Source organism: Bacillus sp. EU52 (assembly GCF_037964975.1).
Lineage (GTDB): Bacteria > Bacillota > Bacilli > Bacillales > Bacillaceae > Bacillus > Bacillus subtilis.
The window spans coordinates 1,993,380-2,108,722 of the sequence record NZ_CP150177.1 but is presented as its reverse complement, the minus strand read 5'-3'; the positions used below and the strand labels follow the sequence as shown (position 1 = coordinate 2,108,722).

The 115,343-nt window shown below is 40.5% G+C and carries 117 protein-coding genes, 1 other RNA gene and 10 pseudogenes (2 of these 128 cut by a window edge); 83 read left to right on the top strand and 45 right to left on the bottom strand.

Annotated features, from left to right (window positions below):
• From NSU05_RS10535 to NSU05_RS10500, 8 genes are all read left to right on the top strand, one after another.
• Window positions 1–146 carry the 3' end of a CoA transferase subunit A gene (locus NSU05_RS10535; RefSeq protein WP_038429176.1) on the top strand. The gene continues 544 nt to the left of window position 1, outside the view, so 146 of the gene's 690 nt are visible here — the last part of the coding sequence; its start codon lies off the left edge, out of view; it ends in the stop codon at window positions 144–146.
• Window positions 131–784: a 3-oxoacid CoA-transferase subunit B gene (locus NSU05_RS10530; protein WP_015714117.1), complete on the top strand. Its 654-nt coding sequence runs from the start codon at window positions 131–133 to the stop codon at window positions 782–784. The genes NSU05_RS10535 and NSU05_RS10530 overlap by 16 nt, the downstream gene beginning before the upstream one ends.
• Before the next feature lie 8 nt (window positions 785–792).
• Window positions 793–2,103, top strand: coding sequence for a peptidase (locus NSU05_RS10525; protein ID WP_080265376.1), 1,311 nt, complete (start codon window positions 793–795; stop codon window positions 2,101–2,103).
• The gene (gene ablB / locus NSU05_RS10520) at window positions 2,081–2,908 is read left to right on the top strand and encodes a putative beta-lysine N-acetyltransferase (RefSeq protein ID WP_038429173.1); all 828 of its coding nucleotides are present in this window, start codon (window positions 2,081–2,083) and stop codon (window positions 2,906–2,908) included. Before NSU05_RS10525 ends, ablB begins: the two co-directional genes overlap by 23 nt.
• Window positions 2,909–2,936: 28 nt before the next feature.
• Window positions 2,937–4,352: a lysine 2,3-aminomutase gene (gene ablA, locus NSU05_RS10515; protein WP_004399420.1), complete on the top strand. Its 1,416-nt coding sequence runs from the start codon at window positions 2,937–2,939 to the stop codon at window positions 4,350–4,352.
• A complete protein-coding gene (locus NSU05_RS10510) occupies window positions 4,349–4,627 on the top strand; it encodes a YokU family protein (RefSeq protein ID WP_004399539.1) in 279 nt (92 codons plus the stop codon). The genes ablA and NSU05_RS10510 overlap by 4 nt, the downstream gene beginning before the upstream one ends.
• 86 nt (window positions 4,628–4,713) lie before the next feature.
• Window positions 4,714–4,938, top strand: coding sequence for a YozE family protein (locus NSU05_RS10505; protein WP_003231160.1), 225 nt, complete (start codon window positions 4,714–4,716; stop codon window positions 4,936–4,938).
• Window positions 4,939–5,085: 147 nt separating this feature from the next.
• Complete coding sequence (locus NSU05_RS10500; protein ID WP_014477102.1) at window positions 5,086–5,766, top strand: hypothetical protein; 681 nt, start codon at window positions 5,086–5,088, stop codon at window positions 5,764–5,766.
• Here the strand turns inward: NSU05_RS10500 and NSU05_RS10495 are convergent.
• Entirely contained in the window at window positions 5,763–5,906 is a 144-nt protein-coding gene (locus NSU05_RS10495) for a hypothetical protein (RefSeq protein WP_003231164.1), read from the bottom strand. The genes NSU05_RS10500 and NSU05_RS10495 overlap by 4 nt on opposite strands.
• Window positions 5,907–6,024: 118 nt before the next feature.
• On the opposite strand from NSU05_RS10495, the gene NSU05_RS10490 reads away from it, so the two are divergent.
• The 3 genes from NSU05_RS10490 to yodL all read left to right on the top strand — a co-directional run bounded on the left by NSU05_RS10490 (window position 6,025) and on the right by yodL (window position 7,264).
• Window positions 6,025–6,201: a YozD family protein gene (locus NSU05_RS10490; RefSeq protein ID WP_038429171.1), complete on the top strand. Its 177-nt coding sequence runs from the start codon at window positions 6,025–6,027 to the stop codon at window positions 6,199–6,201.
• Window positions 6,202–6,277: 76 nt separating this feature from the next.
• Window positions 6,278–6,889, top strand: a complete 612-nt coding sequence (gene pgpB / locus NSU05_RS10485; RefSeq protein WP_038429169.1) for a phosphatidylglycerophosphatase PgpB — start codon at window positions 6,278–6,280, stop codon at window positions 6,887–6,889.
• Between the two features lie 60 nt (window positions 6,890–6,949).
• Entirely contained in the window at window positions 6,950–7,264 is a 315-nt protein-coding gene (gene yodL, locus NSU05_RS10480) for a shape determination protein YodL (protein WP_004399431.1), read from the top strand.
• Between the two features lie 39 nt (window positions 7,265–7,303).
• Here yodL and NSU05_RS10475 read toward each other — a convergent pair whose 3' ends face one another.
• Window positions 7,304–7,429 (bottom strand): hypothetical protein, encoded by a 126-nt coding sequence (locus tag NSU05_RS10475; RefSeq protein ID WP_003231174.1) that lies wholly within the window; start codon window positions 7,427–7,429, stop codon window positions 7,304–7,306.
• A 201-nt stretch (window positions 7,430–7,630) separates the two neighbouring features.
• On the opposite strand from NSU05_RS10475, the gene deoD reads away from it, so the two are divergent.
• Both deoD and ldcB read left to right on the top strand, forming a co-directional pair.
• On the top strand, window positions 7,631–8,332 hold the full coding sequence (gene deoD / locus NSU05_RS10470; protein ID WP_038429167.1) for a purine-nucleoside phosphorylase: 702 nt from the start codon (window positions 7,631–7,633) through the stop codon (window positions 8,330–8,332).
• Window positions 8,333–8,414: 82 nt separating this feature from the next.
• The gene (gene ldcB / locus NSU05_RS10465; protein ID WP_038429165.1) at window positions 8,415–9,236 is read left to right on the top strand and encodes an LD-carboxypeptidase LdcB; all 822 of its coding nucleotides are present in this window, start codon (window positions 8,415–8,417) and stop codon (window positions 9,234–9,236) included.
• Between the two features lie 70 nt (window positions 9,237–9,306).
• On the opposite strand, the gene NSU05_RS10460 is transcribed toward ldcB, so the two are convergent.
• Window positions 9,307–9,558, bottom strand: a complete 252-nt coding sequence (locus tag NSU05_RS10460) for a hypothetical protein (protein WP_014477099.1) — start codon at window positions 9,556–9,558, stop codon at window positions 9,307–9,309.
• 87 nt (window positions 9,559–9,645) lie between these two features.
• Window positions 9,646–10,347, bottom strand: a complete 702-nt coding sequence (locus NSU05_RS10455) for a class I SAM-dependent methyltransferase (protein ID WP_015714112.1) — start codon at window positions 10,345–10,347, stop codon at window positions 9,646–9,648.
• Window positions 10,348–10,499: 152 nt separating this feature from the next.
• Here NSU05_RS10455 and ctpA point away from each other — a divergent pair, with 152 nt between their 5' ends.
• Window positions 10,500–11,900, top strand: coding sequence for a carboxy-terminal processing protease CtpA (gene ctpA, locus NSU05_RS10450; protein WP_339203935.1), 1,401 nt, complete (start codon window positions 10,500–10,502; stop codon window positions 11,898–11,900).
• A gap of 33 nt (window positions 11,901–11,933) precedes the next feature.
• Here ctpA and NSU05_RS10445 read toward each other — a convergent pair whose 3' ends face one another.
• Window positions 11,934–13,424 (bottom strand): sodium:solute symporter, encoded by a 1,491-nt coding sequence (locus NSU05_RS10445; RefSeq protein ID WP_038429161.1) that lies wholly within the window; start codon window positions 13,422–13,424, stop codon window positions 11,934–11,936.
• Window positions 13,424–13,624 carry a DUF3311 domain-containing protein gene (locus NSU05_RS10440; RefSeq protein WP_038429159.1) on the bottom strand — a complete coding sequence of 67 codons (201 nt, stop codon included), beginning with the start codon at window positions 13,622–13,624 and terminating at the stop codon, window positions 13,424–13,426. Before NSU05_RS10440 ends, NSU05_RS10445 begins: the two co-directional genes overlap by 1 nt.
• Before the next feature lie 183 nt (window positions 13,625–13,807).
• On the opposite strand from NSU05_RS10440, the gene NSU05_RS10435 reads away from it, so the two are divergent.
• Entirely contained in the window at window positions 13,808–14,719 is a 912-nt protein-coding gene (locus NSU05_RS10435) for a ring-cleaving dioxygenase (protein WP_038429158.1), read from the top strand.
• 15 nt (window positions 14,720–14,734) lie between these two features.
• Window positions 14,735–15,337 carry an alpha/beta hydrolase gene (locus NSU05_RS10430; protein WP_038429155.1) on the top strand — a complete coding sequence of 201 codons (603 nt, stop codon included), beginning with the start codon at window positions 14,735–14,737 and terminating at the stop codon, window positions 15,335–15,337.
• A gap of 42 nt (window positions 15,338–15,379) precedes the next feature.
• Here the strand turns inward: NSU05_RS10430 and NSU05_RS10425 are convergent, their stop codons facing one another.
• Window positions 15,380–15,988 (bottom strand): nitroreductase family protein, encoded by a 609-nt coding sequence (locus NSU05_RS10425; protein WP_003231196.1) that lies wholly within the window; start codon window positions 15,986–15,988, stop codon window positions 15,380–15,382.
• A 129-nt stretch (window positions 15,989–16,117) separates the two neighbouring features.
• Between NSU05_RS10425 and yodB the strand changes: the two genes are divergently transcribed.
• On the top strand, window positions 16,118–16,456 hold the full coding sequence (gene yodB, locus NSU05_RS10420; RefSeq protein WP_004399427.1) for a transcriptional regulator YodB: 339 nt from the start codon (window positions 16,118–16,120) through the stop codon (window positions 16,454–16,456).
• A gap of 404 nt (window positions 16,457–16,860) precedes the next feature.
• Here yodB and NSU05_RS10415 read toward each other — a convergent pair whose 3' ends face one another.
• Window positions 16,861–17,250, bottom strand: a complete 390-nt coding sequence (locus NSU05_RS10415; RefSeq protein WP_021481482.1) for a tautomerase family protein — start codon at window positions 17,248–17,250, stop codon at window positions 16,861–16,863.
• Between the two features lie 364 nt (window positions 17,251–17,614).
• On the opposite strand from NSU05_RS10415, the gene NSU05_RS10410 reads away from it, so the two are divergent.
• Window positions 17,615–18,949, top strand: coding sequence for a gluconate:H+ symporter (locus tag NSU05_RS10410; RefSeq protein ID WP_038429153.1), 1,335 nt, complete (start codon window positions 17,615–17,617; stop codon window positions 18,947–18,949).
• Window positions 18,950–19,033: 84 nt separating this feature from the next.
• A complete protein-coding gene (locus NSU05_RS10405; protein WP_004399366.1) occupies window positions 19,034–19,270 on the top strand; it encodes a hypothetical protein in 237 nt (78 codons plus the stop codon).
• 33 nt (window positions 19,271–19,303) lie between these two features.
• On the opposite strand, the gene gerT is transcribed toward NSU05_RS10405, so the two are convergent.
• Complete coding sequence (gene gerT / locus NSU05_RS10400; RefSeq protein WP_015383878.1) at window positions 19,304–19,777, bottom strand: spore germination protein GerT; 474 nt, start codon at window positions 19,775–19,777, stop codon at window positions 19,304–19,306.
• Between the two features lie 98 nt (window positions 19,778–19,875).
• On the opposite strand from gerT, the gene rarD reads away from it, so the two are divergent.
• From rarD to bshB2, 4 genes are all read left to right on the top strand, one after another.
• The gene (rarD, locus tag NSU05_RS10395) at window positions 19,876–20,772 is read left to right on the top strand and encodes an EamA family transporter RarD (protein WP_038429150.1); all 897 of its coding nucleotides are present in this window, start codon (window positions 19,876–19,878) and stop codon (window positions 20,770–20,772) included.
• Window positions 20,773–20,847: 75 nt separating this feature from the next.
• The gene (locus tag NSU05_RS10390) at window positions 20,848–21,126 is read left to right on the top strand and encodes a hypothetical protein (protein WP_038429148.1); all 279 of its coding nucleotides are present in this window, start codon (window positions 20,848–20,850) and stop codon (window positions 21,124–21,126) included.
• The gene (locus tag NSU05_RS10385; protein ID WP_003231213.1) at window positions 21,123–21,473 is read left to right on the top strand and encodes a YojF family protein; all 351 of its coding nucleotides are present in this window, start codon (window positions 21,123–21,125) and stop codon (window positions 21,471–21,473) included. Before NSU05_RS10390 ends, NSU05_RS10385 begins: the two co-directional genes overlap by 4 nt.
• A gap of 18 nt (window positions 21,474–21,491) precedes the next feature.
• The gene (gene bshB2 / locus NSU05_RS10380) at window positions 21,492–22,157 is read left to right on the top strand and encodes a bacillithiol biosynthesis deacetylase BshB2 (RefSeq protein ID WP_003231215.1); all 666 of its coding nucleotides are present in this window, start codon (window positions 21,492–21,494) and stop codon (window positions 22,155–22,157) included.
• Between the two features lie 25 nt (window positions 22,158–22,182).
• Here bshB2 and rsbRC read toward each other — a convergent pair whose 3' ends face one another.
• Together rsbRC and NSU05_RS10370 are read right to left on the bottom strand one after the other, a co-directional pair.
• Window positions 22,183–23,031, bottom strand: a complete 849-nt coding sequence (gene rsbRC / locus NSU05_RS10375) for an RsbT co-antagonist RsbRC (RefSeq protein ID WP_003231216.1) — start codon at window positions 23,029–23,031, stop codon at window positions 22,183–22,185.
• 15 nt (window positions 23,032–23,046) lie between these two features.
• Complete coding sequence (locus tag NSU05_RS10370) at window positions 23,047–24,405, bottom strand: MATE family efflux transporter (protein ID WP_038429146.1); 1,359 nt, start codon at window positions 24,403–24,405, stop codon at window positions 23,047–23,049.
• 265 nt (window positions 24,406–24,670) lie between these two features.
• On the opposite strand from NSU05_RS10370, the gene cdaS reads away from it, so the two are divergent.
• The 8 genes from cdaS to odhB all read left to right on the top strand — a co-directional run bounded on the left by cdaS (window position 24,671) and on the right by odhB (window position 36,282).
• Window positions 24,671–25,294, top strand: a complete 624-nt coding sequence (gene cdaS, locus NSU05_RS10365) for a cyclic di-AMP synthase CdaS (RefSeq protein ID WP_082098093.1) — start codon at window positions 24,671–24,673, stop codon at window positions 25,292–25,294.
• A gap of 235 nt (window positions 25,295–25,529) precedes the next feature.
• A complete protein-coding gene (locus tag NSU05_RS10360) occupies window positions 25,530–26,747 on the top strand; it encodes a macrolide family glycosyltransferase (RefSeq protein WP_003231222.1) in 1,218 nt (405 codons plus the stop codon).
• Between the two features lie 370 nt (window positions 26,748–27,117).
• Window positions 27,118–28,362 carry a D-gamma-glutamyl-meso-diaminopimelic acid endopeptidase CwlS gene (gene cwlS / locus NSU05_RS10355; protein WP_038429142.1) on the top strand — a complete coding sequence of 415 codons (1,245 nt, stop codon included), beginning with the start codon at window positions 27,118–27,120 and terminating at the stop codon, window positions 28,360–28,362.
• 92 nt (window positions 28,363–28,454) lie between these two features.
• Window positions 28,455–29,045 carry a superoxide dismutase family protein gene (locus NSU05_RS10350; RefSeq protein ID WP_038429140.1) on the top strand — a complete coding sequence of 197 codons (591 nt, stop codon included), beginning with the start codon at window positions 28,455–28,457 and terminating at the stop codon, window positions 29,043–29,045.
• A 63-nt stretch (window positions 29,046–29,108) separates the two neighbouring features.
• A complete protein-coding gene (locus tag NSU05_RS10345; protein ID WP_082098080.1) occupies window positions 29,109–30,023 on the top strand; it encodes a MoxR family ATPase in 915 nt (304 codons plus the stop codon).
• Between the two features lie 10 nt (window positions 30,024–30,033).
• On the top strand, window positions 30,034–31,950 hold the full coding sequence (locus NSU05_RS10340; protein ID WP_038429136.1) for a nitric oxide reductase activation protein NorD: 1,917 nt from the start codon (window positions 30,034–30,036) through the stop codon (window positions 31,948–31,950).
• Window positions 31,951–32,178: 228 nt separating this feature from the next.
• Entirely contained in the window at window positions 32,179–35,013 is a 2,835-nt protein-coding gene (gene sucA / locus NSU05_RS10335) for a 2-oxoglutarate dehydrogenase E1 component (RefSeq protein WP_038429134.1), read from the top strand.
• A 15-nt stretch (window positions 35,014–35,028) separates the two neighbouring features.
• Window positions 35,029–36,282: a 2-oxoglutarate dehydrogenase complex dihydrolipoyllysine-residue succinyltransferase gene (odhB, locus tag NSU05_RS10330; protein ID WP_014477077.1), complete on the top strand. Its 1,254-nt coding sequence runs from the start codon at window positions 35,029–35,031 to the stop codon at window positions 36,280–36,282.
• Between the two features lie 46 nt (window positions 36,283–36,328).
• On the opposite strand, the gene NSU05_RS10325 is transcribed toward odhB, so the two are convergent.
• Window positions 36,329–37,294, bottom strand: coding sequence for a bile acid:sodium symporter family protein (locus tag NSU05_RS10325; protein ID WP_038429129.1), 966 nt, complete (start codon window positions 37,292–37,294; stop codon window positions 36,329–36,331).
• A gap of 218 nt (window positions 37,295–37,512) precedes the next feature.
• On the opposite strand from NSU05_RS10325, the gene NSU05_RS10320 reads away from it, so the two are divergent.
• Window positions 37,513–38,850, top strand: coding sequence for a sodium-dependent transporter (locus NSU05_RS10320; RefSeq protein WP_014480024.1), 1,338 nt, complete (start codon window positions 37,513–37,515; stop codon window positions 38,848–38,850).
• A 33-nt stretch (window positions 38,851–38,883) separates the two neighbouring features.
• Here NSU05_RS10320 and NSU05_RS10315 read toward each other — a convergent pair whose 3' ends face one another.
• From NSU05_RS10315 to dhaS, 3 genes are all read right to left on the bottom strand, one after another.
• Window positions 38,884–39,729, bottom strand: a complete 846-nt coding sequence (locus tag NSU05_RS10315; RefSeq protein ID WP_015251901.1) for a superoxide dismutase — start codon at window positions 39,727–39,729, stop codon at window positions 38,884–38,886.
• Entirely contained in the window at window positions 39,686–41,617 is a 1,932-nt protein-coding gene (gene sqhC, locus NSU05_RS10310) for a sporulenol synthase (RefSeq protein WP_052124604.1), read from the bottom strand. The genes NSU05_RS10315 and sqhC overlap by 44 nt, the downstream gene beginning before the upstream one ends.
• Window positions 41,618–41,717: 100 nt before the next feature.
• Window positions 41,718–43,205 carry an aldehyde dehydrogenase DhaS gene (dhaS, locus tag NSU05_RS10305; protein WP_015714095.1) on the bottom strand — a complete coding sequence of 496 codons (1,488 nt, stop codon included), beginning with the start codon at window positions 43,203–43,205 and terminating at the stop codon, window positions 41,718–41,720.
• A gap of 229 nt (window positions 43,206–43,434) precedes the next feature.
• Here dhaS and NSU05_RS10300 point away from each other — a divergent pair, with 229 nt between their 5' ends.
• Entirely contained in the window at window positions 43,435–43,638 is a 204-nt protein-coding gene (locus NSU05_RS10300; RefSeq protein WP_003231245.1) for a DUF6501 family protein, read from the top strand.
• 355 nt (window positions 43,639–43,993) lie between these two features.
• Window positions 43,994–44,338 carry a PH domain-containing protein gene (locus tag NSU05_RS10295; RefSeq protein WP_003220141.1) on the top strand — a complete coding sequence of 115 codons (345 nt, stop codon included), beginning with the start codon at window positions 43,994–43,996 and terminating at the stop codon, window positions 44,336–44,338.
• Window positions 44,339–44,431: 93 nt separating this feature from the next.
• On the opposite strand, the gene NSU05_RS10290 is transcribed toward NSU05_RS10295, so the two are convergent.
• Window positions 44,432–44,665 (bottom strand): hypothetical protein, encoded by a 234-nt coding sequence (locus NSU05_RS10290; RefSeq protein ID WP_003231251.1) that lies wholly within the window; start codon window positions 44,663–44,665, stop codon window positions 44,432–44,434.
• A gap of 4 nt (window positions 44,666–44,669) precedes the next feature.
• Complete coding sequence (locus NSU05_RS10285) at window positions 44,670–44,933, bottom strand: hypothetical protein (RefSeq protein WP_004399338.1); 264 nt, start codon at window positions 44,931–44,933, stop codon at window positions 44,670–44,672.
• A gap of 66 nt (window positions 44,934–44,999) precedes the next feature.
• Here NSU05_RS10285 and yocM point away from each other — a divergent pair, with 66 nt between their 5' ends.
• The gene (yocM, locus tag NSU05_RS10280; protein ID WP_038429127.1) at window positions 45,000–45,476 is read left to right on the top strand and encodes a salt stress-responsive protein YocM; all 477 of its coding nucleotides are present in this window, start codon (window positions 45,000–45,002) and stop codon (window positions 45,474–45,476) included.
• On the opposite strand, the gene NSU05_RS10275 is transcribed toward yocM, so the two are convergent.
• Window positions 45,463–45,690 (bottom strand): hypothetical protein, encoded by a 228-nt coding sequence (locus NSU05_RS10275; protein WP_038429125.1) that lies wholly within the window; start codon window positions 45,688–45,690, stop codon window positions 45,463–45,465. The genes yocM and NSU05_RS10275 overlap by 14 nt on opposite strands.
• 77 nt (window positions 45,691–45,767) lie before the next feature.
• Here NSU05_RS10275 and NSU05_RS10270 point away from each other — a divergent pair, with 77 nt between their 5' ends.
• The 6 genes from NSU05_RS10270 (at window position 45,768) to NSU05_RS10245 (ending at window position 50,894) form a co-directional block, all read left to right on the top strand.
• The gene (locus NSU05_RS10270; protein ID WP_003231257.1) at window positions 45,768–46,100 is read left to right on the top strand and encodes a hypothetical protein; all 333 of its coding nucleotides are present in this window, start codon (window positions 45,768–45,770) and stop codon (window positions 46,098–46,100) included.
• A 74-nt stretch (window positions 46,101–46,174) separates the two neighbouring features.
• Complete coding sequence (locus tag NSU05_RS10265) at window positions 46,175–46,666, top strand: TraR/DksA family transcriptional regulator (protein ID WP_003231259.1); 492 nt, start codon at window positions 46,175–46,177, stop codon at window positions 46,664–46,666.
• Window positions 46,667–46,816: 150 nt separating this feature from the next.
• On the top strand, window positions 46,817–47,443 hold the full coding sequence (azoJ, locus tag NSU05_RS10260; protein WP_003231260.1) for an FMN-dependent NADH-azoreductase AzoJ: 627 nt from the start codon (window positions 46,817–46,819) through the stop codon (window positions 47,441–47,443).
• Between the two features lie 236 nt (window positions 47,444–47,679).
• Window positions 47,680–47,866: non-coding RNA, 6S RNA (gene ssrS / locus NSU05_RS10255), on the top strand.
• Between the two features lie 141 nt (window positions 47,867–48,007).
• Window positions 48,008–49,783, top strand: a complete 1,776-nt coding sequence (gene recQ / locus NSU05_RS10250; protein WP_038429123.1) for a DNA helicase RecQ — start codon at window positions 48,008–48,010, stop codon at window positions 49,781–49,783.
• Between the two features lie 247 nt (window positions 49,784–50,030).
• Window positions 50,031–50,894 (top strand): 3D domain-containing protein, encoded by an 864-nt coding sequence (locus NSU05_RS10245; RefSeq protein WP_003231267.1) that lies wholly within the window; start codon window positions 50,031–50,033, stop codon window positions 50,892–50,894.
• 603 nt (window positions 50,895–51,497) lie between these two features.
• Here the strand turns inward: NSU05_RS10245 and desR are convergent.
• The 5 genes from desR to NSU05_RS10220 form a co-directional block, all read right to left on the bottom strand.
• A complete protein-coding gene (gene desR / locus NSU05_RS10240; RefSeq protein ID WP_038429122.1) occupies window positions 51,498–52,097 on the bottom strand; it encodes a two-component system response regulator DesR in 600 nt (199 codons plus the stop codon).
• Window positions 52,098–52,115: 18 nt separating this feature from the next.
• Window positions 52,116–53,228 carry a two-component sensor histidine kinase DesK gene (gene desK / locus NSU05_RS10235; RefSeq protein WP_029318043.1) on the bottom strand — a complete coding sequence of 371 codons (1,113 nt, stop codon included), beginning with the start codon at window positions 53,226–53,228 and terminating at the stop codon, window positions 52,116–52,118.
• Between the two features lie 119 nt (window positions 53,229–53,347).
• Window positions 53,348–54,406 carry a fatty acid desaturase DesE gene (gene desE, locus NSU05_RS10230; RefSeq protein ID WP_004399588.1) on the bottom strand — a complete coding sequence of 353 codons (1,059 nt, stop codon included), beginning with the start codon at window positions 54,404–54,406 and terminating at the stop codon, window positions 53,348–53,350.
• Between the two features lie 161 nt (window positions 54,407–54,567).
• Window positions 54,568–55,545, bottom strand: a complete 978-nt coding sequence (locus NSU05_RS10225) for an LD-carboxypeptidase (RefSeq protein ID WP_038429120.1) — start codon at window positions 55,543–55,545, stop codon at window positions 54,568–54,570.
• 63 nt (window positions 55,546–55,608) lie between these two features.
• Entirely contained in the window at window positions 55,609–56,106 is a 498-nt protein-coding gene (locus tag NSU05_RS10220; protein ID WP_014477061.1) for an N-acetyltransferase, read from the bottom strand.
• Window positions 56,107–56,276: 170 nt separating this feature from the next.
• On the opposite strand from NSU05_RS10220, the gene NSU05_RS10215 reads away from it, so the two are divergent.
• Entirely contained in the window at window positions 56,277–57,059 is a 783-nt protein-coding gene (locus NSU05_RS10215; RefSeq protein ID WP_033884029.1) for a VLRF1 family aeRF1-type release factor, read from the top strand.
• A gap of 136 nt (window positions 57,060–57,195) precedes the next feature.
• Entirely contained in the window at window positions 57,196–57,732 is a 537-nt protein-coding gene (locus tag NSU05_RS10210) for a DUF420 domain-containing protein (protein ID WP_003231280.1), read from the top strand.
• Between the two features lie 89 nt (window positions 57,733–57,821).
• Here the strand turns inward: NSU05_RS10210 and NSU05_RS10205 are convergent, their stop codons facing one another.
• Entirely contained in the window at window positions 57,822–58,499 is a 678-nt protein-coding gene (locus tag NSU05_RS10205) for a lysozyme family protein (protein WP_003231283.1), read from the bottom strand.
• A gap of 192 nt (window positions 58,500–58,691) precedes the next feature.
• Between NSU05_RS10205 and czrA the strand changes: the two genes are divergently transcribed.
• Window positions 58,692–59,015, top strand: a complete 324-nt coding sequence (czrA, locus tag NSU05_RS10200; protein WP_003231284.1) for a Zn(II)-responsive metalloregulatory transcriptional repressor CzrA — start codon at window positions 58,692–58,694, stop codon at window positions 59,013–59,015.
• A gap of 26 nt (window positions 59,016–59,041) precedes the next feature.
• On the opposite strand, the gene csk22 is transcribed toward czrA, so the two are convergent.
• Window positions 59,042–59,587 carry a mother cell-specific sporulation protein Csk22 gene (csk22, locus tag NSU05_RS10195; protein WP_015714089.1) on the bottom strand — a complete coding sequence of 182 codons (546 nt, stop codon included), beginning with the start codon at window positions 59,585–59,587 and terminating at the stop codon, window positions 59,042–59,044.
• A gap of 205 nt (window positions 59,588–59,792) precedes the next feature.
• On the opposite strand from csk22, the gene NSU05_RS10190 reads away from it, so the two are divergent.
• The 7 genes from NSU05_RS10190 (at window position 59,793) to csaA (ending at window position 64,587) form a co-directional block, all read left to right on the top strand.
• Complete coding sequence (locus tag NSU05_RS10190) at window positions 59,793–60,734, top strand: YafY family protein (RefSeq protein WP_339203922.1); 942 nt, start codon at window positions 59,793–59,795, stop codon at window positions 60,732–60,734.
• A gap of 53 nt (window positions 60,735–60,787) precedes the next feature.
• Entirely contained in the window at window positions 60,788–61,270 is a 483-nt protein-coding gene (locus tag NSU05_RS10185) for a GyrI-like domain-containing protein (RefSeq protein ID WP_038429117.1), read from the top strand.
• Between the two features lie 76 nt (window positions 61,271–61,346).
• On the top strand, window positions 61,347–62,048 hold the full coding sequence (locus NSU05_RS10180; RefSeq protein ID WP_015251916.1) for an MBL fold metallo-hydrolase: 702 nt from the start codon (window positions 61,347–61,349) through the stop codon (window positions 62,046–62,048).
• A gap of 5 nt (window positions 62,049–62,053) precedes the next feature.
• Window positions 62,054–62,629, top strand: coding sequence for a TetR/AcrR family transcriptional regulator (locus NSU05_RS10175; protein WP_038429116.1), 576 nt, complete (start codon window positions 62,054–62,056; stop codon window positions 62,627–62,629).
• A gap of 77 nt (window positions 62,630–62,706) precedes the next feature.
• Complete coding sequence (locus NSU05_RS10170; protein WP_015251918.1) at window positions 62,707–63,450, top strand: GNAT family N-acetyltransferase; 744 nt, start codon at window positions 62,707–62,709, stop codon at window positions 63,448–63,450.
• Between the two features lie 14 nt (window positions 63,451–63,464).
• Window positions 63,465–64,190, top strand: a complete 726-nt coding sequence (locus NSU05_RS10165; RefSeq protein ID WP_082200954.1) for a helix-turn-helix domain-containing protein — start codon at window positions 63,465–63,467, stop codon at window positions 64,188–64,190.
• 64 nt (window positions 64,191–64,254) lie between these two features.
• Window positions 64,255–64,587: a chaperone CsaA gene (gene csaA / locus NSU05_RS10160; protein ID WP_038429113.1), complete on the top strand. Its 333-nt coding sequence runs from the start codon at window positions 64,255–64,257 to the stop codon at window positions 64,585–64,587.
• Between the two features lie 588 nt (window positions 64,588–65,175).
• Here csaA and NSU05_RS10155 read toward each other — a convergent pair.
• Entirely contained in the window at window positions 65,176–67,596 is a 2,421-nt protein-coding gene (locus NSU05_RS10155; RefSeq protein WP_038429111.1) for a peptidase G2 autoproteolytic cleavage domain-containing protein, read from the bottom strand.
• 426 nt (window positions 67,597–68,022) lie between these two features.
• Window positions 68,023–69,459 (bottom strand): flavin monoamine oxidase family protein, encoded by a 1,437-nt coding sequence (locus NSU05_RS10150; protein WP_154231164.1) that lies wholly within the window; start codon window positions 69,457–69,459, stop codon window positions 68,023–68,025.
• A gap of 127 nt (window positions 69,460–69,586) precedes the next feature.
• Between NSU05_RS10150 and NSU05_RS10145 the strand changes: the two genes are divergently transcribed.
• From NSU05_RS10145 to yobK, 3 genes are all read left to right on the top strand, one after another.
• On the top strand, window positions 69,587–70,144 hold the full coding sequence (locus NSU05_RS10145; protein WP_015251922.1) for an SMI1/KNR4 family protein: 558 nt from the start codon (window positions 69,587–69,589) through the stop codon (window positions 70,142–70,144).
• Window positions 70,145–70,244: 100 nt separating this feature from the next.
• Entirely contained in the window at window positions 70,245–72,047 is a 1,803-nt protein-coding gene (yobL, locus tag NSU05_RS10140; RefSeq protein WP_038429109.1) for an LXG family T7SS effector ribonuclease toxin YobL, read from the top strand.
• A 9-nt stretch (window positions 72,048–72,056) separates the two neighbouring features.
• On the top strand, window positions 72,057–72,515 hold the full coding sequence (gene yobK / locus NSU05_RS10135) for a type VII secretion system immunity protein YobK (RefSeq protein ID WP_015251924.1): 459 nt from the start codon (window positions 72,057–72,059) through the stop codon (window positions 72,513–72,515).
• A gap of 282 nt (window positions 72,516–72,797) precedes the next feature.
• Here yobK and NSU05_RS10130 read toward each other — a convergent pair whose 3' ends face one another.
• The 3 genes from NSU05_RS10130 to NSU05_RS10120 form a co-directional block, all read right to left on the bottom strand.
• The gene (locus NSU05_RS10130) at window positions 72,798–72,872 is read right to left on the bottom strand and encodes a putative holin-like toxin (RefSeq protein WP_256683490.1); all 75 of its coding nucleotides are present in this window, start codon (window positions 72,870–72,872) and stop codon (window positions 72,798–72,800) included.
• 570 nt (window positions 72,873–73,442) lie between these two features.
• Window positions 73,443–74,411, bottom strand: coding sequence for an ROK family protein (locus NSU05_RS10125; protein ID WP_038429107.1), 969 nt, complete (start codon window positions 74,409–74,411; stop codon window positions 73,443–73,445).
• 14 nt (window positions 74,412–74,425) lie between these two features.
• The gene (locus NSU05_RS10120) at window positions 74,426–76,666 is read right to left on the bottom strand and encodes an alpha-galactosidase (RefSeq protein ID WP_038429105.1); all 2,241 of its coding nucleotides are present in this window, start codon (window positions 76,664–76,666) and stop codon (window positions 74,426–74,428) included.
• 536 nt (window positions 76,667–77,202) lie between these two features.
• On the opposite strand from NSU05_RS10120, the gene NSU05_RS10115 reads away from it, so the two are divergent.
• From NSU05_RS10115 to NSU05_RS10090, 6 genes are all read left to right on the top strand, one after another.
• Window positions 77,203–78,087, top strand: a complete 885-nt coding sequence (locus NSU05_RS10115; RefSeq protein WP_038429104.1) for a sugar ABC transporter permease — start codon at window positions 77,203–77,205, stop codon at window positions 78,085–78,087.
• A 19-nt stretch (window positions 78,088–78,106) separates the two neighbouring features.
• Entirely contained in the window at window positions 78,107–78,988 is an 882-nt protein-coding gene (locus tag NSU05_RS10110) for a carbohydrate ABC transporter permease (RefSeq protein WP_326145659.1), read from the top strand.
• Window positions 78,989–79,080: 92 nt separating this feature from the next.
• Window positions 79,081–80,349, top strand: coding sequence for a sugar ABC transporter substrate-binding protein (locus tag NSU05_RS10105; protein ID WP_038429103.1), 1,269 nt, complete (start codon window positions 79,081–79,083; stop codon window positions 80,347–80,349).
• Window positions 80,350–80,402: 53 nt separating this feature from the next.
• On the top strand, window positions 80,403–81,020 hold the full coding sequence (locus NSU05_RS10100) for a hypothetical protein (protein WP_038429101.1): 618 nt from the start codon (window positions 80,403–80,405) through the stop codon (window positions 81,018–81,020).
• Between the two features lie 244 nt (window positions 81,021–81,264).
• A complete protein-coding gene (locus NSU05_RS10095; RefSeq protein WP_015251931.1) occupies window positions 81,265–82,629 on the top strand; it encodes a glycoside hydrolase family 1 protein in 1,365 nt (454 codons plus the stop codon).
• 262 nt (window positions 82,630–82,891) lie between these two features.
• On the top strand, window positions 82,892–83,911 hold the full coding sequence (locus NSU05_RS10090) for a substrate-binding domain-containing protein (RefSeq protein WP_015251932.1): 1,020 nt from the start codon (window positions 82,892–82,894) through the stop codon (window positions 83,909–83,911).
• Between the two features lie 293 nt (window positions 83,912–84,204).
• Here NSU05_RS10090 and NSU05_RS10085 read toward each other — a convergent pair whose 3' ends face one another.
• A complete protein-coding gene (locus tag NSU05_RS10085) occupies window positions 84,205–86,268 on the bottom strand; it encodes a glycosyl hydrolase (RefSeq protein ID WP_052124603.1) in 2,064 nt (687 codons plus the stop codon).
• Between the two features lie 536 nt (window positions 86,269–86,804).
• Between NSU05_RS10085 and NSU05_RS10080 the strand changes: the two are divergent.
• Both NSU05_RS10080 and NSU05_RS10075 read left to right on the top strand, forming a co-directional pair.
• A pseudogene (locus NSU05_RS10080) lies at window positions 86,805–87,164 on the top strand (UV damage repair protein UvrX); the annotation flags it as partial.
• Window positions 87,160–87,408: pseudogene (locus tag NSU05_RS10075) on the top strand (YolD-like family protein); the annotation flags it as partial. The pseudogenes NSU05_RS10080 and NSU05_RS10075, both read left to right, overlap by 5 nt.
• Here NSU05_RS10075 and NSU05_RS10070 read toward each other — a convergent pair.
• The 3 genes and pseudogenes from NSU05_RS10070 to NSU05_RS10060 all read right to left on the bottom strand — a co-directional run.
• Window positions 87,336–87,600: pseudogene (locus tag NSU05_RS10070) on the bottom strand (SOS response-associated peptidase family protein); the annotation flags it as partial. The pseudogenes NSU05_RS10075 and NSU05_RS10070 overlap by 73 nt on opposite strands.
• A gap of 221 nt (window positions 87,601–87,821) precedes the next feature.
• Window positions 87,822–88,187 (bottom strand): hypothetical protein, encoded by a 366-nt coding sequence (locus tag NSU05_RS10065; protein WP_038429099.1) that lies wholly within the window; start codon window positions 88,185–88,187, stop codon window positions 87,822–87,824.
• A 29-nt stretch (window positions 88,188–88,216) separates the two neighbouring features.
• Window positions 88,217–88,348: pseudogene (locus NSU05_RS10060) on the bottom strand (SAR2788 family putative toxin); the annotation flags it as partial.
• A gap of 45 nt (window positions 88,349–88,393) precedes the next feature.
• Here NSU05_RS10060 and NSU05_RS10055 point away from each other — a divergent pair.
• Window positions 88,394–88,746: pseudogene (locus tag NSU05_RS10055) on the top strand (hypothetical protein).
• A 39-nt stretch (window positions 88,747–88,785) separates the two neighbouring features.
• Here the strand turns inward: NSU05_RS10055 and NSU05_RS10050 are convergent.
• Window positions 88,786–89,124 (bottom strand): helix-turn-helix transcriptional regulator, encoded by a 339-nt coding sequence (locus NSU05_RS10050; RefSeq protein WP_015251936.1) that lies wholly within the window; start codon window positions 89,122–89,124, stop codon window positions 88,786–88,788.
• 170 nt (window positions 89,125–89,294) lie between these two features.
• Between NSU05_RS10050 and NSU05_RS10045 the strand changes: the two genes are divergently transcribed.
• From NSU05_RS10045 to ppsA, 3 genes are all read left to right on the top strand, one after another.
• The gene (locus tag NSU05_RS10045) at window positions 89,295–89,534 is read left to right on the top strand and encodes a TM2 domain-containing protein (RefSeq protein WP_003231362.1); all 240 of its coding nucleotides are present in this window, start codon (window positions 89,295–89,297) and stop codon (window positions 89,532–89,534) included.
• A 627-nt stretch (window positions 89,535–90,161) separates the two neighbouring features.
• Window positions 90,162–90,803 carry an endo-1,4-beta-xylanase XynA gene (xynA, locus tag NSU05_RS10040; protein WP_015251938.1) on the top strand — a complete coding sequence of 214 codons (642 nt, stop codon included), beginning with the start codon at window positions 90,162–90,164 and terminating at the stop codon, window positions 90,801–90,803.
• 670 nt (window positions 90,804–91,473) lie between these two features.
• Window positions 91,474–94,074: a phosphoenolpyruvate synthase gene (ppsA, locus tag NSU05_RS10035; RefSeq protein WP_038429096.1), complete on the top strand. Its 2,601-nt coding sequence runs from the start codon at window positions 91,474–91,476 to the stop codon at window positions 94,072–94,074.
• A 358-nt stretch (window positions 94,075–94,432) separates the two neighbouring features.
• Here ppsA and NSU05_RS10030 read toward each other — a convergent pair whose 3' ends face one another.
• Window positions 94,433–94,696 (bottom strand): hypothetical protein, encoded by a 264-nt coding sequence (locus NSU05_RS10030; protein ID WP_038429095.1) that lies wholly within the window; start codon window positions 94,694–94,696, stop codon window positions 94,433–94,435.
• A 69-nt stretch (window positions 94,697–94,765) separates the two neighbouring features.
• On the opposite strand from NSU05_RS10030, the gene NSU05_RS10025 reads away from it, so the two are divergent.
• The 3 genes and pseudogenes from NSU05_RS10025 to NSU05_RS10015 form a co-directional block, all read left to right on the top strand.
• Entirely contained in the window at window positions 94,766–95,011 is a 246-nt protein-coding gene (locus NSU05_RS10025; protein WP_250540527.1) for a hypothetical protein, read from the top strand.
• A 60-nt stretch (window positions 95,012–95,071) separates the two neighbouring features.
• Window positions 95,072–95,434, top strand: coding sequence for a DUF3221 domain-containing protein (locus tag NSU05_RS10020; protein ID WP_038429094.1), 363 nt, complete (start codon window positions 95,072–95,074; stop codon window positions 95,432–95,434).
• 107 nt (window positions 95,435–95,541) lie between these two features.
• Window positions 95,542–95,631 (top strand): annotated as a pseudogene (locus NSU05_RS10015) (SMI1/KNR4 family protein); the annotation flags it as partial.
• 262 nt (window positions 95,632–95,893) lie between these two features.
• Here NSU05_RS10015 and bla read toward each other — a convergent pair.
• The gene (gene bla / locus NSU05_RS10010) at window positions 95,894–96,814 is read right to left on the bottom strand and encodes a class A beta-lactamase (protein WP_033883975.1); all 921 of its coding nucleotides are present in this window, start codon (window positions 96,812–96,814) and stop codon (window positions 95,894–95,896) included.
• Window positions 96,815–97,069: 255 nt separating this feature from the next.
• On the opposite strand from bla, the gene NSU05_RS10005 reads away from it, so the two are divergent.
• Together NSU05_RS10005 and NSU05_RS10000 are read left to right on the top strand one after the other, a co-directional pair.
• Window positions 97,070–97,702, top strand: coding sequence for a type 1 glutamine amidotransferase family protein (locus NSU05_RS10005; RefSeq protein WP_015251945.1), 633 nt, complete (start codon window positions 97,070–97,072; stop codon window positions 97,700–97,702).
• A 263-nt stretch (window positions 97,703–97,965) separates the two neighbouring features.
• The gene (locus NSU05_RS10000; RefSeq protein ID WP_038429093.1) at window positions 97,966–98,397 is read left to right on the top strand and encodes a hypothetical protein; all 432 of its coding nucleotides are present in this window, start codon (window positions 97,966–97,968) and stop codon (window positions 98,395–98,397) included.
• 172 nt (window positions 98,398–98,569) lie between these two features.
• Here NSU05_RS10000 and NSU05_RS09995 read toward each other — a convergent pair whose 3' ends face one another.
• Window positions 98,570–99,448, bottom strand: a complete 879-nt coding sequence (locus tag NSU05_RS09995) for a DMT family transporter (protein WP_033883971.1) — start codon at window positions 99,446–99,448, stop codon at window positions 98,570–98,572.
• A 100-nt stretch (window positions 99,449–99,548) separates the two neighbouring features.
• Here NSU05_RS09995 and NSU05_RS09990 point away from each other — a divergent pair, with 100 nt between their 5' ends.
• Window positions 99,549–100,421 (top strand): LysR family transcriptional regulator, encoded by an 873-nt coding sequence (locus NSU05_RS09990; protein ID WP_004399248.1) that lies wholly within the window; start codon window positions 99,549–99,551, stop codon window positions 100,419–100,421.
• A 117-nt stretch (window positions 100,422–100,538) separates the two neighbouring features.
• Here the strand turns inward: NSU05_RS09990 and NSU05_RS09985 are convergent, their stop codons facing one another.
• From NSU05_RS09985 to NSU05_RS09975, 3 genes and pseudogenes are all read right to left on the bottom strand, one after another.
• Window positions 100,539–101,333, bottom strand: a complete 795-nt coding sequence (locus NSU05_RS09985) for a DUF817 domain-containing protein (RefSeq protein WP_038429091.1) — start codon at window positions 101,331–101,333, stop codon at window positions 100,539–100,541.
• A 126-nt stretch (window positions 101,334–101,459) separates the two neighbouring features.
• Window positions 101,460–101,692 (bottom strand): annotated as a pseudogene (locus NSU05_RS09980) (helix-turn-helix transcriptional regulator).
• 9 nt (window positions 101,693–101,701) lie between these two features.
• Entirely contained in the window at window positions 101,702–102,184 is a 483-nt protein-coding gene (locus NSU05_RS09975; protein ID WP_015251949.1) for a DUF2975 domain-containing protein, read from the bottom strand.
• Window positions 102,185–102,530: 346 nt separating this feature from the next.
• On the opposite strand from NSU05_RS09975, the gene NSU05_RS09970 reads away from it, so the two are divergent.
• The 4 genes and pseudogenes from NSU05_RS09970 to NSU05_RS09955 form a co-directional block, all read left to right on the top strand.
• The gene (locus NSU05_RS09970; protein ID WP_015714063.1) at window positions 102,531–103,442 is read left to right on the top strand and encodes a VanW family protein; all 912 of its coding nucleotides are present in this window, start codon (window positions 102,531–102,533) and stop codon (window positions 103,440–103,442) included.
• 100 nt (window positions 103,443–103,542) lie between these two features.
• Complete coding sequence (locus tag NSU05_RS09965) at window positions 103,543–104,040, top strand: hypothetical protein (protein WP_038429090.1); 498 nt, start codon at window positions 103,543–103,545, stop codon at window positions 104,038–104,040.
• Between the two features lie 23 nt (window positions 104,041–104,063).
• Window positions 104,064–104,254, top strand: a pseudogene (locus NSU05_RS09960) (hypothetical protein).
• A pseudogene (locus NSU05_RS09955) lies at window positions 104,202–104,320 on the top strand (hypothetical protein); the annotation flags it as partial. The pseudogenes NSU05_RS09960 and NSU05_RS09955, both read left to right, overlap by 53 nt.
• Before the next feature lie 21 nt (window positions 104,321–104,341).
• Here NSU05_RS09955 and NSU05_RS09950 read toward each other — a convergent pair.
• Window positions 104,342–104,698 (bottom strand): annotated as a pseudogene (locus NSU05_RS09950) (hypothetical protein).
• 313 nt (window positions 104,699–105,011) lie between these two features.
• On the opposite strand from NSU05_RS09950, the gene NSU05_RS09945 reads away from it, so the two are divergent.
• From NSU05_RS09945 to NSU05_RS09930, 4 genes are all read left to right on the top strand, one after another.
• Window positions 105,012–105,773, top strand: a complete 762-nt coding sequence (locus tag NSU05_RS09945; protein WP_029727219.1) for an N-acetyltransferase — start codon at window positions 105,012–105,014, stop codon at window positions 105,771–105,773.
• A gap of 170 nt (window positions 105,774–105,943) precedes the next feature.
• Complete coding sequence (locus NSU05_RS09940; RefSeq protein ID WP_029727220.1) at window positions 105,944–106,426, top strand: DUF4944 domain-containing protein; 483 nt, start codon at window positions 105,944–105,946, stop codon at window positions 106,424–106,426.
• A gap of 122 nt (window positions 106,427–106,548) precedes the next feature.
• On the top strand, window positions 106,549–107,727 hold the full coding sequence (oxdD, locus tag NSU05_RS09935; protein ID WP_038429088.1) for an oxalate decarboxylase: 1,179 nt from the start codon (window positions 106,549–106,551) through the stop codon (window positions 107,725–107,727).
• A 227-nt stretch (window positions 107,728–107,954) separates the two neighbouring features.
• A complete protein-coding gene (locus NSU05_RS09930; RefSeq protein WP_038429086.1) occupies window positions 107,955–108,260 on the top strand; it encodes a hypothetical protein in 306 nt (101 codons plus the stop codon).
• Between the two features lie 332 nt (window positions 108,261–108,592).
• Here NSU05_RS09930 and NSU05_RS09925 read toward each other — a convergent pair whose 3' ends face one another.
• Together NSU05_RS09925 and NSU05_RS09920 are read right to left on the bottom strand one after the other, a co-directional pair.
• Entirely contained in the window at window positions 108,593–109,276 is a 684-nt protein-coding gene (locus NSU05_RS09925) for an SOS response-associated peptidase (protein WP_021481408.1), read from the bottom strand.
• A 256-nt stretch (window positions 109,277–109,532) separates the two neighbouring features.
• Window positions 109,533–110,570, bottom strand: a complete 1,038-nt coding sequence (locus NSU05_RS09920; protein WP_004399365.1) for a polysaccharide lyase family 1 protein — start codon at window positions 110,568–110,570, stop codon at window positions 109,533–109,535.
• A 171-nt stretch (window positions 110,571–110,741) separates the two neighbouring features.
• On the opposite strand from NSU05_RS09920, the gene NSU05_RS09915 reads away from it, so the two are divergent.
• Window positions 110,742–111,419: a YoaK family protein gene (locus NSU05_RS09915; protein WP_038429085.1), complete on the top strand. Its 678-nt coding sequence runs from the start codon at window positions 110,742–110,744 to the stop codon at window positions 111,417–111,419.
• 269 nt (window positions 111,420–111,688) lie between these two features.
• The gene (exlX, locus tag NSU05_RS09910; RefSeq protein WP_038429083.1) at window positions 111,689–112,387 is read left to right on the top strand and encodes an expansin ExlX; all 699 of its coding nucleotides are present in this window, start codon (window positions 111,689–111,691) and stop codon (window positions 112,385–112,387) included.
• Window positions 112,388–112,423: 36 nt separating this feature from the next.
• On the opposite strand, the gene hpaB is transcribed toward exlX, so the two are convergent.
• Complete coding sequence (hpaB, locus tag NSU05_RS09905; RefSeq protein WP_003231423.1) at window positions 112,424–113,875, bottom strand: 4-hydroxyphenylacetate 3-monooxygenase, oxygenase component; 1,452 nt, start codon at window positions 113,873–113,875, stop codon at window positions 112,424–112,426.
• A 324-nt stretch (window positions 113,876–114,199) separates the two neighbouring features.
• On the opposite strand from hpaB, the gene NSU05_RS09900 reads away from it, so the two are divergent.
• A protein-coding gene (locus NSU05_RS09900) for a methyl-accepting chemotaxis protein (protein ID WP_339204698.1) crosses the window boundary here: on the top strand, window positions 114,200–115,343 show its 5' portion. Its footprint extends 542 nt past the window's final position; only the first 1,144 of its 1,686 coding nucleotides appear in the window; the start codon lies at window positions 114,200–114,202; its stop codon lies off the right edge, out of view.

Genomic DNA, 115,343 nt, shown 5'->3' with positions numbered 1-115,343 from the left:
CAATGGCCGCCAGGAGAACCTTTGCCGAAGCTGAGCGTATCGTTCCGAAAGGTGAGATTTCTGAAGAAATGATTGTCACACCGGGGGTTTTTGTTGAGGGGGTTGTACGAAGCGAGGGAGTGAAGTGGAAATGGGCTTGGGAGTAGCAGAAAGAGAACAGATTGCAAAACGCGCTGCTGCTGAAATTAAGCAGGGCATGATTGTGAATCTCGGTATCGGTATCCCATCCTTGGTACCGAACTTTTTGAAGCCTGACATGCAGGTCATGTTTCAAGCGGAAAACGGTGTCCTTGGCATTGGAGAAAGTCCCGAAAAGGGAGAAGAGGATGCGCATTTATGCAACGCCGCGGGATATCCTGTCCGCGCTGTAAAAGGGGCTTCTTATTTTGATACAACCATGTCTTTTGCGATGATCAGAAAAGGCAAAATTGACATTACGATTTTAGGCGCCCTGCAGGTGAGCCAATCAGGAGATTTGGCAAATTGGCTTGTTCCGGGAAAAAAGGTGCCTGGTATGGGCGGGGCGATGGAGCTTGCCCAAAAAGCGAAAAAAGTGGTTGTTGTCATGAGTCATACAGATCAAAAGGGAAGGCCTAAATTAACAGAAAGATGTACGCTGCCATTAACTGCTGCAGGCTGTGTAGATTTGATTATTACCGAAAAAGCGGTTCTTGAGGTCGATAGCCATCACTTCATTTTAAAAGAGCTGATGAATGGCTCGACAATCGATGAGGTGACGAGGCTGACAGAAGCTGAAATCAAAATAGATATGCCTTTTTCTTAAGAGGGGGAATGAGGATGCAAGACATTGAAAGAAAAGTAATCGGGTGGCTTGATCAGCATTCGGCCAAAGCCATTCGTCTTCTCAAAAGGCTGATTGGGGAAAAAAGCACATTGGGGTCAGAGTTTAACGCCCAAGCTGTTGTGCTTGAAAAGCTGCGGCAATTTCATATGGACATTGATGTATGGGAGCCAAGCATAAAGCAATTAAAGCAGCATCCCTACTTTAAATCTAACCGATCCGATTTTCATGAGAGCCCGAATATCGTGGCTAAAAAAACGGGAGCCGGCGGAGGCAGGTCCCTGATTTTGAACGGCCATATCGATGTTGTGCCTGAAGGAAGCGTAAAGGATTGGAAGTATGAACCGTATCAAGCTGTCGAAGAAAACGGTAAAATATACGGCCGCGGCTCAACGGATATGAAGGGAGGCAATACAGCCCTTCTTTTTGCTTTAGAAGCCCTGCACGCCTGCAATGTCAAACTGAAGGGAGATGTATTGTTTCAGAGTGTTGTAGATGAAGAGTGCGGCGGCGCCGGTACACTGTCCGCCATCATGAGAGGCTATCGTGCTGACGGGGCGCTGATTCCTGAACCGACGAATATGAAACTATTTATTAAGCAGCAGGGTTCGATGTGGTTTCGGATCACTGTGAAGGGATTATCCGCACATGGGGGCACACGCTATGAAGGGGTAAGCGCGATTGAAAAAAGCATGCACGTTATCACAGCGATACAAGAGCTGGAGAAAGTCCGCAATGCGAGAATTTCAGATCCGCTGTATGACAATATCCCAATACCGGTACCGGTGAATATCGGCACCATCTCAGGCGGTGCCTGGCCATCTTCAGTTGCAGACCGTGTCGTCATAGAAGGGAGATGCGGAATTGCTCCCCATGAGAAACCAGAAGCTGTAAAACTTGAATTGGAAAACTGGCTGAAGGATTTAGAATACCATGACGAATGGTTTAAACGCCATCCCGTAAAAGTAGAATGGTTTGGCGCTCAATGGCTGCCGAATGATTTACCTGATGATCACCCTTTAATTTCTGTGCTGCAATCAGCCTATCAAAAAATGAAACAGACAGAACCGATTATTGAGGCTTCCCCGTGGGGAACGGATGGAGGGCTTTTGTACCATGCAGGAGATACACCAGTTATCGTTTTCGGGCCGGGGGAAACAAAAACGGCTCATCAGGCCAATGAATACATTGAGGTTGAAGCCATGATAGAATCTGCTAAAATTATTGCACTTTTTGTCATGGATTGGTGCGGGCTTCATACAGATGGGGAGGATGCGGATGCTCAAGTCAATAAAGAGTAGCGGTGTCACAGCAGTTTTGGACCATGACGGTTTTAATAAACGAATCAGAGTGGTCCGTTATGACGGAGCCATTGAGAAGGCCCTGCCGGATATCGTGGCAGCGGCAAAAGAAGAGAATGCAGAAAAAATCATCGTCTATGCGAAGCAGCATGATGAGCCAATGCTTGCCAAACAATTATTTGCGCCGGAGGGCTATCTAAAGGGCTATTATCTCGGCCATTCGGCTTGTGTCATGGTACGTTACCTTTCAGAAAGCCGGAGACAAACAGATTCTTATACAGAGGAACAGGAGATCATCGAAGCCATATATCGCACAGCGCCCCGTCTTCGCAACTACAGTACACCCGTTTTTACGATGAGAAAAGCAGAAACAAACGACATGTACCAGCTATCGATGCTGTATAAAAAAGTATTCCGCACGTACCCAACCCCGGTATTTGACCCCGCTTATATTGAAAAGACGATGAATGCAAATACGGTGTATTATATCATGCTTGATCATGACCGCCTGATCAGCGCAGCAAGCGCAGAAATCAATCCAGAGCTTGGGCATGCAGAAATAACCGATTGCGCTGTGCTGCCGGAATATCGCGGCCATTCGTTAACAAGCTTTTTAATCGAGGCGTTAGAAAAAGAAATGGCTGGAAAGGATATCTTTCATGTATTTTCTCTCGCCCGTGCTTCGTCTTTTGGGATGAATGCTGTGTTGTACCATTCAGGTTATCAGTATGGCGGAAGGCTGATCAATAATTGCTTTATAGCCGAAGGCCTTGAAAACATGAATATTTGGTGCAAGCAACTGTAAGTCAAAATAAGCGCGAGGAGGAGTTCGTTTGAAAAACAAATGGTATAAACCGAAACGGCATTGGAAGGAGATCGAGTTATGGAAGGACGTTCCGGAAGAGAAATGGAACGATTGGCTTTGGCAGCTGACACATACTGTAAGAACGTTAGATGATTTAAAGAAAGTCATCAATCTGACTGAGGATGAAGAGGAAGGCGTCAGAATTTCTACTAAAACGATCCCCTTAAATATTACACCTTACTATGCTTCTTTAATGGACCCCGACAATCCGAGATGCCCGGTACGCATGCAGTCTGTGCCGCTTTCTGAAGAAATGCACAAAACAAAATACGATCTGGAAGACCCGCTTCATGAGGATGAAGATTCACCGGTACCCGGTCTGACACATCGCTATCCCGACCGTGTGCTGTTTCTTGTCACGAATCAATGTTCTATGTACTGCCGCTACTGCACAAGAAGGCGCTTTTCCGGACAAATCGGAATGGGCGTCCCTAAAAAACAGCTTGATGCTGCAATTGCTTATATCCGGGAAACACCCGAAATCCGCGATTGTTTAATTTCAGGCGGTGATGGGCTGCTCATCAACGACCAAATTTTAGAATATATTTTAAAAGAGCTGCGCAGCATTCCGCATCTGGAAGTCATCAGAATCGGAACAAGAGCGCCCGTTGTCTTTCCGCAGCGCATTACCGATCATCTGTGCGAGATATTGAAAAAATATCATCCGGTCTGGCTGAACACCCATTTTAACACAAGCATCGAAATGACAGAAGAATCCGTTGAGGCATGTGAAAAGCTGGTGAACGCGGGAGTGCCGGTCGGAAATCAGGCTGTCGTATTAGCAGGTATTAATGATTCGGTTCCAATTATGAAAAAGCTCATGCATGACTTGGTAAAAATCAGAGTCCGTCCTTATTATATTTACCAATGTGATCTGTCAGAAGGAATCGGGCATTTCAGAGCTCCTGTTTCCAAAGGTTTAGAGATCATTGAAGGGCTGAGAGGTCATACCTCAGGCTATGCGGTTCCTACCTTTGTCGTTGACGCACCAGGCGGAGGAGGTAAAATCGCCCTGCAGCCAAACTATGTCCTGTCACAAAGTCCTGACAAAGTGATCTTAAGAAATTTTGAAGGTGTGATTACGTCATATCCGGAACCAGAGAATTATATCCCCAATCAGGCAGACGCCTATTTTGAGTCCGTTTTCCCTGAAACCGCTGACAAAAAGGAGCCGATCGGGCTGAGTGCCATTTTTGCTGACAAAGAAGTTTCGTTTACACCTGAAAATGTAGACAGAATCAAAAGGAGAGAGGCATACATCGCAAATCCGGAGCATGAAACATTAAAAGATCGGCGTGAGAAAAGAGATCAGCTCAAAGAAAAGAAATTTTTGGCGCAGCAGAAAAAACAGAAAGAGACTGAATGCGGAGGGGATTCTTCATGAAAACATGCGAATGGTGCGGCGAGCTCGAAGCGGTGCCCGGCAGGAACACGGTGTACTGGGAGCTCCCTGATGGAACGAGGGCTATAGAACTGACAGACACCCCTGCCATGGTATGTTCTTCCTGCGGTATGACCTATCAAGAGGAAAACACGGTTAAAGAGATTGAGGATCAGCTGCTTTTAATTCAAACAAAAAAACTGCCTGAAAGCCTGACATATCAGCAGCTCATGGAGACAGAAAGAATTTTGAAACGCAACTATTTTGACTTCTCCTGAGTCATGTTTCAGTATTCTTTTGTTGTAATTTTACACTTGAACTGTATAATAGAACAACAAAAGACAGACACCAGGAGGGGAAACCCATGAAATCCTTTTATCACTATTTATTGAAATACAGGCACCCTAAGCCGAAGGACAGCATCAGTGAATTTGCCAATCAGGCGTATGAGGATCACAGCTTTCCAAAAACATCTACCGATTATCATGAAATCAGTTCATATTTGGAGCTGAATGCTGATTACCTTCACACGATGGCGACGTTTGATGAAGCTTGGGATCAATACGAGTCTGAAGTGCACGGCAGATAATAGCTGTTTCATCCGCAGATCACTGCGGATTTTTTTATGTCCCCCATACTATAATTGGATATTTCCTTTGGTTTTCATGCCCATGCGAATTGGCTTCACCCGGCATACGATAGCGTATGAGAAATGTTGCGGCGAGGGGGAGACACCATGAAGCAAAATAAACCGAAATTCCAAGTAGGGGATATCGTAGTCGTCATTATGTATGGAACAGTCGGCACCATCACAAAAGTGCACCAAATTGATAAACACTATCTTTATGAAGTCAATCATAACGAAGTTTTATACTTTGAATCATCTATTCAGCTTTATAAAGATTATGAGGGTGTCATTGTCGACATGGAGAAGCTTGATATTGAGTATGAATTCCTTATTGGGGACGTTGTTTATGTAAAAGATTATGGAAAAGAACTCTTTCGCATTATCGGCCATAGAACAGAAATTTGGAGATATTTAGAAGATGGCTGGGAAGATATCATTTATGAACTGACCCGTTTAAAGGATGGAGAGTGGCTTGAAACGGAGGAAGAGGATCTCACGCTGGTGCTTAGAAAATATGAAATGGACCAGTTTGTGCATCAGCTGTTGTTTGTCCATTATGTCGGAGAAACTGGCCATGAGATCGGCGAAGATATCGCATCGTCTGCTCTTCTTCAGTTTGAAGGCGATGATGAAGATCAAGATACCCTTCACATCCTTGCTGTGTCAATTGTTGATGAGCTTCTGGATATTTATAATGACTACAAAATACTGTACGAAATGTTTCAGGATGAAGAATATAAAGACATGATGATGTTTGTTTTGGAAAGTTTAAAAGAGCATTTCAGTTAGTTTGTGAACATACGGATCAAGACATATAAAAAATATGGCAGACAGCCCCAAATCATCACACGCGTCATTCCTTTGAGCGTTTTTTCCATTATGATATCAAATCTTTCTCCGTCCAGTGCTTCCATCATTTTAGCAATCATAGCGTCAGCCTCCCATGGCTCGTTTTTTATTCAATATATGACTGAAAGAATTGTTTAGAACACCGGGTATAATTCAGCCTGTTTTTTCATAAAACATAAAAAAGGAGGCGGTACGGAGATGAAAGAAATAGATCTTGTGATTGATACGGAAGAAATCGCTGAATTTTTTTACAGAGAGCTTGCAAGACGGGGCTACATACCGAGTGAGGATGAGCTGTTTGAAATCGCTGATATTACCTTTGATTATTTGATAGAAAAATGTATGATAGATGAAGAGCTGGATGAAGGTGAGTGAGGCTTAAAACCGGAGCGGTCAGCTCCGGTTTTATTATTCGTGTTCTATGACTTCTGTGAAAATTGAGGTGGTTAAATTGTACAAGCCCGTTAGTTTGTTTCTTTTCTTTCTCATTCTAGCTGCGGCCATTCATACAAATGCTGTTCAATCTGCAGATGAAGCAATAAGCAAGGCAGCTGTTTTGATCCGTCAGCCATGGCTTAATGAAGTCATGACGGGGATCACGCATCTTGGTGCTTCTTCTTTTCTGCTCCCTCTAATTGTCATCATTGGAGCAGGCATGTTTTTCTACAGAAAAACATGGGACGGCCTGTTGATGCTCTTAGTATTCGGCACAGATCGGCTGTTAAACAAAGTCTTAAAAGAATGGATCGAAAGAGTGAGGCCTGATTTTGCACCGCTGGTTCATGAATCATCCTTCAGTTTTCCGAGCGGCCATTCCATGAATGCTGCTTGTGTCTATCCTGCTATTGCTTACTTTTTAGTGAAACACCTCCCGTTTTTGTCCAAGCATAAAAAAATGGTATATATCATAGCCGGTGTAATTGCTGTTTTAGTCGGCATAAGCAGAGTGTATCTGGGGGTTCATTTTGTGACGGATGTGTTAGGCGGCTTTAGCCTCGGCTTGCTTCTGTTTTTCCTAGTAAAAGGTTTTGACGAAAAGATTAAGCGGTTTCGACAAAAATAGAGAGAGGAAAACACAGCAAAAACGCCAATATGTTAAAGAAATAAGAGGGAGGGGATCTTGATGATGTTATCCGTGTTTAAAAAGAAGTCTTGTTCCTATGACGTGACAATATTTCAGACACCCCGGTTTGGCGAAAAAAAGGGCTACAGAGCCGTCTATCGAACTGAACTGAACGGGAGCGATCATCAAGACGTGCTGAAAAGAGCATTCTCTTTGTTTAATGTATTCGACACTGTTCCGAGTGATTATGATGCAAGATTCATGGCCACAGGGGACGTGATCCTGATTGACGAGGGCAGAAAAGGGAAAACATATTATCAACTGCTTCCCGCCGGCTGGAGGAAAATCAATCGTCTGATTGTACAAACGACATAATGAAAAGAAAACTGCGGAAACCCGCAGTTTTCTGCAGTTTTAAGGCTTGCGTTTGGCAGCAGAATATTCTTTCCCGTGTGCTTCTTCAGCTGCAATGATATCTTTTTCAGGTATATGATTGTTCTTTTTTTGGCCGGTGATCCGGTTACGATGTTTTTTACCCATGTCCTACCCCTCCTTCCTGCGGTTAGGTTTTCAAATTAACACCCCGATTATCCGTTTTTCTGAGGAAGTGCCTAACAGATCCTCGAACATTTCTTTTTTCGACATATTCCTTTATAATCAATGCTGAAGTTTGTTTCATCATGACATTCGTTGTAAAATGGACGGGCTGGATGATAATTTAGATTTACAGGAGGATATGAGATGAGTGTACATATAGGTGCTGAAAAAGGACAAATTGCGGATACTGTGCTTTTGCCGGGAGATCCTCTCAGAGCAAAATTTATTGCAGAAACGTATCTTGAAAATGTAGAATGCTACAATGAAGTCAGAGGCATGTATGGATTTACGGGTACATATAAAGGTAAAAAAATCTCAGTACAAGGCACGGGAATGGGCGTTCCGTCTATTTCAATTTATGTGAATGAATTAATTCAAAGCTACGATGTGCAAAATCTAATAAGAGTCGGTTCCTGCGGCGCTATTCGTAAAGATGTCAAAGTGCGAGACGTCATTTTGGCGATGACCTCCTCAACTGATTCACAAATGAACAGAGTTGCTTTCGGAAGCGTTGATTTTGCGCCTTGCGCAGATTTCGAGCTTTTAAAAAATGCCTATGATGTCGCAAAGGATAAAGGTGTGCCGGTGACTGTAGGAAGCGTATTTACAGCTGACCAGTTCTACAATGACGATTCGCAAATTGAAAAACTTGCAAAATACGGTGTGCTTGGCGTTGAAATGGAAACAACTGCATTGTATACATTAGCAGCGAAGCACGGAAGAAAAGCCCTGTCAATTCTCACCGTGAGTGATCACGTATTAACAGGAGAAGAAACGACAGCGGAAGAGCGTCAAACGACATTTCATGATATGATAGAAGTGGCTTTACATTCCGTATCACAATAAAATATATCAAGAGGCGTGCTGGGTGCCGGCAGCCTCTTCTTTATGAATGCGGAAACGATTGATAAAAGGAAGGTAATGTAATATGAAAAAGTCCGGTAAATGGTTCTCACTGGCTGCCGCTCTGAGTGTAACGGCAATAGTCGGAGCCGGCTGCAGCATGTCGAACGGAGATGCTCAAAAGGATACGAAAAGCACAGCAGAAACAAAGCAAACAGAACAAAAAACAGCTGACAGCAAAAAATCAAACACTCAAAACAGTGAGTTTTCATTGGAAAGCCAGTATTTCAATGATATTAAAAAAGTCGATGGTCTGGAAACCATTCAAAATCCAGAAAATATACTCGCGCTTGTCAATAAACAATATGCACTGCCCGGAAACTATGAACCTAGCGATCTTGTCATACCAGATGTAGAGTTTTCTTTTGAAGAAAAGATTCAAAAACGTTACATCAGAAAAGAAGCGGCCGACGCATTAAAAACAATGTTCGATGCTGCCAAAAAGGAAGGCTATGAACTGGCAGCTGTCTCAGGGTACCGTTCGTATGACAGACAGAAAGTCATTTTTGACAATGAAGTAAGCCTAAAAGGGGAAAAGAAGGCAAAGGAAGCGGTTGCTTACCCGGGTGAAAGCGAGCACCAAACAGGCCTCGCGATGGACATTTCGAGCCGGAGCAATGGCTTTGAGCTAAATGAAGCGTTCGGAAGCACGGCAGACGGGAAATGGGTGCAGGACAATGCTTATAAATATGGCTTTATCATTCGCTATCCGAAAAATAAAGAAGATATCACGAAATATGAATATGAGCCATGGCATCTGCGCTATGTAGGCAAAAAAGCCGCAAAGGTCATCCAAGATAATGATTTAACGCTTGAAGAGTACTTTGAAAAAGTGAAGAAAATTTAAAATGAAAAGCCCGCTTACACTAGATAAGCGGGCTTCATTGTGTCTGGTGAATCTAGCATTTGTTCTATGCTTACCAGAAGAATAAACCAGCAAGAGCGACCCCTGTAATTAAACCGAGGGAAATACCGTAAGCTGCTCCGTATCCCCAATAACCGCCCCAATATCCGTAACCGAAACCTCTTGGCCCTCCGCCGGTCGGAGCTATAAAAACTCTGTCTCTTGTTACACGGGTAATTCTGCCGACGTGAACTCTCCCGCCTCTCTCTGTAATTCTGACGACTTTACCTTGATGGTTTTTGCAAAGATGATAATATCTCTCCAATATTGTTCCCCTCCTATCCTGACTTTCTATCAGCATATGATAGATAGGAAAAAAAGGTTGGACGAAAACAGGGGGCGATACGCCGTTTTACTTGTACGCGATAAAAATACAATGACCCATGTACTCACTATATAACTGCATGAGCTGATAATGTGTTTGAAGCGTATCGTAATAGATGGGATCAATCGTTTGCGATAAATCCATTTCTGTGGTTGGTTCAAATTCCATGTCTTCCGGAAGAAGTGTCATCGCTTCTGTTTTTTGAAAGCCATAGGATCTTAGGAGTTTATGCCATTCGCTTTCTTCATGTAAGCAAGTAAATCCGTAAAAATCCATCATTTGCTTCTTTTCTGCAGGGGGCATCGGTTTTTTTAAAGCAGCTTCGATACCAATCAGCATCCCGCCGGGTTTTAAAACTCTTGAAATTTCTTGAAGAGAGGATGTCAGGCGTGAAAAACTGAGGACCGATTCTGACAGGACGCAGGAAAAGGACTCAGAAGAAAACGGGAGATGTTCCAGCTCCGCCTGATATGCAGGGATGGCAAGCCCTTCATTCGCAAATCTTTTTTTCGCTTTCTCAAGCATAATAGGATCTTTATCAACGACTGTTACAGGATACAGCAAATGTCCTAAATAAGCCGCCGTTTGCCCTGTTCCGCATCCGGCATCAAGAATCGGCTGATCCGGGGAGGGCGCAGCCTTTTGCAAGACCGCTTTTGAAAAAGCCAGCCCGCCTGGGTGCGCCCCTGCGACACCGAATAAGGACAGCATTTCTAAATATCGGCTCAATATCGAATCCTCCTTTTTCCTTATCATATGTCGTATAAAGACATAGGTTTATGAAAAGCAAAAGAAGGGCGTTTCTCTTTCATTTCTGCTCCGAGTTGACGAATAAGAATTCGTCCATGATAATAATGTAAGAAGAAAAAGGTGGTGTTTAATTGAAACGGCAATTAAAACTGTTTTTTATTGTGCTGATCACTGCAGTTGTCGCTTCGGCGCTTACTTTATTTATTACGGACAATTCCAGTATCCTGGGCCAAAAATCAGCAAGCACAGGAGACAGCAAGTTCGACAAATTAAATAAAGCGTATGAGCAAATCAAAAGTGATTATTACCAAAAAACAGATGATGACAAATTAGTAGACGGAGCAATTAAAGGAATGATTCAATCACTGGATGATCCGTATTCTACATATATGGATCAAGAGCAAGCGAAATCATTCGACGAGACGATTTCAGCATCTTTTGAAGGAATCGGAGCCCAAGTAGAGGAGAAAGACGGAGAAATCCTTATTGTATCCCCAATTAAAGGTTCACCTGCTGAAAAAGCCGGTATCAAACCGAGGGACCAAATCATTAAGGTAAATGGAAAAAGCGTAAAAGGCATGAATGTAAATGAAGCCGTCGCTTTAATCCGAGGCAAAAAGGGCACAAAGGTGAAGCTTGAACTGAACAGAGCGGGAGTGGGGAATATCGATCTTTCCATTAAGCGTGATACCATTCCTGTAGAGACTGTCTATTCAGAGATGAAAGACAACAACATCGGAGAAATTCAAATCACTTCTTTCTCTGAAACAACAGCTAAAGAGCTGACAGATGCGATTGACAGTTTAGAGAAAAAAGGCGCCAAAGGCTATATTTTAGACTTGAGAGGCAACCCGGGCGGCTTAATGGAACAGGCGATTACGATGAGCAACCTGTTCATTGATAAAGGGAAAAACATCATGCAGGTTGAATACAAAAACGGTTCAAAAGAAGTCATGAAGGCCGAAAAAGAACGGAAAGTGACCAAGCCGACCGTCGTTTTAGTAAATGACGGTACAGCAAGCGCAGCCGAAATTATGGCCGCTGCCCTTCATGAATCGTCAAACGTACCGTTAATCGGCGAGACGACATTCGGCAAAGGTACAGTACAAACGGCAAAAGAATATGATGATGGCTCTACTGTCAAACTGACAGTTGCCAAATGGCTGACTGCTGACGGCGAATGGATTCACAAAAAAGGCATCAAGCCTCAAGTGAAAGCTGAGCTGCCTGATTACGCGAAGCTGCCGTATTTGGACGCAGATAAAACGTACAAATCAGGTGATACAGGCACAAACGTTAAAGTGGCTCAGAAAATGCTCAAAGCACTTGGTTACAAGGTAAAGGTTAACAGTACGTATGACCAGGATTTTGTATCTGTCGTCAAACAGTTCCAGAAAAAAGAGGAGCTGAAAGAAACAGGCATACTGACTGGCGATACAACAACGAAATTAATGATAGAACTTCAAAAGAAGCTGTCTGATAATGATACGCAAATGGAAAAGGCAATTGAAACACTGAAAAAAGAAATGTAAAAAAACCATACGCGGCTGCCGCGTATGGTTTTTTTATGCGCCCTTTTGATTTGGATTAGCGTCTTGTTTTTTGCCAAATAAACCTTCAATGACAGGATTGGATCCCGCGTTTTTAACGAACAGCGGATTCAGGATAACCACAGTGATCATGTTGGCGGCCAATCCCCAGAATCCTTCATAAATGCCATGTGCGGATTGAGTGATATACACAATAAACGTAACCGCAAGGCCGGCTAATAATCCGATAACCGTTGCTTCTTTCGTTTGGTTTTTCCAGAACAGGCTGACAGCGATCGCAGGGAAGATTTGCACCATACCGGATACACCTAATAGCTGAAGTGTCACTAAGGCAGTCGGAAACAGCATTCCAAACAGAAGCGCAAGACCGATGACAACAAAGACCATTGAACGTGTGACGAGTGTCAGCTTGTTTTGCGACACATTCGGATGAATCAAATCCCGGTATAGGTTGTTGGCGAATAAATTCGATGCGCCGATTGCCATAATGGAACAAGGTATTAATGAAGCAAGAGCGATAGTGGCATATGCAAAGCCTTGTGCCACGCCGCCGTAAGATGTTTGAATCAAATGCAGCAGCGCCAGCCTTGGATTTGTATCTTCCGGCAGGACAAGAAAGGCGATAAAGCCAAGAAAAATAACCAATATTAACACAATATTGTAAAGCGGCAAAAACATGCTGTTTTTTCTTACTGCATCAGCGCTTTTCGCCGTGAAAACACCTGTAGCGGCATGCGCCCACATAAAAAGTGCCAGAGCGGAAACAATAGATGCTGTGATAAACCAAGGGATGCCTTTTGGCCCTTCTGCAGGTATCGTCAGCATTTGCGGCGCTTCCTTCACTAACGTGTCAATCATCGGTGTCCAGCCGTTAAAATGAATGAGAGGGAGGGACACCACCATAAACAGCATAATGACCCATACTAAAATGTCCTTAATGATGGCTGTATATGTGGGCCCTTTAATCCCGCTGAAGAATGTGTAAAGAGCAACAAGAATAAATGAAATGATCACAACGAATTTTACGTTAATATATCCAGTGCCGGCAACCTGAAGCGTGTCTTGAATGCCGCTCAGCTGAAGGCATATGTACGGAATAAGCATGAGTACCCCGACGATGGCAACGAGGCTTGCCAAAAGCTTACTGTTAAAACGTTCCCGGGCATAATCCGCGAGTGTTGTTAATTTATGAATTTTCGCAACTTTCCAAAGTTTCGGCAAGAAGAAGTAGGCGATAAAGTAGGCCAACACAGAATAAGGAATGGCGAAAAATGCAACACTTCCGCCTGTAAAAGCAGTACTGGTCAACCCTAAGAAAGTATAGGCCGTATAAAGGTCAGCGCCTACTAAAAACCAGACGAGAAGACCGCCGAAGCGTCTGCCGCCGACAGACCATTCTTCCACAGAAGTGCGTGAGGATTTGTCTCTTCCGGCGAGAAAGCCGATACAGACAACGGTTAAAACAATAATAGCAGTAATGAGAAGTGCAGTCAGATTCCCTTGCATTATTCAAGTCCTCCATCTTTTTTTTGCATCTGATAAATGCCAAACGAGCATAACGGCGTAACAATAATCCACAGCAGCAGCCAAAAGTGGAAAAACGGCAGGCCGAACATAATCGGTTCTATTCGATTCACAAGCGGCAAAAGCGTGAGCTGAACGAATGGCAAAAGAATGAGAATAACAATAAGTGCTTTTTTAACCATTTACTTTCCTCCTGAAACATGATAATGCTCACTATAATAGCAGTTGTAAGAAAAGATCACAAGATAATTATTAGAAAAAAATGATTTTTTCAATTATTTAATCAAAACACATGGTTTGCATCCTTTTCAATAAAGGTTTAAAATAATAAATATCTTGAAACCGAGATAAATAGGAGTGAGAAAATGAAAACAGAAGGATTGCACCATGTCACAGCATTCGCCAGAGATCCGCAAGAAAACTTGCGATTTTATACAGAAGTGCTTGGGCTCAGGCTTGTTAAAAAAACAGTAAACTTTGATGATCCCGGAACGTATCATTTTTACTTTGGGAATCAAAACGGAGATCCCGGTACAATAATGACCTTTTTTCCGTTCCAAGGAAGCGGACAGGGAACGGTAGGAAAAGGCCAAGCGGGCCGGGTGTACTTTTCAGTTCCCTCAGGCTCCCTGTCTTTTTGGAAGGAGCGTCTTGAGAAAAGCGGGCTGAGCCTAGAGGAAAAAACGTTGTTTGGTGAAAAAGGTCTTATTTTTGATGATACAGAAGACCTTCCGCTGGCGATCATGGAGGATGCGAAAAGCGGCAAAAGCGAGTGGACGCCTGACGGGATCACAACAAATGAAGCAATTACGGGAATGAAAGGTGTGCTGCTATATTCCTACGACCCGCAGGCGACCATACAATTGTTAACGGAAAGCTTTGGATACACCAAAGTGGCCGAAGAAGACCAGATTGTCAGACTGGCAACCTCAGCGGCCGTCGGCGGTGTCATTGATGTCCATTTACACCCTGAAAAAAGAGGAGTCGGAGGATATGGTACGGTACACCATGTAGCGTTTCGGACAAAGAAAAACGAACAGGCGAAATGGCTGCCGATTATTGCTGAAAACCATCTGCCTTCGTCAGAAATTCTCGACAGGGAATACTTTACATCAGTTTATTTCAGGGAGAAAGGCGGTATCTTATTTGAAATTGCCACAGATGAACCAGGCTTTATGACAGATGAAACGTTTTCTGAGCTAGGGACTTCCTTAAAACTGCCTGAATGGCTGGAGAAACATAGACAACAAATTACAGACGTTTTACCTGAACTTTAAAAGGGGGAATTTATAATGAAGCATATTTATGAAAAAGGAACATCTGACAACGTACTTTTGCTGTTGCATGGCACGGGCGGTAATGAACACGATCTGCTTTCATTGGGGCGGTTTATAGACCCTAATGCTCATTTGCTTGGTGTCAGAGGATCGGTGCTTGAAAATGGAATGCCGCGATTTTTCAAACGTCTGAGTGAAGGAGTTTTTGATGAAAAAGATCTTGTGGTGCGGACAAGAGAATTGAAAGATTTTATCGACGAGGCTGCAGAAACGCATCAGTTTGATCGCGGCAAAGTGATTGCAGTCGGATATTCAAATGGCGCAAACATTGCGGCAAGCCTGCTTTTTCATTATAAAGATGTGTTAAAAGGGGCTATTCTGCATCATCCAATGGTTCCGATTCGGGGTGTCGAGCTGCCTGATATGGCGGGGCTCCCTGTTTTTATCGGTGCCGGGAAATACGACCCTCTCTGCACGAAGGAAGAATCAGAAGAGCTTTACCGCTATTTGCGTGACAGCGGGGCATCAGCCTCCGTTTTCTGGCAGGACGGGGGCCATCAGCTGACTCAGCATGAAGCTGAACAGGCTCGTGAATGGTACAAAGAGGCGATTGTATAAAAAAACCTTAGTCCGGATTTCGGACTAAGGTTTTTCATATCCTTACAGCCAAGTTGATACTTTTGAAAGCGGCAGACGGTTGCTTTGATGCGCAGGCTTCACTGCTTTGCCGATTGAAATAAGCATAACCGGAACATAGCGCTCACTGATATCAAATTGCTTTTGGAACTGCTCTTTGTTAAATCCGCCGATTGCGCAAGTGTCATAACCTTTTGCTTTTGCGGCAATCATAAGCTGCATAGCAGCTAAAGAAGCATTTAAGAAAGCGGAATCACGTGCGAATTGCTCGCTTTGGTAAGCACCGTTGATTTGGCCGAGCAATGTTTGTTTGATTTCATCCGTAATATAGCCTTGGCTTGCTAATTCAGCATAAACTTCTTCACCGTTTTCATTTGCCTTTAAATCGCCTAAAATGGCAACAACAGCAGAAGACTCAACGATTTGTTTTTGATTATACGCTACAGGAAGAAGCTCCGCTTTTGATTCATCGCTGTGGAATACTGTAAAATGCCAATGCTGAAGGTTCCAAGCAGAAGGCGCTTTAGTGGCAAGGTCTAATAGCTCAGTCAGCTCCTCCTTAGAGATCGGGGCATTTGTATCATATTCCTTTACAGATGCACGTGCTTTTAAAACATCCAGAGTATTCGTCATAGTGTTTCCTCCTTCGGATAAACGTGGTATGATAATAGAAAAGTTAGAAGCTTACTAAATGTAACTTGAAAGATTATTGTAATGGATCATTGAATACATGTCAATCAATAGATGAAGGGATGAAGACTTGTGGGAAATACGATGTGCCCTAAAATGGAATCCGCATTCTCATTGCTGGGAAAACGATGGAACGGTCTGATCATCCATGTGCTAATGGATGGGCCGAAACGGTTTAAAGAGATAACGGAAACAATACCGATGATCAGCCAAAAAATGTTGGCAGAGCGCTTGAAGGAGCTTGAACAAAACGAGATTGTCGAACGGCAGGTTCTCCCTGAAACGCCGGTCAAAGTCATCTACACGCTGACTGAAAAAGGAACAGCGCTTCAAGCTGTATTTCAAGAGATGCAGGCATGGGCCGATCAATTTTGCGAGCCTGGTGACACAGTGTGTGAAGAAGAGAAATAAGGAAAGCGGCGTCTGAAAAAGAGCCTTTGTTTCCATGGTGAGTCATGTAAGTACGGTTCACACCCGTTTACATGACTTTTTATATTTGTCAGACTGATATTTCCGGATTGGCAAAAGTGTCATGTGCATATGAAGGGGATATATAAAATAGGAAATGATCAATAAGCTATAACATCCAACCTATTGTAAATGGGGATTATGATGTATCTTATTATGCAAATCAACAAAATTTTATATTTTCGGCCAAAACCCAGTCAGCTTCCAATTGGCATTTAAACCGGATATAAAAGGAAATCCAGGTTTTTCGTATTGCTGGATGCTTCTATACTGATGACTTCCGCATTTATGAAAAAAGAGAGAGCTTCTTTGGAGCTCTCTCTTTTTTTTTGTGGGGAGACGAAATCTTATAGTTTTCCATTCAAAAATTGCGCCTCACCGAGACCGAAACTCCAGTCTGCGTCACCATTCTCAGTAATAGATACCATGAGGTCTTCAGGGGAAATTCCGCATTTTTCTTCTAGCCTTTCAGCAAGCAGAGCATACAATTTTTCCTTTTGGCTTTCGGTTCTTGCTTTGCTTGTCATGCTAATGATGACCATATCCTTGGTTCTCTGAAACCCTAATCCCGTATCCTGGATTATAAGCTCGTTTGCGGGATGCTGATGGACAATTTGATAACGGTCTCTTTCCGGAACACCAAACGCTTCAACCATCGCTTGGTGAGCAGTATCTAATAACAATTGCAGCGATTTTTCGTCACGGCCTTCAATTACATCAAAACGCAATAATGGCATGTGTACTCCTCCTCTTGTGAAGTTGTTATCCGTCTGTTCTCATATTGTCTCGTTTGCTTTCAGACAATGGAGAGATATAATGATTTGCAGTCAACTTTAAAAAACATAACATATAACCAAAAGTTAATCAATATATAACTAATGAATCATAGGTTAGGCGGTAGATAATCGAGACAAGCTCATAAAAACGATTGACAGTCATTGATTAGGAGATTAGTATGAACATATTAGTTGATCAAAAGATAACAATCATATAACCAAGACGTTGTTATTTATAAATGAAAGCGTTTTCTATTCATCTAGGCATGAAAAGCGCCGAAACAATGTCGCGAGAATCATATAAAACACTTTTGGAGGGGTTTCCATGCCGATTTTAATTGTAGCTGTCGGAGTGCTGATTCTGTTATTTCTCATTATTAAAGTAAAATTAAATACCTTTGTCTCACTGATTGTCGTTTCATTTTTAGTAGCCATCGGACTTGGAATGGATATCAATAAAATTGTTCTTTCAATTGAGACTGGAATTGGCGGGCAGCTGGGGCATTTAGCTTTAGTGTTTGGACTTGGCGCGATGCTTGGGAGGCTTGTCTCTGATGCTGGGGGCGGCTACCGGATTGCCATTACGCTGATTGACAAATTCGGGAGGAAACGAATACAGGCGGCGGTTGTAGTTGCCTCTTTTATCATCGGTATTGCGCTGTTTTTTGAAGTGGGTCTTGTTCTGTTGATACCGATTGTTTACGCGATTGCTAAAGAATTAAAAATGCCTTTTCTGTATCTGGGAATCCCGATGGCCGCCGCCTTAAATGTTACTCACGGATTTTTGCCCCCGCATCCTGCTCCAACTGCTATCTCAGTTGCATACGGTGCTCATATTGGCCAGGTGCTGCTTTTTGGAATCATCATCGCTGTTCCGACAACTGTGATTGCCGGGCCTTTATTTAATAAATTTGCGATGAAACGTTTTCCTGGTGCGTATCAAAAGCATGGAAACTTATCGGGGTTAGGACCAAGGAAAGAATTTCAGCTGGATGAAACACCGGGCTTTGCGATCAGTGCTGTCACGTCTTTATTCCCGGTTATCTTTATGGCAATGGCAACAGTTTTTTCTTTATTATTGAATGAACATTCAAAAGGAAAAGACATTATAGAATTTATCGGCACTCCGGGAACGGCAATGCTCATTTCGCTGTTGCTTGCACTCTATACGATGGGATATGCCCGTAAAATATCTATGCAGGAAATCAGCAGATCTATTTCAGAATCAATTTCGCAAATTGCGATGATGCTGCTCATCATAGGAGGGGGAGGAGCGTTTAAACAGGTGCTGATTGACGGCGGGGTCGGCGATTATGTCGCTGATTTTTTCCGCCAAACAAACATGTCGCCGCTATTCGTTGCATGGACCATCGCCGCGGTTCTGCGTCTGTGTCTAGGCTCTGCTACCGTGGCTGCGCTTACCACAGCGGGAATGGCAGCTCCGCTTATGGAGGCTGGCAGTGTAAACCCCGCGTTAATGGTGCTTGCAACAGGAGCCGGCAGTGTCATTGCGTGTCATGTAAATGATGCAGGATTTTGGATGGTAAAGGAATTTTTCGGCTTGAGCATGAAAGAAACATTTCAAACCTGGACGCTGCTTACAACAGTTCTTTCGGTTACAGGGCTCGGCTGTGTGTTATTGGCAGGGCTTGTGATGTAACAATCATAGACAGTCCGTAGCCCAATCGTTTTTCTTCCTTACTGAATACTTTACGTATAGGCAGACATAAAGGAGGAAAAAATCATGTACCCTCATCATTCGTATTTACGCGGAATCCCAGGTCCAGCCGGATATCCGGCGCGTAGTCCTTTTTTGTTTGGCGCTCCTCTAGTCGGCGGTTTATTAGGCGGTTTTCTCGGGAGTGCGCTGTTTAACTATTCTCGTCCCTATGCCTATCCTCCTGGCCCTTATGGATACGGAGGCGGACCGTACGGTTTTGGTGCCGGCGTGCCATACGGGGGATATCCCGGCTTCTATTAATAAAAACGGCCTGCATCGATTGCAGGCCGTTTTTTATCGGATGATTTCTACCTCGGACATATTGTAGTCTTGCTGTTTTTGAAACATGACTTCCAGAAGGCCATCCTTATAGACGGCTTTTGTTCCTTTGCGTTTGACTAAACAAGGAAGATTTACTTTTTTCGGATGATCTGCTCTTGGGAAGTTTTCCAACCATAATTCGTGAGATGTGTGTTTGATTCTCACTTGTTCCAGCCATTCTTCGCTGATTGGCACCTTTACAAACACATGGTCTGCAGTTTCGAATATATCAATATCAGGTTTGACATCAGGTTTTGCATCAGGTTTGGCGGGCTGTTCTTTTTGGGGGAGAGGATCGCGGAAAGGAAATTGAGCCGCATAATCACTGCCGAACACACTTTCCATCACACGATTGACATACGTTTCAACTTCTTTCGGATCAGCTTTTTTTAATGCTTCTTTAGAAAATTGATTGTGGAAAGGAAAGTACTTGTTCCACTCAAACATTGTCTTCACATCCTTTCTTCACGGACAAAATAGTATATGCCCGCCAGATCTTTCACGTGATATAATATAAGATGCTCTAAAGAAAGGCAGGGATATAAATGCAATATTCAGAAACAAAAAAAGGCGTTATTTACACAGCCGTTTCCTTTATCATGTGGGGCCTGTTTCCGCTCTATTGGAAGCTTCTCGAACAGCTGCCGGCTCTTGATATTTTGGCTCATCGTATTATATGGTCTTTTGTTTTTATGTGTATCGTACTTTTTTTCTTGCGGCAATGGAAATTAGGATGGCAGGAACTGTGCTCTTTGAAAAAGAACGGAGGGATCCTCTCTTTATTTCTTGCTTCTATCCTGATTTCGATCAACTGGTTTGTATACATATGGGCTGTCAACCATGGCTTTTTGCTTGAGGCTAGTCTTGGCTATTACATTAATCCGCTTGTATCAGTGCTCCTTGGGATTTTATTTTTAAAGGAAAAACTGAATCGCCTGCAATTAGTGGCCGTTTCGATTGCGGCAGCCGGTGTCATCATCTCGGCGTTCCAATACGGCTCCATTCCTTATGTTGCGCTTCTGCTTGCATTCAGCTTTGGGCTGTACGGGTTAAGCAAAAAAAGAACAAGCCTGCCGAGCGCCATCGGCTTAACGCTGGAAACATTCATGATTATGCCCATTGCATTGGGGTATTTGCTGTTCAGCGGACATATTCAGCCAGCGGGTGCAGAAAGCGGAGGGACGTGGCTGCTTCTCTTTTTGGCCGGTGTGTTTACGGCTTTGCCGCTCTTATTGTTTGCGGAAGGAGCGAAACGGCTGCCACTGTATCAAGTCGGTATCTTACAATATATTGCGCCGACCATTACCCTTCTGATCGGGCTGTTTGTTTACCATGAGCCATTTTCAAGCTCGAAGGCTTTTACATTCAGCTGTATATGGGCTGCGCTGATCTTGTTTACGTTTTCACAAGTGAAGTGGAAACGGGCGTCAAAAAGCCATTGAGGCCTTTGGCTTTTCAGCTGATGCATATATTATGTATAATCATTTCATGTATGTAAGACATAAAGGAGCAAGACGATGGACAATGATAAAGAGATAGTGAAAGCCTATGCTTCACTTTGGAATAACCGATCTCTCGCACATGATGACGCAGAAGCGGTAGCAGAGGCGATTGATCTTGAGCTCTTGGATAAACGAACACATCCAAGACTCCGAAAACCGATGCTGGAAAAATATTTTGCCGCGATTCAGCGCGTTGTGAATTCACAGCTCGAACCGGCTGTGAAATATCAGCTGGTCAAATTACATACAGAACGTGCAGAGTATTTAAAAGAAGAAAGAGGGGAGCAATCATGAAAGCGATCATAAAAGAAGATGTGCAAGCATCTTTAGAACGATATGCGGACCGCCCTGTATATATCCATTTAGAAACCACCACAGGTTCTTATTCAGCGCACTTAAATGAAAAGAACATGACGGTTGTTGCGTATATTCGCAATGCAAAAGTTACTTATCATCAGGCAAAAATCAAAGGCAACGGGCCTTACCGCGTTGGCTTGAAAACAGAAGAAGGCTGGATTTATGCTGAAGGCTTGACTGAATACACGGTAGATGAAGAAAACCGTTTATTAATGGCGGGACACCTGCCGGGCGGTAAACTGGCTATTTCTCTGCAAATCAGCGAAAAACCGTTCACAGTTTAAAGAAAAGGGTGAATAATAATGAAAGAACATGTACTAGTAATCCTGCCTCACCCTGATGATGAATCATATGGAGTGGCAGGCCTCATTGCCTTAAACAGAAAAAAAGACATTCCCGTTACGTATGCCTGCGCCACTTTAGGTGAAATGGGCAGAAATATGGGCGATCCATTTTTCGCGAATCGGGAAACGTTGCCGCTGCTAAGAAAACAAGAGCTCATCAATGCTTGCAAAGAAATGGATATCAATGACCTTCGTATGCTTGGACTCCGTGACAAAACGCTCGAATTTGAAGACGATGAGTATTTAGCTGATATCATGGAAGAGATCATAGATGATGTAAAACCAAGTTTAATTGTCACATTTTATCCCGGACACGGTGTGCACCCTGACCATGATGCATGCGGGGAAGCGGTTATCCGTGCATTATATCGCAAAAAGAAAGAAGACCGTCCGCGTACAATCTGCATGGCCATTACCCGCAACAGAGAAGAGGTTCTCGGCGAAGCTGATGTCGTGCTTGATATCAAAGAAGTAGCTGATATTAAAATGAATGCGTTAAGAGCTCACCGCACACAAACAGAAGGCATGCTCAGAGAGCTTGAAGAGAAATTGAAAAATAATGAACCTGTTATGGCAACATGGTTTGAAGAAGAAATATATTGGACGTATCAATGGAATGATTAATCAAAAAGGTATAAGGCCTTAAGCCTTATACCTTTTTTAATTTTAAGTCCGATGCAATTGCTGAAGCGAGAGTGGATCTCAAGGAAATACCTTCGAAAGACAAACCTAGCTGAACCGCTGTTTGCGCGATTTCCGGACGGATTCCAGACAAAGTTGAAGAAACACCGATTAAACGAAGCGCCTCAATCAGACTGAACAGCTGATGGGCAACCATCGTATCAATCACAGCTACTCCTGACAAATCAATATACAGTTGTGTCACCTTTTTTTTCGCACATTGATGCAGTGTGTTTTCCATAATCAGCTTGGCGCGGACTGTATCAATATCTCCGATTAAAGGCAGCAGTCCGACGCTGTGAAACAGCACGATGACCGGAGCGCTCAATTCAGTAATCATATCTTTTTGGGCCTGAAGCTGAAGGCTTGTGTTTTTGTACATTTCTTCTATAAAAATATGAATCACAAGATCAAACGCTTTTATAAGGGCGTGATACAGGTCTTCGGCTTCTTCGCTTTTCACAGTATTCTGATTGAGATGGACAAATTCTTTCACATAGGAAACATATAAATCTCTCACTCTGACAAACTCCCGAATAATATAGTGGATAGGAGTTTTTAAATGCTCTTGATCCTGTGTGACTTCAAAGGCCCATTCTTTCAGTATAGGCAAGTATACGTCCTCATCATCTATAAAAATACGGTTTATTTTATAGTTAAAGGCAAGATTCTGGCTCTTTAAATTGTGAATGACAACAGGATCTGTTGAGGCATAAATGGAATTGGGATCAGTCTCCTCGATTGTTTCATACCACGTTGAACTGATGGTTTCCGCATGCTGGGAAAGATACTCGAATAATTTTTTGTTTTTTGCCATGATTGATCACCTCTTTTAAAAGTGTTGTTTTTGCGAATAACGTTTTTGCAGTTTTGCCAGCCTGAAAAACAGCCCAACTGCTCCGGCGGCGAGTCCTGCTATTAATCCAATCCAATAGCCGAATGCACCGAGGCTTGTAAACGTACCGACCATATAACCGACCGGAAGGCCAATGACCCAGTAAGAGACAAAAGCGGCCGCAAGCGTATAGTTCACATCTTTGTACCCTCTGAGTGCTCCCTGGATCGGTGCGGCAACAGCATCGGAAAGCTGAAAAAATAGCGCATAAATTAAAAAGTGCTGTGTCAGCCGGAGCACATCGGGGTCAGAAGTGTACATGCCCGCAATTTGCTCTCTGAATAAAAGGATACAGGCGGCAGTGAACAAAGAAAAGCCGATCGCCATCATGATGCCGATTAAGCTATATGAGCGTGCATCCTTAAAACGGGCTGCACCCGCTTCAAACCCGACAACAATTGTTAGAGCCATGGACACGCTGAGCGGCAGCATATATAAAAGAGACGCAAAATTCATGGCTGCCTGGTGGGACGCGATGGTCACTGTATGAAAATGGCTCATGAGAAGCGTGACAGCTGCGAAAATGCTCGTTTCAAAAAACACGGCGAACCCAATAGGCAGCCCGATTTTGAGCAAATTTTTGCATGCTTTCCAAGAGAACTTATACAAGGTAAGGAAAATCCCGTATTCAGAAAACGGTGCGTTTTTATGAATAATGAAAAAACTGATGATGCAGATACACCAATAAGTTAAAGCGGATGCCAGCCCCGCGCCGACACCCCCAAGTGCCGGCATTCCGAACTTCCCGAAGATAAATACATAATTCAATACAAAATTGATTGGAAGAGAACTGAGTGTAATCATCATGGTGACTCTCGTTTTTCCTAATGAGTCGATGAATGATCTTAACACGGTGTAAACAAATAAAGGGAAAATTCCCAGTGATAAAAAGCCTAAAAAGTGTTTAGCAATCTGATGCACGTGAATATCAAGGTTCAATCGGCCAAGAATAAGGTCAACTGCAGCATATCCAATCACTAAAACGGCGATGCTAAGAAGCGCGGCCACGTATACAGCCTGTAAAACAGTAAAGGGAATCTTCTGTTTTTTCTCTGCGCCTAATAACTGAGCGACAATCGGGGTGACCGCCATTAATATACCTGCAAGTCCTGTGTAAACAGGGGTCCAAAGGCTTGAGCCAATCGCGACACCCGCTAAATCAGCGGGGCTGACTTTCCCTGACATCACCGTATCTAGAAAAGTCATTAGAGAAAGCCCCGCTTGGGTAATGAATATCGGTATTAAAATGTGCAAGAGCTGTTTGATTTTTTCCCGGGCGTTTTGAGTTTCTTTCATACATTGATCTCCGTTTCTTTTTCATAACGAGAGAAATTATAACATTTTATGTATAAAAAGCAATGAACGCCGGGCCTATTCTTTTTTTGTTGGTTTCGTTTTTCTAAACATTTGGGCATAAATAAAAGAAAGCGAAATCACGCCTAAAAAGGTGCAAATATACTGAATGATTCTTTCGATTTCCATTCTTTACATCCCTCCTTTACCAATAGAATGTGCATCAATAAGATAAGCATTCGTGAAAAGTTGGAAATTTGAACAGGAGATGAAGATTATGCGCTATGAGCAGATATCAGAAAATGCGTTCAAGGAGAAAATACAGGTGTACCTAGAGCAAATATTAGGTGATGCATCTCTAATCTTGAAAACGCTTCACGAAAAAGACCAGTGTCTCCTTTGTGAATTAGATGAATTAGGGCACATTTTTCAGGACATGCAGGGGATTGCATCCTCCTTTTATTTGCAATCATACATTGAGGAATTTACGCCGGCATTTATTGAGCTGGCCAAGGCGATTAAAGCCTTATCGGAACATAAGCATGGAGCTTTAATTGTGATTGAAAGAGCAGACCCGGTTGAACATTTTATTCAAAAAGGCACCTCCCTACACGCCGAGATCAGCTCTTCATTAATTGAAAGCATCTTTTTTCCCGGAAACCCTCTTCATGACGGCGCTTTATTAGTGAGGGAAAACAAACTCGTGTCAGCAGCCAATGTGCTCCCGCTGACGACGAAGGAAGTGGATATCCATTTGGGAACCCGGCACCGGGCGGCTCTCGGTATGTCGGGCTATACGGATGCACTGGTGCTCGTGGTTTCAGAGGAAACAGGGAAGATGTCGTTTGCCAAAGACGGTGTATTATATCCGTTAATTTCACCAAGAACGTAAAAATAATAAAAAGGGCCTGATTAAGAATCCTATCATGAGACAAAATGACTGAATTCGTATCTTTATTAAAGCATTCGCTTCTAGCTGAATGCTTTTTGTCTTGAAGACAGGGAATATAAACTGGTAGAAAAGTTATATGTGATGAATATTAATCAAGTGAAATACTTTACCTGTTTATGTATTTATAGTACCGTATAAAATATTATATAAATTTTCAAAGGAAGGGTGCTGCCGCATGGCAAATGTATTAATGATCGGTTTCCCCGGTGAAGGGCATATTAATCCCTCTATCGGTGTGATGAAGGAGCTGAAATCCCGGGGAGAAAACATTACGTACTACGCAGTGAAGGAATATAAAGAAAAAATCACAGCTCTTGATATTGAGTTTCGTGAGTATCATGATTTCAGAGGAGATTACTTCGGGAAAAACGCAACCGGCGATGAAGAAAGAGATTTCACAGAAATGCTCTGCGCTTTTTTGAAAGCCTGTAAGGATATCGCGACTCATATTTATGAGGAAGTCAAACATGAATCGTATGATTATGTCATATATGATCACCATCTTCTCGCGGGTAAAGTCATTGCCAACATGCTGAAGCTGCCAAGATTTTCATTGTGTACAACCTTTGCGATGAATGAGGAATTTGCGAAGGAAATGATGGGAGCTTACATGAAAGGATCACTAGAAGATTCGCCTCATTATGAATCATACCAGCAGCTTGCAGAAACGTTAAATGCTGATTTTCAAGCAGAGATCAAGAAGCCATTTGATGTTTTTTTAGCTGATGGTGACTTGACAATCGTCTTTACATCAAGGGGATTTCAGCCACTGGCTGAGCAATTTGGCGAGCGATATGTATTTGTCGGTCCTTCCATTACAGAAAGAGCCGGAAACAATGATTTCCCATTTGATCAGATTGACAATGAAAACGTGCTGTTTATTTCAATGGGAACCATTTTTAATAATCAAAAGCAGTTTTTTAATCAATGCCTTGAAGTTTGTAAGGACTTTGACGGTAAAGTTGTGCTTTCTATCGGCAAGCATATTAAAACAAGTGAGTTAAACGACATTCCGGAGAATTTCATTGTACGCCCGTATGTCCCTCAGCTTGAGATCTTGAAAAGAGCCAGCTTATTTGTGACACACGGCGGAATGAACAGCACAAGTGAAGGTTTGTATTTTGAAACCCCGCTCGTTGTCATTCCGATGGGAGGCGACCAATTTGTTGTCGCAGATCAGGTGGAAAAAGTCGGCGCAGGAAAAGTGTTAAAAAAAGAAGAATTATCTGAAAGCCTTCTGAAAGAGACGATACAAGATGTAATGAATAATCGTTCGTATGCTGAAAAGGCAAAAGAAATTGGACAATCACTGAAAGCGGCAGGCGGCTCTAAAAAAGCGGCCGATAGCATTCTTGAAGCTGTAAAACAAAAAACTCAATCAGCAAACGCATAGTGTAAAAGCCTGTTCTTATCGAAAGAACAGGCTTTTTGCCATTTCATAAGAGGGATTTGACACGCCGATAGAGAATTGATTAGAAAAATAGACAAGAAAGGAGGAGAAACTGCTTCGTTCATCAATAGAAAACCATCATTTTTACCCTCGCTTAAATAGTTCCTTAGACTTTCGAAAAACATATCGTGCTTATGTAAAATGTTAGATGTTTATTTGAAGGTTTAAAGGTCGAACGATGCTGAAAATGCTGCGCCAAATGTTTGAAAAGGGTTTAACTTGCTGAAAAATTGACGATAAAACAGTTGTGTGCCATTTTTGGAAACAAAATACTAGCTGTTTTTGCAAAAAAACAGTTTAGGAGGTTGAATGAATGAAAAAGAAGATTGTAGCCGGCTTGGCTGTTTCTGCAGTTGTTGGGTCGTCGATGGCCGCAGCACCCGCGGAAGCAAAAACGATAAAAGTAAAAAGCGGTGACTCTCTTTGGAAACTTTCCCGCCAGTATGATACGACAATATCAGCTCTGAAATCCGAAAACAAATTGAAATCAACGGTGCTTTATGTCGGACAAAGTCTTAAGGTTCCTGAAAGCAGCAAAAAAAGCACGACATCCCCATCTAATTCAAGCAAAACATCAACATACACAGTTGCATATGGTGATTCCCTATGGATGATTGCTAAAAATCATAAAATGAGTGTTTCTGAGCTTAAAAGCTTAAACAGCCTGAGCAGTGACCTGATTCGTCCGGGGCAAAAGCTTAAGATCAAAGGGACAAGCAGTTCAAGCGGATCAAATGGATCAAAGAAAAACAGCGGTTCCAATTCTTCAGGTTCTTCAAAAAGTACATATACGGTCAAGCTTGGTGACTCACTGTGGAAAATCGCAAACAGCTTAAATATGACTGTAGCTGAATTAAAAACCTTAAATGGCTTAACATCAGATACACTTTACCCTAAACAGGTGCTCAAAATAAAAGGAAGCAGCTCACCGAAGAGCGGAAACAGCGGTTCAAAAAAGCCGTCAAACTCCAATCCCTCAAAAACAACGACGTACAAGGTAAAAGCAGGCGATTCGCTGTGGAAAATTGCAAATCGGCTCGGAGTCACTGTCCAAAGCATCCGTGATAAGAATAATTTATCATCTGATGTGCTGCAAATCGGGCAGGTTCTGACTATTTCGGGAGCATCAAAATCTAATCCTTCAAATCCGACAAAGCCAACAAAGCCAAAAGATAACTCAGGGTCAAACATTCAAATAGGCTCGAAGATTGACAGAATGATAACGGAAGCGAAAAAATATGTCGGAGTGCCTTACCGATGGGGCGGAAACACGCCTGCCGGTTTTGATTGCAGCGGCTTCATTTATTACCTTATTAATAATGTATCATCTATATCAAGATTGAGTACGGCAGGATATTGGAATGTCATGCAGAAGGTCAGCCAGCCGTCAGTCGGAGACTTTGTCTTCTTTACCACTTATAAATCCGGCCCATCTCACATGGGGATTTATCTAGGCGGCGGTGACTTTATTCATGCAAGCTCATCGGGCGTCGACATTTCCAATCTCAGCAATTCTTATTGGAAACAGCGGTACTTGGGCGCAAGAAGTTATTTTTAAAAATGAGTATGACAAAAAGCCTTTTATAGGCTTTTTTGTTTATACCAGACAATGATTGACCACACTGTTAGAAAAAACAAGGGGGAGACAGTATGCACCGTCTCTTGCTGTTGATGATGCTGACGGCACTGGGAGTTGCCGGATGCGGACAAAAAAAACCTCCAGACCCTCCTAACCGGGTGCCGGAAAAAAAAGTGGTTGAAACGTCAGCGTTTGGTCATCATGTCCAGCTGGTCAATCGTGAAGGGAGAGCAGTCGGTTTTATAGAGATCAAAGAATCAGACGATGAAGGCCTCGATATTCATATTTCCGCAAACAGCCTGCGTCCAGGTGCTTCTCTCGGTTTTCATATTTATGAGAAAGGTTCTTGTGTCAGGCCGGATTTTGAATCAGCGGGCGGTCCCTTTAATCCGCTGAACAAAGAACACGGCTTCAATAATCCGATGGGGCATCACGCCGGAGATCTGCCGAACCTTGAAGTCGGTGCTGATGGAAAGGTAGATGTCATAATGAATGCGCCTGACACTTCACTGAAAAAAGGAAGTAAACTAAATATTCTCGATGAGGACGGAAGTGCATTTATTATTCATGAACAAGCGGACGATTATCTGACAAACCCAAGCGGCAATTCCGGTGCGCGTATTGTCTGCGGAGCCCTATTGGGAAATAACGAGAAGCAGTAATATCATCCAAGCCCTTTTGTATTGAGCATACAGGGGCTTTTTTAGTATACTCGTTAATGGAATATGAATAGGAAAGGGAATCTGTCTATGACAACTCAACTACAGCACTTAACATTGCCGGAAGATATACAACAAAAGCTTTTATCATATAAAGAGCAGCCTATTTCCCCAGAGTTTCAATCGCTTATAGGAACATCAGGCTATGAGGCGGAGGATGAAGCCATTTTATTTGACGCCATTATTGCATTAGCCATGGGGAAAAATGTCCTGCTGAAAGGGCCTACAGGTTCAGGAAAAACAAAGCTGGCAGAAACATTGTCCAGCTATTTTCATAAACCGATGCACAGCGTCAACTGTTCAGTCGACTTGGACGCTGAGGCATTGGTCGGTTATAAAACGATTGAAAATCAATCTGGCCAGGCAACAATCGAGTTTGTTTCAGGACCTGTTACAAAGGCAATGAAGGAAGGCCATTTTCTTTATATAGATGAAATCAATATGGCGAAGCCGGAAACACTGCCTATTTTAAACGGTGTATTAGATTACAGAAAAATGATGACAAATCCGTTTACAGGCGAGGTCATTCGGGCTAAAGGCGGTTTCGGAGTCATTGCAGCCATCAATGAAGGCTATGTCGGAACTGTTCCTCTGAATGAAGCGTTGAAAAACCGTTTTGTCATCATTGATGTGCCTTATATTAAAGGCGAGCTGCTGAAACAAGTTCTCATGTCTCAGTCAGCCCTGAAAGATGAGAAAATGATTGACAGATTTATCACGCTTTCCTCTGACTTGATCGTTCAGGCCAATAACGGACAGGTGTCTGAAGAAGCGGCATCCATCAGAGCTTTAATCGATACATGTGATTTAGCTGCTTATATTCCGCCGCGTCGTGCCATTGAGCGGGGAATTGTAGAAAAGCTTGATGATGATCGGGAAAAAGCGGCCGTTCGAAATATTGCAGAAACTCTGTTTGAATGAGGAGGCTGCGATGAAATTTATCAAATTTAACGACAGCACAATTGATTCATTTTTATTTATGATGCTGACTGATTTGGCCAAAACACTCACCAAGAGTGAAGCGGTAGAAGTGGAGTACGGCGTTCAGTCCTATTACAATCCATTTGAAAAGAAAATCTATATGAGCCACTTTTGGAAAGACAGGGCAGCTGAGGACATGGAAGCGGGTCTGAAAAGCGACGTCTACCTGCGTTCAATCGGAACAAGATATAGCTCGCTGCATGAGTTTGCGAACTTTTTGAATGATATCCATCGCCATCTTACGTTTAAAAGTTTTGCCAAGCAGCTCTTTATGCTGCTTGAAGACATTAGGATCGAAGAATGCATCAAACGTGAGCGCCCGGGTACGAAACATGTATTTGCGAAGCGAAAAGACATGTACAGAAAACATTTCTCAACCCAGCTGACCTTAAATTTGGAACGAAGCATTTTTACCGATGCGCTCTTTTGCGCGATCTATGTCAAGCTCACAGCGGAATCGCCGCTTGAGACCCTTCCGTCCATGCGTGAAGATATCGATTTGATGCGCCCGTTTATTGAGCAGCAGCTCTTGCGTGTGTATGAAGCAGATTCGACACGGCAGGTTCTGAAAATTGTTGAGGACCTCATGGATGGGCTTGAAGAGGTGCTCGATAAAGACATGTTGAACACCTACTTCTTCTTGCCTGAGCTTGACTACGCAAAAGCTGCAGAACAGCCGTTATTTGAAGAGGAGAAAAAAGCGCCGAAGCTGAGTGATGACATCACGCTTCCAAAAAAATCAGACGGTGATGAGGATATCCATGAAGAAGAAATGCCGACATGGCACCGGGAAACAGAAGCACCGTCTAAAAGCTTCCTTCAATTTGATATTGAACACGGCGCAAAATCAGATTTAGGAAAAGATGCTTCAAGGGAAGGCGACGATGGAGATCAGGCCCTTGGCTCTGTTCAAGGATCAGCCAGACAAACGAAACGGAAAGACTATTCCAAGCTGGAAGCGCTGGAGTCCCAAAAAGACCAGCCGAACGGAGCGGGTACGGCTGACGGCAAAGAAAATAAATATGCATTTCCAATTTATAAAGAACCGCAGCCGGCAACCAGTGAAGAAGAGCTTTCTTATAAACAGCAGGCAAAAACGATTGAATCGTATCAAAAGCGTTTGAAACAAATGATTCAAAAAACACTTGAACATAAAAAAACATTGCCGAGAACAGATCTTCATGCCGGGAGACTGAACAATAAGCTTCTTCGTTACTTCACTGAGCGAAATCCGCGCCTGTTCTACAAAAAGCAAGAACCGTCTTCAGAAATTGACGCAGTTTTTACATTGCTGGTCGATTGTTCCGCCAGCATGTTCGACAAAATGGACGAAACAAAACGAGGAATCGTGCTGTTTCACGAAGCGCTGAAATCGGTAGCGGTTCCGCATCAGATTGTCGGTTTCTGGGAGGACACAAATGATGCAACCGAAACAAGCCAGCCAAACTATTTCAATACGGTTATTCCCTTCCAATCATCATTAAGACAAGATTCTGGACCGGCCATTATGCAGCTTGAGCCAGAAGAAGATAACCGTGACGGGTACGCAATTAGGCAGATGACGAAAAAAATGCTGCATCGCAGCGAGGCGCAAAAGTTCTTAATTGTTTTCTCAGATGGAGAGCCGGCCGCATTTGGCTACGAACAAAATGGGATCGTCGATACAAGTGAGGCGGTTATCGAAGCCCGAAAAAGAGGAATAGAAGTGATAAATGTTTTTCTCTCCAACTCAGAAATAGAAGAATCGCAAATGAAGACGATCCAGGATATGTACGGAAAATTCAGTATATTTGTCCCGGATGTTGATCAGCTACCGGATGTTTTGTATCCGCTGCTGAAAAAACTGCTTCATAAAAGCATAGGATAGCCCTTAATCCTATGCTTTTTGGCGTTTGTTTTTTCGAATGATTAAATTTTTTGTTTTTTATAAAGGTTTTTTACTATTTTGTGAACAATCAAGGTAGAATCAAATTGCAAACAGTGGTAAAATATCGTTGGAAGCGTTTTTATTACATAATTTTGGACACAGCGTTCGAAAGTTATTTCAAGATAGTGAATCAATCACTTGATTATTTAAGTTGGGGGTAATATTCAAATGTTTCAAAATAGTATGAAACAACGAATGAATTGGGAAGATTTTTACGGTCCGAACCTCGGCTATGCGCTGGAGCTTTACGATCAGTATACCCAGGATCCGAACAGCATTGACCCGGATTTGAAGGAAATGTTCGACGAGCTCGGTGCTCCGCCAAGCGATATAAAAGAGGCCTCGGGAACAAAAGAAAAGGGACGTGTTACAGCCGATCTGATTCAAAAGATCGCATCCGCAGTCAGACTTGCAGAAGATATCCGAACCTATGGCCATTTGAACGCTTCCGTCAATCCGCTCAGAAAGGATGAGAAAAAGAGCGAACTTTTTCCATTATCCGATTACGGGCTAACAGAAGAGGAAATAAAAGCAATACCTGCGTCTGTCATCTGCAAAGACGCTCCTAAAAACATTACGAACGGTTTAGAAGCCATTCAGTATTTACGAAATACGTATAAAAGAACCATCTCTTTTGAATTTGACCATGTGCATGACTTCAAAGAGCGCGAGTGGCTGACAAGAAAGATTGAATCTGGCGAGCTGTTCCAGAAGAACTCAGCTGAAAAGCTGTCGGCTGTGCTGGAAAGACTGACAGAAGTAGAGGGATTTGAGCAGTTTTTACACCGCACATTCGTCGGGCAGAAGCGCTTTTCCATTGAGGGTCTGGACGCTCTTGTTCCAGTGCTTGATGACATTATTGCACAATCTGTCAAATCAGGCACGACAAGTGTCAACATCGGGATGGCGCACAGGGGACGCCTGAATGTCTTGGCACATGTGCTCGGCAAACCGTATGAAATCATCTTCTCTGAATTCCAGCATGCGCCGAATAAAGATCTTGTCCCGTCTGAGGGATCAATTGGGATCAGCTACGGATGGACAGGGGATGTCAAATACCATTTGGGGGCGAATCGGGAGCTTCAAGACGCTGAAACAAAATCAGCGCGCATTACGTTAGCGAACAACCCGAGCCACTTGGAATTTATCAATCCGATTGTTGAAGGCAGCACAAGAGCAGCACAGGAAACGCGAACACAAAGCGGGTACCCGGTACAAGATGAAACAAAATCGCTTGCCATTTTAATCCATGGAGACGCTGCATTCCCTGGGGAAGGAATTGTAGCTGAAACATTGAATTTAAGCTCTTTAAAAGGGTATCAAGTAGGCGGTGCGATTCATATTATCGCCAATAACATGATCGGATTCACAACAGAAAGCGCTGAATCCAGATCGACAAAATATGCCAGCGACCTGGCCAAGGGTTATGAAATTCCGATTGTTCACGTGAATGCGGACGATCCTGAAGCTTGTCTTTCAGCTGTTAAGTTTGCGGTCGAATACCGAAAAACATTCAACAAGGATTTTCTGATTGATTTGATCGGGTACAGACGCTATGGACACAACGAAATGGATGAACCGTCAACCACTCAGCCAATGCTGTATGATGCTGTCAGAAAGCATCCGACCGTCAAACAAATTTTCGCTGAAAAGCTGGTAAAAGAAGGCGTGCTTACCGAGGAAGTCGTTCAAAACATCGAAAAATCGGTAACGAAGCGCATTGAGGATGCATATCAGAAAGTTCCGTCTAAAAAGGAACACACTGCCTGTGAAATTGAACTTCCAGAGCCTGTATCAAACGGTTTCCCAGATGTGGACACTTCGATTGATTTTGATGTGCTCCGCAAGCTGAATGGCGAATTGATCAACTGGCCGGAGTCATTTAATGTTTTCGGCAAGCTAAAACGCATTTTAGAAAGACGCGCCAAGGCGTTCGATGATGATAGAAAAGTGGAATGGTCTTTGGCAGAATCACTCGCGTTTGCTTCAATTTTGAAAGACGGAACACCGATTCGTTTAACAGGACAGGATTCCGAGCGCGGAACGTTCGCCCAAAGAAACCTTGTGCTTCATGACAGTGAGACGGGCAAAGAATTTGTGCCGCTTCATCACTTATCTGACTGCAGCACATCATTTGCTGTTCATAACAGCCCGCTGTCTGAAGGATCGGTTCTCGGTTTTGAATACGGCTATAACGTGCATTCACCGGAAACGCTTGTTTTGTGGGAAGCACAGTACGGAGATTTTGCCAACGCAGCTCAAGTGTATTTTGACCAATTTATTTCTGCCGGACGCGCGAAATGGGGCCAAAAATCCGGATTAGTCATGCTGCTTCCGCACGGTTACGAGGGACAGGGGCCTGAGCACTCAAGCGGAAGAATCGAGCGATTCCTGCAGCTTGCAGCGGAAAATAACTGGACGGTTGCCAACCTGACAAGCGCAGCACAGTATTTCCATATTTTAAGAAGACAGGCTAAAATGCTGCTTCGTGAAGAAATCAGACCGCTCGTCATTATGACGCCGAAGAGCCTTCTTCGCAACCCAAATACGGTGTCGGAAGTGCAGGAGCTCAGCGAAAGCCGCTTCCAGCCTGTTTATGAACAGTCGGGACTTTCTCATGACTATGAAAAAGTAACCAGACTTGTATTATCCAGCGGTAAAGTGTCTATAGACATTAGCGATCATTTTAATAAGTTAGAAGACGGTAAAGAGTGGGTTCACATTGCGAGAATCGAACAGCTGTATCCATTCCCGGCAAAAGGAGTCAAAGAATTATTTGCAAAACTTCCGAACCTGAAAGAAATCGTTTGGGTGCAGGAAGAGCCGCAGAACATGGGGGCTTGGGGTTATATCAGCCCGTATTTGACAGAGATTGCACCAGAGGGAGTAAGCGTTCAATATATTGGACGCAGAAGACGATCCAGCCCTGCAGAGGGAGATCCGACAGTTCATAAAAAAGAACAGGAACGTATTGTATCTGATAGCTTGACTCGCAAAAACTAAGGGGGAAATGAAAAAATGGCGGAAATTAAGGTACCTGAATTAGCAGAATCAATCTCAGAAGGAACAATAGCCCAATGGTTAAAGCAGCCTGGTGACTATGTAGAACAGGGTGAATATCTGCTTGAACTAGAAACGGATAAAGTGAATGTTGAATTGACAGCAGAAGAATCGGGTGTACTTCAAGAGGTATTGAAAGATTCGGGTGATACCGTCCAAGTCGGAGAAATTATCGGTACGATTTCAGAAGGCGCGGGTGAAAGTTCTGCCCCTGCTCCTACAGAGAAAGCAGAAAGCAAGGAAAGCGTAAAAGAAGAGAAACAGGCTGAACCAGCTGCACAAGAGGTGAGCGAGGAAGCACAATCTGAAGCAAAATCAAGAACGATTGCTTCTCCGTCGGCCCGTAAGCTGGCGAGAGAAAAAGGAATTGACCTGTCTCAAGTTCCAACTGGAGATCCGCTTGGAAGAGTGCGCAAGCAGGATGTCGAAGCGTACGAAAAACCGGCATCAAAACCGGCTCCTCAGCAAAAGCAGCAGCCTCAGGCTCAAAAAGCACAGCAAAGCTTTGACAAACCTGTTGAAGTGCAAAAAATGTCACGCCGCAGACAAACGATTGCAAAACGCCTTGTAGAGGTACAGCAAACATCAGCGATGCTGACCACATTTAATGAAGTGGACATGACGGCTGTCATGAATCTCAGAAAACGCCGCAAAGATCAATTCTTTGAGCAAAATGAAGTGAAGCTCGGCTTTATGTCTTTCTTCACGAAAGCGGTCGTAGCTGCATTGAAAAAATATCCGTTGTTGAATGCAGAAATTCAAGGCGATGAGTTGATCGTTAAAAAATTCTACGATATCGGAATCGCTGTTGCTGCTGATGAAGGCCTTGTCGTTCCGGTTGTGCGGGATGCGGATCGCCTGACATTTGCAGGAATCGAAAAAGAGATCGGCGAGCTTGCGAAAAAAGCAAGAAACAATAAATTAACCCTTAGCGAGCTTCAGGGAGGCTCTTTCACGATTACAAACGGAGGGACTTTCGGTTCATTGATGTCAACTCCAATTTTAAACAGCCCGCAAGTCGGTATACTGGGCATGCATAAGATTCAGCTGCGCCCTGTAGCCATTGATGAAGAGCGTTTCGAAAACCGTCCGATGATGTATATCGCTTTATCTTATGATCACCGAATTGTAGACGGTAAAGAAGCGGTTGGCTTCCTCGTGACAATCAAAAATTTACTGGAAGATCCTGAACAGCTTTTATTAGAAGGATAATAAAAAAGGGTACATCACGATAAAGTGATGTACCTTTTTTGCATATTTAAAGTGATAGATTGCTGCTTTTGGATTCAGCTCGTTTCTTTTTCACTTTTTTCGACCAATATGTTGCAAGCATAGAACCTGAAAGGTTATGCCACACGCTGAATATTGCGCTTGGTACGGCAGATAGCGGTGAGAAATGAGCCGTGGCAAGTGCAGCCCCAAGTCCGGAGTTTTGCATGCCGACTTCGATTGCGATCGCTTTTTGAGACGGGTAATCCATTTTTAAAAGCTTTGCACAAAGAAACCCAAGTAAATAACCGATACCGTTATGCAGGATAACAACTGAAAAAATGAGCAACCCCGATTGAAGCAGATTTTCCCGATTGCCGCTGACGACAGCTGAGACAATCGCAACGATGCCAATGACAGAAACAAGCGGAAGGGCATGTACGGCTTTTGCCACTTGTTTTCTGAAAAACATTTTGACAATCAGACCTGCAATGATCGGAAATAAAACCGCCTGTAATATTGAAATAAACAAAGACCCCGGCGAGACAGGAAGCCATTCTTTGGCAAACAGCATAATCAACAACGGTGTTACAACAGGTGCCAATAAGGTAGAAATTGTCGTAACCGCAACAGAAAGGGCAGTATTTCCTTTTGCTAAGAATGTCATAACATTAGATGCAGTTCCCCCGGGACAGCAGCCGACAAGAATAACACCAACTGCGATTTCAGCTGGAAGATGAAGCCCAAATGCGAGGCCGAAAGCAACGAGCGGCATGATCGTATACTGAGCTATTACTCCAATAATAACTTGCCAAGGCTTTCTGACCAGCTCTTTGAAATCATCGGCTTGCAGTGTAAGGCCCATCCCAAACATGATAATGCCAAGAAAAATCGTAATATAAGAACTGATCCACGTAAATAAAGATGGGAAAGAAAATCCCAGCACTGCAAAAACAATGACCCATATGCCAAAGGTTTGTCCTGCAAAATGACTTATTTTTCTAATGATGTCCATAAAAACACTCCTAACACACTTATCAAGAACTTCAGCAGAAATTCTTACAAATTTCATAACATTCTCTTATTATAAATAATTTTCTGAATAATTCAATAATAGTTTTTGGCAGATGTCTATAGATATATGATGTAAACTAATTAAAATGTTCTTGACTATATAGGAAGATATTCTTACAATGAACTTTTATAATGGTTAGATCAAATAGGAGTGATACGGTGAAGGAAGCAAATCAATGGTCTTCGAAGCTCGGCTTTATTTTAGCCGCGGCAGGATCAGCTATCGGGCTTGGTGCGATATGGAAATTCCCATATGTTGCCGGAACCAGCGGAGGAGGCGCATTTTTACTTATTTTTATTTTATTTACGGTTTTAATCGGACTGCCTTTATTGTTAGGTGAATTTATCATAGGCAGAAGAACACAGAAAGATGCCGTTCAGTCCTATAAAACACTTGCTCCAGGAACGAAGTGGCATTGGATCGGTTATTTAGGCATGGTGACGTGCTTTATTCTTCTATCTTTCTACAGTGTCGTAGGCGGATGGATTTTAATTTATATTATAAAAGGCTTCACTGGCGGTTTATCGCAAACATCTGGTTTTGATACGATATTTGCGAGTACCATTTCAAATCCTTATTTGGCTGTAGGAGGCCAGCTGCTCTTTATGGTGGTAACAATTTTAGTTGTTGCAAAAGGGGTAAGCAGCGGAATTGAAAAAGCAAGCCAAGTATTAATGCCGGCGCTTTTTCTATTATTCATCATTTTAATGGTGCGTTCGGTTACACTTGATGGTGCGATGGAAGGAATCAAATTTTTCCTGATGCCTGATTTAACTGCAATTGATGCCAATACCATTTTATATGCAATGGGACAATCCTTTTTCTTATTAAGTGTCGGTGTATCTGTCATGGTAACGTATAGCGCTTATTTAGAGAAACAGGAAAATCTGGTACAGTCCGCTGTATCTGTAACTGTTATGAACATGCTTGTTGCTGTAATGGCTGGAATTGCGATTTTTCCAGCTGTCTTTTCATTCGGCCTCAAACCAGACCAAGGCCCGGTTCTGTTATTTAACGTGCTGCCGACTGTGTTTAATCAAATGCCGTTCGGAATTATCTTTTTATTAGCATTTTTACTTCTATTTTTATTTGCTGCATTGACATCTGCTTTTTCAATGCTGGAAATTTTGGTCGCAGTACTTTCGAAAGGCGATGTCAATAAGAGAAAACGATTCGCTTGGTTAGGCGGAATTGCTATTTTTATTGTCGGTGTGCCGTCTGCATTATCATACGGTGTCTTAAGTGACGTCTCTATATTTCATCTGTCTATTTTTGATGCCGCCGACTATCTTGTGAGCAATATTTTAATGCCGTTAGGTGCGTTACTGATTTCGATTTTTGTCCCGCTAAAAATACCGAAACAGGATTTGTTTGACGAGCTGAAAAGCGGTTCTAATCTCAAACGAAAGTGGTTTGCTGTTTGGCTGCTGCTCATTCGATATTTATCTCCTGTTGCCATTATCATCGTGTTTTTGCATGTGGTAGGGATTTTTTAAAACACGAAGCCCCCGGAGAAAGGGGGGCTTTTTTTAATAGAGCTTCCAAACGACTTCTTTTGCCTGCTCAAAACGTTTTTCAGCCTCGCGCCAATCCACGACATTCCACCAGTGATCGACATAGCTGGCCCGGTCATTTTTGTATTGCAAATAGTAGGCATGCTCCCATACGTCAAGCGGTAAAAGGGGGATCACATCCCATTGGCTAAAGAGCTGGTGTTTTTCTGCCGTTAAAATCTCCAGCCGTCCTGATCGAGGTGCCCAGACCAGAATGGCCCAGCCGACGCCTTCCACTTTTTTAGCGGCCTGGGTAAAATGTTCTTTAAAAGCGGAATAGCTTCCAAATGAAAGGTCTATCATTTGGAACAATGCCCCTGTAGGACGCCGTTTTCCGTTTGGATGCATAGAAAACCAAAAAATACTGTGCAAATAATGGCCTGCTCCATGGAACGCAAGCTCTCTTTCCCAATGAGTGATTAAGTCATAATTCTTTGTTGCTCTCGCTTTTTTAAGCTCTGATTCTGCTTTGTTCAGGCCATCGACATAGCTTTGATGATGTTTTGTATGATGAAGGACCATAATATCGCGTGAAATATAAGGTTCTAAGGCGGAGTATTTGTAAGGAAGCTTTGGCAGCACGTGTTTCCCTATAGGGACATATGCGCGTCTTTCACTTGTATCATCTGATTCTGTAATATCCCGGTAAAGAGCAGCGGCCTGTTTATACCAATCTTCTTCTGTTGTTTGGTCATCTTCCAGAGCCTCAATCATCTTGTCGATTTGATCTTCAAACTGGTCAAGCTGTCCTCGCTTTTGAATCTGATCTTTCAGGGCTTCACACCAATTGAACATCTCCGTTTGATAAGATTCGCGTTTCATTTGCTGTCTCCTTTTCAATAGAATCTAAATATTTCCCGACAGCCAGCAAAGAGAATACATATGGATAACTGTGATAGCGAATATAAAATTGCTTCGGCAATCCGATCCCTGCTGGATACGCGAGGCTATCGGCGCTATGCGAACTGCTGTCGGTAAGGTATTGCATGCCTTTCACAACAGACGGATGTTCGGAATTTTCATATGTGAGCAAAGCGTCTAAAGCCCAGGCCGTTTGTACAATGGTTCCTCTATGAAGCGGTACATATGTTTTGATTTCGGCGCTTTTGCAGGATTCTCCCCAGCTTCCGTCATCATTTTGTATGGATTTGAGCCAACGCAGAGCCTTTTGTATACCGGGATGCTTTCGGTCAACCCCGCATGCATGCATACCAGTAAGAGCAGCCCAAGTGCCGTAAATGTAGCAAACACCCCATCTGCCGTACCAAGACCCATTTTGTTCCTGATGTTCGAAAAGCCACTTCACTGCGCGTTGAATATGTTGATGTTTTTCTGTGAAGCCAACTTTCTCGCCTAAAAAGTGCAGTACACGTCCGGTGAGGTCGGCGGTTGAAGGGTCAACTGCAGCGTCCTCGGCGGATTCAAGCGGCAGAAGGCGGATCAGTGGATGGTTCACATTTTTTTCGAAAGCAGAAAATCCGCCGTCATTGTTTTGCATCGATAAAAGCCAAGATACCCCTCGCTCCCATGCTGCAGGAGAATGATTGCGGGGAATCGCTTTTAAAACGGCTGCAGTGTCGTCACAGTCAGGGTTATTTGTATTAATGTTTGAAAACCCCCAGCCGCCAGGAACTGAATTTGGATTTTTGACAGACCAATCTGCTATTTTGGTATGCTGGCGTTCTAGCAAAAAGTCGGCTGCTTTTGTAACAGAGCCATCCGTTTCGGTCACACCATTTTTTTGAAGGGCATAGCTGATTAGAGCTGTATCCCAAACAGTTGATGTAGAGTTTTCCAGATAAGGAATCCCGTTGCATTTAGTCACAAGTGATTTAATGCCGGTAATCGCCCTCCTGATAACAGGGGAATAGCGTGACACACCAAGTGACAGAAGGCTGTAAACCATATATATGGTTGCGCTCGCATAGCTGTATAATGTTCCATCTTTTTCAATCCGGTCCAGCATATACGTTTTAGCTGTCTGTAGGCCCAGCTGCTGAAAAGCAAATGGTGCATGAAAAACGCGTTTCCAATGTGACAAAATAGACGTGAGATCTCTTTCTTCGAAAGCATCAGACCGAAGCCAAGTGAAAGGATTTTTTGTCATGTGCGGATCGAGATGGTGAAGAGATGAAATATTGCGGTTAATAAGGACAAATCGCTGATTGAGTGTTACAGCCATAGGAGCAAAATGAATACGGGCATATGAGCTGAACTGATAGAAATGAATCGGCAATGTTGGGGGGAGCGCCATGAGTGATAATGGTAAATACAAAGCAGGCCAAGGATAAAGCCCGTTCGCGGCAAGCATCCATTTTGTCATAAAATGAACATGTCTCAAACCACCATGTGAGATGATAAATTGTTCAGCTTTCTTCATGTGCGGCTCAGATCTGTGAAAACATCCTGAAGCCAGCATCCCGACATATCCTTGGACGGTAGCCGTTAGATTTCCGCGCGTTTCATCGGGATAGTTGATAAATGTGCCGTCTGGCTGCTGTTTTGCATGAATGCCGGCTGCAAGGGATGATATCAGTTCTTTTTCATTTTCGCCTTCATCTAGTGAGGTAAGAAGCAAAATAAAAAAGGAATTTGTCAAGATTGGTCCTTCAAAGCAAAATGTCCATGAACCATCAGCATTTTGCCTGTCTCTTAACTCGGTAATGGTTTTCTTTTGAAAACGCCTCACTTTCTCCTGAAGTGTGCCCATCACGCTCAACTCCTTCAGAAGCATATATATTCAGCGTCTTTTACTGCCATTACAGAAAGAAAAAAACTGCTGGCATGCAGCAGTTTTTTAAAAATACATGTTAGTCTTCAAGGTTTATCCATACACTTTTGACTTCTGTATAATTATCCAAGGCATATGATCCCATTTCTCGTCCGAGTCCTGACTGTTTATAACCGCCAAATGGAGACGCCGCGTCAAACACATTATAGCAGTTCACCCAAACGGTTCCGGCTTGAAGTCGGTCCGCGATATAGTGAGCCTGCTTGACATTCTCTGTCCATAGTCCGGCCGCAAGCCCATATTCTGAATGGTTTGCCCGTTCAATAACTTCATCGACAGTTTCGTACGGAATTGCAGTCAGCACGGGTCCGAAAATTTCTTCTTTTGCGATGGTCATTTCGTCTTCAACATTCGCAAACACAGTCGGTGCGACAAAATATCCTGCTTCAAAAGGACAGCTTCCGCCGGTCACTGCTTTTGCTCCTTCATCTTTTCCTTTTTGAATATAGGAAAGAACGCGCTCATGCTGTTCCTTGCTTACGAGAGGCCCGATTTGAGTATCTTTATGAAGTCCCGCTCCTTGGCGGAGTGACTCAGCATAGGACGCCATTTCATCAACCACTTCATCATATTGGTCTTTATGAATGAAGACACGTGAGCCCGCACAGCAGACTTGACCCTGGTTAAACATCACACCGTTTAAAGCGCCCGGGATGGCTTTTTTCAAATTCGCATCCGGCAGAAGAATATTAGGCGATTTTCCGCCCAGCTCCAATGTCACACGCTTAATGCTTTTCGCTGCGGTGGACATGATTTTCTTTCCGATTTCAGTGGAACCGGTAAAGGCAATTTTATCAACCGCTTCGTGGTTCGTCAGCGCTTCTCCCGCATCTTCACCGAATCCTGGGATGATGTTGATTACACCGGCAGGGAAACCGGCTTGGTCAATTAATTCTGCCAAATAAAGAGCTGAAAGCGGTGTTTGTTCAGCCGGTTTGAGGACGATTGTACAGCCTGTTGCAAGTGCCGCGCCCATTTTCCACATCGCCATCAGGAGCGGGAAATTCCATGGAATGATCTGGCCGACGACACCGACAGGCTCATGACGCGTATAATTAAAATAAGCGCCGGAAACCGGAATCGTCTGTCCTGTTATTTTTGTACACCAGCCGGCGTAATAGCGCATATGCTCAATAGCCAGCGGAATATCTCCATTAGTCGTCTCATTGATCGGTTTCCCATTATCAAGTGTTTCAAGCTGAGCAAGCTCAGTTTTATGCTCTTCCATTAAGTCTGCCAGCTTATACATCAGTCTGCTTCTCGAAGCTGGAGACATTGTTCTCCATTCACCTTGGTCAAAGGCTTTCCGGGCAGCTTTAACCGCTTTGTCCACATCCGCAGCCTGGGCTTCATACAGCGTCATCAAGGTTTCGCCGGTCGCCGGGTTTGGAGTGTCAAAGGTTGCCCCTGAGGCACTCGGAACAAACTTTCCGTCAATATAAAGCTTCTTTGTTCCCTGTAAAAATGTCTCCAGCCTTTTCGTCACTTGCATCGTTAAAGAACTCATCCGTAACAAACCTCCAGTCATTTTTTATGGTCTGTTCTGAGATTCTTGGTGATAGCACATTGATTCCTGGATTGAATAGCAGAAATAAGCTGTGATAGTTGCTTCAAACGTAAGCGTATACAAACATTCTATAATAGAAATCAAGGCAAAATCAATGAATAACCGATATTGCAATTTACAAAAGAAAAAAGCTACAATAAGCTTATAGATAAGAAAAGGAGATTTCATCATGATTCATAAAAATTGGCTTGAAAAAGAAACAATTAAAAAAGTAAAGTGTGTGCAGACAAACGCAAAAAAATATATCGTAAACCGCGTTTTAACGCCGGGAAAAGAATATGAAGTAAAAAATGAAACAGAGGAGTTTCTCTTTGTGGTCGACAATACGAATAAAGTCGGCGGCTATTATAAAGAATACTTCGAAGAGATGTAATGCTTCCTTGAAGCATCAAACAGATTTTGTTAAAAGCAGTCGATACATAAAACCGCAGCTCAGCTGCGGTTTTTTGTGGTTAAAACAGGAAATATAAAACAAAATTAAAAAAATCATTAAAAACCGCTTTTTTATAAAAACATTGCTGAATATTGAAACTTTTTTCTCTATATGTGCGTATTACTTGATGACAACAGCTTAAAAGCCAAAAAACAAATCAAAAATTTGAAAAATGTAATCTGTTCGTAATGGTTTAAATGTCTTCTATGTCGTATTCTTATATAGGGATAAAGGACTTATTTTTATGTAGTGAATGATAAAACAAATAGATAAATGCAGAAAGAGGGGTTCTTCATTGGGTATTTTTTCTGTTAGCAGATCAACGGACGCAAAGAAGCTTGAGGCTTTGCTCGTTGAAGGGGAAAGAATAGAATCGATTTATAAGCTCCGAGTGGACCAAATTTGCTTTACAAATAAGCGGATCATTTTCTTTGACAATAAAATGTTTTCCAAAAAGAAGGTTCGTGTATTTCTTCCATATAAAACAATTGAAAGCTTTGCCATTCAAGAAGCGGGAATGTTTGATCCGGACACTGGGCTTTTATTGATGACAAGAAGCAAAACGTTCGAATTAGAATTTGCGAAAGACACCGATTTAAGCGAGGTTCAGGCGGTGCTGACAAAGCATTTGTGCAGCTGAATATTTGATGAGCCAGCCGTTCAAAAAATGGTTAGGCTTTTTTTTATATATAAAAACAAGAACAGGGCATGTGCGCCCTGTTCTTATTACTTATTACACCACACTGTTTTTCGCTGAGTTCGAATCAACAAGATCTGCATCTAATACATTTGAAATCGGTACGACAAGAGGAGTAAAGTCGCCATTTTCTTCTCCAAACCCTTGATTTATTTTAGCTGATAAAAAGTAATCGACCTGCTGATACGGACCGAGTGTTAAAGAGGAACCACGGTCCATTGTATTGATTTTAAATCCGCCGACATTCACGACGGAGGGAGAAAAGAACATCTCATCACTTCCTTTTGATTGAGGAGTTAACCGCTTCACTTTCAAAAGAGGCCGGAGAATCAATTTGGTCTCTGTCATCCACATGGCTTCTCGTGCCCATAAATCCGCTCGCATCTCCAAAATTCTGTCCGTAGCCTTGATTTTTTTTATCAGAATTTTGCCATTCTGCCAATAAATTTTGTCCTACGTTAACCGCTGAAGCATTTTCAAAGGAATTAATTTTCAGCATGAAAATATTAATATTGATATACGGAGTTGGTTGAACCACAGGCAAACCTCCTTTCTATAGTTGTATGCTGGCGGTTATAAAGTATGTTAAGACAGGGGGCTTCAAATGGATTTCGAAAAGATGAAGCAGTGGATGGAATTCGCACAGCAGATGTACGGCGGTGACTTTTGGAAACAGGTATTTGATGAAGACCAAAAAACCCCTTTTATGACAAATGGCCAATCTCCGTTTCCGTTTGCGCAGCAAGAACAGCGAGGGAAAGGAGATGCTTCATTTCCGAGCATGGATATTGTAGATACCGTTACGGAAGTGCAGTTTTTAATTTATCTTCCAGGCTACCGTAAACAAGACGTTCACATATTATCGTACGGAGATTATTTAGTGGTGAAGGGGCAGCGCTTTTCCTATTTTAATGAACAGGACTTTCGCCAAAAAGAAGGGAAATACGGAAGTTTTGAAAAGAAAATTCCGCTTTCCGATCATCTTCATGGAAAGATGAATGCCATTTTTAAAGACGGAATCCTATACATCACTATTCAAAAAGACGAAGGTCAAGCGAAAACCATTGTTATTGATGATTGATTTTCATACTGAGTGCATCTGACCCATCACGGTCATCAATTGATTCAATCGGAATGACCATGACAATAACATCTGCATTTTGTTCCCCAAAACCGTTATTTCTTTTGATAGCAGAGCACCTGTTCCTTAACTCCGCAGAACCAAAGGTAAGGGATGAGCCGGTGCCTATCGAGTTAGTCTTGAGATGAGAAATATTGATGTTAGTCGGAAGCATGAAAACCTCTCCTTTCTATGGGATATACCTCATTATATATGTAGACGAAAGAGGAGTATGCAAAGGGTCGTGATGTCATGAAAAAAATGTTCCGGTCGCTGATCAGGCATTGCTTGAAACCAGAACTTGACAAACTGCGTGAATGTGAAGAAAGACTCTCAGTGATTGAGAAACAAAAACAAAGCAGCAAACAAGAGTCTGAAGAAACCTATATACATATTGAAACGCTGAATGTCGAAAAGGTTGACTATCATCTTGAATTCGGCGAGCTGACCATTGATGAACTGAGCGGCAGATTAAATATAGGCGCAACCTATTATATACCGCCAGAAGAGAAGGACAAAAAGTGCCAACGAAAACCCGAAGCACCATCGACGCCAGCGGTCACGATCCGTTCAAAAAGGCAGTAGCTCATCTTTCCATCGATGTTTCCATGTTTGACAGAAGGCAAAACGGGAAACAGGATAGAAAGGAGAGGATATACATGGCACTGACAAAAGAACAAACACAGCATCTCTATCATAAATTGCTCGATATGCAAAAAGAATTGTCTGGCGAGAAAAAGGAAACAGAATCAATGACGGAAGAAGTGGGGGAGCTTTCCAACGGGGTTGACAACCATATGGCAGACCACGGGACGCTCGTCACAGACCGGATGACAGACCAAACAGTGAAAGAGATTGACCGGGAGCTGTTAGAGGAGGTCAACCGTGCATTACAAAAGATGAAAGACGGAACTTACGGCGTGTGTGAAAAAACCGGCCAAGAGATTCCTTACGAAAGACTTGAAGCTGTTCCTTATGCAAGAATGACAGTTGAGGCCCAAGCTGATGTGGAGGATGATCTGGAGACAGATGCTCCTTCTTATGAAAGAGAGTTTCATGAACAGGTAAAAGACTTATCCAACAAAGAAACAATTGATCAAAAAAGCTCGCAGACGTATGAAATCTTGGATCGTGAACAAGATTCGAAGTAAAAATGGCAAGCAAGTACACCGATATTAGATGTACTTGCTTTTTTTTGAAAAAAAATCTCATATTCAAAATAAAGTGATTGACTTTGCGTAAAAAAGAAAGTAACATACTATTTGTAAGTAAATATAAAAAGTTTACCGGGAGGAATACAAATGTCTACAGTTTTATTTGTAAAATCAAGCGACCGTACAGCTGAAGAAGGCGTTTCAACTAAACTTTACGAAGCTTTCTTAGCTGCTTATAAAGAAAACAACCCTAATGATGAAGTGGTTGAATTAGATCTTCATAAGGAAAACCTTCCTTACCTTGGCAGAGATATGATTAACGGAACATTTAAAGCAGGTCAAGGAATGGAAATGACAGAAGATGAGAAAAAACAAGCAGCAATTGCTGACAAATATCTGAACCAGTTTGTAAAAGCTGACAAAGTTGTTTTCGCATTCCCGCTTTGGAACTTCACAGTGCCAGCAGTGCTTCATACTTATGTTGATTATCTGTCTCGCGCAGGCGTTACATTCAAATACACACAAGAAGGACCAGTCGGTTTAATGGGCGGCAAAAAAGTTGCGCTTCTTAACGCTCGCGGCGGTGTCTACTCAGAAGGACCAATGGCTGCACTTGAAATGTCATTAAACTTCATGAAAACAGTTCTTGGTTTCTGGGGTGTTCAAGACTTGCACACAGTTGTCATCGAAGGACATAACGCAGCACCTGATCAAGCGCAAGAAATCGTTGAAAAAGGTTTACAAGAAGCAAAAGATCTTGCTGCAAAATTCTAATAAAGCCAAGACTCCTATCGTTACAAATAGGAGTCTTTTTGTATATACACATTAATATAGAAGAAAATAATCATTCGCTTTTAGCAAAAAAGGCTATTTTTTTATTGTAATATATTTTTTTGTTTGTCGAATTGTCAGGTATTTTGGAGAAAAAGCAGTTTTATTCACTGGAAAAAGTTTTTCTAAACAATTGTTTTGGCCTCTTGATTAAAAGCGCCTGATGGTGTACTATATTAAAGAAGCTACTTTGTGCGTATTGTTAATTAAGTTTTAACCTTTAAGCTGTAATAGGGAGTTTTATATCGAAGCCGGAATGTCATGCCTCCATTGCAGAGGACGACAGGAACGTTTCTGCAAACACCCACTTTGAGGAGTGGTGGTTTAAAACTTTCTTACTTGCATACGGCAAGACGTAGCGAAAGCCATTTCCTTTTCGGAAATGGCTTTTTATTTTATCTAAAAAGGTTTGGTATAGTGAATATTCCATTTTTATGTGAAAGAAATGAAGGCCGCTTTTTTATGATATGATGGGAGAAATTCAAGGAAAAGCGAGGTTTACACGTTATGTTACATAGAGCCCAATCCCTTCTGGCTCATTATTTTGGTTATGAGAAGTTTCGGAGCGGCCAAGATGAAGCGATCCGCTTGGTGACGGAAGCGAGGCAAAATACGGCCTGCATTATGCCGACGGGAGGCGGCAAATCGATTTGCTATCAGATTCCGGCATTAATGTTTGAAGGGACGACGATCGTCATTTCACCGTTGATTTCCTTGATGAAGGATCAAGTTGATGCGTTAGAAGAAGCGGGGATTAACGCCGCCTACATTAACAGCACACAATCCAATCAGGAAATATATGAGAGGCTGAACGGACTCAAAGAAGGGGCTTATAAGCTTTTTTACATTACACCAGAGCGACTAACGTCCACAGAGTTTATCCGGATTTTGCAGGGCATAGATGTTCCTCTGGTCGCAATAGACGAGGCGCACTGTATTTCTCAATGGGGCCATGATTTCAGGCCAAGCTACAGGAATATTGAAATCTTGTTCCGTGAATTACACGACAAGCCTGTCATCATGGCGTTAACAGCAACAGCCACACCCGAGGTTCATGATGATATTTGCAAACAGCTGCATATTCAAAAAGAAAACACGGTATATACCGGATTTTCCCGAGATAATTTAACCTTTAAAGTAGTAAAAGGAGAAAATAAAGATCGGTTTATAGACGAATATGTACAAAACAACAGGCATGAAGCAGGAATTGTCTATACAGCGACCAGAAAAGAAGCTGATCGGATATATGAGAGATTGAAACGAAATCAGGTCAGGGCAGGCCGGTATCATGGAGGTATGGCTGATGATGAGAGAAAAGAGCAGCAGGAAAGGTTTCTTAATGATGAGCTTCAAGTGATGGTGGCAACCTCTGCTTTTGGAATGGGTATTGATAAATCAAATATCAGATTTGTTCTGCATGCACAAATTCCGAAAGATATGGAAAGCTATTATCAAGAGGCAGGACGAGCTGGACGGGACGGTCTTGCCAGTGAATGTGTTCTCCTGTTTTCACCGCAGGATATTATGGTGCAGCGCTTCTTAATTGAGCAATCAGAACATGAAGAGAAACAAAAGCAGGATTTAAAAAAGCTGAGACAAATGGTCGACTACTGTCATACGGAAGATTGTCTGCAGCGTTTTATCCTTATGTATTTCGGAGAAAAGGAGCCTGATGCGTGCGGACAGTGCGGAAACTGTACCGATACAAGAGCGGTCCATGACGTGACGCGGGAGGCGCAAATGGTCTTATCTTGTATCATTCGCATGAAAGAACGGTTTGGCAAGACGATGGTTGCACAGGTGCTTGCCGGCTCCAAAAATAAAAAAGTTCTTGAAAACGGCTTTTCCGACCTTTCAACATACGGGATATTAAAACACCAATCCGTTGGCGAAATCAGTGATTTTATCGAATTTCTTATTTCTGATGACTTCATCAGGATGTCAGACGGAACGTTTCCGACTCTTTTTGTCAGCAGTAAAGGAAGGAATGTGCTGAAAGGAGAATTATCAGTAGCGAGAAAAGAAGCGTTAAAAGCGGCAGCGATTACTGAAAATGACGAGCTATTTGAACGATTGCGCATGGTTCGGAAAGAAATTGCGGCTGAGCAGGGTGTTCCGCCATTTGTTGTTTTCTCTGACCAAACGTTAAAAGAAATGTCAGGAAAACAGCCCGTAAATGATGATGAACTTTTGTCTATAAAAGGAGTCGGAGAACAAAAAAGAGCAAAATACGGCCGGCTTTTTTTACAAGAAATACAAGCTTATGCAAGGATGACAGACTAAAAAAACAGAAAAACAATCTTTTTTTCTATAAAAAACACATTTTATTTTCTCTGTTTCGCCTCAAAATAAAAAGACCTGCGAAGCCTATTATATCAAGGGTTCAGCAAGTCTTTCCATCAGAGAGAAATCCTTCATGTAAAGGAACTGTAATCTAAATCATATCTTTTTGTTATTGATTTGACATTTACGTGTGTTACGATATCACCTGTTAGCCGCCAATAAAAAGCTAACAAGGGAGGATTTACTTATGAAGAAGACGATTATGTCCTTTGTGGCAGTTGCTGCACTTTCAACAACTGCATTCGGAGCTCACGCTTCTGCAAAAGAAATTACGGTGCAAAAGGGTGATACGCTCTGGGGAATCTCTCAGAAAAATGGAGTGAACCTAAAGGACTTAAAAGAATGGAACAAGTTAACTTCTGATAAAATCATTGCAGGAGAAAAACTGACCATTTCTTCAGAAGAAACAACCACGACTGGGCAATATACAATTAAAGCGGGAGATACGCTTTCTAAGATTGCTCAAAAATTCGGCACGACAGTCAACAACCTGAAAGTTTGGAATAACTTAAGCTCTGACATGATCTATGCTGGATCAACTCTTTCAGTAAAAGGTCAGGCAACAGCAGCAAACACAGCTACTGAGAATGCGCAAACAAACGCACCTCAAGCTGCACCAAAACAAGAGGCTGTGCAAAAAGAGCAACCTAAACAAGAAGCTGTACAACAGCAACCTAAACAAGAAACAAAGGCTGAGGCAGAAACTTCTGTTAACACAGAGGAGAAGGCTGTTCAATCAAATACAAATAATCAAGAAGCTTCAAAAGAACTAACAGTTACTGCTACTGCTTACACTGCTAACGACGGCGGCATTTCCGGCGTTACAGCTACAGGCATTGACTTAAATAAGAACCCGAACGCGAAAGTTATTGCGGTTGATCCTAATGTAATTCCGCTAGGTTCTAAAGTCTATGTTGAAGGCTACGGGGAAGCAACAGCAGCAGATACTGGCGGCGCTATTAAAGGAAATAAAATCGACGTATTTGTACCAAGTAAAAGTGATGCTTCTAATTGGGGCGTCAAAACTGTAAGTGTTAAAGTCTTAAACTAATAATATAGATTGTGATAAAAGACATAAGCTTTTGGCTTGTGTCTTTTTTTCGTTCTGCTTAGAGCTGTTTATATCATATGCTGATAAAAGAAAGTGGTCCCGTTTTTCTTTATGTGCGATTCAGGGGCTCTCGGGTTAAAAGATTGATTCCACATTACAGAGACATTCGGCATCATGACATTTATAGCTGGTTGTTACTATCTTTGATCAGCGAAACGAGCTGGTGTTGTATCTTTTTTGGCAGATAATAAGCAGTTGGATGTAGCAGATGCCATTTACGGAATCGGATTGATTTCAGACGGTTTTTTATTGTGATATTAGGCTCTTGCAGTTGGGCATGGCAGCTTCGGGAGCGAAGTAGCGCAACTTTGTCATACTGAAAATACAATATAATCAATATCAGAAATTCTGCTGATGTGCAATGGCCGACCATTTTAACAGGGATATCATTCAATCCAGTCTTTTATTGGGCTGTTAACCAAACAATCGTTCAGCGGGCGTAGGAGCGAGGATATGGATCAATTTAATTCTGGTTGCGGCGAGGTTCTCAAACGGGAATTTCAGGTTAACAAAAAGGATCCTGGCAGATGCCAAGATCCTTTTTTATTTAAACCAGCCTTTTTCCTTTGACCGGGTAATGGCTTCAATTCGATTTTTCACTTCAAGCTTTTCTAGAATCATTGAGATATAATTCCGTACCGTCCCGCTTTTGATGCTGAGTTCCTGAGCGATTTCTTTTGTGTTTTTACCGTCAGCCACAAGTTCAAGCACTTCTTTTTCTCTATCTGTAAGAGGGTTAGCTTCGCTGTATAAGTCCTCCATCAGCTCAGGTGCATAGATGCGTTTTCCATTCATGACGCTACGGATGGCGTTGGCCAGCTCTTCACTCGGACTGTCTTTTAACAAATAGCCTTTAACGCCAGCTTTAATAGCTCTCTGAAAGTAACCGGGTCTGGCGAAGGTGGTTAAGATGATAATTTTGCAGCCTGTATTTTTTAGCTCCTCAGCAGCTTCAAGTCCTGTTTTTCCGGGCATTTCAATGTCCATAATACATACATCAGGCTGGCGTTTTTTGACAAAATCAACAGCATCTTGGCCGGTTGTACCTTTGCCTACGACTTCCATATCGTCTTCGAGGTTTAGAAGTGATCCTAAAGCGCCCAGCAGCATTTGCTGATCTTCTGCAATAAATATACTAATCATATAAGCCATCCTTTATGTTTATTTTGAATTATTAGGAATTGCCATGGTAAGCTTGGTTCCGTTTTCGGTATCGATGTGAAGGCTTCCGTTTGCAAACTCAAGCCGTTCTCTCATCCCGAGTAAGCCATGTCCTTTTGAAAAGGAATTTTCTTCTCCTTTGAATGTTCCATCGTCAGACACTGTTATCACAACTTCCTTCCAGAGCTGCTGAATGTCAACTCGGCAAGTTTTAGCCTGGCTGTGTTTGACGACATTTGTGACAGCTTCCTTTAAGCACATGCTCAAAATGTTTTCATTCAGCAATGAGATATTTTCGGGCCATTTCTCTTCTTCATAGATAAACATAATGTCAGCTGCTTCGAGAATTTGTTTGATGTTGATCAATTCATCCTTGAGCCGGATGCCCTTCATAGAGGAAACGATTTTTCTTACTTCATTTAAAGAAGTTCGCGCTGTTTGCTGAACACTTTTCAGCTCACGAGCTGCTTGTTCGGGATCTTTGTATATCAATTTTCTTGCTAAGTCGCTTTTTAAACCAATAAGAGAAAGCTTTTGCCCAAGCGTATCATGGAGATCGCGGGCAATTCGCTGACGTTCTTCTAATTTTACCAGTTCTGCAATCCGTTCATTTGCATCCTCGAGCTTTTCTTCAAGCCGTTCGCGCTCCTTGCGGCTTCTTATACTAAAGGGCAATAAAATTGCGCTGATGAGGGTAATGACGACAAAAGGAATTTGTGTCAGAAAGAATTCCTTTTTTAATACGAGACTGAAATTGGCTGCGACGGCTGCGCTTATTAAATGGACATAATATAAAATATGAAAAGGGACGCGTTCCTTAATGTTTCCAATAAAATACGCGATAAAAAAAGCAAAATAAATATAACTGAACAGGGTAATGGAGGCGGTTGAAATGCCAATTAATAAAAATCCCCACAAATAAATGGTCCAGCCTTTTGAGACAAAAGCAAATCGATATACCGAAAAAAATAAAAGCGTCAAAATGATGCCGACAATAATAACAAATGTAGATGATGATTTCCATATAAAGTAGAAGGGGAGGATGAAAAATATCGTCCATATATAGGGCGTAATCCCGTTTAGTTTTTGAAATGTTAAATGCTTTTTAATCATGATCTTACCTCATTTTCAGCTTTTCATCTTACTTGTAACTTTATCATTGTGAAAGCCAGAATGCACCCTCCAACAATAAAAAGGAAGCCTTCTAGTATATTAGAAGACCTCCTTTATCATCAGGCATTCTTCCGCAGCTTCTGTTTTTCTGGTGAATCAGGCGGAAGGCTTACAGGTATATGTTTTATAGCCCGAAATGACACAAACTGTTTGTTATCTTCATCCCATAGACGGAACGCAAGTGATTGCAGGCTTGTTTTTAAGGTGATTGTCGGTACGTTTTTTAATGGTTCGTGATGTTCATGAGCAACTTCAAGCTTATAGTTAGGCACCTTTGGACTCAAATGATGAACGTGGTGGTAACCAATATTGCCTGTTAGCCATTGAAGCAGTTTCGGGAGTTTATAAAATGAACTGCCTTCAACAGCAGCCTGAACGTAGCTCCAGTTTTCATCCGCTTCAAAATAAGAATCTTCAAAGGTATGCTGCACATAAAACAGCCAAACACCGATTGAACCTGAAATCAGAAATATCGGGCCTTGCACCAGTAAAAACGATTGCCAGCCAAAGATCAGACAGCAAGCAGCAGCCAACGCGACAATTGCCAGATTCGTAAGGTATGTGTTTACACGTTCCTTGCGTCTTGCGCCTTTTTTGTTAAAACGGTTCGTGATCAGAAAAACATAAATCGGTCCGAGAATAAACATGATAAACGGGTTTCTATAAAGTCTGTATGCAAGCTTTGTTCGTCTGGATGCAGCTTTATATTCGTTTACTGTTAACATCCAGATGTCTCCTGTTCCGCGTTTATCCAGATTGCTGCTAGTCGCATGATGAATCGAATGGCTGTGCTGCCATTGAAGATACGGGAATAAAGTCAGGACACCTGTCAGAAAACCGAGAATGTGGTTATAGCGTTTTTGTTTGAAAAAAGATTGATGGCAGCAGTCATGGAAGATGATAAAAATTCTTGTCAGAAAACCTGCGGCAATCACCGTTAATGCTAACGTAAGAAGATAGGAGACATCGAGGCTGAGATAAGCAAGAAACCACAGGCCGAAGAATGGAATAAACGTGTTTAAAAGCTGAATCAGGCTGTTTTTTGTTTCAGGCTGAGCAAATGCAGCGACTTGCTTTGTCAGCTGTTTTTGCTTATGTGCAATGGTTTGTTCAGTCATAGTAAGTATCCTCTCATTGTGTGTCTCGGTTCAGTATACGCTAATGAGAGAAGTCTTTTGTAGTAGCACACATCATGCCTCCTATATGACATTTGTCATGTCTCGTGCGGCATGCATAACCGATTGCGCTAAAAAAGCTTGTAAAAAAATTTACAAGCTGATTAATGTTTATCAATCCATATTCGTGATGTACCCGAAATAGCTTCAATCCTGCATGTTCCTCCTATAGGGAACGTGGCAATTGGCGAGGTATGTCCGGCATTTATATTTGCGATGATCGGGATGCCGGATAATTCTTTTTTTGTTTCGATCATGGCTTTTACAAGATCCATTGATACGTTTGATGCTTTCTGAAATCTGCCGATCAAAATCGCCTTTACATGTGAAAAAGCGGGGAGGTGGATGAGTGATTGCAGATCGCGGTCAAACATATGGATGTCTGACATATAATCATCTTCAATCAATAAAATAGTATGTTCTGTTTCGGGAAAATACTCCGTTCCCTGCAGCAAATTAAGCGTGCATAAGTTTCCGCCAATTAAAGTACCTTCCGCATAACCTTCTTGGATTACAACAGGGCCGTTATTAGGATAAAAACGCCTGTTTTCTTGATCCAAAAACCAGCGGTCATCGCTCCACTCACTTGAAGGAAGAATTTCAAACGGGTCGTCCGAAGCGCAGCAAGAAAGAAAATACTCTTGTGTATAATCAAGCCCTTTTTTCATTGCAAATGTTGAGAAGTGGGGGCCTGAATACGTAACAAGACCCGTTTTTCGATAAATTGCGTTGCAAAGAGCGGTTATATCGGAATAGCCGCACAGAATTTTTGGATGTCGTTTGATTTTCTCGTAATCAAGATAACGCAGCAGCTGATTTGAATTAAACCCTCCGAGTGTCGTTAAAATCGCTTTGACGCCTGGATCAAAAAAGGCAGCGTGCAGATCATGGACTCTTGACTCGATAGAGGATGAATCAAATTCATTACATTCATTTGCGTGTTCAGCGATGGTTACCCGATAACCTAAGCGTTCTAACGCCGTTTTTGCTTGGATTTTTGCTTCATTTGATAATATAGACATGCTGGTCGCGGGAGACACGATCCGGATTTCGTCTCCCTTTTTCAGTTTTGAGGCGTACATAGAACCCTCCATCAATGGTTTTTTACCATTACAGCATATATTGGCTCTTTCTTCCAGACTTTTTTACAAATCAACCCACTTAATGCTGCCGGATTGGGTATCATGATCGATACATACTTTGAATTGATGTTTTTCATAAAAGTGAATCAGCCGGTCTACATGATTCCAATCCCGTTTGGCGATGTCTCCGGTGACTTTGGGTATATTGTGGTCTCTTGCAATATCTTTTAAATATTTCATGCAAATGGAACCAAACCCGTGATTCGGAGGGCCTTTTATATCGCCTATATGAATGGCATCGTCCTTGTAAGACGCTACAAGTGAAAAACAGCCTTTTCCTCGGTAAGCCGTTTTACAATCAGTTAGCATAATTTTGCATGTTTGGCCATCATCAATCGAGGAAACAATCATCCACTCATCATGTTTCGATTGATCAATACCAAGCACTTTGGCATCTTTAGATAAATCCTTCATATTCTCCTGCATGCGATAAATTTGAAATTCTAAATCATTTAATTCTTCTTCAAGCTCTTGACGATTTTTTTCTTTAATAGTAAACAAGATCAAACTCCTTTCAAAAATCAGCTTAGAAACACAGTTACCAATTGTATTAGAAGAGAGGCGTATTGTAAACAACAATTCCATTATTACTAGAAATTAGCGGAAAGTCAGGTTTGATCGTTTTTAAGAGAGGAAAAAGAAAACTAACCTGTGAAAAAGGAGGAATCGGAATGGCGATTGATTCATTGATTAACAAATTACAGTATGTCCAATTGGAACCGCCGGATAAAATTCTCTCTCTGTATCTCAATACAGACATGAGAGATCCAGAGCAGCAGGGGGGAGAATGGAAGATTGCCCTAAAGTCAGGATTCAGCCGATTAAAAGAGTATTTGGCAGCTAGTGATCCAGAGGAGGAAAAGTGTCTGGATGGAATCAGGGCTAAAATGAATCAATACTTGAATGCAATGGGAAAAGACATGCCCCGCAGTCTCGTGTTTTTTGTTTCCGACAGCGGCATATGGGAGCCTATTAAGCTTCAAGTCCCTGTAGATACAAGATTTTACTGGGAAGAAACAGCTGTCCTGGATCAGCTGAAGGGTTTGCGTCAGGCATACCCAAGTACGGCGTTTATTTTAACTCAGCAGCATGAAGTGAAAATTATTGAAACCGTTTTAGGAAAAATTGAGGCGGTGGAGCGTTATGAGTATGATATGATCAATGAGTCTTGGAAGAATTTCCATTCCGCTGTAGACAAAGCGGCACCATTTGAAGAGAATCGGATGAGGGAACATGTAACAGAGAACCAATCGAGACTGTATAAGCGGCTGGCTGCCAGCCTTGATCAAAAAGCTGCCGCGAAAAGATGGGAACGAATGGTTATTGCCGGGGATAAAGAAACGGCCGATATCTTGGATCAGCATATGAATAAACCCATTCATTCGAAAATTCAAAAGAACCTGCTGAATGAAAATGAACATAAGGTCATTGAACATTTGATAAAAGAGGCGTAAACCTAACAGGCCGGGGCTAATAGCCTCCGGCCTTTGAAGTGTGTCTAATTTCTGACGAAGCAATCGAAACCGTTGACATCTTCTTTGAATTTGCATACGATTTGGATAGCCAGTACAAATTAGGAGAGGTCACCAAATGAACCAAACAGAAAATAAACCGAAAAATTACACGGGGATTGTCCTTACGCTGACAGTTCTGATTAACGGTTTAATCGCAGTGCTGTTTTTTATGCCTAAATTAGATCAGTTCAGCCATGCGAATATTCACATTTTGCCAATGCTGAATGCGATATTCAACAGCTTTACGTTTATCTTCTTATTGGCCGCGCTGATTATGATTAAACAGAAAAATATCAAAGCTCACAAACGCTTTATTTTGGCCGCATTCACAACAACATTACTATTTTTGATTTGCTATGTGACGTACCACTCGATTGCGGAAAACACGCTCTATGGCGGAGAAGGTATTATGCGCCCGATTTATTTCTTTATTTTAATTACACATATCTGCCTTTCTGCAATTATTGTGCCGCTTGCGCTGTTTACGCTGATCAGAGGCTTCAGCATGCAGGTGGAGCGCCATAAAAAAATTGCGAGATGGACAATGCCTCTATGGCTGTATGTAAGCCTTACAGGCGTTATTGTATATTTGATGATTTCACCGTATTATTAAAAGCCATACTCAGTATGGCTTTTTTTACGTGTAAACATGGCAAAAGCCCAAATTCATTTTTGGGCTTTTGTCAGTAAATTGATAGACTCTTATTCATGAGCCTTGGATTCCATGGTTTCAAGTGTTGCAACCTGCAAAGATTCTTCAACAGTTTTTGTTTTTTCTTTTACTTTTTCTGCATACGTATAATCACCGTAGCAATACGGATAGCGGAAATTTTTCGCATTTCCCCCGCAAGTATACAGATCAGGATTTTTTTTGACTTGCTGCTCGGAGTATTGTTTTGCCAATTCCTCAGTATGCGTTCCTCCATGTTCAGCTACAAAATCAATGTAACCTGCCCCCATGTTGTAGCTTTGAATAATGGTATCCAAATCCACGCCTTTTTCCTTACCGGTCTTGTACATGAGGGTAAATTGCTTGATGCCTTGTTTAACACTGAGTTGAGGGTCTGTTATCTCATTGCGTTTTAACCCCAGAGATTCAGAGGACTGCATGGGATCATTGCCTTTTCCTTTTGACTCCTGATACATCATGCCTAATATGAGTGATGTATAATTAGAGAGTCCTTGGCTTTCAAGCTCTTCTTCCACCAAGGGTTTGTAATCGGTTAAACGTTCCAAAACAATCGTTTTCGTATCGATCGGAAGTTTTTTGATTAAATCCCGGTTGAAAAAAAGCAGGACCAATAAAAAAGAGGCGATGACAAAAACAAAAATCATCATAAAACCCGCAGCAGCGAAACAGCCTTTTCTCTTTTTCTTCACTGTGTTTCACCCTCAATGTTTGGAGCAGTATGACCTTTTTTATTATGACATAAGACGGTATATCAGACCAAGTAAAAACCTGATTTGAAACATAAATTTAAACTATGAGATTGAAATGGAATACAAGCAGGCTGGTTTGCACTCAAGCGCATTTGTTATAAGATAAAACTATGAATAAGGAAGGTGATACATATGACTGAATTTAGAGAAACGGAACAATCGGCTGCTGATCTGGACGAGGAGACGCTGTTTCTAGTCGCGCAAACATTCAAAGCGCTTTCAGATCCTACCCGAATCAGAATTCTCCATTTATTGTCCCAAGGTGAGCATGCAGTAAACGGAATTGCAGAAAAGCTGAATTTACTGCAATCCACTGTGTCCCACCAGCTTAGATTTTTAAAAAATCTCCGGCTTGTCAAATCGCGCAGAGAAGGAACATCGATTTATTACTCTCCCGAGGATGAACATGTTTTAGATGTTCTTCAGCAAATGATCCATCATACACAGCATGATTGAAAAAGACATCCTTGCTTAACTCGCTGCTAGCGGGCAAGGATGTCTTTTTCTTTATTGTGTCCGTGCTGTTCGAGTTCGTTTCTGCTGAGCTTGATGACAAAAGAAGAAAAACCGATATAATAAACGGCTATCAGAAAACAGACGCCAATTGTCAGAGGGTCCGTTCCGATTGACTGACTGTATGATCCAAGGCGGTTTAGATCAGGTGAGGTAAGATAAAGCTCCGTCACTCGATACAGAAATCTTGATAGAAATAAAGTTAAGAGAATCACCTCTACCCAAATATGAGTCCGAAAATAGATCTTTCCTCTGCGTTTTTCAAAGGAGATGTTTTTCTTAGCGAAAAAGACAAGGAGCCATCCGCCAAGAATGCCCAAAATGAGATATCCATATAAAAAAGGGTGAATGGCGCTGAAGATTGAAAGGCCAAAAGCAAACAGCGAGAAAAGAATGATACGGGTGAACAGCCAGCGGGGCTTCAGCGGCTGGTATCCGATGGACCTTTTAATTTTTTTATACAGAAAAAAGATGATGATCATGGCAGGATAAACGCTCTGAAGTGTAAGATGCATGATGTGAAATCCCCTCCGTTGAGAAGTGTATGCTTATCCGGTCAGAAATAGTAGCTGAAATAAATACTGAACACAAAAAAGAAGGGGAAACCCCTGTTTTCATAGCATATGCGAGGTGTATTCCGCCGCATAATAGATATGCCCAAGCTTTATCAAAATGTTATGATTGTTTTGTTGGAAAATACAAGAAGAAAAGGTGCGCAGAATGAAACTGGAACGTTTGTTAGCGATGGTTGTGTTATTGATCAGCAAAAAACAAGTGCAGGCTGCAGAGCTTGCTGAGCTGTTTGAAGTATCTGTCAGAACAATTTACCGTGATATTGAGACGATCAATAGGGCTGGTATTCCGATTGTGACCTCACAGGGTTCTGGAGGCGGAATTGGCATCATGGAAACGTATCGGCTTGAAAGAGAGTGGCTGAAGGAGGAGGAATTGTTTGCAATTGCTTCCGCTTTGCAAAGCGTTTCATCTATGTATGAACCCATTTCTCACAGCACAGCCTATCAAAAAATCAAACACCTTATACCGGAGCACTCTGCTCAAGCATTTAAGCACCAAACAGAAAAATGGTTTATTGACATGACGGCATGGGGCCATACCGAGGATCAAAAGGCGCTGCGCGAGAAAATAAGCTCTGCCATCGATCGGTTGTCAACGATATCTTTTACATATACAAGCGCAAGCGGGGAAACGCTTCTTCGTGAAATTGAACCTTATACATTGGTTTGCAAGGCGGGGCACTGGTATTTATATGCCTACTGCCTGGTAAGAAATGATTTTCGTTTTTTTAAACTGAACCGGATGAAAGATCTGGCCATCTTACATCAGGCCTTTATCAGAAAAGACATTCAGCTGGATACTTTGCCATGGGATAAGAATTGGTACCAGAAGGGCCGTTTAACTGAATTGGTTATTCTTGTTCAGCCGGCAGCACGTCAGCGTATAGGTGAATGGTTCGGGAATGATGTCCTTCACTGTTGTGAGGAAGATGAAATCTGCCAGGCGGTGATTTCACTTCCAGAAGATCAATGGCTGATCGGTTTTTTGCTCCAGTTCGGAAAGGATATTGAGATTCTGCAGCCTCTTCATATACGGGATAAAGTAAAAGAAACCATTCATCACATGCAAAAAATATATGAAACCTGACACACTGCTGTCAGGTTTCTTTGTCTATAATCTTAAAAAAAGGAGGAGATCGTATGAGTTTTTCACATATAACACACTTAGACCGGAAACGATTTGCCGGACTGTCACAACGGACAAGCAACGCACTGGAAATGACGGAAGAAAGGAGGATTCCGGCACTGTGGGATCAATTCTGGAAGCAGGATATGAGCGCTCTTTTATCACAGGCTGAAAAAGACAAGAGCATTATTGCCTTATATTCGAATTATGAACAAGAGACGAATGGGTTTTATACGTTTTCAGTCGGAACGTTTCAGGAATACGACGACATTCTTCCGGGACCATATGAAAACATTGATTTGCCGGCTTCCGCTTACGCCGTTTTCACTTCCAGAATCGGTCCTATTGAAGAGATTGTGCTTGAAACGTGGAAGGAAATTTGGACTTGGGATAAGCGGCATCTGCGCACGTTTACAGGTGATTTTGAGATGTATGATCAAAGTGCCGCAGTGCCACAGCGAGCACAAGTTAACATTTATGTAGCGATAAAAAAATAATAAACTCTTGAAAAACTAATGGTGTTAGTTAATAATAAAACTAACACCATTAGTTTTTGTTAGGAGGAATAAAAAGATGAGAATGACTCAGTACCAAACGGTTTGGCAGCTGACTTTTTTTCCAGCATTGTTTCCGGTTAATTGCTATTTAGTAGAGGAAGAAAACGAAGTCACCCTTATTGATGCCGCACTGCCAGGCAGCTATAAAGGGATTATTCAAGCTGTGAATCAGCTTGGAAAACCGCTTCGGCATATTTTACTGACTCATGCACATGGGGACCATGTCGGATCACTGGATACATTGGCACAAACATTTCCGCATGCAAAGGTCATGATCTCGGAACGGGATTCATTCTTGCTCCAAGGTGACACATCCTTGCGGCAAGATGAGCCGCAGACGCCTATAAAAGGAGGTATTCCGAAACACATACAAACAAAGCCTCACCAACTGCTGACGGGCGGTGAAACAATTGGTTCTCTGCTTGCCATTCCAACACCGGGCCATACACCGGGCAGCATGTCATTTCTTGATACAAGAAACGGCACTTTAATAGCAGGAGATGCGTTTCAGTTGCGCGGAGGAATCGCTGTATCAGGTCAGATAAAATGGACGTTTCCTTTTCCCGCTTTCGCCACATGGAATAAGGAGGAGGCCATCAAAAGTGCACAATTGCTCGCAGATAAGGCGCCTTCCTGTCTCGCTGTCGGACATGGAAAATTCCTGAGATCACCTTCAGAGCGGATGAGACAGGCGATCCAAAAAGCAAAGAAAGGATGATGAGCATGTCACCGAGAATAGGTTTGACCCAAAAAATGATTGTAGACGCTGCAGCAGAGATTGCCGATCAGGAAGGATTGAATAGTGTCACTCTTGCCGCTCTGTCTAAAAAAATGAATGTGCGCTCTCCGTCGCTGTATAATCATATCAACGGGCTGCAAGCGATCAGAACAGAACTTGCTGTCAGAGGACTGACAAAGCTTTTTGATCAAATGGCGGACTCCGTAACCGAACGAAAGGGAGATTCCGCTATGCTTTCTTTAGCACATGCATATGTTGATTTTGCAATTGAAAATCCCGGATATTATGAAGCGGTTCTTCTTAAGGTTCAGGACAAACGGACGGAAATCGTCTCTGACCAAATTGTCTGTCTTGTGACGAAGCTGCTCATTGAAAACGGCTATGCAAGTGAAAAGACTGCCATTCATGCGACAAGGGGGCTCAGAAGCCTGCTGCATGGCTTTACTGTTTTAATCGCAAAAGAAGCATTTGAACGTGAGGAGGACATTTTAGAAAGCCTGTCATTTTCAATTCGGACATTTTTGTCAGGATTATTAGTAAACAATAAAAATATTATGTAAACAAATAAATAGATGTCTTATATTTCTGAATATTGTATAATATCAAGGGAGTATACATAGGGGAGAGGCATTATGCAATGGATGACATTCACAAGATTGAACGGTTAGCGGCAGCTTCATGGCCGGCTTATTTTCAAAAAAGCGTAGGGCAATGGCTTCTCAGAGCGAATTTTGGCGTAACCAAAAGGGCAAATAGCGTATGGACTTCTGCGGATATGCCTGAAGGGAATTTTCAGCTAGAGGCCGAACTTTTTTATCAAAGTTTAGGCTTACCTGTTTGTTTTCATATTAGCAACGCATCACCGAAAGGGCTTGATGACGCTTTGGCAGACAGCCGTTATGAAAAGGTAGACGAGTGCTTCCAGATGACAGCATTGTGCCGGTCAATTATGAGCCGAACAAATGACAACAGCCGATTTACATACAAGTGGGAACAAGAGCCATCATCTGTTTGGATAGATGAATTTATTCAATTAGAAGGGTTTTCACCCGAGCGTCACAAAGGTTACAAACACATTTTCGAACGCATGCCGCCGTGTAAAACTTTTTTCAAGATGTATGACAAAGAAAGCCTGACAGCGCTTGGCACGGTTTCTGTCATTGATGGTTATGGCGGACTTAGTAATATCGTTGTAGCTGAGGAGCACAGAGGAAAAGGGGCAGGAACCCAAGTGATCAGGGTGTTGACTGAATGGGCAAAAAACAACGGAGCGGAACGCATGTTTTTACAAGTGATGAAAGAAAATCTGGCGGCAGTTTCTTTATATGAAAAAATCGGATTTTCGCCTATATCGGAACACCATTACCGGATTAAAAGATGACCAAAGGAAGGGGTTTGCTGATGGACTCGCTTCAAGAGATGATTTGCGAAAAACGGACATACACACACCTTTATCATTCACATAAGCACGCATACAGCCAATTTCTTTTTCCGCTTGAAGGGAGTATTGATCTTGAGACTGAGGGGCGCCAGGTGAAATTAAATCCGGATCATTTTTTATATATTCCGCCGCAGTGCGAGCATCGCTTCCGTTCTATCGGAAGAAATGAATGTCTTGTACTGGATGTTCCGCTTCATGCAATGAAAATTGATGAGTATCGTGCAGGATCAGGAATTGAAGCTGCCCTCGATCCTTTCTGGTCTTCGATCAGGTACTTGCTGACAGAGGAAGCAAAGGCCGGAACAGCCAACTCGCTTCATATGCTCGTACAATACATAAAAGAAAAGCTTCAATCCCATAGCTATGCCTCAATTGCATACATTCACAGCCATTTATTTGAGCGGCTGACGATTAAGAAGCTGGCAGAAATCGAGCATTATCACCCAGCTTACTATTCAAGCTGGTTCAAAAAACAGACAGGGAAGTCCCCGCAGAACTATATTGCCGACCTTCGCCTTGAGGAAGCAAAACGAATGCTGATGGAGAGAAATGAAACTCTTACCGTCGTGAGCGAGGCGCTGGGCTTTCAAAACCTTTCTTCTTTTACAAGATGGTTCACGAAAAGCACAGGAATGCCGCCCCGCCTGTATCGAAACACCTTATATTCGGATAAAAAATGATGGCTCTTTAGTTAAAAGAATATTGTATATCTCCTTTACAATAGGAGAAAAAGGAGTTATTGATATGGCAGTTATTGAAGACTTTGAGAAATTGGATATCAGAACGGGAACAATTGTAAAAGCGGAAGAATTTCCTGAAGCAAGAGTACCGGCAATCAAGCTTGTGATAGATTTTGGGACTGAAATCGGCATAAAACAATCGAGCGCACAAATCACGAAGCGTTATAAGCCGGAAAATCTCATCAACAAGCAAGTCATAGCAGTCGTGAACTTTCCGCCCCGCCGGATCGCCGGATTTAAATCGGAAGTCTTGGTCCTCGGCGGCATACCCGGCCAGGGCGACGTCGTCCTTTTGCAGCCGGATCAGCCTGTCCCAAACGGCACAAAAATCGGATAACGCAAAAAAAGACGTTTGCCTAAGGCAAACGTCTTTTGCGTATTGAGGCGATGCACCACACGCCACATTCGTGTGTGCCGTAAAGGCATGTACATCGGCTTACACAATTCAGCTCATCGCTATATGAATATAGCATGGAGGGCGAAGGATTGCAAGGATTACTTTTAGTAACGGTGAAATGAATTTAGAATGGAAAGGGTTTTCATTTTATTTGTAAGAAAAAACTCAGTGTGATTTAGGTGTGATCTTAATGCAGTTTGTATCGACTTACAGTTGATAAAAGAACAATACTTTTAATAAGCCTCATGAAACATTTTCAATTTGTAAATACTTAAAGGATATATATGGTGCATTTGCTATAGAAGTCTAATATGATATCCATTTACTCATTTCAATAGCAACTCTCATGAATAACGAGAAGGAACAGCTGTCAAAATTTTTTTGATTATAATATAAGTTAATTACGATAGTATATTAGGGGAATTTTGGTAGATATTGAAAATTGATAATAACATACAAGGAATAACGAACCTAGAAAAGAGATCTAATTATTTGGATAAACATATATTGAACTGGTCGGCGTATCCACTATTTGATGACGGTTAGAGCGATACCATACCCTTTTTCTGATGTGTAAGCAGAGGTTATTTTCATTACTTTCCAGCTTCCTTCAGCGGCTTTTGTTCCTATTCCATTATGTGCCGTAAGATAATCTCCTTGATTGACAGTTTCGTCAATACGAACATAATGTTGGCCTACCAACCCTACTACGTGCCATTCGTCTCTTGCTGCCCGTGAATGATAATTTGCCTCCAGCGCTGTATCGTAGTCTGGATTTTGTTTGGGAACACGTATGAGTTCACCGCTTTCCTCATCAGTCACCGTTTCATAAATAAATCCGCCGAACTCATTTGTCAAATAACGCCCCTGCCAGACGAAACTGGAGGCTCCTGAAATGAAAGCTGAAGTTTCTGAAATAACGCCAAGCATATAATCTCCAACATTCGCGGGCACAATTTTTTCACCTCTTAAAGTCACGATTGTACCAGTATGGATTAACTGTCCAGTTGAACTCTCAAAATACTCTCCATATCCACCTAAAGAAGAACTGATTGCACCGGCAAACGTCCCGTTTCCCCGAACAGAGTCAAGAAGCCACTTTATTGATTGATGACCTCCTGCCACGGTGTATGGTTCCTCAAGTATAATATTTTCAGAAGACAGTATTGTTCTTGACGCTTGGTTTCCTCTAATATGTGCGTTATTTGAAGAAGCGATTAATGCGCGAGAGCCTTCAGTACTGGAGCCTCCAGAAGAGCTAATGACCGCATTTCTTTCTCCGCGGGCCGTAATGTCGCCGGTACCTGCTATAACTGCGCTTGTTTGGTTAACGGCAAAGCCAGAGGTCGTTGCAAGCTGTATGCCTCCTTTCAAATTGATTGGAACTTGTTGGTATGTTTGGCCTTTGATTGAGGCTGCCACACTATAACCTTCTGATTGTACACCGAGAATTGTGGCCTGATTATTGGGGGACTGAATTGCAACTGTCCCATTGTCAGTAATCATCGTTCCATTTAGAATATTGACATTGTAGAGGCCTCCACCGATTGAAATTCCTTTTGGAGCAGATTTATAAATATCAAAATTTGAAATTTTAATATAATCAGTTTTATTTGATCCGCCTGATAAATTAATATCAACACCGGCTTTTTTAAAACCGCGAATTTTAATACCATTAATGGTTATATTTTGGCTGCGATATTGCAAGGCTACGACAGGGTTTTCTTTATAATCATAGTCTGGATCACCAATCGCTGTGAATCCGCTTACATTAACGTTTTTATATGCCGAAATAACCAGCGCTCTTGGGGTCACAGCATCGTAAAGCGAGTTGAAAACTGGTTCAACTGCTGAACAATCAATGAGTGTGACATCGTATGCTGTTGTGCTTTCAGGATCTGTAATTTGATGGTGACCAATATGACGAAGATCAAATGCACGAACATCGCGATAAGAAATATGGCCTATGATATGGACGTTTTGAGAGGCTGGCCACAGTTCATGGGCTTTTACTTCAACTCCGCGGATGTTGCCGCTTGTAAAGTTATTCAAAAGCCACACATGCCTAGAGCCGTCGTCAATTTCTATTCCGTTGGAGTTTGAAACACCTTCAGCAAATTCTGTTCCCCGCGGATTTCCTGAGTGGCAGTTTGAAATAAAGATGTATTCGCTATAATGGGTGGTAATGCCGTCGTCTCCTGAACCATATGTCACACAGTTATCGATCCAAATATATCTTGATCCGTCTTTTGTCCAATCGGTATCAGGCAAATGGTCATACGTTGGCGATGTAATATCAATACCATGAAGACCTGCGTTAATCGCTTCCACATCTTTGATCCACCCATATTCAACCTTAGCAAAAGTTAAACAACTGGAGAACTGTCCCCCTGGATTTCTCACACCGCATTGTCTACTTGGATTCCAGTCTAGAGACATTCCTTGGACAAAAATATTGCGATTTCCATTTTGATAATCATCATTTGTAATCACCCATTCATGCGCTGGAGTGTCTTCATGCAATTTAATCACTGTGATCCCTTTACCTTGTCCAACAATTGTTGTCCAAGATGGAAGTTTAATCCCTTGAACGAGGTATTCTCCCGCTGGAACATGTACTTTGACTCGGCCATTCCCGATTGCTTTTCGAAAAGCTTCAGTATTGTCTCTTCCATCTGGAACAGCGCCGAAGTCAGCCACATTTACTTCCCGGGTGATTTTAGATAAAAGCCTATAATATTCCTTGTCGAGACGTTCTTTTAAAAGAGAGGTGACCTCTCCTTCGGCCGTCACCCTTGCGTCAGTAACTTCGATATTTTGGGCTGTAACCGAGTGCTTAATAAAGTTTTGCATTCTTGTCTTAATATGTTCTAATTCGGATGAAAATTCGGGGTGAGACTGAGAATTGGCGTTTAGAGAAGGATCAGGGCAGTTTTTAAAATGAACCATTCTAAAGACACCTCTTTCTTTTAATATAAGCGCAGTTTTGTCTTTGAGATAAGGAGTTAGCATTTCTTTTGGCGCTTCTCTTTCCAATTCTGTATTTGTTACAAAATTCCTTTAGGATTTATACTGGTTTTCAAGAAATGTAAGTCAATGAAAAAAAGAGAGGACAAGTAAAGGATAAAAAGCAACATTAAGAATCGTTATACAGTGAAAGAAAGTTCGCCCGATGGTTAATTAAAACGTTTCCTATGGTTGGGTATTTATTAATGATTATGGAAGAAAAGGGAGGTCCGCATTCAAAACGTGTATAAAGATAATAAAGAACCGAATGTTGAGACATCCCATATTTGAATTAATCTTTTAAACAAAGGAGTATAAATTCTTCACTTCTTTTTATATCAACCAGTTTTAACAAGATGTGAGCATGAACTAAGGTAAGCGATTGACCTCATAAGCAACACGTATTCCAGATTCAATCGCACCTTGCATCCACGCATGAGTGAGTGAGGCGTGTTCTCCGGCGAAATGAACTCTGCCCTCAGGGACAGGAATATAGGGATACAGCTCTAATTCTTGTCCTGGTTCGAAAGCTGTAAAACCTCCCGCAGAGTACGGGTACTGGCTCCAGCTAAAAGAAGTGCCAGACACAAATTCAGACCATACAATATCACCATAGATTTCAGATAAATTCAGTAAAGTATACTGGATTCGCTCTCCTTCTGAAAGACTGTCCCATATCAGTGCCTCATCGGCCCATGTATAGCTGGCCAGAATGACAGCATGTCCATTTGCTCCAATATTTCTGCTTGGATAATATGAAAAACGAATCGGAAGATCAGTAATAGATTTGCCGCCGTGCTGACCGGCTTTTTCCCAAAATCGGCTTTTAAACTCTATGCCGATTTTTGTTGCACTGATATAGTTTAGCTCACGGATTGCCCTCCGTTTATAGTAAGAGAATGAATGGTATGGTTCGACTTTTACAAATCGCAATGTTGAAAAAGGAATGGTTACAATAGCGAGATCAGCTGTGAATGATGTGAATTCTGCCGTTTGTTGATGCTGACAATGGATCGTAACACGATTTTCACCCTGAGACATTTTCATCATTTTTTGATGGTATAGAATGTTTGTTTTTAATTGAGGAAGAAACGCGTGAGGCAGCAGATCCATACCGCCAGTTATCTCATAGAAGTGAGCGGGGGATGAAAAAAAGATAGATTCCCGCAATACTTCAACAAGGGACATCCCCATATACGCTTCCATATCCAAAAGTACACCGATCATATCGATCGCGCCATATGAAAAATACGTGTTTAAAAAAGAGCTTAACGAATGATTTTTGTATTGTTCTTCGACAATCCGCCAATTTCTTGCTGGATTTTGATTGATAAAATTTAGAATAGGCTGCAGTAAAGAAAGCATCAGCTCTTCAGACGTTTTCCCTTGTTCATTTGGTGCAACTGGATATCTCAATATTCCAGGAGCTCGTTCAAAAACTTGGAGACGTGTTTTGATTCCATTTGCATAAATGATGTCCATCGGGGTTCTGTTGATAAATACATTTGTTGGCAATTTGAATTTTTTGATATATTCTAAGGTTAACGAATGGTTATTCGGTATGCGCATCGGGCCAGCGTTGAAATACAAATCATCACTAAAGGGAGATCTCAAAGTGCAGACACGGCCGCCCGCTCTGCCGCTCGCTTCGAGAATCGTTACTCTGTGACCGGCATTTTTCAACAAAGATGCTGTTACAAGCCCGGACAATCCAGCTCCTATAACAAGAATGTGCTTTGGATGCTGCGACGCGCTAAGGCCATTTCTAATGATCTTTACCATGTCATCATTCATTAGAGAATTCAATTTTTGGAGGCACCTCTTTTTAGAATTTATTGCATTATATTCACTGAAAAGAGCACCTATCACGATCTGTTCACATCTTTTGGAATTTGAAAGGTTATTGTTAAAAGGAAATAAAGGGGTGATGTATGTGACTAACTTTGTTCATAAGACGGTAAATGGCTTGAAAAGTCTTTTAGATGAAAAAGGAGCCATTCAATTGTTTTGTTCTGAAGGGGATATCATGGAGTTCCTTGTTACATTTTCACAGGACAAAGCAACCCTTAACGACATTAAAAGCTTTGAAGCTAAACATCAGATTACCCTTCCAGAGGATTATCAGAAGTTCATGACACTGCATAACGGTGCGAAAATTTTTGAGATTCTTTCTGATGGGGAGAATATAGGTGGAGGACTTCAGCTATTTAGCCTTGAAGAGATTGAAGAGGAGTTAAAATATGAGGATTTGTTTGAAGATATCAATGGTATTCCAATTGGCTACTTATTGGAAGAATGCCATTTAATGATCGATAAAGATAAAGTGAACGAAGGTGATCCCAACTATCTCTATATATTTGAAAGTGGTTTAGAATATAATCCATTAAATGTAAACTTTGAAATATTTTTAGACCGGTATATATTGGCCAATGGGGAACCTTTTTGGGATTGGCGCTACTATACCGCAGAAAATTATTATAGAACAAGATAGTGTGTGATGTATAAGACAGTCATTTTGGCTGTCTTTTTCTGTTATTCAAATAGATTACTGTGGTAAAATTTACATAGAGTAGTCTAGGAAGGAGAATGATATGAAGGTATTTGAGGCTGATTCATTACTCTTTGAGGCCGATAAAAGAACCAAAGAGTATAAGGAACTAAGGTCGCAAATGGTGAAGCTAAGAAAAGCTTTTCAAAACGTAGCTAACCTAGATGACAGTGAATTTTCAGGCAAGGGTGCTGACAACATTAAAGCATTTTATCATGATCATGTCGGTGTTACTGATCAATGGATTGATTTAATTGACATGAAGATTGCTTTCTTAAGCAGCATGTCTGCAACACTTGAAGATGCGAAGATGTCTGATGCTTACATAGAAGAATCCTTTCTAGAACACGAGTTGGCTAACGCTTATGCAAAATCAAAATCCATTATGTCTGAACAGAAAAAAGCAATGAAAGACATATTAAACAACATCAATGATATTCTTCCCCTTGAAATATTCTCAACAGAAGACTTCAAAGACAAACTTTCTTCTGCAGATGACAAACGTGAAAAAACAATCGATAAGCTAAACAAGCTTGATGAGGATTTAAAAACAGAATACACTGAAACAGAACCAAACGAACAATTTATTCAGCAAGATTTTAAAAAGCTGCAGGAATCAACAGGCAAAGGCAAAAATGCCACACCGATTCACTATAACGCTAAAGCGTATAGAGAAAGTGACATACATAAGAAAAAAGGCGATATTGAGCAGCATTCTGAAGCTTATTTAACCGTGAAGAAAGAAGAAGCAAAAGAACGAGAAATTAAGGAATTGAAAAAGAAACTTAATGACGGTGTGTCTGATCCTGATGAATATTTAGAGATTGCTAAAAAAGTAGGGTACGAGAATCTGGAGCCAGCTCAAGTGCAACTTGCAGTGCAAATTGAACAAGCGAAGCAGCTAGAAGGAGCAGGAGAAATCACCTGGGATATCGTAAAAGGTGTAGGAGTAGGCTTATATGATGTTGGTAAAGACACTGTAACCGGCATATGGGATTTCATCACCGATCCAGGAGAAACACTCTCAGCACTGGGGAATGCAGTTATTCATCCAGTGAAAACTTACGATGCCATTTCAGCAGCAATAGAAGAGTCATATCAAAAAGATATGGTGAATGGAGATGCCTATTCTAGATCAAGATGGGTAACGTATGCTGTTGGTTCAGTGGCTGTAGCTGTTTTTGGTACAAAAGGTGCAGGAGCCATTAACAAAGCAGATGCAGCGGGGAAGGTCATAAACAAAGCAAGTCAGGCAGGGAAGAAAATTAAGGACGTCAAGATTCCAGATTTGCTGCCTTATAATCCTAAGTACGACTTTGCTCTAGCCGATAACGTGCCATACAATGTGGTTGATAGCCAAAGCCTTAAGAATGAACTTTTGACTAATGCGAAGAAAATACCGGATGGAACAAGAAAACCGTTTACTGGCCAAAAGATAAGCCCCCCTTGGCTAAATAAAGAAAAGTATGATGCATATGAAATAGAGGGGAAGGTAAAGGCGAAGGGGAAAGTTAAAGATGTAAGCCGTAGAGTGTATACTATGAAAGATATTGATATTAATCAAAAAACAGAATTCGGTGTTACAAATCTTCAGCTAATGAAAAACGGGAATGCCCCTTATGCAAAAGACGGTACACAGATTAATTTACATCACTTGATTCAAGAAGAACCTGGCCCAATGCTTGAAATCCCGAACAGCTTACATACAAAATATAGTGATGTCATTCATCAGCTTAAGTCTGATGGTGAAAGTTTTAGAAATGATAAGGTTTTAAAAGCACAATACGAGAGCTTTAGAAAGAGATATTGGAAATGGAGAGCGAAACAATTTGAAAATGAGAATTGAGGTGTTTATATGATTTATTCGAAGGTTGAGAACTTTATTAATGAAAATAAACAAAATGCTATATTTACAGAAGGTGCAAGTCATGAAAACATTGGTCGCATTGAAGAAAACCTCCAATGCGATCTCCCCAACAGTTATAAATGGTTTTTAGAAAAATACGGTGCTGGTGGTTTATTCGGCGTTTTGGTTTTAGGCTACAACTTTGATCATGCATCAGTTGTAAATAGAACTAATGAATATAAAGAACACTATGGCCTTACTGATGGACTTGTGGTTATTGAAGATGTTGATTACTTTGCTTACTGTCTAGATACAAATAAAATGAAAGACGGAGAATGCCCTGTAGTTGAATGGGATAGGGTAGTTGGTTATCAAGATACTGTTGCAGAAAGCTTTATTGAATTTTTTTATAATAAGATTCAGGAAGCGAAAGATGATTGGGAAGAGGATGAAGACTGGGACGATTAAGTAAAAATATTGCAATTGCTCAATAGATACACTTGAGTTGCACATCCTCAATCTAAATAAAATAATGGTTTTATCCATAAAGCAATTGTATTCAAATAACATTTCTATATGGTTATAATTAGGATAAGGATTATGCTTTTTAAGGTATAAAAAATGCATAAAATAAAAAGACTAGGGTGCTATCAACACCCCGTCTCTGTACTAAAGCTACCCACTAAAGGGCTTGCTCGATGTGATTTCTTGGTAGACCTATCCCTTCAGGTTCTTAGGCTCAAGGGAGGTCTATTTTTTATTTATATATGTCAACAGAGCAATTACAAATGACCCGAATGCAAGCATTAGCATTAATGCCTGGATGTTGACATAGCCTCACCCTCTTTCATAGGGGATGAGCAAGACTCCCTTGAGTGAGAAAATTAATGTACAGGAAAAAATATACTTTACATAAATGTTCTTGTTGTTATAATTCCATAATAAAATTACCAATGTGAAATGGACGTGCTTTAATGCAAGTTCTTCTTTATTTCAAATCCTAAAAAACTCATCCAACAGTATAAAAATAAGCCAAAAAATCAGCTTTTAATAAAATCAGAGATTTTGGCCATTAAAATTGGACAAGGAATCTTTTTTATAAATCCTTAATATTAATTATATTTTAATAAATAATCTGGTCCTTGAGTTGCTTAAAATATTCATCTGCTGCTTCTTTTGATTCAAGAAGTTCCATACTTAATAACACATTCACCTCGTTCTACACCTTCAAAATATGACGTCTCGTGACCTGATTCTTGAGCAAATTTTTTTCTGACTGGGTAATATTAGGGATGATTTGTAAGGAATATAAAGATTTAAAAGAATAGTTTTTATCCCAATTGTCTTGGGGACAGCCATTGGCTTGTAACTAATTTCGTAAAAGAAGCTCTGCATTTATGCAGGACTTCTGTCGTAAGTTTCATGGTCAGTATCAGGCATTGTTCTTTTCCAGTCTATATCTCGACACTGAAAGTAATGGAATAAAGCACCGAGAAGATTAGCATCATTTCCAAATTTGCATGCTTCTATTATTGGACGTACTTTTGCACCCTGCAATGAATTCATTATGATATCAATTTTTTTATTTATTTGTTTGATAAGATTTTCATTGCTGCTGACTGCGCCGCCAATAATAATTTTCTCCGGATCATAAACATACTGGAGGTTGAAAATACCCTTAGCTAAAGATAAATGAAAATCATCGATGGCTTTCATGCACTCCCGATCACCTGCTTCAGCTGCTGCAAATACTTGTTTTCCATCTAAATTCGATACATCGATTCCTTTAATTTCTGCAACCCGACGAACGAGAGCACCTATTGCAGCTAATTCACTCCATGTCCGGAAAGAAATATTGTTTATATCATCAACAGTATCCAAGATCATATTGCCGAATTCTCCGCTGTGCAAGTTAGCTCCTTTATGAACTTTTCGGTCTATTACAACTGCACCGCCGATTCCAGAACCGATTACTACAAATAAAACATCATTGTTACCTACAGCTGTACCTTTCCAAACCTCACATAAAGCCGCACAGTTTGCATCATTTTCGATTTCAACTGGCAAACCGCTTTTGTTTTGAATTATTTCTTTTATATTAGGGCCGTGTATACAAGGAAGGGCACTGGTTCCCCCTATAATGCCGGTGTCGCTATTAACTCCCCCAGGACTGCTGAGAGCAATCCCGGAAATCTGGTACTTATCTTGATTTTTTCTCGTTACTTGTAACAATTCAGAGATGAACTTTTCAAAATCAAGGGGTGAAGAAGGAAATGAACCCCTGGTAAGAAAATCACCATTTTCATTAATAACAGCATATTTAATCGCACTGCCGCCTATATCAAAAACCATGTAATTATTCATAGGTATCCCCCTTTTTACAACGCAGTTTCTACTTCCTTCAGTACAAATATCTCGGAAGAGAAGTCACCTGGCAACTCCCTTTGCCAATATTCATAAGCGCGGTCTGTGTAGTCCTCAGCTAAAATAATTCCTATATTCATTAATTCATCACCGTAATGATTGCTGCCCCGCTCTTTAATATGATAAAGTTTCTCAGGGTTTAGGCCTTTTAATTTAATACGGTAGTATTTATCGTTTGGTTTTGCGAGGATCTTATAATATCCCACGATTGCTTCTCTTTGATCTTCTGATACAATCATCCAAGACACTTCGTTGGATTCAAAAGGGTTTTGCAGCCGGTAAAACTGTCCGTTACGAATTAGATTGCGTTTTTCTTTAAAGAAGGAAACCTGTTCTTTCACTTTTCTTTTTTCTTCATCATTTAGTTTTGTTACATCAAGTTCGTAGCCAAATGTGCCGAAATAGGCAACATTTGCCCGAGATTCAATCGGTGTGGTCCTGCCGACCTGATGGTTCGGAACAGCCGAAACGTGGCTTCCTATAGAATTTAGTGGATAAACCATAGAAGTCCCATATTGAATTTTTAATCGTTCAACTGCATCTGTGTCATCACTGGCCCAAGCTTGGGGAGCATAATATAGCATCCCCGGATCAAAACGAGCTCCTCCTCCTGCACAAGATTCAAACAAAATTTGTGGATGTTTTTGGATTAAACGCTCGTAAAGACTATAGACTCCTAGAATATACCGATGATAAACCTCCCCTTGTTGATCTGCAGCCAAGCTCATTGAATAAGCTTCTGTAATATACCGGTTCATATCCCATTTGATGTAGCTTATTTTTGTACCCGTGATAATCTCATCCATGAGCGAGAAGATATGATCGACCACTTCTTCTCTTGTAAAATCCAAAATAAACTGGTTGCGGCCATGTGAAGGCGAGCGGCCAGGAGTGGCGATAATCCAATTCGGATGTTCATTTAATAGCTTTGTACCTTTGCATACCATCTCTGGCTCAAACCACAAGCCGAATTTTAACCCTAATACATCTATTTTTTCAGATAAGCCTTTAATGCCAGTTGGCAATTTTTCTTTGTTTGTGAACCAGTCCCCAAGTGAACTTGTATCATCATGTCTTTCTCCAAACCAGCCATCATCCAAAACGAATAGCTCAATTCCTAAGTCCTTGGCCGCCTTGGCAATTGTTAAGATTTTTTCTTCATTGAAATTAAAATACGTGGCTTCCCAGTTGTTAATTAAGATAGGGCGGTCTTTATCACGCCAATTTCCCCTAACCAACCTTGTACGGTAAAGCTCATGAAATGTTTGACTCATTCCGTTTAATCCTTGGTCAGAAAACACCATAACACATTCAGGGGTTTGGAAGGATTCTTTTGAATTTAATTTCCACTTAAAACAGAAAGGGTTAATTCCCATCATTACCCGGGTTACACTATATGCGTCTACTTCAACCTGGGCTAAAAAGTTACCGCTGTATACCAGGCTGAATCCATATACATCACCGGTGTGTTCAGTGGTATCCGGCCGCTTCAAAGCAAGAAAAGGATTGTGGACATGGCTGCTGGCACCTCTCGTGCTATAGACAGATTGGATTCCTTTTGATATTTTTTGCACTTCCATGTGAGCTTCACGGGCCCAAGCTCCTGCTAGATGAACCATTTCATAGTTGTCGTCTGGGAAATCAACATTCATGCTCATAGCATTATTAAGATAAAATGCTTCCTCACCGGTATTGATAAATCTAGAATTTCGGCAAATAACACTTCTATCCGCATAAATAGAATAACTTAAAATTAATTTGCTCTTTAAAGTATGATCCACTAATGTGATTTCGATGGTCCCCGCTTCACTCTCATTTTCTACATAAGTCGCAGGCAATTGATTGAGTAGGGGCTTTCCTTGAATAATTTCATAGCTTTCAAACTGAAAATTTGTAACATGGCTGCCTGCATCATTTGTTATCATATGGGCGGGATATCGATAGTCTGTAGTTCCAAAACTTGGGTATTCTTGTTTTATGTGTTCTAATGATGAAGTGTGATCGCCTTCAAACATATTGCAAGAAGGTCTTATTTCGCGCTCAATAAGATGCTTAAATGACTCCCGGTGTTTTATTTTTTTTCCATAATACAGGTGCTCTAGTTGCTTGCTTTTTTCTAACACCCTAAAAATATAACTAATATTTCGGTTGAAAAGATGAAATTCTTTCGTTTCCTCATTGACCTTAATCGGCATTACTATTCACCACTCCTTACTAATAATGAACCCTTATTTTAGAAAGCACTTACAAAATAATAGAGAAAATAAAAAGAAAGTTGCAAGCGACTTAAATTATAACAAAAATTATCAAAATAAACTATTTATTTTTCGACAATATAAACTTAAATTAAAACTAAACCATTACTTAATAAACGAACTCATCACAAATCATGTGTCTAATCTTAGTTATTTCTTGATAGTTAGGAACAAATTAGAATTAAATCAAGATTTGTAAGCGTTTTCTGTTTTATTTTTGAAAATTTCAAAAAAGTATAGACATTTAATTCTGGTGAATATATAATTATTTTATTAAGTTAGCGATTAATGATTGTTTAAGTTAAGTTAATAATTAAGTTAACTGATTAGTGATTTAATTTTTTTAAAAGGGAGTGAAAAACAAAGAATTTTTTGAAAACTGATCTAAAGGGTTTGAAGGTTTTCGAGAATTCCCAGGATATTTGATAAAGTCATGTGGAGTTCCTTATTAAAAATTAGATAAGGCGGGGTGGAAAATGCATAAATCGAAAACATTTTTGTTCTACATGTTCATCTTACCTTGGTTGATTGGGTTCTTTGTTTTTACAGCGGGGCCCATGGTGTATTCGTTATATATGTCCTTTACTGACTATTCGGGTCTTGGATCAGCAAATTGGGTAGGATTTGAAAATTATCAAAAGATATTTACAGAAGATCCTTTGTTTTGGCAATCATTATGGAATACACTTTTTTATACCGTTTTTGCAGTACCGCTTGGATTGATAGTTGGTTATCTGTTAGCGGTCCTTTTAAACGCAAAAGTAAAGTTTATGGGGTTTTTTAGAACTGTATTCTATTTACCGTCTCTTGTTCCCACTGTTGCCAGCTCTTTATTATGGATCTTGATTTTTCAGCCGGATTTTGGCATTGCGAATGCGATCCTTTCATTTTTTCATCTGCCAACCTCGAATTGGTTGCTGAGTGAGGCAATGGTTAAACCTTCTTTAATAATTATGAGTCTATGGGGAGCAGGTGGAGGAATGGTTATCTACCTGGCCGGCCTTCAAAATGTGCCTGCCTCTCTCTATGAAGCTGCTGAGCTTGATGGAGCAGGGAAGTTATCGAAGTTTTGGAATATAACAATACCTATGACATCAAACGTTATTTTTTTTAATTTAATCATGGGACTCATCGGCGCTTTTCAAATTTTTACACAAGCGTATGTTGTAAGCAGTGGAAACGGTGGACCAAATTATAAATCTCTATTTTATGTTTTCTACTTGTATCAAGATGCATTCAAGTTTTTTAAGATGGGGTATGCATCCGCTCTTGCTTGGATTCTATTTCTCATCATTTTAGTTTTCACACTGATTCAATTTAAGGTATTTGGAAAAAAAGTCTACTATGAATATGACGAATAAGTGAGGGAGGGAAAGTGGAGTGGAAATCGCAAAAGTAAAAACCAAAGCAGTGAGGATAAAAAAAGAGAGCAGCATAAAAAAAGGTAAACTTTTTGAAAGAATTCTGACATACGGACTTCTTGCCAGTTTATCTATCGTTTTCATCTTTCCATTTTTATGGTTGGTTGGGACATCACTAAAGCCTGAAAATGAAGCCATTTCTTTTCCACCTAGTTTGCTGCCGAAGGTATGGGATTTTGCGAATTATATAGACGTATTCACTATCGTGGACTTTGGTCAATATTATTTAAACTCCATCATTGTTACTGTAGCAACGGTAATTGGGACGGTTTTATCCTCGACATTGGTAGCTTACGGTTTTGCACGAATAAAGGGAAAAGGACGGGATGTTTGGTTTATCTTGTTGTTGGCAACTATGATGCTCCCTCCGCAAGTCACCATGATTCCTGTATACATGATTTTTGCGAAACTTGGTTGGACAAATACTTTTTTGCCGCTAATTGTTCCTGCTTTTTTTGGTAACGCTTACTTTATTTTCTTGCTTCGACAGTTTTTTAAAACCATCCCAAAAGAGCTTGAAGAATCAGCTTATTTGGATGGGTGCAGCACTCTGGGAATCTTCTGGCGGATTGTCCTTCCGTTATCCACTCCGGCAGTCATTACTGTTGCCTTGCTGAGCTTCATGTGGACTTGGAACGATTTCTTGGGACCGTTAATTTATCTCAATGACGATTCTAAATTCACGCTAGCTTTAGGGATTCTCCAATTCAAGGGTGCATTATTGATAGAATGGGGACCAATGATGGCAGCAAGTGTGCTTATTATTCTGCCTTTGATAATCATGTTTTTTGTTGGGCAGAAGTATTTCATAGAAGGTATCGCTACTACTGGTGGAAAGTAATAGCTAGGTTTGATTAGTAAGGGACACGCTAGATAATGACCTTTTTTGGAACCTTATCTATATTTTACTAAATAAATAGGGGGAGTAATTCGATGTTTAAGAAGAAAGGATTAGGTGTTTTCCTTTTAACCCTTGTGCTGGCTTTATCAGCCTTTTTGTCGGGATGTTCTGGATCTGATACGTCAAGTGGGGACTCAAAGAATGGTGTGACGCTCCGTATATTAGTTTGGAATAACAATCCAGAAGGTACAAAACTGGAAAATGAAATCTTTAAAGCATTTGAGAAAGAAAATCCTGGTGTCAATGTTGAAATGGTTTATGCTCCATACGATAAGTTTAACGACAAGTTCCTAACAATGTCTGCCGGCGGTGACCAGCCAGACTTAGTTTGGATCCAACCATCTGCCTTTGGACAGTTAGTATCTAAAAATGTATTGATGGATCTATCTGATAAAGAGATCAATAAAGATGAATACTTGCCTAACATTCTTGAAATGGGTAAGGTTGATGGCAAGCAATACGCGCTGATTCGTGATGCAGCGACATTCCAGATGGGCTATAACAAAGATATGTTTGATGAAGCAGGAGTGCCATATCCTTCAGATGATTGGACTTGGGATGACTTCCTTAATGCAGCGAAGAAATTAACAAAAGTTGAAGGTGGAAAAACAGTACAGTTTGGAATTGAAAACTACTATACTGGGGAAATTTTGGTTCAAAACGGGGGATCATACATAAGTCAAGATGGCAAGACAGTGACAGTGGACTCGCCGGAAACAATTGAAGCAATCCAGTTTGGATCCGATCTTATCAACAAATATAAAGTTCAACCAACTTCAGCTCAAGCACAGGGCATGTCTAATTTGTTCCTAACTGGAAAAGCGGGCATGAAATTAATGGGCCCATGGGACTGGGCAGATACAGAGAAAAACGTTTCCTTTGAGTGGGATGTGGCACCAATGCCAGCAGGAAAAGCCGGCAATGTATCTGCAGCTTCTTATCTGCCAATCGGTATTGGAAAAGGGACAAAACATCCTGAAGAAGCATTTGAGTTGCTGAAGTTCCTATCAACCGGTAAAGGGCAGGATATCCAGATTGATACAATTAACGCAATTCCAGTGGTAAAGCGTCATGCAGATAAAATCACTACTATGAAAAACGCGCCGGAGAATGCAGCTTCATTAGGAACGCTTCTTCAAGAAGGCAAAACTGTTATGAATGCACCGTATACACCTGATTATGCCGAGATTGCAAATAAAATCCAGCCGGTCATTGACAATATTAATTTGAAGGATCTCGATGCGGAAAAAGAATTGAAAAAAATTGCGGATCAGATTCGCAAAGAATATAACCTGAAATAATAACGAAAAGGTACTTGTTAAATCAAGTACCTTATTTCAAGAAGGTGAAACGGATGAATAAAAGTACGTATTTAGACAGCAAGGTTTTCTGGATAATGGATTTGGTCTTTAGCCTGGCTAAAACGAGTGTATTCTTTTGGGTAGCGTTGATAAAAGAGTTCTTTATATTTGGTCTTGTTGCTTCTTTCTGCACATTGGTTGAAATGATGGATGAAGTTCTTTTGGGGAACGGGGTTTCTATTAGGGAAGGACTTCGAGAGAGAAGCCAAAAATACAAAGGTTATAAAAAAATTTCATTGTTTCCTTTTTGTTTTTTTATTTATACAGGGCTGTTTATCATATTTCCATTACCTGAATCCGTACCGGCAGATATAGGAGTTTTTACAAAGTTTGCGTTTGTTTATTTGTATTTATTGGGAGTGGTGCTATTCACATATGTATCGTGGAACTTGGTTAAGTTGAATTTAAGTGTAAAGAAAGCTTTATTTTATGGTTTTTATTTAATGTTTAAAAGGTTTGTACGATCTATTTTATTATTTGCTGTATTTTTAGTCATAGTTTTATTAAGTCAGATGAATTTAATTTTTCTTATATTCATTGCTCCTTCTCTCTATGTTATGTGTGGGACTATGATATTGAGAAAAATCTACAAAAGTGAAGTTTTGAACTAAGAATACTAGCCTGCTTCCGCTTTTTATGTTCCTGCTCTATAGTGGTGCGTAATAGATGTGTTTGTGCGGAAGACTCAGCAAAAGCAGTAAAACTATTCTGGAGAGAACTCTACCAGAATGGCGGAGAGCGATAATTATAAGGTAATACAACATAAGATTTCTTTTTTCGCTTAAACATACGCCTTGAAAGAATGTTCTTGAGGTAAGCCTGCAATGTTATTTCACAATTAAGGAGTGCAAAGAAATGAATAATAAGAATATTATCCCCGAGGGTTTTTTCTGGGGAGGAGCGGTAACATCTTTTCAAACTGAAGGTGCTTGGAATGAGGGGGGGAAGGGCCCGTCTATAGTAGATGCAAGGCCGGTAAAGAATAATCATTCAAATTGGAAGGTAGCAGTGGATTTTTATCATCGCTATAAAGAGGATATTGCGCTTTTTAAAGAAATGGGATTTAATGCCTACCGCACAAGCATTTCATGGTCAAGGGTTTTTCCAGATGGAGAAGGAGAACCTAATGAAGAAGGTTTAAAGTTTTATGATGAATTATTTGATGAGATGCTGACAAACGGAATCCAGCCTGTTATCACTCTTTATCATTTTGATTTACCTTTGGCGTTGGCAGAAAAATATAACGGTTTTGCTTCCAGAAAAGTCGTAGAGTTATTTGATAAATATGCAAGGACAGTATTTAAACGATTTGGAGGAAAAGTTAAATATTGGCTTACTTTTAATGAGCAAAATCTTGTTTTAACAAACCCGCAATATTGGGGAGTTACATTGGCTGATAATGAATCAGTTGAGGCTTTAAGATATCAGGTGTGCCACAATGCTTTTATTGCACATGCTAAGGCGGTAAAAGCTCTGCATGAGTTAGTGCCAAATGGACAAATGGCAGGAATGGTAACCTACCTAACAACGTATCCAGCGACCTGTGATCCAAAAGATGCTATAGCAAATATGAAAGCAAAAGAGTTATTGACAGACTTTTATTTTGATGTATTTGTGCACGGCGAGTATCCATCTTATGTTACCAGTCATCTTGAGCAGAACAACATAATGCCGGTGTTTGAAGAGGGAGATGCTGAATTACTTAAGGATAACACAGTTGATTACTTAAGCCTCAGCTATTATCAGAGTCAAACGGTTAAGCACCTGCCGGAAACGGATGGACACATTATTTCAGGTGTATGTCCGAATCCAAAACTAGATACCAATGAGTGGGGATGGGCAATTGATCCAATTGGCTTAAGAGTGGCTTTAAAAGATATGTATGCCCGTTATCGGCTGCCTATTTTCATAACAGAGAATGGGATTGGTGTAAGAGAAGAGCTGGACGAAAACCAAACAGTGGAAGATCAGTATCGTATTGATTATCTAAGGGAACATATTGAACAAATGAAACTGGCCATGAAAGAAGGTGTAGATGTTATCGGATACCTTTCGTGGGGATCAACGGATATTTTAAGCTCTCAAGGTGAGATGAAGAAGCGTTATGGCTTTGTTTTCGTAAACAGAGATGAAACAAATTTAAGAGATTTGAATAGATATAAGAAGAAAAGCTTCGATTGGTTTAAGGGAGTAATTTCTTCAAACGGGGTTAAGTTATAAACAAATAATAGTTTTGTGCTAGATTTAAAACGTTGATAATTAATGATTTGCCATACTCCGCCTATATCCATTGTTTATATTAAAAACAGTGAATATAGGCTTTAATTGTTCCGCTCATACTATTCGCTGCTGTTGTATTAAAATTTACGTACCAATCTGTGCACGCTCTCGGGGTGGATTTCAGTAAGCCTCATTGACAAAAGATTTTATTAGCCATAAAATTAAGTTATCGATTAACAATAATTCAGAGAGGAGCGAGGATTTGAAAACTAATATTACCATGCGAGATATTGCAGAAAAGCTTGGTGTAAGCAGCGTAACAGTATCGAAAGCTTTAAATGATAAAGAAGGAGTCAGTGCTGATCTCAAATTAAAAATCAAACAAGTAGCTGATGAAATGGGTTATCGCTACAACACATCAGCCCGTGCCATGAAAGACGGGCGTTCTTATAATATTGGTGTTACTATTCCAGAACGATTTACGGGCATGACGCAGTCATTTTATTTAAACATCTATCAGTCTCTGTCTAAATCGCTGGAGCAAAAAGGTTATTACGGCATCCTTCACATTTTAAGTTCAAATGATGAAAAAACTTTAGTGCCGCCACGTATTTACTCGGAACAAAAAGTAGATGGTCTGATTATATTGGGGCAGGTCAGTAAAGAATACATTGAGATGATGCAGTCCGTAAATATTCCAGTAGTATTTATGGATTTTTATGATGAGAAAACAGATATGGATGCGGTTATTACGGATAACTTTTATGGCGCCTACGATTTAACAAACTACTTGATCAGCAAAGGACACAAGGAAATCGGATACGTCGGTAATTTATACGCGACAAGCAGTATTCAAGACCGCTTTTTGGGTTATTATAAATCGCTCCTTGAACACAGGTTAGAAAGAAACGACAATTATATTTTAAATGACCGGAATGAAGAGGGGAAATTTGTAGATATTCAATTGCCAGACCAAATGCCAACTGCCTTTGTTTGTAACTGTGACCAGGTAGCACGCCTCTTGATTAATAAGCTCGTCTTACACGGATATCAGGTACCGGAAGATGTATCAGTAGTTGGTTTCGACAATGATGCTTATGCAACAATCGGGTTTCCTGAATTAACAACTGTAGCTGTCGATGTGGAAGAAATGGCACGTACCGCTGTTCAATTTATGTATGAAAAAGTAAACGATCCTTCTAAAAAATTTGGTCGGGTCCAAGTAAAGGGTCGTATCATTTACCGCGATTCTGTCAGTTCTCCAACTGCCTCTCCCCAATGAGTATAGACCTCTTGTCTATGCTTTTTTATATTCAAATTATTACAATCATAGTTTTAATAAAATTAGTAAGTTAATAAGCTTTGCACAAAGTAATTTTAATGTTTTCTAATCAAAGAGAAGCTATACGAAGTCGTTGTAGCGGAGAGCATTTGACACCTATTAAGTGAATCTGTTGGGCTTTTCCAACAGATTCACTATATATTCTGAATTATAAAGGAAAGATGTTAATTGAAACAGATCCGTTTTTCCATTCATAGGCCCGAATCAGAATAGTAGCCATTATATATATGTGCTCAGTGGCTGGCCGGTATATCGGTAAAGTCTGTTTTTCCAGAAGATGATACACGAATATTATCAAGGTAAATCGTGCCGTTAACAGGTTCTGATCCCGTAGCATTTACATAAATAGAAAACGCCCTTACACTTTTCAAGTGTTCAGCTGTTAATGTTTCTTTTTGCCGTTCGGCAGATTCCCATGGGGCCGGTTTAAATTCGGAAAATGGGATTGATACCTCGCTGGCTGTTTTAGAAGCAAGTGACGGATACGCCTCGAAGGCGATTCCTCCGGCATTGAGTTGAACAACCATTTTTTGATTTCCACCGTCTGCTTTCAGCCAGAAATCAATTGAATCTGCTTCAGCCCAGTCAACACTATCTAGAGATTTGGTCATGCCAGTATAACCTGCTCCAGCTAGTGAATAGTCATATTTTAATGCATAGGAACCTTCCGTTTTTACGATACTGGTTAACGATAGCTTTAAGGGATCACCTTGAGTAGCAAAGGCAGCCTGCAGCTGTTCATCATCGCCATAATATGTCTCAAATGTATCAACAACTGTTGGTGGCTGTTTTTCTGGCTCTTTTAAATACACCTTAATCGTTTGTTTTTGAGAGGTTCCATCAGCAAATTCGGCTGTTACATGAATAGTTGCTTTGTCACCTTTTAAAGCAGCAGACCCTTCATAATAATAACCATCACCTTTGACAAGAGGGTACTTCTTCGCTTTGTCATTCACGGTATAATAAATATCTTTGGGTTTACCCTGAATCACACTAACGCTGATTGGTGTAACTTTTTGGAGCGAAAGACCACGGTCAATTGGCGAAACAATATGCATAAACGGCTTTTCTGCAACTGTTTCCGGTACTGCTCCTCCGTATATATTCCCAACATCTTTCGAGAAAGCAGAATAGGGGTCTTTATAAAAATTGATAAAGTCAGGAAGTAACTCGTGATCTCCGAGCCCATTTGGTGCATTTTTGTATGGAACAAACAAGTTGCCATTAAGCCCGAAGTTAGCCCAGGTTTGCATATAAGAAATTTTTCTTGCATAGGGATCTGCTTTGATGGCATCAAGCACTCTCGTGAACCATTGTGTGTCAAGGTTTCCGGTTGTTTTTAATCCAAGTCCATATTCAGTTAAAGCAGCTATTTTCCCTTTCGAGTCTGCTAATTTTGAGAGCATGCCAAGATCTACTACGAGAGTATTTAAAAACCCTTCAGACCCCGGATTGTTTGGATTATCATACTGATCAAATCCTAAAACATCAACATAATCATCTCCAGGATAGGTTTTTAGGTATTTCTCTTCATCTCCGTCAAAAGATGCACCTGGTGAAAAAGCGTATAAAAAGTTATCGACGCCTTTTACATCACGCAAGTATTCTACAGTATATCGGTAAAGTTCTTTGTATTCTGCAGCCGAAGTGGTTTGAGCTCCCCACCAGAACCAGCCGCCGGTTTGCTCGTGGAACGGGCGGAAAATCACAGGAATATCTTTGCCTTCGTTGTCTTTCAAATCATTTGCAAAAGCAGCAATGTTGTCAAGCCATTCATTGAATCTAGCATTATAGCTTCCGCCCGGCAGGATATTTTTGACTACACGGCCGCTTGTGTCATAAAAGTCGCCGCCGGTTACAAAGTTATGCGGATGAGTACTAAGCGTTAAGATGCCACCAAGTTCATGTGCGGTTTTCATCGATTTGATCAGATTGGCTCGATTTTCGGCGGCAGATTGTTCACGTGATCCCGGCTTTTCATAGCCATCAAGGCTGAGCGTATCCCAGCCAAAGAGGGCGGGATAGTCACCGGCCGAGTTTTTCACTTCAGATTCGGTAGAACCTGTCCGCAGACCGGGTCCGGTAACGGTAATTCCCTCATCCGTTGCGTGCTGCTGGCCGAACAAAACTTTTTCGCCGCTAATACTTTGCAAGTAAGAAAACAGCTGTTTTGTCGACGTTGATGCTTCAGCATCTACAAGATTAATAATCTGCTCCTGGGCTTGTGCGGAAGGCATAAGAAGAGAAGAAGATAAAACGAAAGCACCCGTAAAAGAAATCCATCCTTTTTTCAGCAAACCAGTTCCTCCTTTTAATCATTTAATGTTGAAAGCGCTTCAATTTTATATTGTATATTTAGTTGCTTAATAAATAAAGTAAAAAAATTAATTTTTAAGGTTTTCGATAAATTAAAAAAGTGTGTTTTCTGTAAATAAACTAAATTTCTTGTTTGAACAGAAGGCCGGTTGTAAAAATTCTACACACAGAATGTCGCGAGCAAGAGTGTCCTTGGCTGTTTAATGAGATAAAGCACGTTTATGAAAATATGATCAGTGTAGCAAAGATAAGCATTTCTTTCCCGAGCTTTTAGATAGGCCTTTTTTAAAAAAAGACAAATTGACGAAAAGTATCCTTTTGATTATTAAAAAATAAAAGTATGTAGGAACTTTCTCATTTATTAACATGTTTTTTGTGAATGTTAGATAAAACTCATCTTTAAGTTCCTTGGCAGTCTTGATTGCAGTAAGAAAGTATTCCTCTGATTCTTCAAACTTCCCTAAATGCATATAATTCGTGAACAGATTCAGGCCATTCACTGCATCTAACAGCTTTCAGCATATGGAGAGAATTTGGTTTGATGTGCACAGTAGGCATTGGAGATAATATGTTGCTGAGTAAGCTTGCGCTTGACCTGGAAAGTAAGAAAACAAAGAGTGGCATTGCACGTTGGAGATAAGAGGATGTGCCAAATAAACTCTGGAAGTTTCACCCGTTGTCTAAAATGTGGGGGATAGGAGGGAGGATGGAAAGAAACCTAAATCGGATGGCAATATCGACTGTAGATCAGTTAGCCAAATTTCCTTTAGAGCTGCTTGAAAAGAAGTTCGGAATAATGGGAAACCAGTTGTATTATCATGCTCATGGAATCGATTTATCAGAAATAGGAGCTCCTTTGATGCAAGGGCAGATTAGTTGTCTCTGAGGTACTTGAATTTAATAAAGAGTTGAAATTCAAACTCTTTAACAATGGATTCGTTGAAAATGTCACCGGCAGAGTCCATTACATTAATTTTGAACAACACAGGCTTCATGTAAAAGACCAGAATGACAATACAATGTCTTTGGATCAAGGCGTTTCCATTCGTTTACTTACGAGCGGCTTTCGAAAGCTGGGTTTCTCGGACAATGTTTCAGCGCGGGTATTAATCATTTTATAGCCGATCTTTTCATCTTTAGCCCATGGAGGGATAATACCGGTTATTGGATCCATCGTTGATAATTGTCAGGATGTTTTGTGAAGGAGCGACATTATAGCTAGGGTGATATTCACCTTCAGGTAAGAATTGATCTATGTTGAATTGCTCAATGATGTCATCAAACTCAGAAAATAAAGTGAACTTGCCACACATGTTCATCATCCTTTAGGGTTTTTGAATATTGTACAGGCTTGATACACAAAAATCAAAAAGGAGGAATGTGATGCAGCAGCAAACAGTTGAGGGTTAAGGAAGTTGAATGGAGAAAGAAAAGGTCAGTGATATTTATACAATACATTAAATAGTTTTTCTATAAATAGTTCTGATAGACTGTACAATAATAAGAACGCCCCCATATGGGGGCTTGGATCTGCTTAATAACCATTAAATCCCTTGATTTCAAAGTTTTCTGTATCGAGATTTAGGCTATTCAATTGGTTTAACAACACCTCAAATTTTAAGCAGTCACCGTTTCTAAATTCATCTGGAATATATTTAGGATTTGCAATTTTCATGCCATTCTCAATCCACTGTTTTCGGTATAACTGAATTGCAGCTTCAATTAAGTAATCTGGCGTTACAATAAAACCTAAGCTTACGTCATGATCTTCACTGTAGCCGTATTCAAAATCACAACAAGGGCAGATATCAAATGTTTTTTGATACTCACCATCATTGTTTAATGGGTTTTGAATTAATCCTTTATATCCGCAAATTAAACATGTATATAATTTTGGCATAGCAATCCCTCTTTATATATTTATAGTTCCTATTGATTTTTATAATAATTATAACCAGCCTTTTTATTTGGATGTTTTGGCTTAAAGTAAGTTATTATAGTGTCCTTATTACCTGAGCGTTCCACAGATAAAAATTCATTTGTCTTTTTATTATACTTATACAAAGGGATTGAGACAGTTGCAAGGAATGGTGAACCGTACACAGTTTGAACGATTTGCTGTTTGCTGCAGGCAATTTACATATTGGTCTGGGGTATGATTATTTAAAGTGCGTTGCCTTACTAATCAATGTCAAAAGATTTTTTAGTGTAACAGAGTCATATGGAAATATTTCTGATAAATTAGCTGTTTGCTGCTATGAAGGGTGTGTAATTTGATCAGTTTGAGGAAGCTTACAAAGCTTATAAAGAAACAGTTACAATAAATCAAAATAGCTTAATTGGACTATTTAAGTGCTTTAATTACTCTGATAAAAGCAGGTGAGAAGCCACAAAAAGCTGGTGAAAGTTTAGCTATCATCATGAATAAACTTATTGAAATGAGTTGGAAAATTCAATGATATAATTGTTTTATGCAAAAGCCCTTATGCGGGCTCTTTTTAATTGTTGTTTGCAGTAACCAACTTCAAAATTTTCCGTATAGGATCTAATATCTCAGGGGTAAGTTTATATCCATCCCAGTGAATATCTGGTTTTTCTAAAAACTCTTTTAGATTTTTTCTTTCCACTTTAGGATCAGGATCATCTGTTAATCCAAGTATGTAATCAACTGAAACATCATATAGTCTAGCTAAAATAACCAACTTGTCCAAAGGTGGTTTTTTGCTTTCAGCTTCATACCCGCCGTAACTTGATTTTGCAATTCCAATTTTCTCAGCTAACTGTTCCATTGTTAATTTGTGTGCCTTTCGTAATTGACGTAATCTTTGGCCATACATTTTGAATAAACGCCTCCCAAAACCATCTAGTTCAATTATATGAGCTTTCATTTCTCAATAAAATAAAAAATCTCAAAAGAATTTCAAAATTTTCACGATTTCTGGCGGAAAATGCATTATAATGTGAAAGCATTACTTTAAAAATGGTAGCAATGAACTAGGAGGAAGTCATGGTAAGCAAGAAGAACAAAATTGTAGCGGCATTATTAGCATTTTTCTTCGGGGGTCTGGGAATACATAAGTTTTATTTGGGAAGAGTAGGACAAGGTATTCTATATATTTTGTTTTGCTGGACTGGTATCCCCTCTATTATCGCATTTATTGAATTCATTATTTTTCTTTGTGGTAGCGAAGAAGGGTTTGATCAAAAGTACAATTTTTATTACTTTCAGCAGCAATCTAAAGCTTAATTTTAAAGAGGGATATACAGTCCCTCTTTAAATAAAATAAGTATTTTAAAGAAATTTATTTTGAATTGGAGGCTCGGTTACATTCCACAGTTACCACGATTGTCAATTCTTATTTTTCTTTTTCAGAGTCCTTTCAAATAACAATCTTGCAACTTCTTTGTAAAACTGATCTAAGCTATCATCCTCAAATTTTTGGTCAATAATTCTAATTGAGCAGTTCTTTCTTAGTATAACCTTAATTGTTTTCTTCTTCAGTTCTTCATATTCTTCATAGATTTGCTTCCCTTCATTAGACAAGCGGCAGCACAATAATTTCACAATCTCTACTGTATATCTCCTTTATAGAAATGGTTCAATGGGAATTCATTGCAGATATTACTCCATCTGAATTAGAAACAAGAATTGTGATCCTACGAAAAAAGGATCAGGATATGGTGGAAGAAGACCACTTATAATGTGTTTCTAGGTATTTGTAATTAAATTACAAATACTTTTAATATTTGCTCATGAATTCGTGGTATTATACTGAAGGGGACGATCAAAAGCTTTGGCATTAGTAATTAAGAATGTTTTAAATGTATACGAGTGCTACCTCAAAGTCGGAAAAAATATTATAGGAGGTAACATATGTTTAAGTTTAAAAAGAATTTCTTAGTTGGATTATCGGCAGCTTTAATGAGTATTAGCTTGTTTTCGGCAACCGCCTCTGCAGCTAGCACAGACTACTGGCAAAATTGGACTGATGGGGGCGGTATAGTAAACGCTGTTAATGGGTCTGGCGGGAATTACAGTGTTAATTGGTCTAATACCGGAAATTTTGTTGTTGGTAAAGGTTGGACTACAGGTTCGCCATTTAGGACGATAAACTATAATGCCGGAGTTTGGGCACCGAATGGCAATGGATATTTAACTTTATATGGTTGGACGAGATCACCTCTCATAGAATATTATGTAGTGGATTCATGGGGTACTTATAGACCTACTGGAACGTATAAAGGTACTGTAAAAAGTGATGGGGGTACATATGACATATATACAACTACACGTTATAACGCACCTTCCATTGATGGCGATCGCACTACTTTTACGCAGTACTGGAGTGTTCGTCAGACGAAGAGACCAACTGGAAGCAACGCTACAATCACTTTCAGCAATCATGTGAACGCATGGAAGAGCCATGGAATGAATCTGGGCAGTAATTGGGCTTACCAAGTCATGGCGACAGAAGGATATCAAAGTAGTGGAAGTTCTAACGTAACAGTGTGGTAGCAGATCATCTTTAATCAGGGGTAGCTAACGGGCTGATGATCGTTCCTTGAGAAGTTTTATAATCAATGATTATTAAAATCGTTAGTAATGGTTAAAGGTTGTTTTCTACTAGGTGAACGGCCTTGGAATTACTGGAGGTAGGGTATTCTCCATCTGGTTTTATAACTTTTCCTATAGGTTAATAGAATGGTATTTAAATGAGAATGCTATCAATTTTTTGTAGTCAGCGCTTGCTCACAACAGACACCTTTACATAACCCTTCTTTATCAAACATAAGCCTTATTCAAAATAAAAATATCTAGTAGTTAACCAGATCCTCATAACTTTATACTAGTTAAAGGTGGGACTGTTAAGAACAAAAAGTCTAATTTATAAATGGGGACTCTACGGAACAAGACAGGTTAGTTCGAAAAGAACCCAACTTTAGGATTTCCTTAGAGGATTGTATCAGCTCGAACCAAGTTTTTTAATGCGACTAGCTATGGAAATTAAGAAAAGAACCTGGTGAAATTGCCCAGGTTCTTTTTATATTGCACAAAAACAGACACGGTGATATAATCACACTACGTGCGCTTTCTAGTTAAAAAGTTATAGATATCCATCTTATAATTTTATTATATCCTGCTAGGAAGCTCTTGTCAATATTTTTTTTTGAAGGGGAGATGTAGAATGAGTTCTTTGGTTCTCGGTTTACATGAAATTGAAAAAACACAGTTTTCGCTCGTTGGAGGAAAAGGGTTACATTTAGGGGAATTATCAAAAATTCAAGGTATACAAGTACCAGAAGGATTTTGTGTCACAACAGTAGGATATCAAAAAGCCATCGAACAAAACGAAACGTTACAAGAGTTGTTGGACCAGTTGGCGATGCTAAAAGTTGAGGACCGAGATCAGATTGGTAACATCAGCCGGAAGATTCGGCAAATCATTATGGAAGTAGACATTCCTTCCGATGTTGTGAAAGCAGTGGCTCACTATCTCTCCCAGTTTGGCGAGGAACATGCCTATGCCGTGCGTTCTAGTGCAACTGCTGAAGATTTACCACATGCTTCTTTTGCCGGTCAACAAGACACCTATTTAAATATTATCGGCGTCGATGCAATCTTGCAGCATATCAGTAAATGCTGGGCGTCCCTATTTACGGATCGCGCGGTTATTTACCGTATGCAAAATGGATTTGACCACAGCCAAGTCTATTTATCCGTTATCGTTCAAAGGATGGTTTTCCCTCAGGCTTCGGGGATTTTATTTACCGCTGATCCGATTACCTCCAACCGAAAGGTGTTATCCATCGATGCCGGTTTTGGACTTGGTGAAGCACTGGTTTCCGGATTGGTGTCTGCCGATTGTTATAAAGTACAGGATGGGCAAATCATCGATAGGAGAATAGCAACTAAAAAATTGGCTATCTACGGACGAAAAGAAGGCGGAACAGAAACACAGCAGATCGATTCTGATCAGCAAAAGGCTCAAACACTGACTGATGAACAAATTTTACAGCTGGCACGCATTGGAAGACAGATCGAAGCTCATTTCGGCCAGCCGCAAGATATCGAATGGTGTTTGGCCCGCGATACTTTTTATATTGTACAGAGTCGTCCAATCACTACTTTATTCCCCATCCCTGAAGCGAGTGACCAAGAAAATCACGTCTATATTTCTGTAGGTCATCAACAAATGATGACGGATCCCATAAAACCACTGGGATTGTCTTTTTTTCTGTTGACGACTGCTGCACCCATGCGTAAAGCCGGTGGAAGGCTATTTGTTGATGTCACACATCATCTGGCATCCCCTGACAGCAGAGAAGTTTTCTTAAAAGGCATGGGGCAGCACGATCAGCTCTTAAAAGACGCACTTATGACCATAATAATGCGACGAGATTTCATAAAGTCGATACCAAATGATAAAACAGCACCAAATCCCAGCAGAGGCAATGCAGATATGCCGGCTCAAGTTGAAAACGATCCGACAATTGTGTCTGATTTGATTGAGAGCAGTCAAACATCGATAGAAGAGTTAAAACAAAACATCCAAACGAAATCAGGATCAGATTTATTTGGTTTTATTCTGGAAGATATCCAGGAATTAAAGAAGATTTTATTTAACCCAGAAAGTTCGGTTGTGATTCGAACTGCTATGAATGCTTCATTATGGATTAACGAAAAAATGAACGAGTGGTTAGGTGAAAAAAACGCAGCAGATACGCTTTCTCAATCTGTACCCCATAATATTACTTCAGAAATGGGTCTTGCGCTATTAGACGTCGCAGATGTGATTCGTCCTTATCCAGAGGTAATTGATTACTTACAACATGTAAAAGATGATAATTTTTTGGATGAACTGGCTAAGTTTGATGGCGGAAGCAAAACCCGAGACGCGATCTATGATTATCTCAGCAAATACGGAATGCGATGTACCGGAGAAATTGATATTACAAGAACTCGATGGAGCGAAAAACCAACTACACTTATCCCAATGATTCTTAATAATATCAATAACAGTGGGCCAAATTCCAGCCATCGGAAATTTGAGCAAGGGCGACAGGAAGCTTTGAAGAAAGAGCAAGAGTTATTAGATCGATTGAAGCAATTACCGGATGGTGAACAAAAAGCCAAAGAAACAAAACGAATGATAGATATCATCCGAAATTTCAGCGGGTTTAGGGAATATCCAAAATATGGCATGGTTAATCGATACTTCGTTTATAAGCAGGCTTTACTGAAAGAAGCCGAACAACTCATAGAAGCGGGCGTTATTCATGAAAAAGAAGATATATACTATCTCACTTTTGAAGAATTTCACGAAGTCGTACGCACACATAAACTGGATTATCAAATCATCAGCGCACGAAAAGCCGAGTACACATTATATGAAAAACTATCTCCACCACGTGTTATCACGTCTGATGGTGAAATCGTTACAGGTGAGTATAAACGAGAAAATCTCCCAGCCGGAGCGATTGTAGGTCTACCTGTTTCCTCCGGAGTGATAGAGGGGCGAGCGCGTGTCATTTTAAACATGGAAGATGCTGATTTAGAAGATGGAGATATATTAGTTACCTCCTTTACCGATCCAAGCTGGACACCATTGTTTGTATCCATAAAAGGCCTAGTCACCGAAGTTGGGGGACTGATGACCCATGGAGCTGTTATAGCCCGTGAATATGGCTTACCTGCAGTTGTTGGCGTTGAAAATGCTGTCAAGCTGATAAAAGATGGGCAACGAATTCGCGTTCATGGTACAGAAGGTTACATTGAAATCTTATAATGTCTGATGTGTGTAGAGAGCTATCAGATATTCCGCCATCAGCCCTAACTAGAAGTTGGGAGGCTGCATTTGTACCGAATGATTAAGTTCCCGTTGAACTAACGAAGATCGATAGCACATTAAGAAAAGCTGGAACCTCTTGGAGGAGATCTGGCTTTTCTATATAAAATTGGCGTAGTGTGCAAAAGCCGCATTTTGCGGGCGGCGCTTCTTTAAAGTGAATTTTTTATTACCAGCATTTAAAACCAAACTTTAGATTTTGTTCGTGTCAAAGAGAACTGGAGAATTTGATAGGGGACCACATAGAAAGAAATACCTAAAACAAGAGAAAAAGGAGCTAAAAAGCTCCTTTATAAATTTAAACAACTTTTGTATAAATAGCCGTGTAAAACCCGATTGAGTAATCAAAATAATGACGTGTAAGCGTATAAGTATAACCGTTGTATTCTATTGTTGGCTGGAAGTCCATTGGCAGAGGACTAATGCGGTATATAGTGTCATAATCATATTCACCACTTTTTACTGCAACCTCAGACGAAGTGCCAGCAGCCAATGCGGGAACCGCGGATATGAGCATGCCAAAGGATAAAGCAGAACTCAATAAGATTTTCCTAATCTTCAATTACATCAACTCCATTTACAATTTATACATATATTATGTTGTAATTGGAAGTTATTTTGGAAGTGAATAATGGATCATAAAAAAGTAAAAATCTCGATTTTAATGGAAGTTGCGATAGTAAACGACAGTAAGGATAAGTATATTTATGCTGGAATCCAGAAAGAAGCGGCCTTCAATAATATATTTGAAAGCGCAAAAATGAGTAAGCGGATAATATCGAGGGCTACCACATGCAAATATTTGAGAAAGAATAAGAAGAAGGTTGAGGAATTGGAGAATGAGTATGCTGCTGTTATGAATTGCAAAAAGAAGTAGATGGGTTGGGTGATATCCTGTTGTTTATTTTAAAGATGAGTTTAAAGAGGAGGAAGAAAGATGCCTAAAATCGGAGTAAGCTTGATAGTGCTCATTATGCTCATTATTTTCCTTGCAGGCTGCAATAAAAATGAACAAAACGGAGACGAAACAAAGATGCAGAGCCTAGTAGGCTATGTCGTGCTTAAAGACAATGAAAGGGCAATTCTCATTACCGATACAAAAGCTCCAGTAAAAGAAGATTACGATCTTTCTGAAGGACAACTTATGAACAAGTTTAAAAATAACATAGTAATTGTAGGATTAAGTGAGATTGATAACACAGATGATCTCAAAAGAGGTGAAAAAATAAAAGTGTGGTTCCATACACTAAAAGAGTCAAATCCACCAAGTGCAACGATACAAAAATATGAATTATTATAAAAAAAATTGTTGAATTCTCATATAGATAACCTCTGAGACAACAAATGTTGTTCTATTGCATTGAAACTGCCAGTGACCAATATCAAGTTCAGTTATGTTAATTCAAGTGGTTTGATATGTTAGTGTCTTCGAACGAGACGAAATATTGGGAAGAGAGTCCGAATATCAATGAGTATTACAAATTGGTCACAGAATAAGAGACTTAAGAGAGTTGTCTGCATTGTATGTTTACTTGAAGGAGAAGAAAACGGATTTTAGGGTGCTTAGTCTTAATTCTTGTCAGGTCAAACTTTACTTGTTCCATAAAATGAAAACTTGCCGTTAATTATAATAACGTTTAATTTTGTGGCGTTTAAATATATGATTCTAGAGGTCTTATGAAAGAACCGTTCATCAAAAAATGAACGGTAGGAGTTAAAAAAGTAATGTCTTTTCCTTTGTGGCAAAAGGCTAAACATATTATTTGAGATCGTTAAGGACGATTTTTGCAGCCTCAGCGATAAGAGCATTATCATAATTAGCATCTTTCGTAAAGCGGTTTGACAGAATTGCCAAAACAATAGGAGCTCTGTTAGGCGGCCAAACGATAGCAATGTCGTTACGTGTCCCGTAGCTTCCGGCTCCAGATTTATCGCCGACTTCCCATCCTATTGGAGCGCCTGCCCGAATCAGTTCGTCACCAGTAGCATTGCCTCGCATCCAATCGGTTAAGATCGTGCGTTTGTCAGTCGTGAGAGTGTTATCTAAAGTGAAAGCTTTAAGATCGGTTGCCAGTGCTTTTGCGGTGCTGGTGTCACGAATATCACCAGGAATCGCAGAGTTTAGATCCGTCTCGAATCGTTTAGCTTTCGTTACATGATCCCCAATCTGTTTCAGTGACTTTTCAAAACCTTTAGGGCCGCCAAGCTGTTGCAGCAAGATGTTCCCAGCGGTATTATCGCTGTAACGGATAGCCGCTTCCGAGATTTCTTTTAGGCTCATGCCTGTATCTAGGTGTTTCTCTGTGATTGGAGAATATGTAACAAGATCGTCCTTGCTGTAGTGGATGACTTCATTAAGTTTTTCAATTGAGTTTTTCTTCAGGACAGCAGCTGCGGCTAGAACTTTATAGGTTGATGCGTAAGCAAATCGCTCATTCGGCCGATAGGCGATTGTCTTGTTTGAACCTGTATCAATTGCATAAACACCAAGCCTGGCATCAAATTTTTTCTCAAGTTGAACAAATTTTTTATTCGTTATACAGCTTGCCATGTTTGTGTCTTCTATGGATTTTGCTTCGGCATGCGTTGAGCTGTAAAAAGGTGTGAAACCAGTAATGCTTAAACATAAAAGCCCAACACATATTCCGAATTTTATTGACGCTTTATTTTTCAACTTCATCAAGCCTCCTCATTCAAATGATTTTGTATTACCTTTGAAATGTTTCCCATGACAGTTAGTGTAACAAACCCCTTTGCGCTAGTAAACATAGAATCAATTGATCTTATATTTTTAATAAGTTGGGAGAACAAGGGCAATTGCCCACCTACATGGTATTATATAAGAATAGGCAAATCAGAATACATATGCTGACAATGGCTGTCAGCAAAGTCATCTATTAGAAAGCTTTATCAATTGTGATTGGAGTGTTATTGGATGCAAACGAGAAAAGTTTATCTCTACGTATTTCACACAATGTCAGACTGGGAATATGGATATTTAATTGCGGAACTAAACTCAGGGAGATACTTTAAACAAGATGCAGCATCTTTAAAAGTAGTTACAGTAGGGGTTAATAAAGAAATGATAACTACGTTGGGAGGATTAAGCATAAAACCAGATATTTCTCTTGATGAGTGTACTCTTGAGAGTCAAGATCTTATCATTTTACCCGGAGGAAACACTTGGGGAGAAGATATTCATCAGCCGATCTTGAAAAAAGTTGGCGACGCTTTAAAGCTCGGCACGACTATTGCTGCAATTTGTGGGGCAACCTTAGGCCTCGCGAATGAAGGATACTTAAATTCGAGAAAGCACACAAGCAATGACCTAGACTATATGAATATGGTCTGCCCTAATTACAAAGGAGAAACATTATATGAAAAGGGGCCTGCAGTATCTGATGAAAATTTGGTTACTGCATCAGGAATTGCTCCTCTGGAATTTGCGGTAGAAGTATTGAAAAAATTAGATGTATTTGCACCAGATACATTGCGTTCATGGTATAAGCTATATAAGACTCAAAAGCCTGAATACTTTTTTGAGCTAATGAATACAATAAATCGATAGAAAACACTTTAGCAGTTTTTTGTAGTGCTCCTGAACTTATGGGAGCATTTTTTATATGTGTCTAGGAGCTATATAAAGAAATGCAGAAACTTTTAAAAAGAATATAGATTGGTAGGCCTTATTTCGAATAGAGTTTGATTTGGGTTAAAACTGTTCTTATTAAGGCTCATTTCATGGTGCTATAGATTCATTTGGAGAAGACTGTCTTGATCAGAAAAGACCCTTCCAATATATTGAAGTAAAAGATATCGGGAGGAACTCTTTTGAAAAAGATGATGATGTTAGCTTTTACATTTCTTTTGGCTTTGACTATCCATGTAGGGGAAGCTTCGGCCGTTATCGTGAAAGATGAGGAGAAAGTGAGTTTTACAATGACAGAGAATGAAAAATGGTTTATGAAGTCTGATGACCTAAATTCAAACCATTGGACATCTCACTTTGGGTACAGATTCACCATTTTCGATACTGAAGGATGTACAATTAACGCAAGAATCATGCGAATGACTTTGTCAGGATATGAAATAACCGTTAGTGAAAAAAACTTCTCGGGGGATCATTTTGATTTTAGTGCAACTGATCGAGTTGAGACGATGCCTTATAAGACTCATTATTTGATTTTGACAAAAGATCCAGATTGCGGAGATGTTAAAGTAAAAGGTCTATACGGTTTTCAGTTTGATCAGCCAGAATGGTAATAAAAAAGTATCTGGATTCTCACCAGCCTAAACGCCAGCCAAGCTAATGTCTACATGCAGACATTAGCTTTTTTCATTGTTTAATAGGCTGTCGTCACGATTCTAGAAGACTATCTCGTAATAGTCGTCTCCTGTCACATGAAGCCCAAATGACAGGGGAAATGTATATCATTCACACTTTCCGTCGTGAAAATGTAAATGTATTCATAAAAATCCCGCAACATATCAGCAGTGCGCCGAGGATAATATTGATGGTGATCTGTTCGTGCAATTGCAGCCATCCAAAGAATAGGGCCAATACGGGAACAAACATTAATGCCATGGATGCTTTTGACGCTTGGATTTGATTGAGCACCCAAAACCATACGACAAAGGTAAAGCCGGTGGAAAGCAAGCCATTAAACAGCAATGACCACACCGCTTGATATGTCCACTCGGCTGAAGGGACCGGCTCAAATATAAAGGAAAACACCAATAACATGACGGCTCCCATCATAAGGTGCCAGGCATTCATGTGAATAATATCGATATGCTTGAATTGTAGCTTGCTGAACACATTCGCGATTCCCCAGCTAAGCGCTGCTGCAAGGACGCACAGCTCCCCAAATAAAGCGCTTTGATCGATATTGAGCATTTCCTTTCCAAATATAAATAACAGTCCGAAGAGGCCGCAGACCAGTCCCAGCGTTTTATACACATTCATGTTCTCGTTTAATGTAAAATGGCTGATCACCGTAACAAATATAGGCATTGTATATACCAAAACAGAGGTTTTCCCTGAATCGACAAACTGCATTCCATACGTCAAGATCCCCATATAGCCCAGCCCCATCAACAGGCTCATGATGATATAGCTTTTAAGATGTTCTTTTTTAATTGAAAGCTTTTTTCTTTGGATGAAGAGAATGAGAAATAAAGGAACCGCTCCGATGAACAGGCGCAAACCCGAAAATAAAAGCGGGGGGATGTCATGAATTCCTACTTTCATCGCAACCCAAGTATAACCCCAAATAAGTGTGACAGATATGATTCCCAGCATAACTTTTACCATAATGAAGCCGCCTTTCTTGTTTAAATATCGTGCTGGTTTCTATCATATGTTACATTTATGTATAACTGAAATACATTTTTATTATTGGGGGTATAACCAAATGGTTATGAATATGAACCATCTTCACATATTTGTAAAAGTCGGGGAGAAATTGAATATTACAGAAGCGGCAAAAGAATTGTTCATCTCTCAGCCGGCGGTAAGTAAAGCGATAAAAAACCTAGAGAGCTCACTGCAGCTCAAATTATTGATCAGGGATAAACATCATGGTTTAATGCTGACGGACATCGGAAAAGAAATTTTGCTGCTGGCGAGGCAAATGAAGGGAATTGAAAGCAAAATATATCAAGTAGCCAACCGGGAAAACAAGCTGTTAAACGGGAAGGTGAAAATTGGTTCATTTCCTGCAGTTTCAACAAATATCATGCCACAGGCGATTGCTGCATTCAGATCAAACTACCCGCTGATCCGCATAGAATTGATCGAAGGAACCTCTGACCAAATAAAAGGATGGGTTGAAGATCGGACGGTTGATATCGGGATCGCAGCATCTCCATTTGAACCGTTTGAAAATCAGCTATTGTGTAACGACTATATGGTGGCCGTCATCCCGCCGCAGCGTGACGAATTAAAACTTGAAAAGCATGTCGACCTTGAAACATATCAAGATGACCTCATTTTTTGTAAAGGCGGTCATGAAATCGCGATGTCAAACGCATTTTCGCAATACAACATCGAATTAAAGGAAAACTTAACTGTGCAAAATGCCGAAACCTTGATTAATATGGTCAAAAATAACTTGGGTATCGGCATCATTTCAAACTTTACACTTTCATCCGTCCCGCATCAGTTGATTAAAAAGGACATCTTTCCTAGGGTCACACGCGATATTGGCGTCATCGCACATTCATTTGAAGAGATAACGCCGGCGGCGCATGAGTTTGTCAAAGTGTTGAAAGCAGTTGTAATCTGAATCAGTTATCGTGTTGCGATGAAATTTGAAGAAGATGAATACTCACCGGCAGAGTTACATAAAAGAAAAAAGCAACCATTTGAACGTTGCTTTTCACTCTATTTGGGACCTAGAATGCTAAGAAAAAGATTCATCCATCTCTGCCTTTGTGGGACTCTGCTCCTTAACTTGTTTTAATGATGCTACTATAAGAAAGCTAACAATCACTAGCAAGAGCCATGAACTTACCTTTCCGAGGTGTACGAGACTCCATGTATCGATTTGGTTTGGATATTTCCAAGCTCCAAAAAACGTAGCGATATTTTCCGCTATCCATATAAAAAATCCGATGAGTACAAAAGAAAGTGCGAGCGGCATACGGTAACTAGCTCCATTCACCTCGTATGTAACCCATGTTTGCCAAAAGACAATGATGACAAGCCCAGATAGCCACCATCGAATGTCTATAGAAAAATGGTGGGTGAAAAAATTCAAATAAATCGCTGCGGCAAGCGGAACAACTGCAAAAAAAGGCGGCCACTTAACCAGTTCAACATTAAGCCTTCTCCATGCCTGGCACAAATAACTGGCTACACTTGCGTACATAAAGCCGCTATACAAAGGTACTCCAAATATTTTGGAGTATCCTTCTTCTGGATAAGACCAGGAGCCCATATGGACTTTAAAAAGTTCCAGAGCAAGCCCAATAAGGTGGAATAATGTGATCACTTTTAATTCATCCCGTGTCTCAAGACCGGAACGCACCATCCACAATTGCATGAGAACGCAGATAATGAGCAGCCAGTCATATCGCGGCAAGAAGGGCAGTGGGATGATTTGCGTAATAGCCAAAGAGGCAAAAATAACGGCAGGAAACAAACATGAAAGGGCTTGTTCCCAGCCAAAATGAACGATTTGTTTTATTGCTCTCATGATGTATGCCTCCTCCATAGTTGTGTTCTTCGTGTATGGAAGGGACGCTTAGTATAGCAGCTAGATGGATATAAGTTTATGTCCATAAGCTCACCGCCAATCACTTTATTTTTCTGTTGATCTTACCTATTTTTTTACGAATCCTGTGTGTCTTCATCACTTCGGTATTCCAATATATCCCCGGGCTGACATTCTAAAGCCTTGCAAATCGCTTCTAAAGTTGATAATCGAATAGCCTTTGCTTTTCCGTTTTTCAATATCGAAAGATTAGCCATGGTGATGCCAACTCTCTCTGAAAGCTCTGTTACGCTCATTTTCCTCTTAGCAAGCATCACATCAATGTTGATAATAATCGCCATGTCATCACCTCAGACCGTTAAGTCATTTTCTGATTTTATATCAATCGCTTCTTTTAACAGTTTTTGAAGAACAGCAGCAAAGACCGCAATCACCATTGAAGCAAAAATAATAACCAATCCGATCACAATGATACCCGGGGCGTCGTCTATCTCGGCCATCAGATAAAAGACAGGCATGCCTGCTGCGTAAAAGATACTGATAGTGACTGCGCAATATTTTATATTCTTCAAAGCTCTTACAGACAAACCCGAGAAAGCTTTGTTTTTGTCAATATAGCTTAAAAGTTTGAACGCTTGATAAAGAGCAAAGTAAAAAGGTATCGCCGTTACATACAAATAGATGAAAACGAGATATTTTATATAAGCGATATTTGGAAATAATTCTGCTGAATAGTTGGCTATCTTAGGCACTAAAAAAATGCATAAAGCAAGAATTGGAATTCCAATAAGAACCAAAGCTATCTTTAAAAAAATTGTCGACATTCGATTCATAACAAGCACCTCATTTATTTGTTGTCTAATTGAATGTAACAAAAAATTTATCGTTTCTCAATAAAAAAATATTGAAATTGATTGATTTTTTGTTGTTATAGGAGACCCTTTTCATTTTTGACAAGACAAAAAAGCATCCCTCATCACTGAGAGATGCTGAACTACTTCAAACTTGCCGACTGAATGAACCATGTGCCTCAGTGAGCTCAGGGATCGGTGTGAACATAAAGCTAAGCTCTTTTATGAAGGTTTTTATCAACGTCTAAAGATTCAAACAAACGATGGGAAGAAATACATCAAAGGATAAGCGGCTGTTCATACTAATGATCGGGAGGTAAACCGACTTATGATACAAATTTTGATCACTGGTCTTTTTTTATTGGCTCAGCCGAGTGAGCCGCAGGACAGTTTAACGGTCACACAGCAAGGACGGACGATTGCCACTGTTAACCGTGAAGACTTTACAATGCCTCTTCCCGGCACTCCAATGGTTGACTATGAAAAATACAGTAAATTCATCAAACAGCTTGATCAGAAAGTGTACCGTGAGCCGATAAATGCTGTCCTTAACGATCATGGAAGCATCGTCCCGGGCAGGGTTGGCTACAAACTGTATCAACAGGCGTTTATGGAAAAGTTTTATGCGTATTTTTATGGGCAAGGTCCCTCCAAGATAGAAGTGCCGGAAATGAACATTTATCCGAAAGTTGACAGCGAGCTGCTAGCTCACATCAGTACGCAGCAGCTTGGTCAGTACGTGACGTATTTTAACTCAAGCAATAAAAGCCGTTCACACAATATTTCTCTTTCTGCAAAAGCAATCGACAATCACGTTGTTTTCCCTAATGAGACGTTTTCGTTTAACCAAGTTGTGGGAATGAGAACTCGGAACAAAGGATATAAAAGTGCACCCATTATTGTAAAAGGGGAGTTGTCTGAAGGTGTAGGAGGAGGAATTTGTCAGGTGTCCTCAACTCTATTTAATGCAGTCGATCGTGCAGGACTGCAGATCGTTCAGCGCTATTCTCATACTAGAAGTGTACCATATGTACCGCCCGGACGGGATGCGACGGTAAGCTGGGGAGGTCCTGACTTTCGCTTTCAAAACCAATATAACCAACCAATCTTAATTCGGGCAAAAAGGTATGGGGGAAGTATGATTATTACGCTATACTCTTCTGATGTGATTAACAGCAAATTAAGAAAAATCCCCAAAGCTCCATCTCGGATACCGAAAGAAATAAATGCAGAGCAGTAAAGACAAAATCTCAGGTAAGGTTTTTGTTAAGAGAGCTTGTGGATTGCTCAAAATCAATTCTTTAAGGAGCGGCCAGTGAAAGGAAGGAGGGATAAATGAAGTGAAAAGGGTATTATTTTCTGTAATTGTTTTTACAGCAGTTGGATTTACGTTTTGCCAAGCAAAAGCGCATGCCCTGACTTTTACGGTGTTGCCTATTACACAAAAAACAGACCAGTGGTCAGTAAAAGTAAGTGAAGCAAAAAATGCAAAGGAATTTGCGAGACCTCAAAAAGGAGAATATCAAGTATATTCCTTGGAAGTCAAAAATATAGGGGAAAAAGCAGCTACAGTGGATGTGCAATTGTATAGAAATGACCCTAATTCAATCACAAGGTTTTCGCTTTTTGGATGTCCCGATGAAAATTGTGTCAAACCAAAAGAAGATTCTAAAATGTTAGCTGAAAGTTTAAATGATGGCTCACCGCTGAAGTTCAATCATTTTATGCTGGCAGATAAGGCCTCTGAATTAGAGGTTGTTATAATTTGGACACAGAAGGGGCAAGAAGGACGCAATTTAAAACAGACCTTTAAATTCACTGAAGCTGGCGTTAATTAGACAGTAAAGATGGAATGGCTTTGGTGATTCGATCTCTTACTTTGCCTGAGGAAAAAACGAAAATAATTGTTGGAAAACCAATCATAGCTGAGTTAAATGTTAAAGTGACTGTGATTTATGACTATAGAGAAGAACCAGAGGCCTTTTGGATACATTATCCGATGGGAGTGAAATGTTTGTTGATGATCACAAAGTCTTTATTGAATACGAATAGAGACTTTGTGTGACTGATTGCGCATTTCAACTTAACATTTTACTGATAATGTAAGTGACACCTAAATAAGTGCAATCCGTTTCATCATTAAAAACCGCTAATTTCAAAATTTTCTATGTCAAGATTTAGTTTTTTCAATTGTTTCAACAAAACTTCAAATTTTAAGCAATTGCCATTTTTTAACTCTTATGGAATATCTTCCGGATGAGCAATTACCATCCCGCTCTCAATCCATTGTTTGCGATACAATTGAAATGCAGCCTCAACTAAATGATCAGGAGTTACAATAAAACCTAACCTCACATCATGATCCTCACTGTAGCCAAATTCAAAACCGCAACATGGACAAATGTCAAACGTTTTTTGGTACTCGCCTTTATACAAAGGATTTTGAATTAATCCTTTGTATCCGCAAATTAAACAAGAATAACATTTTTCCACCAAGTTTAATTCCCCTTTTATCACTTATTTACTATTGCTGTCCCGTAACAAATATTACTTCAAATATAAACTTCGTGTACTGTATTTATAGCATAAGCAGTGCATCTAATCCTCAAAGATGAACACACTTTGGATTTGAAATGGGTGATATAGGAATCAAGATAATATCTGAATAGAAGAAGGGTTTTTCAGTTAATTGGCAAAATGGAAAAGAAAAAGTATTTAAGTTGGAACGGGTATTTATTCTATTAGGCATGTAAAGTGTGCCAGCGAAAGTTGAATTCCATGAAATTATGTTAAAGGGGGAAAAGAGGAGATGTGCTACATTGAAATCACAAAGGACAATATTGAAGACAATCATATTTGCTGTGCATTAGGCGCGAAACAATATGAGCATGCAGTTAATGAAAAGAAGAGATGGCTCAAAGCTCGAATGGATGAAGGATTGGTGTTCTATCGCTTACATGAACGGGCAAAAGTCTTTATTGAATACCTACCTGCGAATGAGGCATGGGTGCCTGTCAATGCGCCTAATTTTATGTACATTAATTGTCTGTGGGTGTCTGGCAGATATAAAAATAACGGTCATGCGAAACGATTGTTGGACAAATGTATAGCAGATGCGAAAGCGTGCGGCATGGATGGCATTATCCATATCGCAGGCAAGAAAAAACTGCCCTATTTAAGTGATAAGCATTTCTTTGAGCATATGGGGTTTACTCTACAAGATGAAGCTGCCCCTTATTTTCAATTAATGGCTTTGACTTGGAATGGCCTTGCAGCTTCTCCTGCATTTAAGAGCCAGGTGAAAAGTGATTCTATCAATGAAAAGGGGATTACGATATACTATACAGCTCAGTGTCCGTTTGCAGTGGGCATGATAAATGATTTGCGGGAATTGACTGAAAAGAAAGGGGTTCAATTTCAGTCAATTCAGTTATCATCGAAAGAAGAGGCACAAAAGTCACCAGCTATTTGGACAACTTTTAGCGTTTTTTTTGATGGGAGATTTGTGACTCACGAGATCATGAGTATAAATAAATTTGAAAAGTTACTTAATAAACTCTTGTTAGCTTGATTTTTAAAAATAAAAAGCCCAGTTTAAAACAAAATTGTATGTAAGGCGTGATATACGTTTAAATTTTGTCTCTGAAAGAGCTTTAATTTAAATTCGAAGTTTTTAATTTTCTTTTCAGTAACATTTTGATCATATTTTCCTACTAACGAGTTAGGAAAGTGGGGAAAAACATGAGAAAAAAGAACAATGTTAAGAAATGGCTATTGATCATTGCTGGATTCTTGATCATCTGCATCACCACATTATTTGTAATGGTGTCAGGAAACAAAGTGAAATATGAGGGCAGCGGGAAAAGCGGACTGTGGATGTCTAACCTTGAAAAATCAGACAAAACTTCAATTGGACCTAATTATTTTCTAAATCTATATTGGCAGGGGAGTAAGAAGGACGAAAAGAGGACTGTCATAGAAAAAATCACCTTATACATAGATGGTAAAATGTATGATGACAGGGAAAATTATGATTTGTCAGAATACACAGGTGATGAAATGCCGGGTGGGGGACGCATGGAGGACCATATTTCCACCTTTGATTATATGCCTGAAGATGAAGTGATAGGTCATGATGTATTAGTAAAAGTGGAGTGGAGGACAGGCCAGAAAAAACAGACAGAAGCAATCAAATTACATAAGAAGCCATGGTATAAAAAATAGTTTATTTGATGTATTTGTGATCACATTGGTGGTCACTTTTTTATTTGCGGATTCCTAGGCACAGCAATCTAAGATTCTGCATAGGCTGAAATAAAATCTTGTTCATTTCTAAAACGAGGTGCATGCTGTTGGAACAACAACCAATCAATCATGAAGACAGAAACGTGCCGCAGCCTATTCGAAGTGATGGAGCTGGAGCTATTGATACAGGCCCGCGAAATATAATACGGGATATTCAAAATCCGAATATATTTGTTCCGCCTGTTACAGATGAGGGTATGATTCCTAACTTGAGATTTTCATTCTCAGACGCTCCCATGAAATTAGATCACGGCGGCTGGTCAAGAGAAATCACCGTAAGACAGCTTCCGATTTCGACTGCGATTGCAGGTGTAAACATGAGCTTAACTGCGGGAGGCGTCCGCGAGCTTCATTGGCATAAGCAAGCGGAGTGGGCTTATATGCTTTTGGGACGGGCACGTATCACCGCTGTTGACCAAGACGGACGAAATTTCATTGCTGATGTTGGTCCCGGCGACCTTTGGTACTTCCCGGCAGGAATTCCGCATTCCATACAGGGATTGGAACACTGCGAGTTTCTGCTCGTTTTCGATGATGGGAACTTTTCTGAGTTTTCAACGTTAACCATTTCAGATTGGCTTGCACACACACCAAAAGATGTTCTGTCTGCAAATTTCGGTGTCCCGGAGAATGCTTTCAACTCTCTTCCGTCTGAGCAAGTCTATATCTACCAAGGGAATGTGCCGGGATCAGTCGCCAGTGAAGACATTCAGTCACCATATGGAAAAGTCCCCATGACCTTTAAACACGAGCTGTTAAATCAACCCCCAATTCAAATGCCAGGGGGGAGTGTACGAATTGTGGATTCTTCTAACTTCCCAATTTCAAAAACGATAGCCGCTGCACTTGTTCAGATTGAGCCTGGCGCGATGAGAGAGCTTCATTGGCATCCCAATAGCGATGAGTGGCAATATTATCTAACAGGACAGGGACGAATGACGGTATTTATCGGAAATGGGACTGCCCGCACATTTGATTATAGAGCAGGCGACGTTGGATACGTGCCTTCTAATGCCGGACACTATATACAAAACACTGGTACAGAAACATTATGGTTTTTAGAAATGTTCAAAAGTAACCGCTATGCAGATGTGTCACTCAATCAGTGGATGGCATTGACGCCTAAAGAATTAGTACAAAGCAACTTGAATGCTGGATCAGTCATGCTTGATTCTCTGCGCAAGAAGAAAGTGCCTGTTGTGAAATATCTCGGTACGTAAAGACGTAACAGATCACACAGCTGCCCTTCATATCTTTTTAAAGTAGATAGAGCTGAATTTTGGCCTGTGTTTTATTAAATCCCTATATATACGTTATGTAGGGTTTTTCTGCTTGAATCGTATTGTAATGAGCTTTAAAATGTTAATGTGGAAATGATAACCATTCGATAATGGGAATTCAATGGCCGATTTCTACCAGTTTGATTGGCTTTAAAGGAGGAGAAGAAATGAAAGCACTCATATTTTTATCCAGTTTGACTGCCATTGGGAGCTCTATATTGGGGCGATGTTTAGGGATGCTGGATGATTCTTATGCTGTTGGCGATGCTTGGTTTATAGGTGTTTTAGCTGGATTGATTTCACTTCTAATATTGATTGACAGTCAAACGATGACAAAGAATTACATAGTAAGTTTAAGTACGATACTAGGCATTCTTGGAGTGGGATTTATATATTTTCCAGCTGCATTCATCAACATATTATTAAGTATTACACTGGATAAACAAAAGAAAGAAGACCTTCATGTAAGATGAAAGAAATTTCATTTAATTCTTAGGATGGAAAGTGTATGGATTTACCTCTATGGGCTTATATCATATTTGCAATCACAGGTGCGGCAGGTTTCATAAGTTTAATGTGGTTCAGTTTTTTTGCTGACAAAATAGAAAGGTGAAGCGACTTTATAAAAATGTAAACTATTTTATATGAAAGGGATAACATTGCTTATTTAAGTTTACATAATAAAATTATTTCGAACTGATATCGAAAACTAATTGATCTATGTACTAAATATTCATAATTACTAGAGGGATTGGCACCTAAGGAACAAAGCTATTGACAAGTTCTTGCTAGAGAATTTCAATCACTACATATGATTTTCTGCATCAAGAAGCTCAGCTGAATTATTTTTAGGTGAATTTACTAATGATGAAACCTGGTATGCTTCCATGTCATCAGCATCATAAGGCAGCAGCAAACTTTGCAGATAATCAGGGCTTGTATTTTGGGGGTTAAGCCACTCCTTTTCATGATCATGGGCCAATATAACCGGCATTCGGTCGTGTATATCTTTCATGAACTCATTAGGCTCAGTTGTTATGATGGTGCAGGTATAAAGAGGGTATCCTTGATGTGTGCTCCACTTTTCATATAAGCCAGCAAACGCAAAAAGAGCAGATGATTTCAATTTGATCCGCATTGGGATTTTGGTTTTGGAATCAAGCCGTTTCCATTCATAAAAACTGTCTGCTGGTATGATGCAGCGTTTGCTGACAAGCGGTCTTCGAAAGGCCGGTTTCTCGGTAATGGTTTCGGCTCGAGCATTAATCATTTTATAACCGATCTTTTCATCTTTTGCCCAAGGTGGAATAAGTCCCCATCTAAGCTTGCCTAAGCGATTATTTGATCCATCATTGATGATTGCAAGGATGTTTTGTGATGGTGCGACATTATAGCTTGGCTGGTATTCACCTTTAGGAAAAAATTGATCGATGTCAAACTGGTCAATAATATCATCAAATGCAGAGTACAAAGTAAACCTGCCGCACATATCCATCATCCTATTTAGGGGTTTTTGAATAGTTTGTGGGACGAACGTTCATTTAATACAGGTTCAGAACAGCGATTTCTTTTTACTTGCGATAAACTGGTATAATAAGAAAGCCATTTAAGAAGTTATGTAGAAAAAAACATATGCTTTTTAGTTTGACCGACGCTGGATCTTGATGGAGTTACAAGGATCGCTTAAAAATAGCCTATAAGTATAAAAAGAGGCACAGCGTTTTTAACGCAGGGCCTCTTTTATATCAGTAGCCAAATACCAGAGTTGTACTTTGTGATCCGGCATATTTCGTGACAAATTCTTTTGTATATTCCGGCGTTTGGACACGATAGCTATAGTTTGACCCGGGATTCCAAGAAGTCAGCGGAGAGGTTTGCTTGTTGAGTGATGGATAGCTGCCTATGTCTTTGAAATAACCAGTGCCCTTGTCGTCAAGGATGCCGCCTTTTTCACTGCCTTTCCCAAAGTAATTATATTCGGAATATATTTTTGCTTTTGTAGCAATTGTAATCGCCTGGTTAAAATTATTGCTGTAATTGTTTTTAACATGAAAGTAACCGTATCTCATCAGACCTGGGCCTCTAACATACAAGTTCTCAAAATAATTATTGGCGATTGTCATGTGGGGGTAGCCGTCATATTGATGCTGAGAATCATCCGGGTATCCTAAAATCAAACCGTATTTATGATTCGCAAATTTTGAGTTGCTGATCGTGATATAATCTGCGGATTTTCCGATATACACGAGTTTGTCCAAATCGCTTCCGCTTGCATTATAGCTATGACCTGAGAATGTGACGTGATCAATCCAATAGTTCATACCGGAATCTAAATAAAGCTGGATATCATTATTTCCGTTAATCTGCGGACTGTGTTCAAACGTTAAATTTTGAAAAATGACATTTCCAGAAGCTGATGAAGTTGTTAAATAAATATTTTTCAGCGTTTTTTTCGCGTAAGAGCCCACGAGTGTTTTATTTGAGCCAATGGTAACTGTTGTTTTCGCAGATGCGGAAAGATCATTTTGAAGCACTAAAATTTTCGGAGTGGATCCTCCTAGATGGGTTTTTAAATCATTTACGCTTTGAATGTAAACAATCTGCCCGTTTTTTCCACCCGTTGTGCCCGTTTTAGAGATGCCTTTTTCATTTTTGGCATTTCCGGCAAAACCTAAAAGGCCATTTGTTGAGGTATTCGGAAAATCGACTGCACCTAATGCTTTTCCAGGCAAGAGAACCAAAAACAAGCTAAAGACGGTGAACCATAAACAAAGTCGTTTCATCACAATATGCCTCCTTTCAATTTTAATCATTTCCTTGCGGGGATTATTATTACAGTTAATGGAAAGGAATGATAGGTTCTATCTTCCTAATTAATGTTGGGTTACTTAAAAAATAGAGATTGCGCCAAAAGACATACTAACAATTGAAATAGAAGAAAGGATTGATACCCGTTGACTGCAGCAGCTTATCGAAACACCTTGCTATCACTTTTATGTTTAACAGCTGGAATCGTGGATGTAATCGGGTATTTAAGCCTGGGACATGTGTTCACAGCTAATATGACTGGAAACATTGTATTATTGGGGTTAGCTATCGGCAAATCCATTCAGGTCACTGTTTTTAATTCCTTGACTGCGCTAATCGGATTTATATGCGGCGTGATCATTGCTACATTGATGGTCGGAAAGGCGGAAAATACCCTTTGGCCTTCTGCTGTGACAAAAGCCCTCGCACTTGAAGCATTCATTTTGTTTGTCTTTGCTTGTCTTTCTTTTTATCGGGCATTTGTTCCTGTGCACATTCTGATTATACTCATGAGCATTTCTATGGGGATTCAAACTACAGCAGCAAAAAAACTGGGGATCGCAGGTATTTCTTCAACTGTGTTGACCGGCACTTTGGCTTCTCTTTTAGAGGATATATCCGGCCGTTTGTTTTTTAAGAAGCAAAAGAAGACTTTCTTAAGAGATACTGTGTTAAGAGCACTGGCTATTATTTTGTATTGTGTGGGGGCTATTATTGTTGCTCTGGCTGAGCCTGATTTTTATCACTTCATTATTTGGGTTCCGATTGTGCTGATATTTGGCATTATGATGACAGCTAAGTTGAAACTGAGCCGGGAAAAATAGCTTTTCCTGTATAGCTGTTATCAGGCCAACAGCCTGTTTCATTTCGTTATTGAAATGCGAATTTTGAGAGGGGAAAATAAGACATTCGGCTGAAGTGCACATTCGTTCATTTGTATTGGCTTTTTCATAAGTACCTACATTTGATATATGAATGATAGTGAATTTGCCTTAAAATCATCTATGAATCTATTTCCTCTTTCAAACCAGATGGATTGAGTCTTATAATGATAATGATTCTCATTTGAAGTCTGGTTTGAGGAGGACCAAATATGAAAAAGATCATGAGTGCATTTGTTGGTATGGTTTTGTTGACGATCTTCTGTTTTTCCCCGCAAGCTTCGGCAGCATATGACAACCTGCATGAAGGTTATGCAACGTATACAGGGTCAGGTTATTCAGGAGGAGCTTTCCTGCTGGATCCCATTCCTTCCGATATGGAGATTACTGCAATAAATCCGGCGGATCTCAATTACGGAGGAGTAAAAGCAGCACTTGCCGGCTCTTATTTGGAAGTTGAAGGGCCAAAAGGGAAAACAACCGTATATGTTACTGATCTTTATCCCGAAGGCGCTCGGGGAGCTCTTGATCTGTCACCTAATGCCTTCCGTAAAATCGGCAATATGAAAGACGGAAAAATCAATATTAAATGGCGTGTTGTCAAAGCTCCAATCACCGGCAATTTCACGTACCGGATCAAAGAAGGCAGCAGCAGGTGGTGGGCAGCAATCCAAGTCAGAAATCACAAGTATCCTGTTATGAAAATGGAATATGAAAAGGATGGTAAGTGGATCAACATGGAGAAAATGGACTATAACCATTTTGTGAGTACGAATTTAGGGACAGGTTCTCTCAAGGTCAGAATGACTGACATCCGCGGAAAAGTTGTGAAAGACACCATTCCAAAGCTGCCTGAAAGCGGAACGTCCAAAGCCTATACAGTACCGGGCCATGTTCAGTTTCCTGAATAAAAAATACGAAACAGCGGATCTTTTCCCGCTGTTTTTTCAATGTTCTGTATCTGCATGTAAAAATGTTTTAATCATGTTCAACTGCTCCTGCTTTGGATAACTGGTATACAGCCTGCTTGAAATCCGAATAGGATCTCCGAAAAAATATCTTTCGTAGTGAGTTTGTCTAGTTCCGAATGAACTCATTGTTAAATCCCATGCCAAACGGAAAATTTTCACACGTTCTTCAGCATTTGTATTGGTTGCTTGAAGATATTGGTCAAGATCTTCCCGTATCTCTGAGTCAAATGCATTTTCGGTAGGCAGTGTCACCATTCCGCTAGCTCCAATTAATTGTATGATTTCAGTAAATCGAGGATATAGCTTAGGAATTATCGTACTGATGACTTGAAGAGGAATTAAACAGGGGCGCATATAGCCGAATTCATCTAACTGAGCATCATTTTCCGATTTGTCAATGAGGGCTTTGATTGTTTCCAATCCCACAATGATTTCTGAGAGCTTTTCTTGGATGTGCTGATATTCGGAAACATTAATGGTGTCGACAAGAAGCTGTGCAACACCTAATAGAAATTCAATTTTTATCATTTGCCTAATGACAACCTGGTGAAAGGTAAAGGCATGAAAAGAGCTTTTTGTCATAAAATCTTTAGCTGCTTCCACATTATCGTAAAAAAACACACGATTCCACGGCACTAACACATGATCAAAAACCACAATTGAATCCATTTCTTCATACCTTGAGCTTAAGGGATGATTAAAGGAAGAGTCGCTTAATACAAATGATTCTCTTGTGATGAATTTTACGCCTTTTGTATTAGAAGGGATTGAAAAAGCATAAGCTTCATCTGTTTCAAAGAAAAATTTAGGCGCTGAAAAAACCAAGATTTCATCGGTCAACCCGCCTTGTGTTGCAAGCAGACGTGCGCCATGAATCATTAAACCTTTTTCGGTTCTATCAATGACTTTAGCAGATATCGGTTTTTCACTTAGCCCAAAATAGGACTGTGACCGGTTCACTTGCGGAGTAATGAATGTATGGGTAAAGGAAAGGTCATGCTTAGCAGCTTGTTCATACATATCTAGTATATGTTCAGGAAAGCAATTCTCTTTATCTTTTAGAAGCTCCGCTGACGAAGCAAAGCTCATCATAACCGTATTCATGTAATCCGGACTTCTCCCCATCATTCCATGAGTATGTCTAGCCCAATGTTCAATCATGGTCCTTCTTTTTTTCAAATCATTTTTGGTTTTAGGCTGGAGATAGGAAAGGCCGATTCGATTATGATCTCCAGGAAGGCAATAAGTCATTTCATGTATTAACTCATCCTTTGTTTGCAATTCATAAAGTGAGCTTTTTGTTTTGATTATTCCTTTAAATGCAGGATGCTCAGAAATGTTACCCTTTATTTTTTCGCCATCATACCATATTTCGTTTTCTAGTTTATTCAATCGGTCAATGAATTCTTTACCATTGATGATCCCCATTTAAGTTTCGCTCCTTCATATTATGCTGCGTATTGTATTATATTTTCGAGAAAACAGCCGGTTCAGCCAATTTGAGGTGGGAAAAGCCTTTTTTAGAAAAATGAATAAGAGTGACTTACATACCGCAAAAGACTGCAAATTTTACTTAAGGTTTTTCTGTAAGTTCAGAGACGTAAAGAATTTGCTTATTCATATAAGAATATCACTATAAAACTTGATAACACGTGTCGATATTATGGACATGAGCGTAAGCGAATTGGATTCAAACGCGCTTGAACATATTTTATTTCAGCCATTACATTGTGCGGAAAGGGAAAACGACACATGAAAGTGAAAACAAAATTGCTGGGGATTATATCAATATTAGTTGTTTCAATTATTGGAATTGGAGGCTCCTCAGTATTTATGATTTCTTCTACTGTGAAAAAGAATGAAGAACTTAAAGACAAAATGGAATTCCAAAAAGAGATAAAACACATCCAATATGAATTGACCGGGTTATCAAATGATGAAAGAGGCTTCTTGATTACCGGAGACAAAGAATACGACGAGGGTATGAAGGAAAAAGCAGACGATGTCTTAAAGAGCCTTGACCGGGTTAATGACTTGATTGATGAAGAGAAGTATCAATCCAATATTGAAGACATTAAGACAAGTTTTACTCAGTATAGAGCTTTGAATCAGCAAGTAGTAACAGCCTACTCTTCAAATCCTAAAAAAGCAGAAACCATCCATTTTGGAGAAGAAAGAACAATAAGAAAAGAAGGCGTAGATCCGGCTGTCAATAAGCTGTCTGATCACCTGGATCAAGAGGTGGAGGATCTAAAAGATGAAATACGAGGCAATGGGAAAATGAGTCAATGGCTCATCATCATTGTCACCGGGATATCAGTTATATTAGGCGTTGTTTTAAGCATAATGCTGTTAAAGTCCATAATGGTGCCCCTAAGAAGCATAAATAAGCAGCTGGAGGAAATTGCACACGGCGACGCTGATTTAACCAAAAAAGTCATTGTGAAAAATAAAGATGAATTTGGCCAGCTTGCCCAATCTTTTAATTCTTTTACTCATTCATTAACTCAAATTGTGAAGCAGATCAGCAGCTCATCTGAACAAGTCGCCGCTTCCTCTGAAGAATTATCGGCAAGCGCGGAAGAATCGAAATCAACATTTGAACATATTTCACGAGCCATGCAGATGGCTGCCGACAGCAATGTGAAGCAAAGCTCGATGACAGAAAAGAGCGCAGAATCCATCACTGAATTATTAGACAGTATATCATCAGTCGCTTCAAATACAGGGAACATAGCGGATCTTTCTTCTTCGATGAGAGACAAGGCTGAAATAGGCTCTAAGTCCGTCAACAAGATGTTAGACCAGATGAAATTCATTGATAAATCTGTAGATTCAGCCGGCAATGGATTGCAAACATTGGTAGCGAGCACAGCAGAAATCAGCGATATCTCTT

Coding starts and splice junctions, on each gene's coding strand:
- NSU05_RS10370 (WP_038429146.1), bottom strand. CDS start 24,405: ATGAAAGAAACTCAAAACGCCCGGGAAAAAATCAAACAGCTCTTGCAC.
- NSU05_RS10340 (WP_038429136.1), top strand. CDS start 30,034: ATGAAATTTATCAAATTTAACGACAGCACAATTGATTCATTTTTATTT.
- sqhC (WP_052124604.1), bottom strand. CDS start 41,617: ATGGGCACACTTCAGGAGAAAGTGAGGCGTTTTCAAAAGAAAACCATT.
- czrA (WP_003231284.1), top strand. CDS start 58,692: ATGACTGAATTTAGAGAAACGGAACAATCGGCTGCTGATCTGGACGAG.
- NSU05_RS10345 (WP_082098080.1), top strand. CDS start 29,109: ATGAATAGGAAAGGGAATCTGTCTATGACAACTCAACTACAGCACTTA.
- deoD (WP_038429167.1), top strand. CDS start 7,631: ATGAGTGTACATATAGGTGCTGAAAAAGGACAAATTGCGGATACTGTG.
- NSU05_RS10105 (WP_038429103.1), top strand. CDS start 79,081: ATGTTTAAGAAGAAAGGATTAGGTGTTTTCCTTTTAACCCTTGTGCTG.
- xynA (WP_015251938.1), top strand. CDS start 90,162: ATGTTTAAGTTTAAAAAGAATTTCTTAGTTGGATTATCGGCAGCTTTA.
- bla (WP_033883975.1), bottom strand. CDS start 96,814: ATGAAGTTGAAAAATAAAGCGTCAATAAAATTCGGAATATGTGTTGGG.
- rarD (WP_038429150.1), top strand. CDS start 19,876: ATGCAATATTCAGAAACAAAAAAAGGCGTTATTTACACAGCCGTTTCC.
- NSU05_RS10300 (WP_003231245.1), top strand. CDS start 43,435: ATGATTCATAAAAATTGGCTTGAAAAAGAAACAATTAAAAAAGTAAAG.
- NSU05_RS10425 (WP_003231196.1), bottom strand. CDS start 15,988: ATGACGAATACTCTGGATGTTTTAAAAGCACGTGCATCTGTAAAGGAA.
- NSU05_RS10390 (WP_038429148.1), top strand. CDS start 20,848: ATGGACAATGATAAAGAGATAGTGAAAGCCTATGCTTCACTTTGGAAT.
- NSU05_RS09970 (WP_015714063.1), top strand. CDS start 102,531: ATGATACAAATTTTGATCACTGGTCTTTTTTTATTGGCTCAGCCGAGT.
- NSU05_RS10510 (WP_004399539.1), top strand. CDS start 4,349: ATGAAAACATGCGAATGGTGCGGCGAGCTCGAAGCGGTGCCCGGCAGG.
- NSU05_RS09995 (WP_033883971.1), bottom strand. CDS start 99,448: ATGGTAAAAGTTATGCTGGGAATCATATCTGTCACACTTATTTGGGGT.
- NSU05_RS10065 (WP_038429099.1), bottom strand. CDS start 88,187: ATGCCAAAATTATATACATGTTTAATTTGCGGATATAAAGGATTAATT.
- yodL (WP_004399431.1), top strand. CDS start 6,950: ATGATGTTATCCGTGTTTAAAAAGAAGTCTTGTTCCTATGACGTGACA.
- NSU05_RS09945 (WP_029727219.1), top strand. CDS start 105,012: ATGTGCTACATTGAAATCACAAAGGACAATATTGAAGACAATCATATT.
- NSU05_RS10020 (WP_038429094.1), top strand. CDS start 95,072: ATGCCTAAAATCGGAGTAAGCTTGATAGTGCTCATTATGCTCATTATT.
- cdaS (WP_082098093.1), top strand. CDS start 24,671: ATGAAGATTATGCGCTATGAGCAGATATCAGAAAATGCGTTCAAGGAG.
- NSU05_RS10045 (WP_003231362.1), top strand. CDS start 89,295: ATGGTAAGCAAGAAGAACAAAATTGTAGCGGCATTATTAGCATTTTTC.
- NSU05_RS10175 (WP_038429116.1), top strand. CDS start 62,054: ATGTCACCGAGAATAGGTTTGACCCAAAAAATGATTGTAGACGCTGCA.
- NSU05_RS10505 (WP_003231160.1), top strand. CDS start 4,714: ATGAAATCCTTTTATCACTATTTATTGAAATACAGGCACCCTAAGCCG.
- csk22 (WP_015714089.1), bottom strand. CDS start 59,587: ATGCATCTTACACTTCAGAGCGTTTATCCTGCCATGATCATCATCTTT.
- NSU05_RS10415 (WP_021481482.1), bottom strand. CDS start 17,250: ATGCCATTATTGCGTTTTGATGTAATTGAAGGCCGTGACGAAAAATCG.
- NSU05_RS09925 (WP_021481408.1), bottom strand. CDS start 109,276: ATGTGCGGCAGGTTTACTTTGTACTCTGCATTTGATGATATTATTGAC.
- NSU05_RS10190 (WP_339203922.1), top strand. CDS start 59,793: ATGAAACTGGAACGTTTGTTAGCGATGGTTGTGTTATTGATCAGCAAA.
- NSU05_RS10360 (WP_003231222.1), top strand. CDS start 25,530: ATGGCAAATGTATTAATGATCGGTTTCCCCGGTGAAGGGCATATTAAT.
- NSU05_RS09990 (WP_004399248.1), top strand. CDS start 99,549: ATGGTTATGAATATGAACCATCTTCACATATTTGTAAAAGTCGGGGAG.
- NSU05_RS10490 (WP_038429171.1), top strand. CDS start 6,025: ATGAAAGAAATAGATCTTGTGATTGATACGGAAGAAATCGCTGAATTT.
- gerT (WP_015383878.1), bottom strand. CDS start 19,777: ATGTTTGAGTGGAACAAGTACTTTCCTTTCCACAATCAATTTTCTAAA.
- yocM (WP_038429127.1), top strand. CDS start 45,000: ATGGATTTCGAAAAGATGAAGCAGTGGATGGAATTCGCACAGCAGATG.
- NSU05_RS09985 (WP_038429091.1), bottom strand. CDS start 101,333: ATGAGAGCAATAAAACAAATCGTTCATTTTGGCTGGGAACAAGCCCTT.
- NSU05_RS10245 (WP_003231267.1), top strand. CDS start 50,031: ATGAAGAAGACGATTATGTCCTTTGTGGCAGTTGCTGCACTTTCAACA.
- NSU05_RS10100 (WP_038429101.1), top strand. CDS start 80,403: ATGAATAAAAGTACGTATTTAGACAGCAAGGTTTTCTGGATAATGGAT.
- NSU05_RS10215 (WP_033884029.1), top strand. CDS start 56,277: ATGGCGATTGATTCATTGATTAACAAATTACAGTATGTCCAATTGGAA.
- bshB2 (WP_003231215.1), top strand. CDS start 21,492: ATGAAAGAACATGTACTAGTAATCCTGCCTCACCCTGATGATGAATCA.
- NSU05_RS10410 (WP_038429153.1), top strand. CDS start 17,615: ATGCCGATTTTAATTGTAGCTGTCGGAGTGCTGATTCTGTTATTTCTC.
- odhB (WP_014477077.1), top strand. CDS start 35,029: ATGGCGGAAATTAAGGTACCTGAATTAGCAGAATCAATCTCAGAAGGA.
- yobL (WP_038429109.1), top strand. CDS start 70,245: ATGAAGGTATTTGAGGCTGATTCATTACTCTTTGAGGCCGATAAAAGA.
- NSU05_RS10350 (WP_038429140.1), top strand. CDS start 28,455: ATGCACCGTCTCTTGCTGTTGATGATGCTGACGGCACTGGGAGTTGCC.
- cwlS (WP_038429142.1), top strand. CDS start 27,118: ATGAAAAAGAAGATTGTAGCCGGCTTGGCTGTTTCTGCAGTTGTTGGG.
- NSU05_RS10405 (WP_004399366.1), top strand. CDS start 19,034: ATGTACCCTCATCATTCGTATTTACGCGGAATCCCAGGTCCAGCCGGA.
- csaA (WP_038429113.1), top strand. CDS start 64,255: ATGGCAGTTATTGAAGACTTTGAGAAATTGGATATCAGAACGGGAACA.
- NSU05_RS10325 (WP_038429129.1), bottom strand. CDS start 37,294: ATGGACATCATTAGAAAAATAAGTCATTTTGCAGGACAAACCTTTGGC.
- azoJ (WP_003231260.1), top strand. CDS start 46,817: ATGTCTACAGTTTTATTTGTAAAATCAAGCGACCGTACAGCTGAAGAA.
- ldcB (WP_038429165.1), top strand. CDS start 8,415: ATGAAAAAGTCCGGTAAATGGTTCTCACTGGCTGCCGCTCTGAGTGTA.
- exlX (WP_038429083.1), top strand. CDS start 111,689: ATGAAAAAGATCATGAGTGCATTTGTTGGTATGGTTTTGTTGACGATC.
- NSU05_RS10265 (WP_003231259.1), top strand. CDS start 46,175: ATGGCACTGACAAAAGAACAAACACAGCATCTCTATCATAAATTGCTC.
- NSU05_RS10180 (WP_015251916.1), top strand. CDS start 61,347: ATGAGAATGACTCAGTACCAAACGGTTTGGCAGCTGACTTTTTTTCCA.
- NSU05_RS09930 (WP_038429086.1), top strand. CDS start 107,955: ATGAAAGCACTCATATTTTTATCCAGTTTGACTGCCATTGGGAGCTCT.
- NSU05_RS10500 (WP_014477102.1), top strand. CDS start 5,086: ATGAAGCAAAATAAACCGAAATTCCAAGTAGGGGATATCGTAGTCGTC.
- NSU05_RS10440 (WP_038429159.1), bottom strand. CDS start 13,624: ATGGTTAAAAAAGCACTTATTGTTATTCTCATTCTTTTGCCATTCGTT.
- NSU05_RS10530 (WP_015714117.1), top strand. CDS start 131: ATGGGCTTGGGAGTAGCAGAAAGAGAACAGATTGCAAAACGCGCTGCT.
- NSU05_RS10155 (WP_038429111.1), bottom strand. CDS start 67,596: ATGGTTCATTTTAAAAACTGCCCTGATCCTTCTCTAAACGCCAATTCT.
- oxdD (WP_038429088.1), top strand. CDS start 106,549: ATGCTGTTGGAACAACAACCAATCAATCATGAAGACAGAAACGTGCCG.
- NSU05_RS10495 (WP_003231164.1), bottom strand. CDS start 5,906: ATGATTGCTAAAATGATGGAAGCACTGGACGGAGAAAGATTTGATATC.
- NSU05_RS10115 (WP_038429104.1), top strand. CDS start 77,203: ATGCATAAATCGAAAACATTTTTGTTCTACATGTTCATCTTACCTTGG.
- NSU05_RS10050 (WP_015251936.1), bottom strand. CDS start 89,124: ATGTATGGCCAAAGATTACGTCAATTACGAAAGGCACACAAATTAACA.
- NSU05_RS09920 (WP_004399365.1), bottom strand. CDS start 110,570: ATGAAACGACTTTGTTTATGGTTCACCGTCTTTAGCTTGTTTTTGGTT.
- NSU05_RS10170 (WP_015251918.1), top strand. CDS start 62,707: ATGGATGACATTCACAAGATTGAACGGTTAGCGGCAGCTTCATGGCCG.
- NSU05_RS09975 (WP_015251949.1), bottom strand. CDS start 102,184: ATGAATCGAATGTCGACAATTTTTTTAAAGATAGCTTTGGTTCTTATT.
- NSU05_RS10120 (WP_038429105.1), bottom strand. CDS start 76,666: ATGCCGATTAAGGTCAATGAGGAAACGAAAGAATTTCATCTTTTCAAC.
- NSU05_RS10385 (WP_003231213.1), top strand. CDS start 21,123: ATGAAAGCGATCATAAAAGAAGATGTGCAAGCATCTTTAGAACGATAT.
- rsbRC (WP_003231216.1), bottom strand. CDS start 23,031: ATGGCAAAAAACAAAAAATTATTCGAGTATCTTTCCCAGCATGCGGAA.
- desK (WP_029318043.1), bottom strand. CDS start 53,228: ATGATTAAAAAGCATTTAACATTTCAAAAACTAAACGGGATTACGCCC.
- sucA (WP_038429134.1), top strand. CDS start 32,179: ATGTTTCAAAATAGTATGAAACAACGAATGAATTGGGAAGATTTTTAC.
- NSU05_RS10005 (WP_015251945.1), top strand. CDS start 97,070: ATGCAAACGAGAAAAGTTTATCTCTACGTATTTCACACAATGTCAGAC.
- NSU05_RS10475 (WP_003231174.1), bottom strand. CDS start 7,429: ATGGGTAAAAAACATCGTAACCGGATCACCGGCCAAAAAAAGAACAAT.
- desR (WP_038429122.1), bottom strand. CDS start 52,097: ATGATTAGTATATTTATTGCAGAAGATCAGCAAATGCTGCTGGGCGCT.
- dhaS (WP_015714095.1), bottom strand. CDS start 43,205: ATGAGTTCTTTAACGATGCAAGTGACGAAAAGGCTGGAGACATTTTTA.
- NSU05_RS10185 (WP_038429117.1), top strand. CDS start 60,788: ATGAGTTTTTCACATATAACACACTTAGACCGGAAACGATTTGCCGGA.
- hpaB (WP_003231423.1), bottom strand. CDS start 113,875: ATGGGGATCATCAATGGTAAAGAATTCATTGACCGATTGAATAAACTA.
- NSU05_RS10445 (WP_038429161.1), bottom strand. CDS start 13,424: ATGCAAGGGAATCTGACTGCACTTCTCATTACTGCTATTATTGTTTTA.
- NSU05_RS10225 (WP_038429120.1), bottom strand. CDS start 55,545: ATGTACGCCTCAAAACTGAAAAAGGGAGACGAAATCCGGATCGTGTCT.
- desE (WP_004399588.1), bottom strand. CDS start 54,406: ATGACTGAACAAACCATTGCACATAAGCAAAAACAGCTGACAAAGCAA.
- NSU05_RS10315 (WP_015251901.1), bottom strand. CDS start 39,729: ATGAAACGCGAATCTTATCAAACGGAGATGTTCAATTGGTGTGAAGCC.
- NSU05_RS10210 (WP_003231280.1), top strand. CDS start 57,196: ATGAACCAAACAGAAAATAAACCGAAAAATTACACGGGGATTGTCCTT.
- recQ (WP_038429123.1), top strand. CDS start 48,008: ATGTTACATAGAGCCCAATCCCTTCTGGCTCATTATTTTGGTTATGAG.
- NSU05_RS10125 (WP_038429107.1), bottom strand. CDS start 74,411: ATGAATAATTACATGGTTTTTGATATAGGCGGCAGTGCGATTAAATAT.
- NSU05_RS10095 (WP_015251931.1), top strand. CDS start 81,265: ATGAATAATAAGAATATTATCCCCGAGGGTTTTTTCTGGGGAGGAGCG.
- NSU05_RS10525 (WP_080265376.1), top strand. CDS start 793: ATGAGGATGCAAGACATTGAAAGAAAAGTAATCGGGTGGCTTGATCAG.
- NSU05_RS10435 (WP_038429158.1), top strand. CDS start 13,808: ATGAAAACAGAAGGATTGCACCATGTCACAGCATTCGCCAGAGATCCG.
- NSU05_RS10025 (WP_250540527.1), top strand. CDS start 94,766: ATGGATCATAAAAAAGTAAAAATCTCGATTTTAATGGAAGTTGCGATA.
- NSU05_RS10290 (WP_003231251.1), bottom strand. CDS start 44,665: ATGTTCTTTTCTCCCTCCGTCGTGAATGTCGGCGGATTTAAAATCAAT.
- NSU05_RS09940 (WP_029727220.1), top strand. CDS start 105,944: ATGAGAAAAAAGAACAATGTTAAGAAATGGCTATTGATCATTGCTGGA.
- NSU05_RS10275 (WP_038429125.1), bottom strand. CDS start 45,690: ATGCTTCCGACTAACATCAATATTTCTCATCTCAAGACTAACTCGATA.
- ppsA (WP_038429096.1), top strand. CDS start 91,474: ATGAGTTCTTTGGTTCTCGGTTTACATGAAATTGAAAAAACACAGTTT.
- NSU05_RS10270 (WP_003231257.1), top strand. CDS start 45,768: ATGAAAAAAATGTTCCGGTCGCTGATCAGGCATTGCTTGAAACCAGAA.
- ablB (WP_038429173.1), top strand. CDS start 2,081: ATGCTCAAGTCAATAAAGAGTAGCGGTGTCACAGCAGTTTTGGACCAT.
- yobK (WP_015251924.1), top strand. CDS start 72,057: ATGATTTATTCGAAGGTTGAGAACTTTATTAATGAAAATAAACAAAAT.
- NSU05_RS10430 (WP_038429155.1), top strand. CDS start 14,735: ATGAAGCATATTTATGAAAAAGGAACATCTGACAACGTACTTTTGCTG.